This window comes from Rhodococcus daqingensis (genome assembly GCF_042665615.1).
GTDB classification, from domain to species: domain Bacteria; phylum Actinomycetota; class Actinomycetes; order Mycobacteriales; family Mycobacteriaceae; genus Rhodococcus_G; species Rhodococcus_G daqingensis.
Genome location: NZ_JBHTCS010000011.1, coordinates 171,301 through 257,898, shown reverse-complemented (window position 1 = coordinate 257,898; position 86,598 = coordinate 171,301). Strand labels below are relative to the sequence as shown.

Below are 86,598 nucleotides of genomic sequence, written 5' to 3'. Positions count from 1 at the left end.
GCGGCAGCACCGACACCAGCCATACGGGCGCCGCGCTTACGGATCTCGCTCATTGAATCCCCTCACAGGTCTTGCGCTCACTCCTCGCCGAAGGAGGCGGTGAGCGCGGTTGCCCCGCAAAGCTAAATGGTTGAACAACGTACGAATAGACCCGAAACCTCACTTTTACACACCATTAACTGTGCCGGTGACCCAGGTAACAGCAAAAAGCCGGGAACGACGGAAATGTCCGTTTCGTCCCCGGCTTCTGCCGGTCGATCACACGCTCGTGATTCGTCCTCTGCCCGTTCGTGATTGGGCCTTGACCATGTTGTGATTCGCGTCACTCGACGCTGGGGGGTCGAGAATCAGCCGAGGCTGAAGGGCTGTCCCCACAGGGTGATGGTGCTGCTCACGTTCTTGGTGTTGGCGGTGACCTTCACGTACGAGCGAGCCTGCGCGTAGCCGGCGCAGCCCTCGACACCGATGGTCGAGTCGGCCCAGGTGACGCTGCCGCTCTTGCCCTTGAAGCTGTTGGCGCCGGTGTGCGACTCGCCGCCGAAGTCATCGGCCTTCTCCAGGTCGAGCAGCTTGACGTTCTTCGCCTGGCCCGGCGCGATGGACAGGTTGCCCGCGCTCTTGGCGGTCTGCTTGACGCCCTCGCCCTCCCAGTTGGAGGACATTCCGGTGTCGGCGCCACCCTTGCCGCCGAGGGTGAGCTGGCAGGCCACCACGTAGCCGGGCTCGATCTTGCCGCCGTCGGCGTTGGCGCCGGAGATCTCGACCTTGGTCGAGCCGGAGACCCACACGTTGCGGTGCAGCGGGGTCGAGCCCATCGACGGCGAGATGTTCGCCGACTCACCGGTCCGGGTGACCTTGACGACGGTGCCGTCGACGAGGGTCTCGGTGATCGAACCGTCGGGCAGCGGGACGAAGGTGTCGGCGTTCGCCGCACCGGCGGAGAAGAAACCGATGGCGATGGCGGCGGTGGCACCGACGGCGGCGGTCTGCAGCCCGCGGCGCAGGCCGTTCTTGCTGGCGTTCATTGTTCCCCTCTGAGGGTCTGGGTTCGCGAATGCGAGAAAGTGTGTGGGCGAAGAAGATCAGGTCAGCCGATGCTGAACGGCTGGCCGTACAGGGTGGTCTTCGAGTAGTTGTCGCCGACGATCTCGACCACCGTGTACGAGCGGGCCTGGGCGAAGCCGCCGCAGTTCTGGATCTCGAGCTGGGTGTCCTGGTACTGCACCGAGTACTTGCCGTTCTTCTTGATGTCCTTGCCCGCGACGTTCACGAACTTGACCTGGCCGGCCGAGACCGGAACGGTCAGCGAGCCGGAGATCGAGGGGCCCGAGAGGTCTAGGCCGGCACCGATGGAGCCGCCCAGACCGGTGATGTCGACCTGGCAGCCCACGATGTAACCGGTGCTGATCCGCGAGACCCCGTGCGTGGACGAGTTGTTGGTGCCCTTGTCGTTGGTGGCACCGTTGAACGGTCCCACCTCGCCTTCCTTGGTGATGCCCTTGACGTCGGCGGTGACGGTGCCCGACACCCACGCGGTGCGGCCGGCGCCATTGGCGGCCAGCGACGGGGAGATCAGGGCGCTCTCACCGGTGCGGGAGACGACCGCTCCCGGCCCGGCCTTCTGCCCGTCGGGCAGCGGCACGAAGGTGTCGGCATGCGCCGCACCGGTCGACATCAGGCCGATCGCCACCGCCGCAGCGGCACCGGCGCCGGCGATACGGGCGCCACGGCGCAGGCCGGACTTGCGGTTCTCGCTCATTCGTTCCCCTCATAAGGTTCTGCTACTTCTCAACCTCGACCGCCGAGGCTGATGAGTGGTCCATACGGCCCGGCGAAGTATTACCAACAATGGTGACCGCGAGGTGAACTCGAGGTGATCAATGCGGGCTGAGATTCGCCGGAGATATTTCCCCCGAACTCGGGGAAAATCTCCCGGCAGACGCGCATTTCTGAGCTCCGCCGACCCTGTTCCTGTACTGACTCGCGGAGGAGAGTAACCACGCCTGACCAGCATGACAATGTATGGAGCACTGGGGAATTGGGTGAGCCGCATCACTTCGTCAAGGTTGCGTTTCGCAATTCGCCGTGACACGCGACGGGGCGTCGATAATTTCCGCGGGGGCAGGTGTTCACCCGACGTTTCACCACCGTCAATGTCTCGGCTTCCCAGGCCGAATTTCACAATCGGACAAACGGGATCAGCCGTGGTGCGGGGGAACCTGTCGCAGCAGCCATTCGTCGGCCGACGAGGCCTCGCCGGCCGACCCGTCCGGACGCTCGTCCCGGGTGGTCTCGGGCAGGACATCGCCGAAAACGCGCGCCAGCCGGGCCCGATCGATCGGGTCCCGGCTGGGGGTGTTCTCGGCGCGGTCGGTGATGACTAGTCCTCTATCCCGGAGAGCTCCCCGATCACGTGACCGGCGAGCGGGGTGAGCGTGGCCATGCCGTCGCGGATGGCCGCGCGGGACGATGCCAGGTTCACCACCAGGGTACTGCCGGAGACCCCGACCAGGCCCCGGGACAACCCTGCGTCGAGCGCCCCGGCCGCCAGCCCGGACGAGCGAAGCGCCTCGCTGATCCCCGGGATCTCGCGGTCGAGCACCGCGGCGGTGGCGTCCGGGGTGACGTCGCGGGGCGAGACCCCCGTTCCGCCGACGGAGATGACCAGGTCCACTCCGCCGATCACGGCGGTGTTGAGGGCGTTGCGGATCTCCACCTCGTCCGCGGACACCGCGACGGTCGCATCGACGAAGAATCCCGCCTCTCCGAGCAGCTCCGTGACGAGGGGACCGACCGCGTCGACCTCGGCACCGTGGGCGGCGCGGTCGTCGACGATCACGACGAGGGCTCGGCCGGCAAGTGTGGCTTCGATGTCCATGACTCCTACGGTAGTGCCCGGCCCCACGCCCGAACCCGACCGCCCGTGAATCCGACGGATCGCGGCGGACGAACGGCCGCGCCGGTCGGCGCGGTCGTTCGTCGGGTACATCAGCGACCGCCCTGCGTCGGCGCGGTGCCGAGGGTGACCTCGACGGTCTTTTCGCCGAGCCCCTTGGCGTCGGTGTAGGTGATCTTCACCTTGTCCCCCGGCGCGTGCGAGCGGATCGCGGCGATCAGCGCGTCACCGCTGTCGATGACCCGATCGTCGACCCGGGTGATGACCGCGCCGCCGGGGATCCCGGCCTGCGCTGCGGGCCCACCCGGCGAAACGTCCTTGACGCCCGCCCCGTGCGAATCGTCATTGGAAGGCACCGTGACCCCGATGATCGCCTGCGAGGCCTTGCCGGTCTTGCTCAGCTCGTCGGCGATGCGCCGGGCCTGATCGACCGGGATCGCGAATCCGAGACCGATCGAGCCGCCCTGCTGGCCGCCCGCCTGCGCGCCGCCGAGCGTGGCGATCGCCGTGTTGATGCCGATCAGCCTGCCCTCCATGTCGACCAGCGCACCACCCGAGTTGCCGGGGTTGATCGCGGCGTCGGTCTGGATGGCGTCGATGACCGTGCTCTGGTTGGCCGCTTCACCGCTGGTGGACACCGGCCGGTTCAGCGAGGAGATGATGCCGCTCGTCACGGTCCCGGCCAGGCCGAGCGGCGACCCGATCGCCACGACGCCCTGACCGACCTGGAGATCGGCGGAGCTGCCCAGCTCGATCGGGGTCAGGTCGTTCTTGCCCTCGACCTTGATCACCGCGAGGTCCGACATCGGATCCGTGCCGACCAGCTTGGCGGCTGCGGTGGATCCGTCGGAGAACGCGACCATGATCTTGCCGTCCGGGCCCGCGCCGGCCGCGACGTGGTTGTTGGTCAGGATCAGCCCGTCCGAGGACAGGATGACGCCGGAACCCTCACCCTCGGCTCGGCTGCCCGCGACCTGGATCTGCACCACGCTCGGGAGCACCTTCTGCGCCACCGCCTGCACCGAGCCGGCGGGCGCGTTCGCGGCCTGCTTGGCGTTGGCCTTCGGAGCGTTCAGCGAGTTCGTCACGGGACCGGCGCCCTCGCCCGAGGCCCAGGCGCCGGCGATCCCACCGATGCCGCCGCTGACCAGGGCCAGGGCGATCGCGCCCGTGGCGAGAGCGACACGCGAGGACTTGGGCTTGGTGGCCGTGGGTGCGCCCGCACCGGCGACCGTGTCCGCGGCGGGGACGGCGCCGGGTGCGGGGGCGGGGCCACTCACGGTCGGGTACTGCTCGGCCGGCCGGTACGCGCCGTAGGGCGCCTGTGCGTACCCCTGCTGCTGGTACGACTGCTGGTACTGCGGGTACGCCGCTGTCGCGTCCGCCGCCTGCTCGTGGCCGGACTGCGGCATTCCGACGGTCGGGGCAGCCGACTGGTGAGTGGGCTGTGCCTGGGTCGGGTCCTGGCTCGGTTGCGGCTGGTTCGGCCGGTTGCTGTGGTCGTCAGTCATCGCTGGCTGGTATCCGTTCTCCCCTGCGCGCACTCGGCGCGCTGCATTCGATCTTGTTGCTCACGACTGTGCCCGAGCGGTCTGAGAGGGTGCTGAGATCAGGCTGTCAGTTTGCCGAGACCCTCCCGTCGGGCCGTCCTTCCGGCACGAACTCGGCCTCGCCGGGCAGCACGATCGTGATCAGGGCTCCGCCGCGCTCGGACCGGCCGGCCTCGACCGTCCCGCCGTGCTTGACCACGACCTGCCGGACGATGGCCAGGCCCAGCCCGGATCCCGGCATCGAGCGGGCGGCGGTGGACCGATGGAACCGCTCGAACACCAGCTGCCTGTCCTCCTCGGGGATGCCCGGGCCCGCGTCGGAGACGGTCAACGCGAGGTGGCCGCCGTCGAGCTGTTGCATCCGGACCCGCACCGCCTGCCCGGGCGGGCTCCACTTGGCCGCGTTGTCGAGCACGTTCAGCACCGCCCGCGCGAGGCCGGCGCCGTCGCCATAGACGAACCACGGGACCGTCTGGGCCTCGAAGTCCACCTCGTTGCGGCGCCGACGGACCCGTTCGAGGGAGCGTTCCACCGTCTCGCTGAGGTCGATCCTCTCGTGCACGGTCTCGGGGGCGTCCTCGCGCGCGAGGTCGACGAGATCTCCGACCAGGGTCGAGAGCTCCTCGATCTGCGCGATCACGTCGGACCGCAGTTCCGCCATGTCCTCGTCCGGAATGTGCGGCGCCCCAGGGCGGCCCGAGGCGATGAGCAGCTCCATGTTGGTGCGGAGCGAGGTCAGCGGGGTGCGGAGCTCGTGGCCCGCGTCCGCGACGAGCCGGCTCTGCCGGTCCCGCGACTCGGCGAGCGCCCGCAGCATCGTGTTGAAGGACACAGTCAGCCGGGCCAGCTCATCGTTTCCGGTGACGGGGATCGGGGTGAGATCGTCGGTTCTCGCGACCCGCTCGGTGGCCGCGGTGAGCCGCGCGATCGGCCGTAACCCGGTGCGCCCCACCGCCATGCCGGCCAGGGCGGCCAGTCCGACGCCACATCCGCCGACGATGAACAGGACCCAGGCGAGCCGGTCGAGCACCTCCCCGGTCGTCGCGAGACGCTGTGCGATCACCAGCGTGCTGCCGAGATTGGTCTTCTGGGTGAGCACGCGCTGGCCGTCGATGGTGCGCAGGGCGGAGTCGTGTTCGCCCCTGGCCACCGACATCTCGGCGTCGCCGATCGGCGCGTTCGATCCCGGGGGCATGTACACGTTCTGGTCCGGGAAGATCAGCGCGACGCTGATGTCGTTGGAGTAGAAGGTGGCCAGCGAGATGTACCGGAAGTCCATCGCGTCGAGGTTGTTGTCGATCAGGGTGGCCGAGCGGGTCCGCAGCTGCGAGTCGACCTCGGCGTAGAGCGCGCGCGAGACCACCGCATATGCGGCAATCGCCATGACCGCCACCGCGATTGCCACGACGGAGGCCGCGAGCAGGGTGACGCGCCAGCGCAGCGACACCGACCTGGTCAGCGGCATCGGCGGCCGCATCTCGGGCATCGGCGCCTGCTCCCCGGCTGCGCCGCCGCCCGCCGCCGCGCCGTTCCTACCGAAGCCGGCAACCATCACGGAGGCGTCTCCCGGAGCACGTAGCCGACACCGCGAACGGTATGGATCAGGCGGGATTCGCCCTCCGCCTCGGTCTTTCGCCGCAGATAGCCCACATACACCTCCAGTGCGTTGCCCGAGGTCGGGAAGTCGTAGCCCCAGACCTCCTCGAGGATGCGGCTGCGGGTGAGCACCCGGCGCGGATTGGCCATCAACATCTCGAGCAATGAGAACTCGGTGCGGGTGAGGCTGATCGAGCGGCCTGCCCTGGTGACCTCGCGGGTGACCGGGTCGAGGGTGAGGTCCTCGAACGTCATCGCCTCCGATTCGGCGCCCAGGTCGGGCGCGGCGCGGCGCAGCAGCGCGCGCAGGCGGGCGAGCAGTTCCTCGAGGGCGAACGGCTTGGGCAGGTAGTCATCGGCCCCGGCATCGAGACCCGCGACGCGCTCGGACACCGAGTCCCGCGCGGTCAGCACGAGGATCGGCAGGTCGTCGCCCGTGCTGCGCAGCCGGCGGCACACCTCCAGCCCGTCGAGCCGCGGCATCATCACGTCCAGCACCAACGCGTCGGGACGCGCCGCCGCGACCTTCTCGAGCGCATCGACACCGTCGACGGCGAGGTCGACGGTGTAGCTGTTGAAGGTGAGGGAGCGGCGGAGGGATTCCCGCACGGCACGGTCGTCGTCGACCACCAGAATGCGCATGGTCACAGTTTGACCCCATGAACTGAGATCTCGCTGAGAGGGGTCTGAGCGGCGGCGGTCAATCCCGACCTCTCAGCTCTCGGATATCCGGGGGCCAGGCAGGTTCCAGTGCCGCCACAGGGCGAGCAGCCGGATCGTCGAGGCCGACACCGTGCCCACCACCAGCCCGACGTTCGACGCGAGACCGAACCCCGAGCACGCCACCACGACTGTGGACCCGATGAGGGCCGGCACCGCGTACAGGTCGCGGTGTAGGAGCAGCGGCAGCTCGTTGACCAGCACGTCGCGCAGGACGCCGCCGCCGATCGCGGTGGTCGCGCCGATCAGGCAGGCTGCCTGGCCGCTGGCCCCTGCCGTGAGGGCGATGGCCGCCCCGCTGCTCGCGAACAGGCCCATCCCGACGGCGTCGAGGACCAGGATCTCGCGGCGCAACCGGGACACCGCGGAGTGCAGGAAGAAAACCACCAGCGAGGTGACCAGCGCGGTGGTGAAGTTGGGCCAGGTGTTCAGGGAGGTCGGCGGGTGGATGTCGAGGAGCACGTCGCGGATCACACCGCCGCCGATGGCGGTGAACACCCCGAGCAGGCAGACCCCGAAGATGTCGAGCCGCTTGCTGACCCCGACGAGCGCGCCGGAGGCGGCGAACGCCACGACGCCGACCAACTCCAGCACCTCGATCAGCACCGGTCCAGGGTGCCACGACGGCGGGCCGTCAGGATGCAACGGGCGGCGGGCCGTCAGCCGTCAGCCAGCCAGGGACCGGCCGACGGCCATCGGGTCAGCGCGCGCCGGGTTCGTACAGCCCGAGCCGCACCGCGCGGACCAGTCGCCGCGGCACCCGGTGGGTCAGCCCGCCGACGGTCACCTCGACCAGGTCCGGTGCGGTGGCCTTCCACTGGGCTCGGCGGCTGCGGGTGTTCGAGCGCGACATGCGTCGTTTCGGTACTGCCATTTCCTGTTCGCTCCTTCTCTTGTGTGGGGTGTGGTTGTCAGGCCCGGCGCTTGCCGTACCGGCGCTCGAACTTCTCCACGCGGCCCGCGGTGTCCATGAGCCGCGCCGCGCCAGTCCAGAACGGGTGCGACTCGTTCGTCACGTCGACCACCACCAGCGGATAGCGGTTGCCGTCCTCCCAGTCGATGCTGCGGTCGCTGACGATGGTCGACCTGGTCAGGAACTTCGTCCCGGTTCCCGCGTCCTGGAATACCACCGGGTGGTAGTCGGGGTGGATGCCGTTCTTCATGCGCGATCCTCTCTGTTGGTCTCGCCGGGTAGCGAGTCGATTGCCTGCTGTCCGGGCCCGCCCTCGGTGCCCGCGTCCTCGCAGGGGTCGTGGTGCCACTGCCCGAACGGGTCCGGCCAGCCCGCCCAGTCGGGCTCGCGCCCCAGCTCCTCGTCGGTGACCAGGGCCCACCGCAGGGCCCGGTCGATGCCCTCCGGATCCGCGGCGTGCACGAGCACCACCAGCGAGGTGTCGCGGTCGCCGAACCGCTCGTCCCAGCGCAGCGCGGCCAGGGCGCGGCGCGCGGTCGGCACCGTCTCCTGCTCCTGCGGGGTCATCGCCACGAGCCAGCGACCGGCGGACGCGACCCGCAGCCCGCCGCCGGCGGATTCGAGCCAGCACACGTGCTCGGGCTGGGTGGCCAGCCACAGCCGGCCGCGCGCGGTGACGACGCCGTCGAGCAGCACGTCGACGGCCTCGTGCAGGCGCTCCGGGTGGAAGGGACGATTCGCGGTGAACTCGATGATCGCGACACCACAGTCCTCGGTGAGCGGCGGCTGCCCGCGCAGCAGGGCCGAGTGCGCGTCGCCGATCTCACCTCGCCTGGCACCCGCGGGAATCCGCGCCAACAGCCGCTCGGCCTCGACCACGCCGCCCTCGGCCACCCAGTCGATCGGTGCCGACGGCGCGAGCCGGGCCAGTACGGCGTGCAGCTTCGCCTGCGCCCAGCCGTCCGCCGCGCGGCCGGAGACGACGAGGGCGTCCGCGTAGTCCACCTGCCCGACGACCAGCTGCGCGACGGTGCGCTCGTCGTCGCCGCCCGCGGTCAATCCCCGATCCTCCAGCCCGTCGTCGCCGGTCGCGTCGTCGAGCCAGGTGGCAGCGTCGACGCAGGTGACGACGGCCTCGACCCGCACGTCGCGCGAGGCCGGGCCGTCAATCTGCCCGACCACGCCCGCAACCGCGACGTGCTCGATCGCCCAGCACAGCGCCTCGGGTTCGAGCGCCAGGTCCAGGTGCAGCACGATCCGCCGGACCGAGCTGCGGGCGTGCAGGCGGCGCAGCAGCGGCAGCAGGTCCTCGCGGAGCGTGCAGGAGACGCAGCCGTGTGCGAGTTCGAGGATGTGGGTCCGGGCGATGCCGTCGGTCCCGGTGACCGTGCGGCGGAGCACACCCTCCCGCAGGTGCCCGAGGTCGTGGTGCACCAGCACGGTCCCGTCGCCCAGCAGGGCACGCGTGGTGGCGTCGACGGCGTCCGACCACCCCGACACCAGAACGAGCGGCGTCCGCCGATCACTCACCTCAACACCTCTTTCGATAACGATTGTCATTAGCCAGCAGCAACGCTACAGTGAACTCACGCTGTTGTCGAAAATGATTGTCATCTCTATGTGAGAGGGCTCAGGAGGAACACCATGTCGGCGCACTGCCAGGTGACCGGACGCAAACCGGGTTTCGGTAAGTCCGTGTCCCACTCCCACACGCGGACCAACCGCCGGTGGGACCCGAACATCCAGAAGAAGACCTACTACCTGGCGGGCGAGGGGCGCCGCATCACGCTGACCGTCTCCGCGAAGGGCATCAAGACCATCGACCGGGACGGCATCGAGGCCGTCGTGGCCCGGATCCGCGCCCGGGGAGGAAAGGTCTGATGGCACGCAACGAGATCCGTCCGATCGTGAAGCTCAAGTCCACCGCGGGCACCGGGCACACCTACGTGACCCGCAAGAACCGCCGCAACGACCCGGACCGGATGGTGCTCCGCAAGTACGACCCGGTGGTCCGCAAGCACGTCGATTTCAGGGAAGAGCGCTAGGCATGGCCAAGAAGTCCAAGATCGCCAAGGACCAGCAACGCAAGCTCGTAGTCGCCCGGTTCGCCGAGCGCCGGGCGGACCTGAAGGAGATCATCCGGCGAGCGTCGAGCACCGACGAGGAGCGCGCGATCGCCCGCGCCGCCCTGCAGCGTCTGCCGCGCGATGCGAGTCCGGTACGATTGCGAAATCGTGACGCTGCGGACGGACGTCCGCGAGGTCACCTACGGAAGTTCGGCCTGTCTCGTGTGCGTGTGCGCGAGATGGCTCATCGTGGGGAACTGCCAGGCGTCCGCAAGTCCAGCTGGTAATTCGAGCCGTAAGGGAAGCAATGGCAGTCAAGAGAGCCCCGTCCAAGAAGCCGCGCGGCGCCGACGCGGGCCGCAAGCCCAAGAAGAACCCGCTCTTCGCGGCGAAGATCACGCACGTCGACTACAAGGACGTGAACCTGCTCCGCACGTTCATCTCCGACCGCGGCAAGATCCGCAGCCGTCGCGTCACGGGCCTGACCCCGCAGCAGCAGCGTCAGGTGGCCGTCGCGGTGAAGAACGCCCGCGAGATGGCCCTGCTGCCGTTCACCAGCACCAGCCGGTAGTCAGCGCAGAAGTTCGAGGCCGCGCAGTCCGCAAGGACTGCGCGGCCTTCTGCGTTCCCGGGCGCCGGTCAGCTGCGGACCACCTCGAGCAGCTCCGGCGCGATGACATCGGCCAGCCGGTCCCACGGCACCGTGATCACCACGAGTCCGATCGCGTGCGGGCCCACCTGGTAGTCCGAGAAATGGATCTCCATGCCGGCGGGCGTCGGCAGCCAGTTCGCGAAGTTGAGCTCGGTCGGCTCGATCCCCTCGCGCTCGAATTCCGGTCCGGCCGCGGTGGCGGGCAGCAACCGCGCGGACTCCTCGGAGAGCCGGTTCAGCCCGGCCCGCAGGTCGGGGAACAGCGCCGACAGTGTGATCGGCTGGGCATCATCGGTGCCCACGACCACCGTGGCGACCAGCGGGGTGGGATGCGCCCCGGGCGGGTCGGCATTCCACGACGTCACCAGCAGACCGCTGACCACCCGTCCCCCGACCCGGGCGAACGCCTCCCTGCCCTCCAGGGTGAACCGCTGGTCGCCGGGGAAGTGGACCTGGTCCTGAAGCGCCGCCTCGACAGATTCGTTGAACTCGGCGGCGACAGCCGGATTCCCGCCCTCGATCCGCGGGACCGTGACGTCGTAGCGGGCGCGCCCGGTGTCGCCGGTCAGCCGCCCGGACGTCACGGTGTACGGCGCGGCAGGAAGCGGGCCCGGCTCCTGGACGGACGGCGTCACCTCCGACGTCGCGGCCGGGGGCGGCTGGGCGGCCGACGGCTCGGGCACCGCGGTGCCGCCGCCTTTGTCCGAGGAGCAGGCCGCCAGGCCGGCCAGGATCACGACCGCCACGGCTCCGCGACGCACGGCACGGGAAACTCGCATGGTTGCACTCCTCTCGACGGGTGGATCCATGATGCGCGCTCGGGCCGGTCCCGCGAGGCGCACCGGAGTCCTTTGCCTCGCTAGCGACTAGACTCTCCGGGGTTCTACGAGGAGGTCCGCGGGGTGTCAGGTGTGTTCGCGGGCTTCACGGTCATCTTCGTCGTCATCGCCATCGGCTACATCCTGGGCCGGACGCGCGTGCTCGGCGAGCACGGCGAGTTCGTGCTCGGCCGGTTGGTGTTCTTCGTCGCCACTCCCGCGCTGCTCTTCGACACCCTCGCCACCGCCGACCTGGCGACGGTCTTCTCCCCCACCCTGGCGGTGGCCGCGGCGACCGCCTTCGCGGTCGGCGGTGTGTACCTGGCGATCGCCCTCGGCTGGCTGCGCAGGCCCCTGCCCGAATCCACGATCGGGGCGCTGGCCGCCTCCTACGTGAACTCGGCGAACCTGGGCATCCCGATCTCGGTGTTCGTGCTCGGCGACGCGTCCTTCGTGGCGCCGCTGCTGTTGTTCCAGATCGTCGTCTACTCCCCGATCGCGCTGACCGCCCTCGACCTGGCGACCACCCGCAAGGACACCTCGATCCGGGACACCCTCGTCACGCCGTTCCTCAACCCCATCGTGGTCGCCGGGATCGCCGGGCTCGTGGTCGCCATCGCCGGCTGGACGCTGCCGGAGTCGCTGATCCAGCCGTTCCGGATCATCGGCGGCGCCTCGGTCCCGGGGGCGCTGCTGGCCTTCGGCTTGTCGCTGTACGGGGTCCGGGTGCTGCAGCGCGGCGTCAGCCCGCGCCGCGAGATCGCGCTCGCCTCGGTGCTCAAGATCCTGGTCCAGCCGGTGCTGGCGTACCTGATGGCCCGCTTCCTGCTCGGTCTCGACGGCCACGCCCTGTTCGCCGTCGTCGTGGTCTCGGCGCTGCCGACCGCACAGAACGTGTTCGTGTACGCGAGCCGCTACCAGCGCGGCACGGTGCTCGCCCGGGACACCGCCCTGGTCACCACCCTGGCCTCGATCCCCGCCATCGCGCTCGTCGCCTGGGCGCTGGCCTGACGCCCACCTGGCCGATGTGGGGCTACGGTGAGCCCATGCGCACCCTCGTCGCCGCGACGCTGTTGAGCCTTACCCTGGCCGGTTGTTCCGACGGCGACTCGCCGGACCCGGTCACCGTCGCGAGCACGCCCGCCGTCACCACGCAGGCGCCGATCGTCGCGGTGCCCAGCCCGGCGCCGCCGCCGGTGAACGACCCGGACGCCGACCCGGGCACGCTGTTCACTGCGGACCCGACCATCGTGGACGCGCACCCCACCCCGTTCGAGTCCTACACCGTGGTCGGCGAGGCGGGCGACCGTGTGGCCGTGCACTTCACCACCGGCACCCCCGAGTGTTTCGGCGCCGACGCCTCCGTCACCGAGTCCGCCTCCGCGGTCACCATCGCGCTGCGCACCGGCACCAGGGCGGAAGCCGTCGGCAAGGCCTGCATCATGATCGCGGTGCAGGGCACCCTCGAGGTGCAGCTCGCGGCACCCCTCGGCGACCGCCGGGTGATCAGCGGCTAGCGGGCCGAGCGGCGCCGCATGTAGTCGCTGACCACGGCCGCACCGAGCCCGTCCAGGTCCGGCGCCACGACCCGGCCACCGACCCGCTGCGCCATCCGGTCGACCACCCTGGCCAGTCCCGGATCGTTCCCCAGCCGGAAGATGGTCACCGTGGCACCGAGCCGTGCGAGGTTGTCGAGCTCACGGACGGTGAGCCCCAACGTCTTCGGATGCGGCGGATAGTCGAAGAAGGCGTGCCCGTCCGGTTCCAGGTGTGCCGTCGGTTCCCCGTCGGTGACGATGAGCACCACCGGTTGTGCGCTCGGGTTGCGGCGCAGGTGCCTGCCCGCGAGCAACAACGCGTGATGGAGGTTGGTGCCCTGGTCCCAGGCGCCGTCGAGCCCCGCCAGCTCGGCCGGGCTGAGCTGCTGTGCCACTCGGCCGAACGCGATGAGCTGGAGGTCGTCGCCGCGAAATCGTGTGGTGATCAAGTGGTTCAACGCCAGCGCCGTGCGCTTCATCGGCACCCACCTGCCGTCCATCACCATCGAGAACGACGTGTCGACGAGCAGGGCGACCGCGGCGTGCACGCGCTGCTCGGTCTCGACGACCTCGACGTCCGAGACCCGCAGCTGAATCCGATCCGAGCTCCGCAGATTCCCTTCGGTGTCGTGGTCGCTCCGCAGGCTCCGCTCCTGCGCCGCCCGGAGCACTGCGTTCGTCACGGTGCGGGTCACATCCCACGGCTCGGTGTCGCCGAACTCCCAACCCCTGCTGGCCCCCGTCGGCTCCCCCGTCGCGCCGGCCCGCTGGGTGTCACGCTCGCCGCTCCGACCCGAGAGTCGCTGCGCCACATCCCGGAACGCCGATTGCCCGAGCTGCCGCATGGCCTTCGGGGAGAGCCGCCACTGGCCGTCCGCCCCGCGCGCGAGGAAGCCCTGCCGCTGCAGCGCTCGCTCCAGGTCGGCCAGCGTGCGGGCGTCGGCCGCCGCCCCGTCACCGAGCTGCCTGGCCAGCGCCTCGGGGTCGATGTCGTCGAGCTGCGCCCCCGCGTACTGCTGCGAGAGCTGCTCGGCGAGCTGCTCCAGCTCGGCGATGTCCGCCAGGGCCCCCGTCCCCTCCCCGAGGCCCATACCATCGTCGCCACGGAACCGCTGGGTGCCGTCCCAGTCCTCGCCGGGACGCGCCGCCCGCAGGTTCGCATCCAGCCGGTCCAGCTGATCGATCAGGCTGGGACTACCGAACGCCTGCTGAGCCAACGCATCCAGCTCGGCGCGCTGATCCGGGGTGAGCGAGTTCCGCAGGCGCTGCGCCGCCGCGGCCCGCCGCGCCAGCGAATCGAGCAACTCCTCGGTGTTGCGCGGGTTCTCCGGGAAATAGTCGCCGTGCGCCGCCATGAACTCGTCGAAGTCGGATTGGGTTTCCTCCCCGCGGGAGTGCTTGTCCAGCAGGTCGTTCAGGTCGCGGAGCATCGCGTCGATGCGGTCGCGGTCCTCGTCGGTCGCACCGGCGAGGGCCTCCTTCATCCCGGCGAACCGCTGATCGAGCAGCTCCCGCCCGAGCAGCTCGCGGATCTTCTCGTAGTCCGCGCGGGCGGACGCATCGCGCCAGCGGTACTCCGACAGGTCCCGCACGGCCTGGGCCGTCGACGTGGGCAGCTCGTCGAGCTGCAGCTCGGAGAACCGGGCGTCGTCGTCCAACGCGCGCGCCAGCTCCTTGCGCTCGGCGAGCAGCGCCCGCTCCAGCAGCTCGCGGACCTCGTCGAGGGTGCCACCGAGGTGATTGCGCTCCAGCAGCTCCCGCCTGCGCCGATTCGCCCGCGCGGCGAGATCGTCGAGGCCTCGCGTGTCCGCGGTGCCGCGGCGCAAGAGCTCCCGCAGCGCCCGCCGGGGCGACGCGCCCTCGAGCACGTCGTTGCCGATCGCCTCCAGTGCCTCCCGCAGGTCCACCGGCGGGAGCAGCGGGTCCGGGCCGCCCTGGTACGGCCCGTACCGCGACCGGTGCGGATCGCGCCGGCCCCTCGATCCGGGACGCCCTGGAGTCATCCGGTGTACACCAGCTGTCCGTCGTCGTCGGGGAACTTCGCGATCCGCCTGGCCAGGTACAGCCCCTCCAACGCCAGCTCCACCGCGGACGCCCGGGCCCCGGTGCTCTCGGCGCCGAACCGCGCGGCCACCTCGTCGAGCACCTCGATCTCGGGCAGCTCGCCGAGCAGGTCCTTCGCGGTAACCCGGTCGCCGGTCACCACCGGCCCGCCCGCCTCCACCGCCGCCACCAGGGGTGCCAGGTCCACGCCGCCGAGCCGCTCGCGCACCGTGTCCGCCGTCGCGCGGCGAAGCAGGTGTTCGAGCACCTCCAGTTCGCGCCCCTCCTCGCCGGATTCGAACTCCACCTTGCCGCGCAGCACCTCGATCACCGTGCCCAGGTCGACCGGCCGCGCCACCGGGTCGGCCTCGCCGAGCACCGCGCCGCGATGCACGGCGGCCGCGCTGACGGTCTCGGCCCCGGCGACCGCGAACCGGGCGGACACCCCCGACCGCTGGTCCACCGAGGCGGACTCGCGCAGCAGCCGGGTGAAGCGGGCCAGGATCTCCAGCAGGTGGTCGGGCACCTCGGCGCGCAGGTGCGCCTCCTGCTCGATGACCGCGATCTCGTCCTCCAGCACGGCCGGGTAGTGGGTGCGGATCTCGGCGCCGAAACGGTCCTTGAGCGGGGTGATGATGCGGCCGCGGTTCGTGTAGTCCTCGGGGTTCGCGCTGGCCACCAGGACCACGTCGAGCGGCAGCCGGAGCGTGTACCCGCGCACCTGGATGTCGCGTTCCTCCATCACGTTCAGCAGCGAGACCTGGATTCGTTCGGCCAGGTCGGGGAGTTCGTTGATGCCGACGATGCCGCGGTGCGCGCGCGGGACCAGTCCGAAGTGGATGGTCTCCGGATCGCCGAGGCTGCGGCCCTCGGCGACCTTGACCGGATCCACATCGCCGACCAGGTCCGCCACCGAGGTGTCCGGGGTCGCGAGCTTCTCCGAGTAGCGCTCGTCGCGGTGCCGCCAGGTGACCGGGAGCTCGTCGCCGAGGGCGGCGGCCCGTCGGATCGAGGCGGGCGTGATCGGCTCGTACGGGTGCTCGCCCAGCTCCGAGCCCTCGATCACCGGGGTCCACTCGTCGAGCAGCAGCGGCAGGGTCCGCAGCAGCCGGGTCTTGCCCTGGCCGCGCTCGCCGAGCAGCACGATGTCGTGACCCGCGATCAGGGCCCGTTCGAGCTGCGGGAGCACCGTCTCGCCGAAGCCGACGATCCCCGGCCACGGGTCGCGGCCGTCGCGCAGGGCCGCGAGCAGGTTCTCTCGCATCTCGTCCCGGACCGGTCGCTGCACGTGTCCGGACGCGCGCAGCTCGCCGACCGTGCGCGGATAACCATCGGGTGCCATGGCAGTCACCACTTCACGCTACGAGCGTTCGGCGATTTCGGCACGCGTGTGGCCGAATCTGCACCCGCGACCGCATTCCCCGCGTGGCCGATTCGAGACCTCGGATCGCCGACACCGCGGCGCACCGACGGGTAGTTTTCCGCGGGTGCGGGTTGCACTCGGCAGTCCGCCGCGTCGAGATGCGGAGAACCCGTCATGACTGCGGAGCCGGATCACAACACCACCCCACCTGCGAACAAACCCCTCCTGGCCCTCGCCGCGCTCCTGCTGCTGCTGCCGATCGTCGCCATCCTGTGGGTCTCGACCTACGCTCGGACGGGCCCCGAACTGGGGGGCGTGCCCTTCTTCTTCTGGTACCAGTTCCTCTGGGTGTTCCTCTGCGCCGGCGCCACCTGGTCGGCCTACAAGATCGTGCTCAAGGCCCGCCCGCACCGGCCCATGACCGGCGGGGCGCCCGACGGCCCCGATGACGGGTCCGACCGGTGAACGCCGCGACGACGCTCGCCGCGAGCGACACCCACACCGGTGTCAACGGGGTGGCCCTGGCCGTCCTGATCGCCCTGTTCACCCTCGTCACGGTGATGGGTTTCCTGGCGTCCCGCTGGCGCCGGGCGTCGAACCTGCAAACCCTCGACGAGTGGGGGCTCGGTGGCCGCAGCTTCGGCACCTGGGTGACGTGGTTCCTGATCGGCGGCGACATCTACACCGCCTACACCTTCATCGCGGTGCCCGCCGCGATGTTCGCGCTCGGCTCGGTCAGCGGCTTCTTCGCGATCCCGTACGCGATCGTCGTCTACCCGATCATCTTCGTCTTCATGTCGCGGCTGTGGTCGGTGAGCCACCGGCACGGATACGTCACCACCGCGGACTTCGTCGGCGGCCGGTACGGCTCCCGGTGGCTCTCGCTCGCGATGGCACTGACCGGCATCCTCGCGACCATGCCGTACATCGCGCTGCAACTGGTGGGCATCCAGGCGGTGCTCGAGGTCATCGGCATCGGCGGCGCCGACAACGTGATCGCCAGGGACCTGCCGCTGCTCATCGCGTTCGCGGTGCTGGCGGCCTACACCTACTCGTCGGGCCTGCGGGCGCCCGCGATCATCGCCTTCGTCAAGGACACGCTGATCTACCTGGTCATCATCGTCGCGGTGATCTACCTGCCGTCCCGCTACGGCGGCTGGGGCCACATCTTCGACGCGGCCGAGGCGAAGATGACCACCCCGAATCCCGCCACCGGCAAGCCGACCGGGACGTTCATCCCGAACAGCCAGCAGTACTGGGCCTACGCCACCCTCGCGCTCGGCTCCGCGCTGGCGCTGTTCATGTACCCGCACTCGATCACCGCCACCCTGTCGTCGAAGTCCCGCAACACCATTCGGCGCAACGCCGCGATCCTGCCCGCGTACACGTTCCTGCTCGGCCTGCTCGCCCTGCTCGGCTGGGTGGCGATCGCCGCGGGCACCAAGCCGATCGGCCTGGACGGCAAACCCAACGCTCAGCTGGTGGTCCCGCAGCTGTTCGAGGACGCCTTCCCACCCTGGTTCGCCGGGGTCGCGTTCTCGGCGATCGCGATCGGCGCGCTGGTGCCCGCCGCCATCATGTCCATCGCGGCGGCAAACCTGTTCACCCGCAACGTGTACCGCGAATGGTTCAAACCCCAGGCGACGCCGGCGCAGGAGGCGAAGGTCAGCAAGCTGACCTCGCTGTTCGTCAAGTTCGTCGCGCTGATCTTCGTGCTGACCCTCGACAAGCAGAACGCGATCAACTTCCAGCTGCTCGGCGGCATCTGGATCCTGCAGACGTTCCCCGCCATCGTGTTCGGGCTCTACACCCGCTGGTTCCATCGGTGGGCGCTGCTCGCGGGCTGGGCCGTGGGCATGGTGTACGGCACGATCTCCGCGTACAACGTCTCGTCCGCGACGGTCCCGCATTTCGCCGGCTCGCTCGCCTCGATCCCGGGCATCGCGCAGATGGGATACATCGCGTTGACGGCGTTCGTCATCAACATCGTCGTCGCCGCGGTGCTCACGCTGGTGATGCGGGCGGTCAAGGCACCCGACGGGGTGGACGCGACCATCAAGGGCGACTACTTCGCGGACACGGGCGACCCCCGGGTCGCGCCGCTGCCACCGACCCCGGCGGAGGCCACCCCCAGCCCGTGACGGACACGACCCGGAAACCGGCGGGCACGCCACCGGCGACTCCTAGACTCTGCCCATGGAGACCTGGCTGCTGCCCGCCCTGCTCGGACTCGGCCTGGCCGCCGCCACCGGGCTGCGCACCTTCCTGCCGCTGCTGATGCTCAGCGCGGCCGCGCACTTCGAACTGTTCGGCATCTCCCTCGGCGAGAGCTTCGCGTGGGTCGGTTCGACGGGCGCGCTGGTCGCCCTGGCGATCGCCACCGCAGCCGAGTTGCTCGCCGACCTGATCCCGTTGGTGGACAACGCACTCGGGATGTTCGGGACCGTCTCCCGGCCGATCGCGGCGGCCATCGCGGCGGGGGCGGTCTTCACCCACCTCGACCCGTCGACGGCGGTGATCGCGGGCATCATCGTCGGCGCGCCGACCGCGCTCGCCTTCAGCGCGGCGCAGACCGGCACCCGCGCCGTGAGCACCGCGACCACCGGCGGTCTCGCGAACCCCGCGCTGTCGGTGATCGAGGACGGCGTCTCGTTCGGCATGGTGCTGGTGGCCTTCCTGCTGCCGCTGCTCGTCCCGCTGGTGCTGGGCCTGATGCTGTGGTTCGCCTGGAAGGGCGCGCGCCGGGTGCGGCACCGGTTCAGCCCGGGATCTGGCCGGCCAACCCGTTCCGTTTGAAGTCGGAGAACTGGCGGGTGTCCGAGCAGAAGCCACAGTTCGGACCGAAGAACTCGGCGCGGGCGTTCGCGTCGTCCAGCAGCCAGTACCGGAGCCAGGCCGTCGACGGGGCGCGCATGTCGCCGCCCGAGATGCCGGTGCCGAAATGGGTGGCGCCGCGCAGCTCCGCGTACTCGGCCGGGACGTGGTCGGCGTCGTTGTACATGCCCTTCACCAGGAACGGCCACACGATGGCGTCGAACTGCCCGGCGAGGAACAGCACCGGCTCGTCGATCAGGTCCACGTCGTTGAGCGGTCCCGGCTGGATCGCGACGACGGTGTCCACCCGGGGGTCGACGGCCGCGTTGATCGCACCGGATCCACCCTGGGAGTGACCGGCGGACCCGACCCGGTCCAGGTCCACCTTGCCGTGGAAAACGCTCCCGGGGTCGGCGTTGAGATTCTCGATGAGGTCGATGCCGCTGCGCATGGTGATCGCGAAGTTGCTCGCGGGCGTGTTGGCGGCGACCACGATGAAGCCGTGGCTGGCGTAGTGCCGCAGCAGCAGGGTGTACGCGCCGGGGAGCACCCCGGTGCCGTTGCCCCAGATGACCACGGGGTGCTTCTCCCCCCGCGCCCCCATGTTCTGGGGGTAGTACAGCGTGTGCACCGCACCGACGCTGACCTCCGGCGCATAGGGTCCCGGCGCGGCCCAGTTCCGCCCGACGCTCGGGATGCCCTCGGCCTGGGCGGGGGCCGCCACGGCCGTCAGTGTCACCGCGGTGACCGCGGCCGTGACGGCGGCGGCCAGCCAGGCCCGGAGAATGGAAGTGCGAGTGCGCATGCGCGGACACCTTCCCTTTCGATAGTCGCCCGAGGGCGGGTTGCGCACCGGCACAGCATGACTCCGGGCCGGCGACGAGGACGTGCTGGCGTGAAAGCTATGCCGCGCTACCTCCGCCTGCAGGCGAAATCCGATCTCCGTGCGGGCCTTGTGCCCAAGCACAATCGGGCGGCCCCGAGAATGGCTCGTCCGCCCAGATCGGGGCTACCGGCGGGCCGCCTCGACCGCCAGGGCCAGCTCGATCATCGCGCGGGGGTCGGTGATGGATCGGGCGGTGAGGTCCTCGATCCGCCGCAGCCGGTTCAGGACCGTGTTGCGGTGGCAGAACAACGCGGTCGCCGCGCCCGCCGCCGAGCCGCCCGCGTCCAGCCAGGCGGTCACGGTGGCGAGCAGCAGGTCGCGTTCGACCGGCGGCAACCCCAGCACCGGACCCAGCACCACCGTTCGGAGGCGCTCCGCGAGGTCCGGCTGGGCGGCGACCAGCGCGACGGGCAGTCGCCGGTCGAGCACCACTACCTCGTCGGCACCGGGCGCGCAGGTCTGCAACGCGACCTCGGCCAGCCACCGGGCCCTGGCCAGCTCGGCCAGCGATCCCACCACCGGGCTGATCCCGGCGGACACGCCCTGCTCCTCCAGCAGCCTTGCCGGCTCGGCGACGTCGTCGGAACCGAGCGAGATCAGGCCCACCTCGTGGTCCGCGCGGATCCGCCACAGGATGTGGAAGCCGCCGGTCGCCGCGTGTCCCCGATCGCGGGGCAGGCCCGCGCCGCGCCCGACCGACCGCACCACGGCCACCGCGTAGCGACCACGCTCGGGCAGGCCGAGAAACGCCGACGCCTCCGCGACGAGGCCTGCTCCCCCACCGACGGGGAAGTCGGCCCCCGGCCCGCCGAGCAGGACGTCGAGCACCGCGTTCCGCCGCTCCCCGTCCCGCGCGAGGCGCTCGGATTCCGCCTCCTGATAGGCGTCCGCGACGGCGCCGACGAGGAGGTCGACGATGTCCCACAGGTCCCCCACGCACGGCAACAACTCGGGCAGCGACGCAGGGTACTCCTCCGCCACCGTCTCGATCATGGCCTGCCACAGCATGCGGCAGCCGCGCCGGTAGGCGTCCTGCAGCGAGGACAGCGGCAGGCCCTGCTCGGCCCGGGTCCGGCCGGTCCAGGCGGCGTCGGAGAGATCGACGGGCCGGTCCTCGGAGCGGTCCAGCATCGAGGTCATCGCCTGGCCCAGGTTGTGCAGGATCGTGTCCCGCAGCTCCGCCGGGGCGACCAGAGCCGCGTAGGCGCCGTCCTCGGCGAGGATCTGCTCGGCCAGGCCCGCGGCGATCGCGGGCAGGCGCCCCGCGAGCGGCCGCGCCACCGCGGTCAGGATGTGTGAGGCGTTGTCCCTGTAGAGCACCCGGCCGCCGCCCTTCTCCACCAGACGATCCCGCGGCCGCTCGACCGGCGCGCGATGAGCGCGATGGTAGCCCGCGGTGCGGCCCCGCCGGGCTCGTTCCCGGGTCCCACGCTCTGGTAGACAGTGGGCCATGGCCGACACCGAGATCACCTTTGCCAGCGGCGACGTCACCCTGCACGGCAGCCTGCGGGTCCCCGACGGCGCAGCGGGTCCGGTGCCCGCGGCTCTGCTGCTCGCCGGCAGCGGACCCACCGATCGCAACGGGGACAGCGCCCTGATGCCCGGGTCCATCGGCACCCTCCGCTTCCTGGCCGACACGCTGGCCGGGGCCGGCTTCGCGAGCCTGCGCTACGACAAGCTGGGCAGCGGCGAGACCGGGCTCGGACCGTACGAGGTCGAGGACGTCGCGGGACTCGGCTTCTCCACTTTTGTCGACGCGGCCGCGGTCGGGCTGGATTACCTTGCCGCGCAACCGGGTATCGACGCGAGCCGCCTTCTGGTGATCGGGCACAGCGAGGGTGCGCTGGTCGGCCTCGCGCTCGCGGTCGCGGGCGACGGACCCGCCATCGCCGGCCTCGGCCTCCTCGAACCGCTCGCGGTCCGCTTGCTGGACCTGCTGACCCGGCAGATCAACACCCAGGTGGATGCCGCGGTCGGCGCCGGGACCCTCCCCCTCGAACTGGCCGACGAGTTGCGCACCGCGCTGACCGAGGCGGTCGAGTCGTTGCGCACCGACGGCACCCTCCCCGACGACCTGCCCGAGCCGCTGCGGATGGCCGGGTTCGTGCCGGTCAACGCCAAGGCGCTCGCCGAGGAGGATTCCCTCGACCCGCGCGTGCTGGCCGGCGCGCTGCCCGCGGGACTGCCGGTGCTGACCAGCTGCTCGGCGCGGGACACCCAGGTCGCGGGCGCGGACGTGGACGCGCTGGACGCGGCGCTGTCCTCCGTCGCCGTGACGTCGCTGCGGATGACCACGGCCAACCACGTGCTCAAGGAGATCGGCGAACGGACCTCGACCGGCGCCGACTACGTCGAGGACCTGCCCTATTCCGCCGAGTTCGGCAACGGGTTCCGGGACTGGCTCGCGGGGCTGTAGTCCACGTGGGCTGGCAGTGTTCCTAGAGGGCGGGCTCGACGCGGGTGGGAGCCGCCCCCTGCTTGGCGGGCAGGCGTTTGTCGAGCCAGGCGGCGGCTGCAGCGAGGGCGACGAACAGCAGCCCGATCACGAGACCGTTGATGAACACTCGCAGGTAGCCGAGCTCGTGCACGTCCGCAAACGGGTACGGGTACCAGTCCGAGGACAGCGGGCCACGGATCGCGGTGAAAAGCATGTAGGCGAGGGGAAACAGGACCGCCAGCTTGACGACTCGCGGTGAGGTGAGCCCACGCGGCCCGAACGCCAACCACCCCACGACCGCCATGATCGGGACCACGACGTGCAGCAGCTTGTCGGCAGTCAGCGCCCAGGTGTCAAACACGAGCAGGCCATCCAGCGCGACGTAGGTGACGATGCCGGTGACCGTGATCGCGACCAGACCGGTCAGCCTGAACACCGAAAACACGGTCGAGGCCCGGTTCGGGTTGACGGCAAGGAGCAGGCTCGTCGCACCCACGATCAGGTTCGACTGGATCGTGAAGAACGCGAAGACATTCAGGGCCCGTCCGAGTGGGCCACCGCCGAACTTCTGGAACAACTCGCCGGTCTCGGCGACCAGGGGCATGTTGTTCTGCCAATCCAGCACGACCTGAATGATCACACCCACAACTACGCACGCTGCCGTGGCACCGAACCAGACACGCGCCCATTTCACATCCATGGCCGCACCTTATCCAGTCCGCGCCTTTCCCTGCGCGATCCATGGACGACACGCTTCACGGTGCACTCGTCTGCCGCTCACCGCGCTGATCGACGAGAGGCGGCACGAAAACGGAGATGCGCTCGCCGTCGGTGTGCTGTAGCGTTCTCGCCTAACCAACGACGCCTAGACCGAAGGGACGGCCACCATGACGCACTACGCGCACCTCAGCGCCGTACCCGCGTGGCATTGCCACATGTCGGCCAAGCGCGTACCCCGAGAACGATCCTGACGTAGCGGATCCGTTCTCGGCACCCAGGGCACTCGCCCGGGTGCCTTTTCTTTTACCCGAACAACCCCGAGCGGAAACCTTCCGCACACACAACTCAGTCAGACTCGAGTAGTACAGAACGAGGAGTCCCCATGAAGCTTCGTATCAGCCAACTGTCCACGGCGCCGCCACTGACGTCGCTGCCCGCCGACCTCACCGGTCACGCGGTCACCCTCGACCTCTCGCACACCGACGCCGCTCAGCGTGCGGCCGCGACCGACCTGGCCCGGGAACTGCTCGAGCGCGGGGCGGCCCGGATCGTGATCTCCGGCTCGGCCGCCTGAACGCACGAGAGGTGCACACCCTCCGAGGGTGTGCACCTCTCGTGCATCGTGTCCGTCAGTGCGCGAAGTGGCGCGCCCCGGTCAGGTACATCGTGACCCCCGCCTCGCGGGCGGCCTCGATCACCTCGTTGTCACGAACCGAACCGCCCGGCTGCACGACCGCCTTGACGCCCGCGTTCGCGAGCACCTGGAAGCCGTCCGGGAACGGGAAGAAGGCGTCCGAGGCGCCGACCGACCCGGCGACCCGGTCCCCCGCCCGCTGCACGGCCAGGTGCGCCGAGTCGACGCGGTTGACCTGACCCATGCCGACGCCGACCGAGGCGCCGTCGTGGGCGAGCAGGATCGCATTCGACTTCACGGCACGGCATGCGCGCCAAGCGAACTCGAGATCCTTGAGGGTCGCGGCGTCGGCCGCGTCGCCGGTGACGAGGGTCCAGTTGGCCGAGTCGTCGCCCTCCGCGTCGAGCACGTCCCGCTCCTGCAGCAGCGCGCCGCCGGAGATCGGGCGCAGCTCCACGCCGGTCGCGTTCGGGACCGCGGCCTCGAGTACGCGCACGTTCTTCTTGCGGGCCAGCACCTCGACGGCACCGGGAGCGTAGGACGGCGCGATCACGACCTCGGTGAAGATCTCGGCGACCTGCTCGGCCATCTCGACCGTCACCTCGCGGTTCGCGGCGATGACGCCACCGAACGCGCTGACCGGATCGCAGGCGTGCGCCTTGCGGTGCGCCTCGGCGATGTCGGCGCCGACCGCGATGCCGCAGGGGTTGGCGTGCTTGATGATCGCGACCGCCGGCTCGGCGTGGTCGAAGGCGGCGCGCCAGGCGGCGTCACCGTCGGTGTAGTTGTTGTACGACATCTCCTTGCCGTGCAACTGCTTTGCCTGCGCGAGTCCCGCGGGGCCAGCCGGGTTCTCGTACAGCGCGGCGGCCTGGTGCGGGTTCTCGCCGTAACGCAGCACCGCGGCGCGGTCCCAGCTCGCGCCGACCCACTCCGGGAACTGCGAGTCGCCCTCCACCATCACGGACGTCATCCAGCTCGCCACCGCGACGTCGTAGGACGCGGTGTGCTGGAATGCCTGCGCGGCAAGGGAAGTGCGCTCGGCGAGGGTGAATCCGCCCGCCGCGACGGCGCCGAGCACATCCTCGTACTTGCCCGGGTCGACGACGACCGCGACCGAGGGATGGTTCTTGGCGGCCGCGCGCACCATCGACGGGCCGCCGATGTCGATCTGCTCGACGCACTCGTCCGGGGTCGCGCCGGAGGCGACCGTCGCGGTGAACGGGTACAGGTTGACGACCACGAGCTGGAACGCCTCGACCCCCAGCTCGACGAGCTGATCGAGGTGCTCGTCCTTGCGGGTGTCGGCGAGGATGCCGGCGTGCACGCGCGGGTGCAGCGTCTTGACGCGACCGTCGAGGGTCTCCGGGAACCCGGTCAGGTCCTCGACCTTGGTGACGGGAATGCCGGCGTCGGCGATCTTCGAGGCCGTGGAGCCGGTCGAGATCAGTTCGACCCCGGCCTGGTGCAGCCCGGTGGCCAGTTCCACGAGGCCGGTCTTGTCGTAGACGCTCACCAATGCGCGGCGCACAGCCTTACGTTCGGTCACTTCGGGATCACGGCCTTTCGTCCATCGGAAATAACACCTCGGGTGGCGACCGCGGCGAGAACCTCCGCCAACAGTCGCCGTTCCACCGTCTTGATGCGCTCGTGCAGGCTCGCCTCGTCGTCCGACTCGAGCACGGGCACCGGCTCCTGGGCCAGGACCGGTCCGGTGTCGACCCCCGAATCGACCAGGTGCACGGTCGAACCGGTGATCTTCACGCCGTAGGCCAGGGCATCGGCCACCGCGTGCGCGCCGGGGAACGAGGGCAGCAGCGCGGGATGGGTATTGATGATGCGGCCGCCGAAGCGATCCAGGAACTCGGGTCCGAGGATCTTCATGAACCCAGCGGAGACGATGAGGTCCGGCTGGTGGGCGTCCGTGGCCTTGGTCAGCGCCCGGTCCCAGGCTGCCCGGTCGGGGTGATCGCGCAGGCCGACCCGGTAGGCGGGGATGCCCGCGTCCTCTGCGTGCCCCGCGGCGGCGCAGTCGCGGTCCACGCCGACCGCGACGATGCGGGCGGGATAGTCGTCGACGGCGGCCGCGATCAGCGACTGCAGCAGGCTCCCGGTACCGGAAGCGAGGACCACGACTCGAACCGGCTCGGTTGAGCCGGGGCGGAAGTACTCACGCGAGGCAGTCAGCGCCATTACTCCTGTGTGCGGGCCAGCGACCGGAGTGCGCCCCGGCCGGGAAGAAGCCTAGTCGCTGCTGGTCCGGGTGCCGTCGGGCAGGTCCGCTTCGGCGGGATCGGGCGTGACGTCGGCCACCTCCGCGTCCACCACCGCATCGTCGATCTCGGCATCCACCGCGTCGGCCGTCTCGGCCGGGTCGCCCCCGGGATCGACCACCTCGCCCTCGACCACCTCGCCCTCGATGTACGAGGGACCCGGCAGCGCCTTCACCGGTTCCGGCTCCGGGCGGTCGAGCATTCGGGCGGCCAGCGTGTAGGTCCGCGGCGGATCGGCAGGCTCCGGCGGTTCCTGCTCCCGGCCGCCGCCGCCACGCCGGACCACGACGAGTGCGGTCAGCGACCCGAACACCGCCAGCCAGGCGAAGGACAGCCCGGTGAACGTCGCCAGGTCCACCCCGACCGTCCCGAACGAACCGAGCTCGCCACCCGCGGCGAAGCCGAGCAGGCCCAACGCGAGGGCGGCCGCGGCGGCCGCGAGCAGAACCTTGCGTATCGCCACCGACAGTCCACCCGCGCGGTGGGCGCAGTCCCGTCCGAGCTGGACCCCCAGGACCGCGGGGATCACGAGCAGCGCGGGCCAGCCGCCTCCGCTCGGTCCGGCGGGGACCGCCCCGAGCAGGGGAAGCCCCGGCACCGGCCCCGCCACCACGTTGAACACGCTCAGCGACGCCTCACCGAGATGCGCGGTCGACCCGACCAGCATCGCCGCGCTCCCGACAGCGAGGTTCGGCAGATACAGGATCGAGAGCAGGGTGAGGCCGAGCGCACCTCCGAAACCGTCTCCGGCCTCGAGCAGTTCGCCGACCGCGGCCCACGACGAGATCAGCGCCACCGCGGTCAGCGCCGCACCGGACGCCAGCAGGGCAAGCCCTGCCCGCAGGGCGGGCCGGGCGGACGCGACCACCCATGCCGGGACGCCGAGGCGGGCACAGATCGGGCGCCACAGCTTGCTGCCCATGCCGATACCCGCGCCGATCAGGTGCACCGCCAGCACCCAGGCGAAGGCGGCGAGAGCATTGGGCGGGGCCAGCGCGATCACCGACGACGCGTCCTTGATGACGGCCAACGCCAGGGCGGTGACGAGGAGCGGACCCGCGACCGCCGCCCCGAGCACCCACAGTTGCTCGTGCCGCGGGGTCCGCTCGGTGACGGCGTTCGCGCAGCCTCGCGCGACGAACCAGATCATGAGGATGGTCGGGAACAGCGGCAACACACCGAGCGAGGCGCCGCCGATGGTGAGCTGCACCTGGTGCACGGCCAGCCAGCTCGCGGCGACCGCGCCGCTGGTGCCGGTGAGGTCGCTGTTCGCGGCGACCAATGTCACGAGGACGCAGGCCGCGATCAGCGCGAGCGCGACCAGGGCGGGCCGCAGCGCCACCGCCAGCAGGGTGCGGATCTGCTCGGCATTCGGCGTCGGCCTGGATGCCGCCGGTACCCGCCGCCGGCTCGGTCGGCGGAGGGTGTCGCTGCTGGGCAAGGAACTCATCTCCTCGAGGGTGACATCTGGTGTGGGGGCGGGCTGCCAGGCGCGCCGACAGGTCCGCAAGACGACGACGCCCCCCGGCTCACCGAGGGGCGTCGTGCGCGGGTGTTCGTTACTCCGTGTCCCGCTTCGGGGCCGACCCGAAGGCCTGGGTCGGGGCGGCGCCGCCGTCGTCCGCGGGGGGCGGCGTGGTCTCGGGCTGCGGCGCGGCTCCGGACTCGGTGTCCTGCGGGCCGGGCTGCTGCGGCTGACCGTACCCCTGCGGCGCCTGGCCGTAGCCCTGCTGCGGCGCGGGTGGGGCGTACGGGTTGGCGGGCGGGGCATAGCCCTGCGGCTGGCCGTAACCCCCGGGATAGGGCTGCTGGCCGTACCCGGGCTGGGGCTGGGGCTGACCGTAGCCCGGCGCCTGCGGCTGCCCATAGCCCTGCGGGACCTGGCCATACGGCTGGCCCGGTGCTTGCGGCTGGCCGTACCCCTGCGGAGGCTGGCCGTACGGCTGCGGCGCCTGCGCGTAGCCCTGGGGGGCGTATCCGGCCGGCTTCGGGGCGGGCGGCTTGAGCAGTCCCAGCGAGAACAGCAACACGGCGACCGCGAGAACGGCCTGGACGAACGCGAGGATCAGCCCGGTGACTCCGCCGACGGCCAGCGAGACGCCCTCGGACAGGCTGAACATGAAGAACAACGCGATCAGGAACCCCACCACCGACGCGGCGGCCGCCGCGCCCTTGTACGGCTGCTCGGGCAGCAGCGACAGACCCGCCAGGAGCCCGCCGAAGAGCAGGAAGGCGAGCGCGAGGATCGGATACCCGGCCTCGAAGGAACTCTGCGTCAGGCTCTCGTCGCCGAAGGTGGTCACCTTCGCGAACGGGGCGAACCCGAGCAGGAAGTTGATGATGGCGAGCGCCAGGACGCCGAGGGTGAGCAGGTAGGGCAAGCCCTTCGACCCGAGCCCCGCGGACGGCGGCTCGCTCGGACCGTAACCGGACCCTGCAGGCGTGAAAGTCATGACATCTCCTAGGGAGGGTCTGCATTGAGCGACTGGTCGATTCCTCACCGAACGCTAGCGCATTTCTCTGTGTGAACCCTGAGCCTGCGGCGCCCGCCCGTCGTCCGAGAAATGAACGAGGGGCACCTTCCCGCGCGGTGAGCGCGGGCAGGTGCCCCTCGTTCGGTGAGACCGGAGCGGCGCTCAGCCGCTCAGCCCACTCAGGCCTCGACGACCAGGCTCTGCAGGATCTCGCGCGCGAGAGCGGCGGTCTCGGACGGCGTCTTGCCGACCTTGACGCCTGCCGCCTCGAGGGCGTCCTTCTTGGCCTGCGCGGTGCCCGAGGAGCCGGAGACGATGGCGCCGGCGTGGCCCATGGTCTTGCCCTCCGGGGCGGTGAAGCCGGCCACGTAGCCGACGACCGGCTTGGTGACGTTGGCCTTGATGTAGTCGGCCGCGCGCTCCTCGGCGTCGCCGCCGATCTCGCCGATCATCACGATGACCTTGGTCTCGGGGTCCTTCTCGAACGCCTCGATGGCGTCGATGTGGGTGGTGCCGATGACCGGGTCGCCGCCGATGCCGATGGCGGTCGAGAAGCCGTACTCACGCAGCTCGAACATCATCTGGTAGGTCAGGGTGCCGGACTTGGAGACCAGGCCGACCGGGCCCTTGCCGGTGATGTTGGCCGGGGTGATGCCGACCAGCGCCTCGCCGGGGGTGATGATGCCGGGGCAGTTGGGGCCGATGATCCGGGTCTTGTTGCCCTTCTCGACGTTGTAGGCCCACGCGTACGCGGAGTCCTGCACCGGGATGCCCTCGGTGATGACCACGAGCAGCGGGATCTCCGCGTCGATGGCCTCGACGATGGCGTCCTTGGAGAAGGCCGGGGGAACGAACGCGATGGAGACGTCCGCGCCGGTCTCCTTCATGGCCTCGGCGACGGTCGCGAAGACCGGCAGCTCGACGGCGTTGCCGTCCTTGTCGGTGTGCGCGACGGTGGTGCCGGCCTTGCGGGCGTTGACGCCGCCGACGACCTGGGTGCCGGCCTTGAGCATCAGGGCGGTGTGCTTGGTGCCCTCGCCGCCGGTGATGCCCTGGACGATGACCTTGGAGTCCTTGGTGAGGAAGATTGCCATTGTTCTGTTCCCTTTACTTCGCGGCGAACGCGAGTTCGGCGGCCTTGTCGGCGGCCTCGTCCATGGTGGCGACGACGGTCACCAGCGGGTGGTTGGCCTCGGCGAGGATGCGGCGACCCTCTTCGACGTTGTTGCCGTCCAGGCGCACGACGAGCGGCTTGTTGGCCTCGTCACCCAGCGTCTGCAGGGCGCCGACGATGCCGTTGGCGACCGCGTCGCAGGCGGTGATGCCGCCGAAGACGTTGACGAACACGCTCTTGACCTGAGCGTCGTTCAGGATGACGTCGAGGCCGGCGGCCATGACCGCGGCCGAGGCGCCGCCACCGATGTCGAGGAAGTTCGCGGGCTTGACGCCGCCGTGCTTCTCACCCGCGTACGCGACCACGTCGAGGGTGGACATGACCAGTCCCGCGCCGTTGCCGATGATGCCGACGGACCCGTCGAGCTTGACGTAGTTGAGGTCGTTCTCCTTGGCCTTGAGCTCGAGCGGGTCGGTGGCATCCCGATCCTCGAAGGCCTCGTGGCCGGTCTGGCGGAAGCCGGCGTTCTCGTCCAGGGTGACCTTGCCGTCGAGGGCCAGGATCTGGTCGTCGGGGGTGCGCACGAGGGGGTTGACCTCGACGAGGAGCGCGTCCTCCTTGATGAAGACCTCCCAGAGCTTCTGGATGGTCACGGCCGCCGCGTCGAGCACCTCGGCCGGGAGCTTGCCCGCCTCGGCGATGCTGCGCGCGAACGCGAGGTCGACACCCTTGACGGCGTCCACCGGGATCTTCGCGAGGGCGTCGGGGTTCTCCTCGGCGGTGACCTCGATCTCGACGCCACCCTCGACCGAACACATGGCCAGGTAGGTGCGGTTCGTGCGGTCGAGCAGGAAGGAGATGTAGTACTCCTCGGCGATGTCACTCGCCTCTGCGACCAGCAGCTTCTTGACGACGTGGCCCTTGATGTCGAGCCCGAGGATGGACTCGGCGTTCGCAACAGCCGCATCGACGTCGGCGGAGTACTTCACGCCGCCCGCCTTGCCGCGGCCACCGACCTTGACCTGCGCCTTGATCATCACGGGCTTGCCGATTTCCTCGGCAATCTCGCGTGCGCCGGCGACAGTGTCGGTAACACGGCCCGCCGACGTGGGCACGCCGTGCTTGGCGAAGAGTTCCTTCGCCTGGTATTCGAAGAGATCCATCTGCTCACCGTCTCGTCTGCGTTGACGCCCGCTCGAGGGGTAGGAGCGGGTCCGTTCGGGACCTTATCTAGTTGAATCAATGGTCTATCGACCGCATTGATGCTATGTGGCATATCTCACGGCGCAAGGGGGCGTGAGCGTCAGCTCACCGGCGATTTTGCCGAACCGCCATGACAGCGGTCACCGCGAGCAACGCCACCGCGACGAGCGCACAGACCGCCCCCGGGCCCATCTCCGGCTCCGCGACCCGGGCACTCGTCAGCGGCCATCCCGCCAGGTATACGGACATTCCGGTCATCGCGCCGACCATCAGGGACGCGCCGCGGGCGGGACGGGAGCGCGCGGCGACGGGCACCGCGGCGGCCACCGCGACCGCGAGGAGCGCACGCCCCCACAGGTCCCACCCCCACGGCCACTGGGCGAACGAGTCCGGGCCGAAGTCGACGCCGCGATACAGCGGCAGGCCCAGCGCGGCCACCGACGCGAGTGCCGCGACCGAGCCGACGATCAGGACCGGAAGCCGGATGGGCACATCGACGGAGGTGTCGATGGCGTCGCGCTCCGCCGAGTCGGCGCAGAGCGCGAGCAGGCCGGTGGCCGCCGCCGCGACGGCGGACAGGGCCAGCAGCGCGGCGCCGGGGCCCGGCCCCACCCCCGGCAGGTCGCCGGCGAGCACCACCGCCTGCAGCACCGCCGCGACCGCCATCACCTGGGCCGCCCACAACACCCCGACCGCCGGACGCACCAGGGCCGCGAACTCCGAGAGCAGCAGCCAGAGGCTGGCGATCACGAGCACCACCCCCGCCACGAGCACCACCCGGGTGGCCAGGATGGTCGGTTCCTGCGCCCCCTCCGGAACCGACAGCGCGGGCAGGAGCGCCCCGACCGCGCCGAGCAATCCCGCGCCGATGCCCGCCACGGCGGTGGCGACGTGCCAGCGCCCGACCCTGGCCCGTTCGGCCGCGGCCGCCCTCGCCCGGGCGGCGGACTTGGAGGTGCCCGCGGCCGCGGGCGCCGCCGTGGCCGCGGCGGCGGACTGCACCAGGAGTTGCGCCAGCCCGCGGCGCGCCCGGGCGGCCGCCGCGGCCGGGATCACACAGCCGACCGCGATCAGCACCACGCACGCCGCGACCGCCACCACCGAGCCGGGACCGACCGAGACGCCGTCGCCCGCGAGCAGGCCCGCGACCAGTCGCACGCCGACCACACCGAGCGCGGCCACCGCGGCCCCGACGATGGCGCCCGCCGAGCCCAGCGGCGAGATCGCGGCCAGCGCCGCGGCGACCACGATCAGGACGGCGGCACCGATCACGCCCGCACCCAACGAGATCGGTGCCGCCGACTCGATGACCGCGGGCACGAGCAGGACCGGATCGGTCGACCTCAGCGGAGGAGCGAACAGGGCCGCGGCGAGGACCACCGCGGCCGCCACCGCGAGGGTCGAGAGTCCGGGGCCGATCCGGCGGCCGACGCCCGCCCCGTCGTGATCCGGGTAGTCGGAGTGGCCGTAGCCATCGGCCTGGGAGGCCCTGACCGCCGCGACGAGACCGATCAGCCCGGCCAGCACCGCGAGGGCGTGCCCCGCCAGGATCGCGTGGGCACCGGGCCCCGCACCGAGCGACGCGGCGGTGAGGGGACGGAACAGTTCGAGCCGGTTCGCGTCGATGGGGTCACCGAGGAGTTGGAGGTCGAGCACCACCAGCCCGACGGATACGGCGCCCGCACCCGCCAGGACGGTTCCCGCGACCGCGGGCCTGCGGCCCAGCAGGGCCAGCGCGGCCAATCCGGGTGCGAGCCCCGCGCAGACCACCGCGGCGACGGCGGCTGCGGCGACCGCGGATCCGGTGTCGGGACGGACGACACCGAGCGCGGGTGCCACCGCGATCGCGACGACCCCGAGGAGTGCGAGCGCGACCGCCACCCCGGCGAGCGGGCCGGGACCCCGCACGGGACCGACCGCGTCCACCCCGTCCTGGGCCTCGATGCGTTCGGGCCGGGCACGAGAACTGTTTCTGAGATCGGGTGAGGGCGCCACGCGGACTGACGCTAGTGGTTCAGCGACACCGGATTCGACCGAACATCGCAAGAATCCGGCGCGGCCGCTTCAGCCGCCTTCCGGCGTATTCCCAGGCCCGGCCGTGATCACTCTGTGATGCATCTCACATATCCCAAACAGTTGGCGCTAGGAGTTGCGGCGCTCGCAACCGTTTCGTTACCGTCGCTTCGGTCAAAGTCACAGACAGATCACGAACAGGAAGGCGGCAAGTTGTCCAGACATCGCGCGCCCTTCCAGTCCAGCCGCTTCGCCCCGCAGCAGCAGGCTGATGGCGTCTCCACGACTGTTTACTCGATTCCCGCAGGTCACACCGTAGAGCCGCGTTACCAGGCTCCGGTAGAACCCAGCAGATCGAGCTTCGATTACGCCGGGGACAACGAATCCACGCAGGTGTATTCGAATCCCACGCCGAATCGTTACATCGGGTCCGCAAGCCTCGGAACCCCGCGCACGACGACGTACCGCTCCACCTCGCTCGACCAGCTCGACACCTCCTTCGAATCGGACCTCGCAGCTCCCGCTCGCCGCGGTGGAGCGCACCGGATCCCCACTCCCCCCACCGCCCTCAAGGGCCGCGCCGCAGTCATCGCGGTCGCCGCAGGCGCGGTCGTCGCCGCGGGACAGGCCAGCCTCAACGGTCCGAGCAGCACCGACACCGCAGAGCTCAACCTCGCCGCGGACGACAGCTCGTCGAGCACCGCCGCGACCGCCGAGCCGCAGGCCGCCCAGTTCGCCGCCGACACCGCCGTGAACACGACCTCCCAGGCCCCGCAGGTCCTCAACGTCGCGGCGCCCACCGATCTCAGCCAGTTCTCGAACCTGCTCGCCAAGGGCCAGCGGTTCAGCGAGGAGCGCGCCGCCCGCGAGGCAGCCGCCCGCCGGCCCCTGTTCGCCCTCCCGGCCCTCGGCTCGTACACCTCCGGCTACGGCGCCCGCTGGGGCACGCTGCACGCGGGCGTCGACATCGCGAACGCGATCGGCACCCCGATCTACGCGGTCGCCGACGGCGAGGTCATCGATTCCGGTCCCGCACAGGGCTTCGGCATGTGGGTCCGCCTGCGCCACGCCGACGGCACCGTCACGGTCTACGGCCACATCGACTCCTCCAACGTCTCGGTCGGCCAGAAGGTCATGGCGGGCGACCAGATCGCGCGGATGGGCAACCGTGGCTTCTCCACCGGCCCTCACCTGCATTTCGAGGTGCACCTGGGCGGCGAGAACAAGATCGATCCCCTCCCCTGGCTCGCCACCCGCGGCATCAGCCTCGGCGTCGATCGCGACTAGAGCCGAACTCCTCTTCGCGCGCTCGTCGGGCGGAATGTGACCGTCTGCAATACCCTTCAGTGAGCCAGACTCCGTTGACGTCTCGTAGCGAAGGGGTTCGTGTGAACTATTCCCGAGGGTCCGTCGTCGTCGCCGCACTCGCAGGCGCTGTCTCACTCGCCATGGCGCCCACCGCATCGGCCGCCACCTACCAGATCACCGCGCTCCCACCGATCGGAACCGTGTACTCGGACAACGTGGTGACGCTCGCGATGGCGATCAGTCCCGTCCCCGCCGGCGCGGACGCGACCACCCCCGTCCTCGTGCACATCACGGAACCAGACGGCGACGAGCGAACCCTCACCGTCCCGCTGACGCTGGGCGGTGCGACCGTGGCCACCCGGGTGAACGAACCGGGACGCTATGTCGCGGACTTCACCTTCGACGCACCCGGCGCCGATCCGGCCTCGACCACCCTGGAGTTCGACGCCGTCCCGTCGCCGATCGGAAGTTCCTCGTAGCGAGGGCCTTTCGTTGCATCGGAGCTCGGTGATCGGGCTAGAGCCCGACCATCGGGCTAGAGCTTGACCATCGGCACGCCGCCGATGAGCATCAGCCGCACCTTGCCCGCCGAGCCGAAGTCGACCGTGACCGTCGCCGTCGGTCCGCTCCCCTTGGTCTCCAAGACCGTCCCGAGGCCGTATTTGTCGTGACTGACCCGATCGCCGACGGCGAGCACGAGGTGGTTGTTGCGAGCCCGGGGAGCGCCGAAGCTCGGTGTCGCGCCACCCGACCCGCCGCCGTAGCCCTGCCCGCCACCGAAACCACCGCCGCCGTAGCCCTGACCGCCTCGCGGACGCCCGCCCCCGATGGCGCCGCCCGCACCGGTCCCCGGGTCCTCGCGCCGCCAGTGCAGCAGGTCGGACGGGATCTCCTGGAGGAACCGTGATTCCGGGTTCGTGATCGGCTGCCCCCACGCCGAGCGCATGACCGCGCGGGTGAGGTACAGGCGGTGCCGGGCCCTGGTGATGCCGACGTAGGCCAGCCTGCGTTCCTCGGACAGCTCGGCCGGGTCCCCCAGCGCGCGCATGTGCGGGAACTGGCCGTCCTCCCATCCGGTCACGAACACCACCGGGAACTCGAGCCCCTTCGCGGTGTGCAGGGTCATCAGCGTCACGACGCCATCGCCGTTGTCGGGCAACTGGTCGGAATCGGCCACCAGCGACACCCGCTCGAGAAAGGCGGCGAGCGACCCCGGGTCCGGTTCGCCCTCGGCCGGGTCGAGATCGTCCTCGCCCGCGGCCGCCAACGCGCCCTCGAGGCTCTCGTCGATCTCAGTCTCGACGCCCGCGGCGTTGCGCGCGTCGGAGCTGAACTCCTGTGCCACGCTGACCAACTCGTTGAGGTTGTCCAGACGCGCACCGTCCTGCGGATCGCTGCTCGCCTCGAGCTCGGCCCGGTAGCCCGTCCGGTCGAGCACCGCTTCGACCACCTCGCCGATGTCGATCAGCCCGGTGTCATCGGGCTCCATCGCCTCGCGGATGCCGTCCATCATCTCGAGGAACGCGACGATCGCCTTCTGCGAACGGGTGTTCAGCAGCGGCACCACGCCGTCCGCGGCGTCCCGCAGCGCCTGTGCGAAGCCGATCCCGCGCTGCTCCGAGTGGACGGCGACACACGCCTCTGCCCGGTCGCCGATGCCGCGGCGCGGGGTGTTGAGAATACGGCGCAGGCTCACGGTGTCGTCGGGGTTCTGCAGCACCCGCAGGTACGCGACCACGTCGCGAACCTCCTTGCGCTCGTAGAACCGGACGCCGCCGACCACCTTGTACGGCAGGCCCAGCCGGATGAAGATCTCCTCCAGGGTCCGGGACGAGTTGTTGGTGCGGTAGAACACCGCGACGTCGCCGAACTTCGCGTCGCCCGCGTCCACCAGCTTGTCGATCTCCGACGCGACGAAGTACGCCTCGTCGTGCTCGTTGTCGGCGACATATCCGGTGATCAGCTCGCCCTCACCCGAGTCCGTCCACAGCCTCTTCTCGCGCCTGCCGGTGTTCCGGGAGATCACCGCGTTCGCGGCGGACAGGATGTTCTGGGTGGATCGGTAGTTCTGCTCGAGCAGGATGGTCCGCGCGTCCGGGTAGTCGCGCTCGAACTCCTCGATGTTGCGGATGGTGGCGCCACGGAACGCGTAGATCGACTGGTCCGCGTCGCCGACCACGCACAGCTCGGCGGGTGGGACCAGCGCATCGCTGTCACCGGCGGTCCCCCCGACCAGCTCGCGCACGAGCACGTACTGCGCATGGTTGGTGTCCTGGTATTCGTCGACCAGCACGTGCCGGAACCGGCGCCGGTAGTACTCCGCGACCTGCGGGAAGTTCTGCAGCAGCGCGACGGTCTCGCCGATCAGGTCGTCGAAATCCATCGCGTTGGCCGCGCGCAGCCGGGCCTGGTAATGGCCGTACACCTTCGCGACCAGCCGGACCAGCTCGTTCGGGTCCCGGTCGGCGTCGGCCACGGCGCGTTCGGGGCCGATCAGCTCGTTCTTGAGGTTCGAGATGTGCGTGGCCAGCAGCCGCGCGGAGTACCGCTTCGCGTCGATCTCGAGGTCCTTCGAGATCATCGTCAGCAGCCTGCGCGAATCGTCGGCGTCGTAGATGGTGAAGTTCGAGTTCAGGCCGGGGAGCAGGGCGGCCTGCATCCGCAGGATCCGCACGCAGCTCGAGTGGAACGTCGAGACCCACATGTTGTTGGCTCGGGGGCCGACCAGGTGCGCGACGCGCTCGCGCATCTCGGCGGCGGCCTTGTTGGTGAACGTGATCGCCAGGATCTGCCCGGGTGCGACGTCCCGCTCCGCGAGCAGGTAGGCGATCCGGCGGGTCAGCACGGCCGTCTTCCCCGAGCCCGCGCCCGCGACGATCAGCAGCGGCGAACCGGCATGCACCACCGCCTCGCGCTGCTGCGGGTTGAGCCCCTCGAGGAGAGTCGCCGACGAGGTGCGCGGCTGCGGCGTCGCAAAGCGCGCGTGACCTGCTGCTGAGAATGTGTTCATCGTCTGTCAACGCTACCGCCGCGCACCGACAGCGCCGCCCCCGGCCATGGTCAGCCCCTTGCGCCCGTGGCAAACTGTGATTCCTGATCTGACATGAGGAGAAATGCACATGGGCGGCACAGTTCCATCGGATGCCACCGACTCCGGCCTCCCCACGAGCGAGGCGGAGATCGAGGAGCTCCGACTGGAGATCGACCGACTCGACGCCGAGATTCTCGCGGCGATCAAGCGCCGCAGCGAGGTCTCCCAGATCATCGGCCGGACCCGGATGGCCTCCGGCGGCCCGCGCCTCGTGCACAGCCGTGAGATGAAGGTTCTCGAGCGCTTCAGCGACCTCGGCCAGGAGGGCCACACCCTGGCGATGCTCCTGCTGCGCCTCGGGCGCGGCCGACTCGGTCAGTAATCCGCACAGAACGAACTTCGATCAGGTTTCCGGGGGAACACCTGCCGTGACCGACGGGGTGATCGCGGCTACCCGGTGACGGGCGGGACGAACTCGCAGCCCACCGGCCGCGGATGCGCGGGATCGAGCGCGTTGAGCACGAACCCCGCCGTCCGCGGGCTGCCCGCGATGGCCAAGTGCTCGGAGAGATCGGTCGGGCAACCGTCCTGCACCACGATGTTCACCGCGTTGGGCGCGGCCACCAGGCCGCTCGTGTACGGGTAGGCGATCTCGTCGTACACGGTTGCGATGTTCGTGTAGCTGACGCCCGGGGCGTACACGCCGTCGGCGTTCAGCTCCCGCATGAACGTCGAACCGCCGATCAGCTGCGAACAGGCGACGCAGACTCCCCCGGAGATCATGCCGTCCAGGACATCGGGCTCGACGCCCAGCTGCCGCCCGAGCCCGCGCCACAGGTTCATCTGATCGCCCCACCCTCCCAGCCACGGCCCGGCGATCGACACGAACTTGTCCACCTTGCCCGCGCCGCCTCGGCGCTTGACGAAGTAGTTGCCGACGACGCTGCCCTGCGAATGGCTGACCAGATCCACCCGTGCCGCGCCCGTCGCACCGCGCACGCGGTCGACGAAGGCGGCCAACTGCGCGGCACTTTCCTCGATCGGTCGCATTCCGCCCATCGCCGACAGCGGCGCCGGCGCGTCCAGGGCTCCGTAGGTGAGTGAGTAGACGCAGTAGCCCGCGTTGGCGAGCGGCGGGACCATCGCCCCCCAGTTCGTCTGCGCGCCCCCGCTGGTGCCGTGCACGAGCACCACCGGGTTCGGATGGGCCGCGGAGGGTGTGCAGGACCAGTTGTTGGACCCCGGCAGGGAACCACCGGGATTCGATAGCTCGTACGGGATGCCGGCAAAGAAGTTGTAGTCCACCGGCAGCTCGGCCCGCGCGGTACCACCCGCCGCAGTCCAGAGGGCGGCAAGAACCACCATCACCAGCATCGATCCCGGCGCGCCCCTAGTCAGCCTCCGTCGCATGACCCCCCCCATTTCAGGACATTTCGCGACAGAGTATCCGGCATGCCGCGGCGCTGGAGGCCGTACCGGGGAGAAACACACGGACCGGCACACCGTCCCTCCCTCACTGCAGCGCGATGTACTTGGTCTCCAGGTACTCCTCGATACCCTCGCTGCCGCCCTCGCGACCGAACCCGGAGGATTTGACGCCGCCGAACGGCGCGGCGGCATCAGAGATCACGCCCCGGTTCACGCCGACCATCCCGGTCTCGAGCGCCTCCGCCACCCGCAGCGCCCTGTCCAGGCTCTGCGTGTAGATGTAGGCGGCCAGTCCGTACTCCGTGTCGTTGGCCGCGGCGATGCCCTCCTCCTCGGTGTCGAACCCGGCGATCGCGGCGACCGGACCGAACACCTCCTCACGCAGGATGCGGGCCTCTACGGGCACGTCGGTCAGCACCGTCGCCGGGTAGAAGTAGCCCGGACCGCCCGGGGCCTGGCCGCCGAGCCGCACCTGCGCCCCCACCGCGACCGCGTCCCGCACCAGCTCGCTCACGGTCTCGAGCTGAGCCGGGTTGATCAGCGGTCCGAGCTTCGAATCCGGGTCGGTGCCGGGCCCCAGTGTCATCGACCGCATCCGCTCGGTCAGCCTGGCACCGAACTCCTCGCGAACCGAGTTCTGCACGTGGAAGCGGTTCGCCGCCGTGCACGCCTCGCCGCCGTTGCGCAGCTTGGCCAGCATCGCCCCGTCCACCGCGGCGTCCAGGTCGGCATCGTCGAACACGACGAAGGGCGCGTTCCCGCCGAGCTCCATCGAGGTGCGCAGCAGCCCCTTCGCGGACTGCTCGATCAGCTTGCGGCCCACCCCGGTCGACCCCGTGAAGGTGAGCTTGCGCAGCCGCGGATCGTCGATCAGCGGACCGGTCAGCGCGCCCGCGCTCGAGGTCGGCAGCACCGAGAGCACGCCGTCGGGCAACCCGGCGTCGACGATGAGCTGGCCGAGCAGCAGCATGGTCAGCGGGGTCTCGGCGGCGGGCTTGACGATCATCGTGCACCCGGCAGCGAGGGCGGGTCCGATCTTGCGGGTCCCCATCGCCAGCGGGAAGTTCCACGGGGTGATCGCCAGGCAGGGCCCGACCGGGGCCTTGCCGACCAGGATCCGGCCGGTGCCCGCGGGCGCGTGGGTGTAGCGGCCGGCGATCCGCACGGCCTCCTCGCTGAACCAGCGGAAGAACTCGGCCCCGTAGGCCACCTCGCCCTTGCTCTCGGCCAGCACCTTGCCCATCTCCAGCGTCATCAGCAGGGCGATGTCGTCGGCGCGCGCGGTGATCGCCTCGAACACCGCGCGCAGGATCTCGCCGCGTTTGCGCGCCGGGGTGGCCGCCCACTCTCGCTGCGCGGCGGCCGCCGCGTCGAGCGCCAGCAGGCCGTCGGCGGGGCCGGCGTCCGCGACCTCGGCGAGCGGCTCGCCGGTCGCGGGGTTGACCACCGTGAACGTCGCGCCGCTCGCCGCGTCCACCTGTTTGCCGCCGATCCAGAGCTTTGTGGGGATCGACTCGATCAGAGTTCGCTCGTCCATGGCCTCCATACTGCCCGCCCTCGCGCGGAATGGAAGGCCTCTGTCGTGGACACGATCGATCAAGGAGTGCCTGCACTGGGAAGCGCTCAGCGCGGCCGGTTCGCCCCCACTAGTCTCGACGTATGAGTCTCGACATCACCGGCACGGCCGCCTGGCAGGAGCTTCGCGCGCACCACGAGCAGGTCGGGACCCGGCACCTGCGCGAGATCTTCGCCGAGGACCCCAAGCGCGGCAGCGAACTCACGGTGACGGCAGGCGATCTCTACATCGACTACAGCAAGCACCGGGTGGAGCGCGAAACCCTGCGACTGCTGATCGAGCTGGCGCGCACGGCCGGCGTCGAGGAACGCCGGGACGCGATGTTCCGGGGCGATCGCATCAACACCTCCGAGGACCGCGCCGTCCTGCACACCGCGCTGAGACTGCCCGCCGACGCGACCCTGGTGGTCGACGGCCAGGACGTGGTCGCCGACGTGCACGAGGTGCTCGACCGGATGGGCCGCTTCACCGATCGGCTGCGTTCGGGCGAGTGGCGAGGGGCGACCGGCGAACGCATCACCACGGTGGTCAACATCGGCATCGGCGGTTCCGACCTGGGGCCGGTGATGGCGTACCGGGCCCTGCGGCACTACGCGGACGCCGGCATCGCGGCCCGATTCGTCTCCAACATCGACCCGTCGGACCTGGTGAGCAAGCTGGCCGGACTCGACCCGGCGACGACCCTGTTCATCGTGGCCTCCAAGACCTTCTCCACCCTCGAGACTCTCACCAACGCAACGGCGGCCAGGCGCTGGCTCACCGCGGCCCTCGGCGACGACGCCGTGGCCAAGCATTTCGTCGCCGTCTCCACCCATGCGGAGAGGGTGTCCGAGTTCGGCATCGACACCGACAACATGTTCGGTTTCTGGGACTGGGTCGGCGGGCGCTACTCCGTGGACTCGGCCATCGGACTGTCACTGATGTGCGTGATCGGCCGGGAGGGGTTCGGCGAGTTCCTCGAGGGTTTCCACACCATCGACCGGCATTTCGCGACCGCCCCGCTCGAGAACAACGCGCCGGTCCTGCTCGGGCTCATCGGACTGTGGTACTCGAGCTTCTTCGACTCGGATTCGCGCGCGGTGCTGCCCTATTCGAATGACCTCGGCAGGTTCGCCGCGTATCTGCAGCAGCTCACCATGGAGTCGAACGGCAAGTCGGTGCGCGCCGACGGCTCCCCGGTGAGCACCCCGACCGGGGAGATCTTCTGGGGCGAGCCGGGAACCAACGGCCAGCACGCCTTCTACCAGCTCCTGCACCAGGGCACCCGGCTCTCCCCCGCCGACTTCATCGGCTTCGCCGAGCCCACCGACGATCTGCCGACGCTGGACGGGACCGGCAGCATGCACGACATCCTGATGAGCAACCTGTTCGCCCAGACCAAGGTCCTCGCGTTCGGCAAGACCGCGGAGGAGATCGCGGCCGAGGGAACGGCACCGGAACTGGTGCCACACAAGGTGATGCCGGGCAACCGGCCGTCGACGACCATCCTCGCGCCCCGGATCACCCCGTCGGCGCTCGGCCAACTGATCGCGCTCTACGAGCACCAGGTCTTCGTCGAGGGCGTCGTGTTCGGCATCGATTCGTTCGACCAGTGGGGCGTCGAACTGGGCAAGACCCAGGCACTCGAGCTCGGACCGATCCTCACCAACCCCGAAGCCCCTGCGGAGCAAGGCGATTCATCCACCGACACCCTGGTGCGGTGGTATCGCGGCAGGCGCGGCCGCGCGGTCTGAGGTCCGCCCCTAGCCCCTAGGCGACGTGGCCGTGGGGCAGCACCTGGGTCCACGCGTCGGTGATCCGGACAGCGCCCCGTCGGTACGCGACCCGGGCGGCAAGCTCGTTCTCGTCGAGCCAGCGCAACGCCGCCACGCCGCGGTTCACGGCCGCGGCCGCCGCCGCATAGGCCCAGAGACTGTCCTCGGTGATGACCGTGACGCCGTCCACTCCGCCGTCGGCATCCCACTCCTCCAGGACGGCGGGACGTGCGGAGGACATCGACTTCCCGGTGAGCACCTCGATCGGCGCGGCCGCGCCGATCTCCACCTGCCAGCCCCCGATGGGACAGTGTCCGGCGGTCGAGACGGTGTCCCCGATCCGGGCGAGGACACCGCACTCGAGGGTGCCCGCGGCGGAGTGGGCCACTCGATCCGCGGTGCCGGCCTTCGCGGTGTTCGTGATGTCGAGACAGACCCCGAACGGCGCGAACACCGTGTCCCCGTCCAGCCGCACGTCCTCGAATGTCCACTCGGGGTGAATCGGGGGCACCCGGCGCGGGTCCGCCGAGTCGAGGGACAGCGGGTTGACGGCGCCGCCGGTCATCCGGGCGGCCCACAGCGCGGACCGGATCAACGCGGTCAGGCGCCTGCTGATCTTGACCGGCATGCCCTGGGAGAGGTTGACGGCGTGGATCTCGGCGTCGCCGCGGGTGAGGTCGCAGGCGGCACGGACATCGGCCAGCGCGTCAACGGCAATGGCGACCGCGGCGTCGAGCGCCGCCCCCTCGGTCACCCGGATCTCCACCTCGCTACCCCAGGTGTGCCATTGCATGCTCGGAACCATGATCGTGCTCCACGGATCGGCCGCCGTGCGGCGGTTCTGCTGAAACCAGTATGCGCCAGGTTTCTGAGCTGGGGCTGAGCGATTTTTGTCGGGATCACCCCAGGCCGGGCCGGGGTTTCCGGGTCGGTGCGCGATCGGATGGGCGAATACCCTGGATTTGCATGCGACTCACAGTTACAGTTACCTGGAGTGTGACACCGCGGCCGGAACGCCGCACCGAAGAGACGATGCCGTGCGCGATCGCCTCAGCAACGACAGCGACAGCGGGAGTAGCCATGACACTGACGACAGCGACCGATCGATCCGATCAGGACCGGTACCACGAGTCCCTGACGATGCTGTCGGAGGCGTCGGTGCACAAGAACTTCGACCCCTTCGAGGACATCGACTGGGATTCGCCCGAGTTCGCGGTGATCCCGAACGATCCCCGGTGGATCCTCCAGAAGGAGACCGATCCCCTCGGCAGCCACCCGTGGTACCAGGCGCTGCCCCAGGACAAGCAGATCGAGATCGGGATGTGGCGTCAGGCCAACGTCGCGAAGGTCGGCCTGCAGTTCGAGAACATCCTGATCCGCGGCATGATGCAGTACGTCTTCTCGACCCCGAACGGGTCTCCCGAGGCCCGCTACTGCACCCACGAGGTCATCGAGGAGTGCAACCACACCCTGATGTTCCAGGAGATGGTCAACCGCATCGGGAGGGACACCCCGGGGATGGGCCCGCTCCTGCGCTTCATCGCACAGTTCTTGCCGTTGGCCGGCAACGCGCTGCCGGTGATCTTCTTCATGGGCGTCCTCGCGGGCGAGGAACCGATCGACCACCTTCAGAAGTCGATCCTCCGCGAGGACAGCGACATCCATCCGATCATGAAGGGCGTCATGGCGATTCACGTCGCCGAGGAGGCACGGCACATCTCGTTCGCGCACCAGTTCCTGCGTCGCCGCGTCCCCATGATGTCCAAGGCCGGCCGCTTCGTCGCCTCTCTCGCCATGCCACTGATCATGCGGATCCTGTGCGATGCCATCGTGGTTCCGCCGAAGCAGTTCTGGCGTGAGTTCGACATCCCGAAGCAGGTCAAGAAGGACCTATTCTGGGGCACCCCGCCGGCACGCAAGGCCCTGCGCGGCTACTTCGCGGACGTCCGCATGCTGGCCACCGACAGCGGGCTGATGAACCCGGCGTCCCGCCTGGCCTGGAAGGCCCTGAAGATCGACGGCAAGAGCTCGCGCTACCGCAGCGAGCCGGGCCGCAGCGCCGCCTGACCAGACTCTCGATCGGAAGCAGTTCGCAATGCCCCACGTCGTCACCCAGTCCTGTTGCAGCGACGCGTCCTGCGTGTACGCCTGCCCCGTCAACTGCATCCACCCGACACCGGACGAGCCGGATTTCCTGACCGCGGAGATGCTGCACATCGACCCGGCCGCGTGTGTCGACTGCGGTGCCTGCATCTCCGCCTGCCCGGTGGACGCGATCGTGCCGCACTCGAAGCTGTCGGAGCCGCAGCAGCAGTTCCTGACGATCAACGCGGACTTCTACAAGGAGCCGCGTCCGCGCCCGATCCTGGCGCCGGTCGTCGCCGCGCCCGAGGTCCGCCGCGACCGGGGTGCGCTGCGGGTCGCGATCGTCGGGGCGGGTCCGGCCGCGATGTATGCCGCCGACGAGCTGCTCACCCAGCCGGGAGTGCAGGTCAATGTCTTCGACCGCCTTCCGGTGCCGCACGGCCTGGTCCGCGCGGGAGTCGCGCCCGACCACCAGAAGACCAAGCAGGTCTCCCGGCTGTACGACAAGATCGCCGCCCAGCCGGGGTTCGAGTACTACCTCAACGTGGAGGTCGGCGAGCACCTGACGCACGACGAGCTGCTCGCGCATCACCACGCGGTGATCTACGCGGTCGGCGCCTCCACCGACCGCGGCCTCGGCATCCCCGGCGAGGACCTCCCGGGCTCGACGTCCGCGACGAACCTGGTGGCCTGGTACAACGGCCATCCCGACCACGCCGACGATCGCTTCGACCTGTCCCACCGGCGCGCCGTCATCATCGGAAACGGCAATGTCGCACTCGATGTCGCGCGGATCCTGACCGCGGACCCCGACCGCCTCGCCGCCACCGACATCGCGCCTGCCGCCCTGCAGGCGCTGCGCGGCAGCCGGATCGAGGAGGTCGTGATCGTCGCGCGGCGCGGAATCGCCCAGTCCGCCTTCACGGTTCCCGAGTTCGCCGGACTTCTCGACGCGCCCGACGTCGACGTGGTGGTCCACCCCGACGAGATGGTGCTCGACCCGACGACCGAGCGCCTCGCCCGGGACGGCGAGCTCTCGCACGCGGTGACGCAGAAGCTGTCGCTGCTCCGGTCCGCCCGCCTCGAGGGCGAGCCGGGCCAGGAGCGGCGGCGGATCGCGCTGCGCTACCTGTTGTCTCCGACCGCGATCAGCGGCGACGACCGGGTCACCGGCGTCGAGTTCGCCCGCAACGTGCTGACCGTCGGGGAGGACGGCGGCGTGCGGCTCGAGTCGACCGGCGAGACGGAACGACTCGAGGCCGGCCTCGTCCTCACCTCGATCGGGTATCGCGGGGTCCCGATCGCGGGAGTGCCGTTCGATCATTCGGCCGGGGTGATCCCCAACGCCGACGGGCGGGTGCTCGACGGACCGGGCGGCTCCGTGCTCGCGGGCGCGTACGCCACCGGCTGGATCAAGCGCGGGCCGAGCGGGTTCATCGGCACGAACAAGTCCTGCGCACAGGAGACCGTGACCCGGCTCGTCGACGATTTCAACTCGGGTCGGCTGCGCGAGCCCCGGTCGACCGCGACCGCGCTGAACCGGCTGGTGCGGGAGCGGCAGTCGGCGGTGATCGATCGGGCTGGGTGGACGCTGATCGACGAGGCCGAACGCAGCCGCGGCGCCGAGCGGGGCCGCATCCGCGAGAAGATCACCGACCAGGCCGAGCTGGCGCTCATCGCCGGGGCGGCGGGCCGGGGAACCGAGACGTCGGTGCTCCGGCGGCTCCGTCGGGGTCGCTAGTCAGACCCCGGCTCACGCCAGCACTCGGCGTAGCCCCCACTCGAACTGCTCGGCGGAGATCCAGTCCGCCATCACCCCGGCGGCGGCCGCGCTCCGCGGCCACTGCCGGGCGTCGACCGCGTCGAAACCGTTGCGGCGCTGAGCGACGCGGTCCGCCTCCGCAGCGAGGGGCGGCCGTCCGTCCGTCTCGGCCACCTCCAACGCGACCGACCCGACGACGTGCACGATCACCAGGTAGGTGGCGCGGGCCGCATCGTCGGGGTCCAGGCCGCCGTCGGCGAGGGCCTCGAGCAGGCGCTCGCCCACCTCGAGGGCGGCCGGGCCGTTCATCGGCGCGGTCATCAGCAGCCGCGCCACCGCCGGGTGCTCGAGCAGTCGCAGGCGCAGCGCCGTCGCGTAGGCCACGATCCGGTCCCGCCAGTCCGCGGTGGGCCCCGCGAGCAGGCTCGCGTCGGCCTGGCCGAGCACCCGCTCGGCGACCTCGCGCTCGAGGTCCGCCCGGCTCGCGACGTAGGTGTAGACGGCGTTCGGGTTCACCCCCAGCCGGGCGGCGACCGACCGGATCGACAGGGCATCGCTGCCGCCCTCGTCCAGGATCTCCAGCGCCCTGTCGACCACCTGATCGCGGGTGAACGCGCGCCTGGCCGGGCGCTCCCGCCGTGCTGTTGACCCGCCCTCCGACATGGCGTTGACTGTACTCCGTACAACCAGTTGTACGGTGTCCAGCCGGAAGGAGTGGAGTCTCCGATGCGCACAAACGACCGTCACAGCACCCGCCTCACCGCCGTCCTGCTCGTCGCGGGCGCGGTGATTCTCAACGTCGCGTTCGCCGGGCTGGGCGCGGCCTTCGACTATCCCGACGTCCTCACCCGGCCCGCCCGACAGGCCCTGGCCGAGTTCCGAGCCGACCAAGCCGAGATCGTCGCGTGGTTCGCCCTGCTCTGCGCGGGGGCCGCGCTGCTGACGCCGATCGCGCTGCGGGTCGGACGGCTCGGCGACTCGGCACTGCTCCGCGCGAGCGTTCCGGTCGGGATCGCCGCCTCGGTGGTCCAACTGGCCGGGCTCGCCCGCTGGCCGCTGCTGGTGCCGTTCCTCGCCGCGCGGACGGAATCGGACCCCGGCGCGGCGGCGACGTTCACGACGGCGAACACCGTGCTCGGCGTCGCCGTCGGCGAGACCCTCGGCTACGCGCTCACCGCGGCGTGGACCGCGATGGTCGCGGCGGCACTCCACCGACGCCTGGCCGGAACCTGGTTCACCGCACTGGGTTTCGCCGCCGCTGCCCTGATCGCCGTGGGCGTGTTCGCGCCGCTGGACCTGCCGGGCGCCGAACTGGCGAACTTCGCCGGCTACCTCCTGTGGAGCGCCTGGCTGGTGGCGTTCGCGGTGACGATCAGAGGAAGCGGCCCGTCAGCCGCTGCGGCAGCACCCGCAGGGCCAGGTCGATCGGTCGCCACGGCCAGCCGGGAACGACGGCCCGCCGCGGCTCCCGCTCGATCGCCTGCACCATCGACCGCACCCCCGCGACGGTGTCCGCCATCAGGGGCGTCTTGGCCACCTTCTCGTTGATCGGGGTCCGGATGTAGCCGGGCAGGATGGTGGTGACGGAGATCGGGCTGCGCGAGAGCTCCGCGGACAGTCCCTCCCCGAGCGCGGACACCGCCGCCTTGCTCGCCGAGTAGGCGGTCTGCGCCTTCGGCAGGCCGCGCACCGCGCTCATCGAGGACACCAGCACCAGGTGGCCGGCGCCGCGGGCGCGGAACAGTTCCATCGCGGCCTCGGTCTGGGCGAGCGCCCCGACGAAGTTGGTCTGCGCGGTCTCCAGGTTCGCCTCGGGCTTGCCCGAGCCGATCACCGCGCCCTTGCCGAGTCCGGCGTTGACCACGATCCGGTCGAGCCCGCCCAGCTCGTCGTCGAGCTCACCGAACACCCGGGACACCGCGCGATGATCGTTGACGTCGAGGGCCCGGACCGCGACCCTGATCGACGGGTGCGCGGCGAGGAGCTCGGCGCGCAGTTCCTCGAGCCGGTCGACGCGGCGGGCGCACAACGCGAGATCGCGCCCCATGGCAGCGAACTGGCGCGCCATCTCCGCGCCGAGCCCGGAGCTGGCGCCGGTGATCAGGATCGTGGTTCGCGTCTTCGCCGTGGAGGTCACAGCGGACGAGCCTAGCGCCGCGCCGGGGTCATCGCCGGGTGCGCACGTGCGCCCGCTCGCCCTGCGGCCCGAACAGGCTCAGGATCTCCGCCGGCTCGGGGCCGGGGTTGCCGAACCAGTGCGGGACGTGGGTGTCGAACTCCGCCACCTCCCCCGGCATCAGGATCACGTCCTGGTCGCCGAGGCACAGGCGCAGCCGCCCGGACAGCACGTACAGCCATTCGTAGCCCTCGTGCGTCTGCAGCCGCGGCTCGTCCACCGATGGCCGCGCGGGGAAGACGTGCTTGAACGCCTGGATCCCGCCCGGCCTGCGGGTCAGCGGGATGATCGTGACACCGTTGCGGCTGATCGGGCGGGGGTGGATCCGCGGGTCGCCGGTCGCGGGCGCGTCGACGAGCTCGTCCAGCGGCAGCTGGTGCGCGCGGGCCAGCGGGAGCAACAGCTCCAGGGTCGGCCTGCGCTGCCCGGATTCCAGCCGCGAGAGGGTGCTCACCGAGATCCCGGTGCTCTCGGCGAGCTGCGCCAGCGTCGCGCCGCGCTGCCTGCGGATCGCCCGCAGCCGCGGTCCCACCGCGTCGAGGACGTCGTCGAGTGCGTGCGGGTCGTCGGCCATCCACCCAGTTTGCCACTTCGGCAACGAAGCTTGCCGAAATCCGTTCCGAGGACGGACAGTGCGATGACGAAGGCGGACGAGCGGAGGAGAACGAGGGTGGAGCAGAACTACGACGTGGTGATCGTGGGCGGCGGCGCGGCCGGACTCAGCGGGGCGTTGGCGCTGGCGCGGGCGCGGCGCTCGGTGCTGGTCATCGATTCCGGCGCGCCGCGCAATGCCCCGGCCGGGCACGTGCACAACTACCTGACCCGCGAGGGCACCCCGCCCGCGGACCTGTTGGCGGCCGGCCGGGCCGAGGTGCACGGGTACGGCGGCGAGATCGTCACCGGCACAGCCACTTCCGCGCAGGCCACCGAGGGCGGTGGCTTCTCCGTCGGCCTCGCCGACGGCCGGTCCGCGTCGGCCCGCAGGCTGCTCGTGACCACCGGACTGGTCGACGAGCTGCCGAACGTGCCCGGCGTCGCCGAGCGCTGGGGTCGCGAGGTGCTGCACTGCCCCTATTGCCACGGCTGGGAGGTCCGCGACCGGGCGATCGGGATCCTGGCCACCGGCCCGATGGCCGCGCACCAGGCCCTGATGTGGCGGCAGTGGAGCGCGGACGTCACCGTGTTCCTGCACACCGCGGCCGAGCCCAGTGCCGAGGAGCTCGAGCAGTTCGAAGCCAGGGGCATCGCGGTCGTGCGCGGCGAAGTCGCCGGGCTGGACGTCGCCGACGACCGTTTCACGGGGGTCCGCATGCGCACCGGCGAGCTCGTGCCCCGCGACGCGATGGTCGTCGCACCGCGCTTCGAGGCCCGCGCCGGCTTCCTGCGTGAGCTCGGCCTCGAGCCCACCGAGCAGGAGATGGCCGGGCACGTCATCGGCAGCTACATCGCCGCCGATCCGATGGGCGCCACGGCCGTCCCGGGCATCTGGGCGGCGGGCAATGTCACCGATCTCAAGGCCCAGGTGATCGTCGCGGCCGCAGCGGGCCTGAACGCGGGCGCGGCCATCAATGCCGATCTCATCGCGGAGGACACCCGTCTCGCGGTGGCCGCTCACCGAGGGGACGCGCCCGCACCTTCGGAGGCTGGGTCGCCGGACGGCCCCATGAGCATGTTCGACGAGCGGGCCTGGGAGGAGCGATACCGCTCTCGGGCCGGGGTCTGGAGCGGGCGCCCGAACCCTCACCTCGTGGCCGAGGCCGCCGCGCTCGCACCGGGGACCGCGCTCGACGTGGGCGCCGGCGAGGGTGCCGACGCGCACTGGCTGGCCGAGCGCGGCTGGCGGGTGACGGCGGTGGACTTCTCCACCACCGCGCTGCAGCGGGCGGCCGAGCGGGGTGAGGCCCTCGGCGCCGACGTGGCGGGACGACTGATCTGGGTGCGCGCGGACCTGACCACGGAACCCATCGAGGGCCGCTTCGACCTCGTCACCGCGCAGTTCATGCATCTGCCGGAGCCGCAGCGCAGTGTCCTGTACGCCCGGCTGGCGGCCGCCGTCGCGCCGGGCGGGAGCCTGCTCATCGTGGGCCACCACCCGTCGGACCTGCAGACCACGGTGCCGCGGCCGCCGGTGCCGGAGCTGTTCTTCACCGCGGAGGAGGTCGCGGGCTCACTCGACCCGGTCGAGTGGGACATCGTCGTGGCCGACGCCCGCGCACGCGCCGCGACCGATCCCGACGGCCGAGAGGTCACCATCCACGACGCGGTCCTGCGCGCCCGCAGGCGCCCCTGACCCGTCGCGCTCCGGGCCGTTACGCGGCGGTCACTCCCGCTCGGCGGCGGCGGCCATCGCGGCCACCGCGGAACCGACCTCGGCCTCGACGGTCGCCCTGTCGAGGCCGAGGTCGGTGAGCAGACCCGCGCCGTCCTCCTGCTCGAGCAGCGCGAGCAGGAGGTGCTCGGTGCCGATGTAGTTGTGCCCCAACCGGAGTGCCGCCCGGAAGGTGAGCTCCAGCGCCTTCTTTGCCTGCGCGTCGAACGGGATGAGCTCGGGCAGATCGCCTGCCTTCGCGGGCAGGGACGCGGCCGCAGCGGCCCGGGCCGCGTCGAGCGCGACGCCCTGCGCGACGATCTGCGCCGCGCCGAGACCCTCGGGCTCGGTGAGCAGGCCGAGCACCAGGTGCGCGGGACGGATCTCGTCGTTGCCCGCGGCGCGGGCCTCGTTCTGCGCCGCCATCACGACGTTCTTGGCCCGGTCGGTGAACCGGCTGAAGCCCTGGCTCGGATCCAGGTCGGGCGACTCCCCCTTCGGCACGAAGCGCTTCTGCGCGGCCTGCTTGCTCACCCCCATGCTGGCGCCGATGTCCTTCCAGGACGCCCCGGACCGGCGGGCCTGGTCGACGAAATGACCGATCAGATGGTCGGCCACCTCCCCGAGATGGTCGGCCGCGATGACCGCGTCGGACAACTGGTCGAGCGCATCGGTGTGCACCTTCTTGATGCCCTCGATCAGGTCGTCGAGGCGGACGGGATTCGTCATCTTCGTCGGATTCACCATGCGTCAACCCTAGGTTGACGATCTCCAGGTCGTCAACCCTCGGTTGACGACTCGTTCGTCATGCGCGACGTGGTGTCGACGCCGCCCGCGGCCGCGATGTGCTTCGCGGTGTCCACGTAGTGCCGCATGCGGGAGATCTTCCCGGTCCTGTCGAAGGACCACAGGTGCAGCTCCTCGTCGCGGTAGTGGCCCCCGCCGGGGACCACGGCGTCGATGCTGATCTCCGCGGCCACCTGGCTCTCGCCCGCCATGATCGACAGGACGGCGAACTCACCGATGTCGAACCCGCCCACGATCCCGAAGAACTCGGCCACGCCTTCGCGTCCACCCCGCGCCCGCAGCCACGGCACATCGGCGCGCTGCGCGAAGCTGTCGGCCCAGTCCTCCCAGCGCACGTCCTCGGCGAGCATGCCGAGAACCGCCGGGATGTCGCCGCGCGCGAACGCGGCGTAGAGCGCTCCGACCGTCGCCGCGTGGTCGGCGGCGGCGGCGCCTGGTTCGGTGCTCATGGTGCCCCTCCTACCCGAGAGTGTTCTCGCGAACGGGAGTCGTCCATCTTGGAGTATCGGCCGGTCGAAATGTGCAGCGCAAGCAATGCCGAACCGAGATGTGCCGCCGCGCGAATGTCTCGCCCGCCGCCGCTCACCGCTCTACGGTGGGAACCATGGCCACATCGACGGAGGACTACGACGTCATCGTGATCGGCGGTGGGCCGGCGGGCGAGAACGCCGCCGCCTACGCCATCGCCGGTTCGAATCGGACCGCCGCGATCATCGAACACGAGCTGCTCGGCGGCGAATGCTCCTACTGGGCCTGCATGCCCAGCAAGGCCCTGCTGCGGCCCGCCGGGGTCCTGGCGGCTGCCCAGGCCATGCCCGGCGTCCGCGAGACCGTCGGCGACGCGACGCTCGACCGGCACGCCGTGTTCGCCCGCCGCGACGAATTCACCAGCCACCATGACGATTCCGGCCAGCGGCGGTGGGCCGCCTCGGCGGGTATCGAGGTGATCCACGGGTCCGCCACCCTCACCGGCGAACGCAGTCTCGAGCTCTCGACCGGCGGCCACGGGGATCCCCCGACCCGCACCCTGCGGGCGCGACACGCGGTCGTGATCGCCACCGGCACCGTCGCGTCCGTTCCCCCGGTGCCGGGACTGCGCGAGGCGCTGCCCTGGATCTCCCGGGATGCGACGAACCTTCGGGAGGTGCCCGAACGGGTCGCGATCATCGGCGGCGGCGTGGTCGCGAGCGAGTGCGCGACCTGGCTGCTGGCCCTCGGGGTACGCGAGCTGACGCTGATCGTCCGGGGCTCGGCGCTGCTCGCGTCCGCCGAGCCGTTCGCGGGCGAACTCGTCGCCGAGTCGCTACGGGCGTCGGGCGCGACCGTGCTGTTCGGCACGAGCCCGAGCGCCGTGCGCCGCGAGCAGCCGCGCGACACAGGCGTGGGACGCATCCACGGCGGACCGGTGACCATCACCCTCGAAGGCCGAGAGCCGGGCGAGATCACGGTCGACGAGGTGATCGTCGCGGCCGGACGACACGCCGCCACGTCCGGCCTCGGACTCGCCGCCGTCGGGCTGCGGGACGGGCGCGTCCCCACCGACGACCATCTCGCCGTCGAGGGCGTGCCCGGGGAATGGCTCTACGCGGTCGGCGACGTCAACGGGCGCGCGGCGCTGACGCACATGGGCAAGTACCAGGGCCGGGTGTGCGGCGACGTCATCTCGGCCCGGGCGGAGGGCCGCGCGCTGGACGGCGCGAGGTTCACCGCGAGCGCGGACCACGCCCAGGTGCCGCAGGTGGTGTTCACCTCCCCCGAGGTCGCCTCCGTCGGCCGCACCGAACGCGCCGCCCGCGCAGACGGCATCGACACCGAGACCGTCGAGATCGACATCGCGGTGGCCGGATCATCGCTGGCGCGAGACGATTTCGCCGGTCGGGCCAAGCTGGTCATCGACCGCGGGAGCGACACCCTGGCGGGCGCGACCTTCGTCGGGACCGAGGTGGCGGAGTTGGTCCATGCGGCCACCGTCGCGGTGGTCGGCGCGGTACCCATGGAGTCGCTGTGGCACGCGGTCCCCTCGTACCCGACGGTCAGCGAGGTGTGGCTGCGGCTGCTCGAGGCCCGCCGTGCCTGACCCGTTGATCGTCACCACCGACGCGGGCCGGGTCCGCGGACGCGAACACGACGGCCTCCGATCCTGGCGTGGAATCCCCTACGCCGCACCGCCGGTCGGCGAACTCCGGCTGCGGGCGCCGCAGCCGGCCGCACCGTGGACGGGTGTGCGCGATGCACTGGACTTCGGCGCGGCGGCGCCCCAGTCCGGACGCGGCGAGCGCCGGGGCGTCCGGACCGACGAGGACTGCCTGACCCTGAACGTGCTCACGCCCGCCGCGCGGAGTTCCACCCCGCGACCCGTGATGGTGTTCATCCACGGCGGCGCGTACAGCGGCGGATCCTCGGCCACCCTGCTGTACCGGGGCGACACCCTCGTCCGCCGCGGCGACGTCGTGTACGTGTCCCTGAACTACCGGCTCGGCGCCCTCGGCTACCTCGATTTCGGCGACTACTCCTCCCCGGGCCGGCCCTTCGACTCCAACCTCGGCCTGCGTGATCAGCTCGCCGCGCTGCAGTGGGTGCACCGCAACATCGCCGCGTTCGGCGGCGATCCCGGCAAGGTCACGCTGTTCGGGGAATCCGCGGGCGCCAACGCGGTCACCACCCTGATGTGCGTACCCGCCGCCGAGGGCCTCTTCGCGCGCGCCATCGCGCAGAGCCCGCCCGCGGCGTCCGCCTACGGCCGCGACCGCGCGAAGGCCTGGGCTGCCGAGTTCGTGGAGATCCTCGACGGCGCGGACGACCCCGCCCTGGCACTGCGCACCGCGGACCCCGACGCCCTCGTCCGCGCGGGCGATGCCCTCACTGCGCGCGGGGCGGACGAGGCGCCGGGCACCCGGGCGTTCGCGCCGCTCGTCGACGGCGACCTCCTGCCGCGACACCCGCTCGACGCGTTCGCCGACGGTCTCGCGCACGACATCCCCCTGATCGTCGGGACCAATGCCCGTGAGGGCACCCTGTTTCCGCGTTTCCTCGACATCATCCCCACCGACCCGACCCGGATCGAGAAGATGTTCTCCGAGACGGACCCCGAACTCAAGGCCCGCATCCTGGCCGCCTACCCGGGCTACCCGGAGCGCCGGGACGCCGTGCGGATCGGCGGCGACGTCACCTTCTGGGAACCGTCGATCCTGGTGGCGCAGGCGCACGCGGCCACCGCACCCACCTACGCCTACCGCTACGACTTCGCTCCGCGCCTGCTAAACGTCGCGGGTCTCGGCGCCACCCATGCGACCGAGCTGCTCGCGGTGTTCGGCGTGGGCGACACGGTGATCGGCCGGGTGGCCACCGCGTTCGGCGGGCGTCGTGGACTACGGGAGGCCACGGCCATCATGCAGTCGCACTGGCTGCATTTCGCCCGGCACGCGGCGCCCCGATCCACCTGGCCCGCCTACACGGCGGCGCGGCGCGAGACCCTGATCATCGACACCACCGCGCGGATCGAGAGCGACCCGCACGGCGACCTGCGCCGGGCGTGGATCGGGTACCGGCACCGGCGCTGAGGCACGGGACTACTTCAGCAACCTCGACAGCCGCCGGTCGGCGAGGATCTTGCCGCCGGTCTGGCAGGTCGCGCAGTACTGAAAGGACCGCTCCGCGAAGGACACCTCCCGAACGGTGTCCCCACAGACCGGACAGGGCATGCCGGTCCTGGCGTGCACCCGCATCCCGGAGCGCTTCTCGCCCTTGAGCCGCGCCGCGTCCTGGCCCACCGAGCGGTCCACGGCGTCGGTCAGCTCCGCCCGCATCGCGGCGTGCAGGGTGGCGACCTCCTCCGCGGTCAGCTTGTTCGCGGTCGCGAACGGCGACAACTTGGCCAGGTGCAGGATCTCGTCGGAATACGCGTTGCCGATCCCGGCGAGCAGCGACTGATCGGTGAGCGCCGTCTTGATCCGCTGCGAGGTCTTCCCGAGCAGCTCGGCGAGGGCCGGCTCGGTGATGTCGAGCGCGTCGGGTCCGAGCTTCGCGACCCCCGGCACCTCGCCCGGGGTGCGCACCACCCAGACCGCGAGCCGCTTCTTGGTGCCCGCCTCGGTGAGGTCGAACGCCGGGGTCCCACCGTCGGGGGTGAACAGGTGCACCCGCAGCGCCAGCGGGCTCTTGCCGCCGGGCTTCGGCGGGGTCGCGCTGGGGTTGTCGGCCCAGCGCAGCCAGCCCGCGCGAGAGAGGTGGGTGATCAGCCACAGCCCGTCCTCGTCACCGCACCGGATCCCCAGGTGCTTGCCGAACCGGGCGGCGCCGACCACGTCCTTGCCCTGCAGGTCGGTGATCGGCGGGTCGAACGTCTTGAGCACGCTCAGCGCCGCGATGTCGATGCGGCCCACCACCGAGCCGACGGCATGCGTGCGCAGGAACTGAGCCAGGGCCTCTACCTCGGGCAGTTCGGGCATGCCTCAGGCTAACCCCGAAGCAGGTAGGTATCCATGATCCAGCCCTTGCGCTCGCGCAGTTCGGCACGCACCCGGACGATCTCGGCCTCGACCTCACGCAGGTTCCCGGAGATCAGCACCTCGTCGTCCGTGCCGAGGTACGCGCCCCACCAGATCTCGACGCCGTCGCCCGGCACCTCGGTGAAGCTGCAGTCCGCGTCGAGCATCACCACGGCGTCCCGCACGCCCTCCGGCAGGCCGTCGCGCAGGCGTCGACCGGTCGTGATGTGCACGGGCTCGCCGATCCGGTTGAGCACGACGCGGTGCTGCGCCGCCAGCGACTGCACGCTGGTGACGCCGGGGATCACCGAGTACTCGAACGTCTCGACGCCGCGGTCGAGCACCCGCTCCACGATCCGCAGGGTGCTGTCGTAGAGGGACGGATCGCCCCACACCAGGATCGCGCCGACGCCCTCGACCTCCGCGAACCGCTCCTCGAAGATCGCGGCCCGCCGGTCGTGCCAGTCGTCGACCACGCCGGTGTAGTCCGACGGGGTCCGGTCCCGCGGCGGGTCGACGACGTCGACGATCCGGTACGGCCCGCGCATGTGCTCGTCGAGGATCCCGGTGCGCAGGTCGACGAGATCCTGCTTCTCGGCGCCCTTGCCGATGACGAAGAACACCTCGGCCCGGTTCATCGCCTTGATCGCCTGCACGGTCACCTGGTCGGGGTCGCCGGCGCCGATGCCGATCACGAGGAGTTCACGCATGACCCGCAGGCTATCGCCCGTGAGTCCTTCTGGTCCGCCACGGGGCCGAAAGGACTCACGGGCGGCGGAGCCGCCTAAACTGGCCCCCGTGCACACCCCCTACGAAGACCTGCTGCGACTCGTGATGGAGACCGGCACCCCAAAGGCGGACCGCACCGGCACCGGCACCCGCAGCGTGTTCGGCCACCAGATGCGGTTCGACCTGTCCGAGGGCTTTCCGCTGATCACCACCAAGAAGGTGCACCTCAAGTCCATCGTCTACGAGCTGCTCTGGTTCCTGCGCGGCGAGTCGAACGTGAAGTGGCTGCAGGACCGCGGCGTCACGATCTGGGACGAGTGGGCCTCCCCCGAGGGCGAGCTCGGTCCGGTCTACGGCGTGCAGTGGCGGAACTGGCCCACCCCGAGCGGCGAGCACATCGACCAGATCGCCCAGGTCATCGAGACCCTCAAGACCGACCCCGACTCGCGACGGATGATCGTCTCGGCGTGGAACGTCGGCGAGATCCCGCAGATGGCGCTCGCGCCGTGCCACGCCTTCTTCCAGTTCTACGTCGCGGACGGCAAGCTCAGCTGCCAGCTGTACCAGCGCAGCGCCGACCTGTTCCTCGGCGTGCCGTTCAACATCGCCAGCTATGCCCTGCTCACCCACATGGTCGCGGCGCAGACCGGCCTCGAGGTGGGCGAGTTCATCTGGACCGGCGGCGACTGCCACATCTACGACAATCACGTCGATCAGGTCACCGAGCAGCTCGGCCGCGAGCCCTACGAGTACCCGAAGCTGGTGCTCGGACCCCGCGATTCCATCTTCGACTACGAGTTCGAGGACATCGAGATCGTCGGCTACCGCCATCACCCCGCCATCAAGGCGCCGGTGGCGATCTAGTGCTCGGACTGATCTGGGCGCAGAGCAAGGCGGGCGTCATCGGCCGCGACGGTGCGATCCCGTGGCGGATTCCCGAGGACATGACCTACTTCAAGGACGTCACCTCGGGTCACCCCGTGGTGATGGGCCGAAAGACCTGGGACTCGCTGCCGCCGCGGTTCCGGCCCCTCACGGGCAGGCGCAACATCGTGGTGACCCGCGACCGGGACTGGCGGGCCGACGGCGCCGAGACCGCGCACTCGGTCGAATCCGCCCTCGCCCTGGCCGGACCCGGCGAGACCTGGGTGATCGGTGGCGGCGAGATCTACACCGCGGCAATGCCGTTCGCCGACCGCTTGTTCGTGACCGAGGTGGACGTGGACACCGATGGTGACGCCTACGCGCCGAGGATCGGCGCCGAGTGGACGCCCACCACGACCGGCGACTGGCTGACCTCCGCGAAGGACGGCCTTCGGTTCCGGTTCCGCACCTACATCCGTGGCTGAGCTGTTGCGCCAGTAACGCCCCACAGGTGGGGTGGTGCGTCATACTCCAAGGGCAGGTCTTTCCCCCAGCCCAAGGAGAGGCGCTTCATGGACAAGAAGTCTTTGACAGCCGTCGCCCGCCAGCAGCTCAAGCTCGCCGCCGCGGCCACCAGCGGCCGCAGCTCGCAGACCATCTACGGGGGCCATCAGCGCAGCCTCCGGCAGACGGTCGTCGGTCTCAGCGCCGGCGAGGTGATGGCCGAACACGACAGCCCGGGCGAGGCCACCCTGCTGGTGCTCAGCGGCAAGCTCGCACTGATCAGCGGTGCGGACTCCTGGAAGGGTTCGACCGGCGACCTGCTGGTCATCCCGGCGGCCCGGCACAGCGTCGAGGCGCTCGAGGACGTGGCCTTCCTGCTGACGGTGGCCGTGCCCAAGTAGCGGGACGCCCAAGCGGGAATCACCCCGCGCCGCGCACCAGCTCCGGGTCCGGCGTCGGGATGAACGCGATCGTCAGCAGCGAACTGACAAACTCGCGCAGCGACTGCTCCTGGGTGGTGTCGACGATGCCCTCGGTGACGATGAGAGACCCGATGATCCGAAAGGCCCACTCGGAGATCGCCTTCGGGCTGACCTCCGCGAGCTGCTCCGGCGTGAACAGCCGCCGGAAGTGCGGGGTGAGCAGGTTCGCGCCGAGCTCGACGAAGGGCTTGGCCCGCACCGTGAACCACGGCAGCACCACCTCGGGGTCGTCGCGCAGACCCTTCTGCAGCAGCGGATGCGCGCGGGCGTACTGCACGGCGAACACGACCGCGTCGACGAACCCGACCCGCAGGTCCCGCTCCTGCCCGTGCAGGACCGGATCGAGCACGACGAAGAACTCGGTGATCTCCCGCTGGAACAGGGCCCCGAAGATCGCGTCCTGATCCCCGACGTACTTGTACACGGTGGGTCGGGACAGCCCCGCCCGCTGGGCGATGGCCGCGTGGAGCCTGGAGGTGTACCCCAGCTCGATGACGCACTCCTTCGCGGCGTCCAGGATCTGCTCCCGGATCGCATCCGGATCCACTGGTCTCACTGAAGGCCTCACCGGGCGATTCTATGGCGCCGGTCCCCCTCGGGGCGGGGCCGACGGCGGGAGCGCACACCAGTGTGAATTCGATTCACAGGTATCTATTGACCCCGCCCTCCGACCGGTTTACGTTTTTACAGAGAACGGAAACGCGAGCGAAATTCCCGGCACCCCAACCGGGATCGGTCACGGGGACTCGAACTCGACGAACGGAGAGGCGATGTCACAGGCCACCGCGCCGGTGGACCGGGAAACGGTCGCCGACCGACTGCTGAAGGGCTCGGTCAAGCGCTCCTACGCCCCCGTCGTGGACATCGACTGGGACGCGCCGCTCCAGGAGGGCAAGTACTTCCTGCCCCCACACGTGCTCTCCCTCTACGGGACGCCGATGTGGGAGTCGATGAGCGAGGCACAACGGATCGAGCTGTCCCGGCAGGAATGCGCGAACATTCTCAGCGTCGGGATCTGGTTCGAGAACATCCTCAACCAGGCCCTGCTCCGGGCCCTGTTGCACAACGACCCGAGCTCACTGCACACCCGCTACACGCTCACCGAGATGGGCGACGAGTGCCGGCACATGACCATGTTCGGCCGGGCGATCGAACGGATCGGCGCCAAGCCGTACCAGCTTCGACGACACCAGGCCCTGGTGGTGAACCTGCTGCCCAAGACGTTCCGCGGCACCATGCTGTGGGTGGCCGCACTGATCGGGGAGGAGATCTTCGACGCAACCCAGCGCCGGGTGCAGACCGACCCGCAGCTGCAGCCGTTGATCTCCCGGCTGATGCAGATCCACGTCACCGAGGAATCCCGGCACATCCGCTTCGCCCGCGAGGGGGTGCGCCGCCGGGTCGCGGAGAGCCATCGAATCGACACGCTGTGGGTCGGAACGGTGCAGGGCGTCGGCGGTCCACTGCTCCAGCGGCTGTTCACCAACCCGGTGATGTACACCCGGGCCGGGCTCGACGCCAAGGAGGCCCGCAGGCAGGCGCTGGCGAACCCACGGTTCCGGGAGAACCAGCGCCGCGGGTTCGAGTCACTGGCCGCCTTCCTCGAGGAGAACGGGCTGATGCGCGCGAGTTCCCGCGCGATGTGGCGGCGCGGCGGCTTCCTGTGACGCCCGAGACCGGGGTGGTGATCGTCGGCGCCGGCTCCGCGGGACCGCTCGTGGCGAGCACGCTCGCAGAGGCCGGACGACACGACCTCGTCGTCCTCGACGAGTCCGATCGGGCCCGGCCGGTGTCCTGCGAATTCGACGAGGCCACCGACCGGTGGCGGGTGCGGACGGCGTCGGGTGAGGTCCTCCGACCCCGGCTCCTGGTCACCGGGGCCGGCCCGACGGCCAGGGTCATCTGCCGCGGGGTGAGCCTCGAGGAGGCCACCCGAGGCGAGTTGGTGACGTACCTCGGGATCGCGGCGGCCGGCTTCCCCAACCTCTTCCTCACGACCGACCGCCACACCGTGGCCGAGGCCCGTCACATCCTCGCCTGCCTGCGGATGATGGATGCCGAGGAGGCGACCCGGATCGAGGTGCGCGCGGGTGCACAGCGGGAGTTCGACCGGGTCGTCCACCACAAACCCGGTCGGGCCTGGTGGTGGTCGAGGCGACGCGCCGTTCCAGGGCCCCGGCGAAACGCCTTCGAACTCAGCAACCTCGACGAGCGCGAGGACGATGCCGTGTATGCGGGGGCCGCGACGCTGACGGCGGGCGAGTCGAGCCTGGCGGTGGAGGTCCACCTGAACGGCCACCTCGAACCCCTGGACGGGAACTACCACTGGTACGGCCGGGTCGCGGGCGACGGCCTGACCGACCTCAATCAGCGCGGCCGCTCGGCGCTGCACCTCACCATCGAAGGTGGGCCCGAGGCCCCGGCGATCCTGGCCGAGCAGGACCCCTGGGGCAACTACCGGATCACCGGGGTGGGCGCTCCCCCGTTCCCGCTCGATCGGGTGGAGGCCGTCGCGGAGCCCGGTCAACAGCCGGCGGCGGGGGCACGCTCTGCTCGAAGCGGAACACGTTCTCCGGGTCATAGGTGGCCTTGACCTGACGCAGCCGCGCACGGTTGGGTCCGTAGTATTCGCGCTCCCAATCCGACGCGGCGGCGTTGGGCACGTTGACGTACGCACCGTCGCAGAAGGGGCGCAGCGCACGCCAGAAGCCTGCCGCCCAGCCCAAGGCCTTCGAGTTCAGTGCGGGGTCGTTCCAGGCCGCGCCCGGCTCGCAATAGAACAGCGCGTCGCGGTGCGGGAAGGCCGATCCGCCGGGCGGAGCGTGCCGCACGGCACCGCCGAAGCTCGAGCAGAAGAAGTTGCTGGGGGCACTGGGCGCGTCGCCCATGTAGCGGACTATCAGATCGATCGCCTCATCGGGGAACGGACGGGTGACGAACTGGGAGTAGAACTTCCAGTTGGCCACGTCGTTCGGACCCCGGTCGACGCTGCCGTACACCGTGGGCCAGGCGTCGTCCGTGACGGTCACCTCGGGGTCGCCGATCGTCAACAGCGAGTGCAGTTGGTCGGTCAGTTCCCGGCGCGAGCCGTCGTAGAGCAACGCGGAGAGCTCGACCGCGGTGGAATCCACCTCGAGCGCGCTGGTCAGCCGCTCGTCCGCGACCGGTGCCTCCCGCTGCCACGCGCGAAGCAGGGCGCCCAGCTCGCCGTGTCCGGTCCACCTGGCGATCAGGAAGGTGACGTCGGAGAGCTCGCGCAGCCTCAACGTGTAGGACGTCGCGATCCCGAAATTGCCGCCGCCGCCGCCGCGGCACGCCCAGAGCAGATCGGGGTTGCTGCGATCGGTGGCCTCGACAACCTTCGCCGAGCGCGCGCCGTCGGCCACCACGACGTCGGCGCCGAGCAGGTTGTCGCAGGCCAAACCCATACTGCGGGTGAGTAATCCGAAGCCGCCGCCGAGGACCACACCGCCGAGGCCGACACCCCCTTCCGAGCCGGTCGGGATGACATATCCGCGCCGCCCGAGCGCCGCGACCGTCTCCGCCTGGGTGAGCCCCGTCCCCACCGTCGCCGTGCGCGCGGTCGCGTCGATCTCGAGATTCTTCATCCGGCTGACGTCGATGACCAGTCCGCCGTCGAGCGAGGACCAACCCTCCAGGCTGTGGCGTCCGCTGCGGGCGCGCAGGGCGATGCCCTCCTCACGAGCCCACTCGACCGCATTGATCACCTCGTGCGCGTCGCAGCAGAACACGATCGCCTCGGGATAGCGGGAATACAGGCGGTTCCAGCCGATTCGCGCCGCCTCGTAGCCCGGATCGCCCGGACGCACCACCTCACCCGTCAGCCTGGCGGTCGCACCCATTCGGTCACCTCCGGTCAATGCTTGTAGATGCTGATATCCCCGGGCTCGGTGTCGAGCACCTCGCGGTCGAAGACCCACATGGCGAGGAAGAACAGCCCGCCCAGGACGAGCAGACCCACCACGATCAGGACCGGGACGAACGCCTCCCCCGGGGATATCAGCACGAACAGCACGATCGCCATCCACACGAGGGCCCCGATCGCGACGGGTAGTTCGAACCGCCCGAGGTTGAATCCGCCCTCCTTGCGGTCCAACCGCCTGCGCACCGCGAGGTAGAGGACAACTGTGGCTCCGTAGACGATGGCCGTGAGGAGCGTCCCCGCCACGATCAGCTCCAGCAGCGCGTCGCCAGGAAGCGCGACCATCAGGACGACCCCGACGACGAGGATCAGGATCGTCGCCTGGACCGGAGTCTGCGTGCGCGGGTTGATCCGCCGCATCACCCGGTACGCGGGGAACCTGGCGTCGCGCGCCATCGCGAAGACGATCCGCGAACACGCGGCCATCGTCACCATCCCGGCGGCGAAGAAGGCGAACGTGATCGCGACCAGGAGTGTTCGCTCCATCACGGGACCGAGCTGATCGCGCATGATCGCGGCGACCGGCGACTCGCTCCTGCTGATCCGAGGGATGTCGTCGATCGCGACGGTGAGTGCGATCAGGAACACCATTCCCAGTGCCCCAGCTGCCACGACCGATCCCACGATCGCGCGCGGGACGCTGCGGAAGGGATCCTTGGCTTCCTCGGCCAGGTTCGCCGCGGCATCGAAGCCGACGAGCGTGGCCAGGCCCATGATCATCGCGGCCATCAACCCGCCGCCGACGGCGAAATAGTCGGGTGCGTTCTCGGTGACACCGCGCGAGGTGAGGTTGCCCGCCCCGCCGTCGCCCGTGATCAGGACGGCGACGATGAGCGCAATCGCCAGCACCACGACAATCACCAGCTCGAGTCCCACCGCGCTCGCGTTGATCATGGCGACGATGCGCGTCGAGAACACAACGAGCAACGCCTGGATGAACATCATCGCCAGCGTGATCACGCGCGCGGTGTCTTCGTCCGGCTCCATGCCGAAGAGCGGCATGAAGGCCTGGCTGGCAAGGGCATTGTCGACCGCCACGACACCGAACGACAGGTAGCAGACGGTCAGCCACCCGAACCCCCAGCCGATCTTCGGGTTGGCCAGCCGTGAGGCCCATTGGTAGGTGGAGCCGCTGAGCGGTATGCGGGCCGCGAACTGCGCGTACACCAGCGCCACCAGGATCTGCCCGGCCACCGCGATCGCCCAGAGCCAGATCCCGACCGGCCCCGCGTTCCGCAGCACGTCGTCGTAGGTCCCGAAGATGCCGACCGCCACCGAGATGAACGCGAACGAGATCGCGAACACCTGAAAGGAGCCGAGCGTCCGCTTCAGTTCCTGGTGGTAGCCACCACTCTCGACGGAACTCTCGGCTTCCGCCGCGCCGGCTGCAGCTTCGACCATCTCGGCCACCCCACCTTCCGTCGGGAACCCGCGGGAGCTGTCGTGACGGTCTCCGGGAGGTCGGAACGAGACCGGTCTGTTTCATCGTCCTCCGATCGGGTACGGATGTCAGCGTTGGTTCGGACTCCTAAACACTCTGGTCCGGCACGCGATAGCGTCGAGGTCATGACTGAGCTGTTCGAAGGCGAGGGCGTGAGCGGCGTTCTCCATCGGCCCGCCGGGGATCCGGTCGGCGCCCTCCTGCTCGCACACGGCGCAGGCGGCAACCGCGACGCCAAGATGTTGCAGCGGGCGGCAACGGAATTCGCCGAGCGCGGGCTGCTCGTCCTCCGCTACGACCTGCCGTTCCGCCAGCGCAGGCCGAAGGGCCCACCGAGCCCGTCCACCGCGGACCGGGATCGCGAGGGCATCGCGGCCGCAGCCGACGCGGTGCGCGAACTCACCTCGGGCCCTGTGATTCTCGGCGGACACTCGTACGGCGGCCGCCAGTCGACCATGCTCGCGGCGGAGCAGCCCGAATCATGCGACGGACTGGTGCTCTTCTCGTATCCGCTGCACCCGCCCGGAAAGCCGGAGAAGGCGCGGACCGCCCACCTGCCGGATCTCCGCGTTCCCTGCGTGTTCGTGCACGGCACCCGGGATCCGTTCGGAACCCCGGACGAGATGCGCGCGGCGCTCGCGCTGGTGCCGACGCCGACACGACTGGTCCTCGTCGAGGGCACCGGACACGATCTCGCGCCGGACAAGAGCGCGGCCGCGCCGCTGGCGGTGGAGGCCGCCGCCGACCTGTTCGAATTCTGAGCTGACCTAGCGGCCCGTCGCCCACCCGAGCGAGGCACCGAGCAGGGCCCGGCTGTGGGGCGCGAACGGCCACGAGGGGTCCGCGAGGCGCCGCCGCAGGCTCGCCTCGGTCCACCACCCGCCGTCGGTGATCTCCTTGTCCTGGTGTCGGATCGGCCCGTCGTACTGCCCCTCGAACGCGTGGAGGTGGCACCGCAGCGGTCGCCCCGCCCAGCTCCCGTCCCAGGAGATGCGCGCCAGCGGTGACAACGTGACACCGGTGACCCCCAGTTCCTCCTCCAGCTCGCGACGGGCGGTCTGCTCGGGGCTCTCCCCCGGGTCGACCCCACCGCCCGCGATGCAATCGTGGAGCCCCGCGAACACCTCCTTGTTGTGCGAGCGGCGATGCACGTAGATCCACCCGCCGTCGTGCGACCTCAGCAGGACCCCCGCGCTGGCCAGCCACAGACCTTCCGCGAAGACCCGCGACCTGGGGGCGGTACCGATCTCCCGGCCCGCGTCGTCGAAGATCGCCAGTACCTCGTCCCTGGACCGCAGTTCGGTGCGCTCACTCATGCGCGGGATCACCCGCCTCATCCGAGGGCCGGGCGAGCAGTCGCTCCGCGGCGGCCGCGATCCGCTCCGCCGTGAGCCCGTACCGGGCCAGCAGGTCCCCCCGCCCGCCCTGATCGATGAAGGCGCGCGGGAGCCCGAGTGGCAGAACGGGCGTCGTCACGGCGGCGTCGGCGCAGGCCTCCACGAGAAGTGCCCCCATGCCCCCGGTGCGGGCGGCGTCCTCGACGGTGACGACGACGCGGTGACCCGCGGCCAGCTCGATCAGGGCCGGGCCGACCGGGGTGATCCAGCGCGGATCGACCACCGTGGCGCCGATCCCGGAGCCACGCAGGAGTGCCGCGGCCTCGAGGCAGGGACCGGCCATCGCTCCGGCGGCGACCAGCAGCACCTCGGGCGACCGCGACGCGGAGGCGTACAGGATGTCGAGACCGTCCACCCGGGTGATCGCCGGGATATCCGGTCCCGCTGTCGCTTTGGGATAGCGGATCACCGTCGGCCCACGCTCGTCGGCGACGGCCTCGCCGAGGAGCTCACGCAGCGAGGCGGGATCCCGCGGCGCCGCGACGCGCACCCCGGGCACCACGCTCAGAATCCCTGTGTCCCACATGCCGTGGTGGGAGGCGCCGTCGGGACCGGTGATGCCGGCCCGGTCCAGCACGAAGGTGACCGGCTGCCGCTGCAGGGCGACGTCCATCAGCACCTGATCGAAGGCCCGGTTGAGGAAGGTGGCGTAGAGGCACACCACGGGGTGCAGTCCCCCCATCGCCAGACCCGCGGCCGAGCACACGGCGTGCTGTTCGGCGATACCCACGTCGAAGACCCGGTCGGGGAACGCCCGGGCGAAGGGGCCAAGTCCGACCGGGTTCAGCATCGCGGCGGTCACGCAGACCACATCGGGACGACGCTCGCCGATCCGCACGATCTCCCCGCCGAAAAAATCTGTCCACGTTGGCTTTCCCGGTGCCGTGGCGGCACCCGTCGCGGGATCGAGGATCCCGATGCCGTGCATCCGGTCGGCGTCATCGGTTTCCGCAGGCTCGTAGCCCTTGCCCTTGGCGGTGATGACGTGCACGAGCACCGGTCGGCCGAGCGAGCCGGCGTGGTCGAACGCGGACTCGAGGGCCGCGACGTCGTGGCCGTCGACGGGTCCGATGTAGTCGAGACCGAGATGCTCGAACACGGTGTTCGCGACCCACCGGGGAGCCGGTGAAGGTCCGGTGGTGGAGGCGTCCTCCGGGCGAGTTCGCCGCAGCGCGCCCAGATGTGCCGCCAGGCCCCCGACCGTGGGGTCGTAGGAGCGGCCGTTGTCGTTGAGCACCACCACGACGGGTCGGTCCGAGCCCCGAACGGACAGGTTGTTGAGCCCTTCCCAGGCGAGGCCGCCGGTCATCCCGCCGTCCCCGATCACCGCGACGACCCGTCGCCCGGTCTCGCCCCGCAGCGCAAACGCCTTGGCCAGTCCATCAGCGTAGGAGAGCGCGGTCGACGCGTGGGAGTTCTCGACAACGTCGTGCGCGGACTCGGCCCGGCTCGGGTAACCCGACAGTCCCCCCGCCTGACGCAGCCCCTCGAAGGCAGCGGCGCGGCCGGTCAGGATCTTGTGGACATAGGTCTGGTGACCGGTGTCGAAGACGAGCACATCGCGCGGCGAGTCGAAGGCCCGGTGCAGGGCGACGGTCAGCTCGACTACCCCCAGATTCCCGCCGAGGTGGCCGCCGGTGGCGCATACCTTCTGGACCAGGAAACCGCGGATCTGCGCACACAGGTCCGTGATCTCGCCCGCGTCGAGGCCCCGGAGATCACCGGGGTCGGTGAGTCTCGCGAGCAACGGCCACTCGCGGTGTGTCGCGTCGGCTCCGGGGATCTCGGTCGCACCGGCCGACAGGCCGACCACAGCCACCTCAGCGGCCCCGCCGGTGATCCAGGCTTGGCACGGGCATTCCGGACTGAACTGAGCTGGTGGTCATGGCAACGCCCCCTGAATCGAAGTGCTTTCACATTTCCTTCAGTACGCATGTGCTCACTAGATGCCCGCCGGTCCGGGCTGGAGGGCCGAACTCACCCGACGGCCTCGCATGACCCTAGTCCAGAGTTCCTCCGGCTGTGCACATTTCGCGGGTGGACACGGTCGACCGCACACAGATCCGCGACGTGAAATCATTTGATCTTCAACATGATCAGTCGATCGCAATCTGGCCTCGGGGTCCTCGATGCAGCAGAATCGGGGTCATGACCGAGCCGGAGATCGTCATCGAGACCACCATCGCAGCCGAACCGGAGCGCGTGTGGCAGGCGCTGCGCGATCCCGCGCTCATCCGGCGCTGGCACGGCTGGGAATACGACGGTCCCGGCGGGCTCGACGACGAGATCCGCGAGATCTTCATCGACGGCGCGGACGAGGACGCCCAGGCGCTGACCCTGACGGTCCAGGGCGGCGACAGGTTCAGCCTGAGGCCCGCCGCCGACGGCACCGTCGTGCGGATCACCCGCCCCGCCAAGGGGTCCCACCCGGAGTGGGATGATTGGTACGAGGACGTCACCGAGGGCTGGACGACCTTCCTGCAGCAGCTGAAGTTCGGCCTCGAACGCCATGACCTCGCGGAACGGCGAACCCTGTACCTCGACGGCCCGACCGGGGGCGCCACCGCGATGGAGATACTCGGGTTGGAGGCGATCACCACGCCGCCCGGTTCCGCGTACACCGCACTGGTCGCGACCGGGGACGCACTCAGCGGCACTGTGTGGTTCCGCTCGCCCAAGCAGCTCGGACTGACGGTCGATGCCCTCGGCCCCGGGCTGCTGATCCTCGGGATCCAGCCGCAGAGCGAGCAGCGCCCCGGCGGCGGCGCCCAGATCATTTTGAGCGGCTACGGCCGGGGCGCTGAGGAATTCGCGGCCCTCGCGGACCGGTGGACCCACTGGTGGGACACCAGGGAGGGGCCGGGGAGCTGCTGCTAGCTCATCACCATGCCCATGCTCGGCATCCAGATGGTGCTCTTGACGACGTCCTCCGCCTTCGGGCCGACCTTGTGCCAGAGCGAGCCGTAGACCGCGCCGACGACCATGCCCTTGCCGACGTTCAGCGGTGCGGTGGAGATGACGGTGGGGACGACCTTGTTGTTCTGGTCGAGCCGGGTGATGCCGCTCGTTCCGTTGGCCAGGCTGTACCAGACCACGTTCAGCTCGGCGCCCGCCTGGTTCTCGGCGATGCTCCCCGGTCCGCCGAAGAAGCCGAATCGGAACTCGTTGTTCATGTTGGTGGCCACGCCGGAGCCGTAGAGCTGGCCCAGGACCTGGCCGCCCTGTCCGGTGTCGGAGTAGGCGGGCACCGGGAAGATCTGCCCGGGCAGGGTGAGCACGGGCGTTCCGAGCCCCTTCGCCACGTCCTGCGGCGAGGCGATCAGCCGCTCGATCGCGGCCTCCGCGTCGGCGTTGCCCGCGGCGGCTGCGCGCAGCCCGGAGGCGGCCGCGCCGGGGTCGGCGGTGGGCTGGGCGGCGGGTGCGGCGGCGGCCGTCCCGGTGAAGAGTGTGGTCGCGGCTGCTGCGGACGTGAGGGCCACGGCAATCCGGCGGCGGACGGTGAATCGCTGCTTCATTGAGGCTCCTTTACCGAAGGGTTAGCTATGAAAAGCATCGGAACCGGTCTGTTTCCGTTACAGCGACTGCGCTGCGGCTCATCGCCGAAGACCCGCCCAACGTCCTGAATGCCCAGCTCAGCGACGTCCACGGACGACTGAGCGGGCACACCCCGCCGACGGGTGGGCCGCGCTCCGTGCGGGCGGTCTGGCGGACTTCGGCTGAGCCCCGACCGCCCGCGCGTCGGGCTTAGGCCTTGTCCTTCGGGCGGACGATGAGGACCGGGCAGTCAGCGGTCCGCATCAGCGCATTGCTGGTCGAGCCGAGCAGCATGCCCTTGAACCCTCCGCGGCCGTGGCTGCCGACCACCAGCAGCTGCGCCCGCTCCGCGAACTCGCTGAGCACCCGGACCGGGCGATCGCGCGCCACCACCCGCTGCACGGCGACGTCGGGGTAGCGCTCGGTCCACCCGGCGAGCCGCTCGGACAGCACGGCCTCCTCGAACGACTGGATCCCGCTCCAGTGCGGGTCGTCTGCGGTCGCCCCCAGGCAGGGCTGGACCGACACGTCGCTCCAGACGTGGACCGCGATCAGCGAGGCGTGCCGGGTCGCGGCCTCCTCGAACGCGACCGCGACCGCTGCCTCACTGACCTCCGAGCCGTCGACCCCGACGACGACGGGGCCCTCGGTCGGCGGCCTGCCGTCGAGCGTGCGGCCGCGGACCACCGCGACCGGGGCCGTCGAGTGCGAGGACACCGCGACGGTGACCGACCCCATCAGCGCTCCGGTGAACTCCCCGAGCCCGCGCGACCCGAGCACGATCATGGTCGCGCCGTCCGAGTACTGCAGCAGCGTCTCCGCGATCTGCCCCTCGTGCAGCTTCGTGCTGATGTCGACCGACGCGAGGCCGTCCACCGCCTGCGCGGCCAGCACCGCCGCGGAGTCCAGGTGGGCGCGGCCCGCGTTCTTGAGGTCGTCTCCGTAGCCCCGGGCGAGGTAGGGCTCGGAGTAGTAGTACGCAGGAACGTGCACCACCGACACGAGGACCAGCGGCGTCTTCCTCATCGCCGCGGTACGTGCCGCCCACGCGACCGCCGCCGTCGAAGACTCCGATCCGTCCACACCCACCACGATGGGCTTTCCTGCACTCATGGTTCTCCCTTCACGATCACGATTGGCCTGCCCGGACCATTGTCCTGAATTTGCCTGCGCCCCGTCAGAGTCGAAGGTCACCATTGCGGACCGATCGCTGTTGCGCTGGTCACCTACCCGAGGTCCGGGATCACGATCTCCTGGACCGCCCACTTGTTCCCGTCGGGGTCGCTGAAGTACACGAAGTTGCCCCATGGCTGGCGGTCGATCGGGCTGATGTCGATGCCGCGGCTCTTGAACTCGCGCTCGGCCTCCTCGATGTCCTTGACCACCACCTGCATGCCGACGACCGAGCCGGGCTCGGCATCGGTGACGCCCTTGCCGATGCAGATCGAGCAGGCCGACCCGGGCGGCGTGAGCTGGACGAAACGGAGGTTCTCATTGACCGTGTGGTCGTGGTCCGCATTGAATCCGAGCCGGACGTAGAACTCCTTGGCCCGGTCGATGTCGGTGACGGGGATCGCGACCAGTTCGAGCTTGATGTCCATGACCTGTCCTTCGTTTCGGATTGGCTGAGCAACACATCGAGTGTCACCCGAATTGCGGCCAGAAACGGTCCTCATTGGGTTTCGACCCGGAACTTTCCCCGATGCTCAGTGATGGCCGCGCACGGCGCCCGATGGCGGCGCCGGCGGCACCGGCCGCTGACCCGGTTCCACGACCACGAACTGCCCCATCAGCCCGTTGTCCTCGTGACGGAGCAGGTGGCAGTGGAACATGTACGGGGTCGACGGATCGGAGAAGTCGGTGAACCGCATCAGCAGTCGCAGGGTCCGCCCGGGCGGCACATAGACAGTGTCCTTCGGCCCGGTCAGCGCGGGATCGTCCGTGCCCAGTACCTGGAACTGCACGTCATGGACGTGAAAGTTGTGTACTCCCCCGCTCACGTTGCGCACCTCCCAGACCTCTGTCGTCCCGACGGTGACCACCTCGTCGATCCGTCCCATGTCCATCGACCTCCCGTTGATCTGCGTCGGACTGGTCAGGTCGAATCGCCGTGTCACGCTCGGGATCCCCAGATCAGGCTGCGCAGCAAGAGAACTCGGGATGACGGCATTCGACTCGAGCCGGTCGGCCGCGCGCAGTTGCAGGATGTCCATGGTGTCCGAACCACCCCCGAACCGGGTGCCCCAGAAGTCGGCACCGAGGTCAGGCGGCGAACTGCGCAACACCGGTGATGTGCCGGCCGGAACGGCGACCACGATCTCCGCACGTTCACCGGGTGAGAGCTGAAGGCTGGTCATCCCAACAGGTTTCGGCAGCAGCCCGCCATCGGTGCCGATGAGCGCGAACCCGAGGCCGGTGTCGAACCCGAACCGGTACACCCGCGCATTGGACGCGTTGAGCAGCCGCAGCCGCACCCGCTCGGTGGTGACGTCGAGGTACGGCCCGGGGGTGCCGTTGACGAGCACTTCGTCCCCGAGCACCCCGGTGTCGCTGAACATCGCGGCGCCGTCGTCGAGTTGGTCCCCGTCGAATTTCTTGTCCTGCACGATCACCGGCACGTCGTCGATGCCGTATCGGTCCGGCAGGGCGGGCCCGGCCGGGTCGTCGATGAGGAACATGCCCGCGACGCCGCGGTAGACGTGCTCGGCAGTCGCGCCGTGCAGATGCGGGTGGTACCAGAGCGTTGCCGCGGGCTGATCAACGGTCCAGTGCGGCGACCAGGTGGTGCCGGGATCGACCATCTGATGCGGCCCTCCGTCCATGGCCGCGGGCAAGTGCATGCCGTGCCAGTGCAGCGTGCTGGCCTCGTCCAGCCCGTTTCGCACGTTCATCCGGACCGGCTCGCCGCGCTCCGCCCGCACCGTCGGGCCGAGGTAGGAGCCGTTCACGCCCCAGGTCCGGGTGCCGGGTCCGTGCCCGAGGTCGGTGGTGCCGCTGCGCAGGTCGAGGTCGAACTCCCTGGTCCCGTCCGGGGCGATCGTGGACGCCGCGAGTGGCGGGATCGAGAGCGGCCGATCGAACCGCATCTGGCCCGCGGTGTCCACCCGGGCGGCCTGCCACGCATAGACGACACCGCCTGCGACGACACCGATCACGATGGCGACGGCGGCGAACAGGCCACCGATCACCCGCAGCCACCGAACACGTGTGTTCTCCATGCCACTGATGCTCGCCGGTCGGCTGGGCCGACACATCCAGGAAGACACCCAGATTCGAACCCTGAGAACCCCGAGTGGAGCCGGCCTCAGCCCCGCTCGGCGTCGCCGAGGTAGTCGGTCAGCCGCCCCGCCCGGCGACCCGCCAGGAACGCCGTACCCCGGATCGCCGCGAACCAGGCGAGCACCGACACCACGCTCGCCGACAGCAGGAACCCGACCCGCCCGTCCGCGGTGAGCACCGCCCCGACGTCGAACGGGGGCAGCAGGTGGAACATCAGCAGGGGTACCGCGAGGACCACGAGATCCCCGGCCGGGAACACCCCGTACGGCAGCACCACCAGGATCAGCCAACGCGCCACGACCGACCAGAACCGGCGCCGGTTCGCCCACCGCCACCGCAGGGAGCGCTGGTGATAGGGGAAGACGACGCCGACCCAGCCGGACAGCGCCAGCGGGCCGAGCGGGATCACACACAGCCCGACCATCATCAGCGCCGCCAGCGTCAAGTCGTGTTCGACGACCCCGACGGCGAGGGCGACCGCAGCGCAGGCCGGTGCCACCAGCAGCCACAGCACGATGGTCTTGGCCCGCAGCAGCCGTTCGAGGGCGGCACTGTCGGTCAGCACGCTCAGCGCGTCGGCCGGGTCCTGTCCCAGCACATTGGTCGCGGACACGTCCGCGTACATCCAGCCGGCCAGCGCGATCGGGAAGCCCCACGTACCGGTGAAGTCGAACAGCCAACTCCGCGGAATGAGGAACCAGGCGACTGAGACGAGCGCCGCGTTGCCCAGCACCGTCAGCGGGACCTGCGCTGGCCACCGCCACGCCCGCACCCACTCCGAACGGACCGTCGCGACCATCGTCGGGCGCATCCCCTGACAATAGGCACCCGGTCACGGGCTCCGCAGCTCAGCCGACATCTCGCCTGCGCAACAGCAGCGCGGTCGCCGCGACGAAGAGCACCAGATAGACGGCGAGCGAAACGGTCGCCGTGGTCGGGTCCAGGACGGTGAGCACACCCGGCGTCTGTTCACCACCGGGCGCCCCGCCGCGCAACGCGCCCGCGAGGGATCCGGCGGCGGTACCCGGCAGGTGGTCGGTGACCACGCGGATCGGGTCGAACAGCACAGACACCCCGCGCAGCAGGTTCTCCACCACGAGCACCCACACCAGACCGAGCCCGACCGCCAGCGCGGGACCGCGCGCCACCACGCCGACGAGTACGCCCGCAGCCGTCCACATGCCCAGGATCAGCACGCCCGCGCAGATCGCCCGCAGCGAGTCACCGACGCCCGGCATCGCCGTCGGTTGCGATTCCACCGCCGCGATCAGCGACGACACCCCGAGATCGAGCACGAACACCGCCAAGACCGACCCGGTCACCACCGCCGCCAGCGACACGACCGTGCCGCCGATCGCCGCGGTGCGTCCGGGGCCCTGGGTGAACACCGTCTTCCAGGTCCCCCATCCGTACCCGCTGCCGGCTGCGAGCGCACCCACCGTGAGCATGATCGCGCCGCCGAACAGCGCCATGCCCTGGGTGAGCACCTCGGGCACCGCGGCGGGCAGCATCCGCGCCATCAGCGCGTCCCGCGGAATCGACCCAACGGCACCTGTGCCGTCGTCGCCGCGGTACGTCAGGTAGTCGAACAGGTAGACGAAGGTGAGGTTCAGCAGTAGCCAGGCGCCGAGCAGCACCCACAGCGAGGGCCACTTGCGCAGGCGCAGGAACTCGGCCGAGGCGCTGGCCGTGAGTGTGTTCATCGTGAAACCTCCATCGTCTGATCGGTCATCTCGAAAAAGGCGTCCTCGAGCGATCTCTCGCTGCTGTGCACGTCGAACACCTCCACCCCGGCGGCGACCAGGGCCGCGATCAGCCGGGGCGCGAACTCCTCGCCGGCATCGACGCGCAGGCCGCCGTCGACCCGGCTGACCGACTCGGCTCCCGCGATCGCTGCGGCGACCGACAGCGCCCTGTCCGGCGGCGTGGCACGGACGAGAATGCTGGACCCACCACGCAATTCGGCCACCGTGGACTCGGCCTCGAGCCTGCCCGCGACGATCACCCCCACGCGGTCGCAGATGTCCTGCACCTCGGTCAGCTGGTGACTCGACAGCAGCACGGTGTGCCCCTCCGCGGCGAGTTCACGTACCAGGGAGCGCATCTCGACCATGCCGGCGGGATCGAGCCCGTTGGTCGGTTCGTCCAGGATCAGCAGGTCCGGCTCGCCGAGGAGCGCGGAGGCCACCCCGAGACGCTGCTTCATACCGAGCGAGTAGCCGCGGAAGTGGTCGCCGCCTCGGTCGGCGAGTCCCACCCTGGCCAGCGCGTCCCGCGCCGCAGTGTCGGGCAGGCCGCGGTACCGGCTCATCACCCGAAGGTTGTCGAGCCCGGACAGATACGGATAGAAGCCGGGGCCCTCGATGAGGACGCCGGTACGCGCGGTGACACCCGGGTCGCCGGGATTCCCGCCGAGCACGCGCGCGGAGCCCGCGGTCGGGCGCACCAGCCCGACGAGCATGCGAAGTGTCGTCGTCTTGCCGGCGCCGTTGGGACCGAGGAAACCGTAGACCTCCCCCTCCCGCACGGTCAGACTGACGCCGTCCACCGCCGCCCGGTCGCCGTACCGTTTGGTCAACGCATCGGTGATCACGATGTCCCTGGTCCTGGTTGTCTGTGTCATGGCATCAACGCTCCGTCACCGGGACTCCCGGCACATCCGTCGCGCGACGGACCCGGGACTACGCGTGTGGGACGATGCCGACCGGCGTGCGCGAGGCTACGTTGAAGCCATGCCAGCCCGAGCGCCCCGACCGAACGACGTCGCGCTCGCACTGGTGGTCGGGATCGTCTCGTGCGCCGGGTCGGTGATGGCCGCGCGGAACCAGTCGCCGTCACACCCGCTGGACTGGGTCGCGTTCGTCCTGCTCGCCGCAGGCCCGGTCGCCCTGCTGTGGCGTCGAGACGCGCCCAGGACCGTTCTCGCGGTGACGCTGACGGCGACGCTGCTGTACCTGTTGCGCGGCCACGGCCAGGGACCGATCTTCATCGCGGTCGTCGTCGCGTTCCTCACCGCCGCGCCGCGTGCGCGGCGCTGGCCGATGTACGCGCTGCCGCTGATCGGCTACGTGGTGGCCGTCTGGGGTGTCCCGTGGGTGACCGGCGAGCAGGTGCAACCGGTCGCCGCGAGGATCGGGCTGGGGGCGTGGCTGCTCACCCTGCTCGCGATCGCGGAGGGCATCCGGCAGCGGCGCGAGGCGATCCGGGCAAGGCGCCAGCGCGCAGAGGCGGCGGCCCGCACCCTCGAGGAGGAGCAGCGACGCCGCGCGAGCGAGGAACGTCTCGACATCGCCAGGGAACTCCACGACGTGCTGGCACACAGCCTCTCGCTGATCAACGTGCAGTCCGGCGTTGCGCTGGAGCTGCTCGACACCAAGCCCGAACAGGCGGGGGCCGCGTTGGCCGCCATCAAGACCGCCAGCCGTGACGCTCTGGTCGAGGTGCACTCGATGCTGCGGACGCTGCGTGGCGACGAGCGGGCGCCACTGGCACCGGCCCCCTCGATCGGGGATCTCGACGCGCTGGTCGACCGGGCGCGCAACGCCGGGATAGAAGTGGCGACAACCGTGTCCGGGCAGGTGAGACGACCGCCCGCGGCAGTGGATCTGGCGGCGGCGCGGATCGTCCAGGAGGCGCTGACGAACGTCGCACGGCACTCCGGCCAGAACGCCGCCCGGGTGTGCGTCGACTACGGCGCCGACACGCTGCGGGTGGACGTCGAGGACGATGGCCGCGGCCCGACACCGCACGAGAACCAGTCGGGCGGAGGCGGAATCGCGGGCATGACCGAACGCGCGAAGGCGCTCGGCGGCGACCTCGTCACCGGCACCGGGCCCGCCGGCGGCTTCCGGGTACGGGCACAGATCCCCTTGCCCGCCAAAGATTTCGAGCAACGGGAGGGGCGATGACGATTCGGGTGTTGGTGGCCGACGACCAGTCCTTGGTACGCGCCGGGTTCGTGGCCCTGCTCGAGGCCCAAGAGGGTATCGCGGTCGTCGGCGAGGCCGAGGACGGCGAACAGGCCGTCCGGCTGGCCCTCGAACTGGCGCCCGATGTGGTCCTGATGGACATCCGGATGCCGCAACTCGACGGGCTCGAGGCCACCCGGCGCATCGTGGGTGACCGGACCCTGGCCGGTGTGCGGGTGGTCGTGCTCACCACCTTCGAGCTCGACGAGTACGTGTTCGAGGCGATGCGCGCAGGCGCCACCGGGTTCCTGGTCAAACACACCGAACCCGCCGACCTGGTGCGTGCGGTGCGCGTGGTGGCCGACGGCGAGGCCCTGCTCTCCCCCGGCGTCACCCGCAGGTTGATCGCCGAGTTCGCATCGAGGGCCAAGGTGGGGCCGGCGAATTCGTCGCTCGACCCGCTCACCGACCGCGAGCGTGAGGTGATGGCACTGGTCGCCGAGGGCCTGACGAACGCGGAGATCGGCGAGCGACTGTTCATGAGCCCGGCGACGGCCCGCACGCACGTGAGCCGGATCCTGCTGAAGCTCGATGCCAGGGACCGGACCCAGCTGGTGGTGATCGCCTACGAATCGGGCCTGGTGAGGCCCGGTTGGCAGGACTGACGTACGCCCACGCGCGTACGCGAGGAACCGCTCGGCGCCGGATGTGCGGAGCCGGCCGCGGCGGCAGGCGATCGACCGGACCACCCGAGTGTGCACCCACCGACGCCCGCTCTCGGTCGATGCCCCGGCAGGTGCACGCTCGAGGGTCAGTCGACGAGCTTGCGGAACTGGTCGATCAGCGCGACCCGGCCGGCGGAATCGCCCGCCAGCGGGCTGACGGTCAGCGTGGTCACCCCCGCCTCGGCGAACGCGGCGACCCGCTCCTTCACGTACCCGGCGGGACCGATCAGCGAGATGGCGCGGACGAGCTCGTCCGGCACGGCCGCGGTCGCCTCCTGCTTCTTGCCTGCCAGGTACAGCTCCTGGATGGTCGCGGCTTCCTTCTCGTAGCCGTAGCGGCACGCGAGGTCGTTGTAGAAGTTCTTGCCCTTCGCGCCCATGCCACCGATGTAGAGGGCCAGGCTCGGCTTGACCCACTCGAGCAGGTGGTCCACGTCGTCGCCGATGGCCAGCGCGGGACCCGCGTAGATCTGCAGCTCGCCGAGGCTCGGGTCGCGCTTGGCCTTGCCCGCCGCGAGGGACTCGCCCCACACGTCGTTGGCGCGCTCGGGATCGAAGAAGATCGGCTGCCAGCCCTCCGCGATCTCGGCGGTCAGCGCGACGTTCTTCGGGCCGAGGGCGGCGATGACGATCGGGATGCGATCGCGCACGGGGTGGTTGATCAGCTTGAGCGGCTTGCCGAGCCCGGTCCCCTTCTCCGCGGGCAGCGGGATCTGGTAGTACTTGCCGTCGTACTGGACCTTCTCCCGCCTCCACACCTGACGGCAGATGTCGACGATCTCGCGGGTACGGCCGAGCGGAGCGGTGTACGGCACGCCGTGGAAGCCCTCGATCACCTGCGGTCCGGACGCGCCGAGACCGAGCACGAACCTGCCGTCGGAGACGAAGTCGAGGCCGGCGGCGGTCATCGCCATCAGCGACGGAGTCCGGGTGTAGATCTGGAAGATGCCCGACGCCAGCTCGATCGTCGAGGTCTTCGCCGCCAGGAAGCCGAGCTGGCTGACCGCATCGTAGGAGTACGCCTCCGCGATGAACGCGATGTCGAGGCCCGCACGCTCGAGGTCGGCGACCTCCGCGACGGTCTCGGCGAACCCGCCGCTGTAGGTGATCTGCATTCCGACTCGCACCCGGACACCTCTAATCGACTCGATGTGACACTTCTCCCCGCAGACTACGCATGACCGCGCCGAAACCGAATGACAGAAACGACCACCATTCGTGACCGAAACCCTACGATCGCGCGGTGACGAAGAGAATCCCGATCGACTGGCCACGCTCGCACGTCATCATCACGGGCGGATCGCAGGGGATCGGCGCGGCGGTCGCCCGCGCCGCGAGGGCCAGGGGCGCCGCCGTGTCGATCATCGCCCGCGCCGAGGAACCGCTCCGCGCCACCGCCGAGCCGATCGGCGCGGCCTGGGCGTCCGCCGACGTCACCGATCCGGACGGACTGCAGAAGGCGATCGACGAACTGGAGCGACGATCCGGCGACTGCGACGTCCTGGTGGCCTGTGCAGGCACCGCGCTCCCGGGCCGGTTCCTCGAGGTACCGATCTCGGAGTTCGAGTCGCAGATGCGGCTGAACTACCTGGGTGCGGTGCACGCCGCGCGCGCGGTGCTGCCCGGGATGGTGTCTCGCGGGCGCGGCCACCTCGTGCTGACCAGCTCCACGGTGGGCGTCATCGGCGTCGTCGGCTACTCCGGCTACGGGCCGACCAAGGCCGCGGTGCACGAGCTCGCACACTGCCTGCGCTACGAGGTCGAGCCCGCGGGCGTCACGGTCGCCGTGCTCTATCCCCCGGACACCGACACCCCGGGCTTCGCGGCGGAGAACACCCGCAAACCGCCGGAGACCACGGCCGTCTCGGGCGCGATCACCCCGGTCTCCGCGGACGTGGTGGCCGCGGCCGTGATCGCCGGAATCGACAAGGGCCGCCACCACATCTCGATCGACCCGCTCACCCGGGTGCTCGTGCGCGCCGGCGGGATCGTGGAGCCGATCGTGCGCCCGATCCTGGCCCGCACGATCCGGAGGGCTAGGGAATCAGGATGAACTTGCCCCGCGGATGCGGCCGCTGCAGCTCGGCGTGCGCGCGAGCCGCCTCCTCGAGCGGAAACGTCTTGGCCACAACGACATCGAGCTTGCCAGCGCCCGCCGCCTCGACCAGGCCGAGGCGTGCGGCCTTCCGGATCCGGGGCGTGTCCGGGTTGCCCGCGCCGATCGCGACGAAGCCGTCCCGCTGGGCCCGGCCGAACGCGACGATGGTGACGATGCGCTTGCGGTCGGCGACCACGGCGAGCGAAACATCCACCGCCTCATCCGTTCCCACGGTGTCGAAGGCCGCGGCGACGCCGTTCGGGGCCAGTGCGCGCACGCGGGACTCCAGCCCGTCGCCGTAGACCACGGGGATCGCCCCGAGACCCCGCAGGAACTCGTGGTTGGACTCCGCCGCGGTTCCGATCACCGTGACGCCCTTGGCGACCGCCAGTTGCACGGCGAGCGAGCCGACGCCGCCCGCGGCGCCGTGGATCAGCAGGGTCTCGCCGTCGACGACGCCGGTCACGACCATCGCCTCGGCCGCGGTGGTCCCGGCCAGCATCAGGCCGGCGGACTGCTCCCAGGACAGAGCCTTGGGCCGCGGGAACACGTAGTCCGCGGGAAGCACCAGCCTCCGGGTGTAGGCGCCCTCGCCCGGGTAGGCGATCACCTCGTCGCCGACCGAGATCGGGCCCGCAGGCCCGGCCGCGTTCGCGCCGACCTCGAGCACCACGCCCGAGCCCTCGGCACCCAGGTGCAGCGGCAGCCTGGACTCGTTGGCGCCGAGCGCGCCGCTGTAGAGCTTGTAGTCGATGGGATTGACGCCGATCGCGCGCATTTCCACGAGGACCTGACCCGGAGCGGGAACGGGCAGCTCCTCCTCTGACACCGCGAGGACCTCCGGCCCTCCGAATGCATTCGCAACAATGGATTCGGTAGTGCTCACTCTTTGGACAACCGCGAAACGCGGCGAGTAATTCCTCGCCAGACCCAGCTTGACCTCAATAAAGGTTCAGGTTGCAAGCTCTCTTCACGCAGCGCGAACCCGCGCCGCAGAAACCCGGTTCCGAGGAGCGCACCATGTCCACCATCCTGCACCCGACCACCACTCCCGACTCGACGATGCTCAGCCTGGGCCGGTGGCAGGCGGTCCTCGCCACGACCGCGGCGTCCGTTGTGGGCAATCTCGCGATCTACCTGGTCGCGCTGATCGCGGGCGGCTCGCTCGAGGTCATCGACAAGGGCGCCGCCAAACCGATCTCCGCGAGCGGAATCGTGGGGATCTCGGCGTTGCCGACCGCGATCGGAGTCGGGCTGGTCGTGCTGCTGTCCCTGCGGTGGCCTGCCATGATCCGGGTCGGCCAGGTGGTCGGGGCGGCGCTGCCCCTGCTCACCATCGCCCTCGCCGCGATGGCCGACACCGACGGCATCACGAAGACCGCGCTGATCCTGATGCACGTGCTGATGGCGGCGGCGATTGTGGCCGGCCTCGAACTGCTCCACCGCCGGGTCGTCGGCCGGGCGAACGGCTAGGAATCAACCCGTACCCGCTACACTCCAACGTGCAACACGGCCCGCAGGAACCCTGCGGGCCGGCGCCCTCGTAGCTCAGGGGATAGAGCAACCCTCTCCTAAAGGGTAGGTCGCAGGTTCGAATCCTGCCGAGGGCACCACCACCACCGCCGGACGGTGACGCGATCAGGGCGAGGGCCGCCGCCCCGTGAATGCGATGAGGCGTTCGAGCGCACCCGCACCGTCCTCGACCGGCACCGGGTCCGCGAAGTCCCTGCCCTCCCGCGGCGGCGGACCGATGACCTTCTGCGCCAGTCCGAGTACATAGGTCGCGAGCTGCTCGGGCACCTCGAGCCGTTGCCCCGTCGCGGTGGCGAAATCCCATGCGTGCACCAGGAATTCGATCGACAGGATGCTCACGGCGGTGGTCGCGGGCATCGAAGTCGAGCCCGGCGACACGGTGCCCTGGAGACCGCGGTGGTGCCATCCCTCGGTTGCCGCCTGGGCGGCGTCGGCGACCCGGGACTCCACGTCGCCGGGCGCGTCGGCGGCGGGCATGGTCGCTCCTCCTGCCGACCCCAGGCTCCGGATCGACCCGAGCAGGTGCTCGGCCAGCGCGGCGACCGTGAAATCGTGACACGGCGTCCGACGCTGCAGGTCGTCCGCGGTGAGACCGCGCAGCACCTCCTGCAGCACGACGAGCGTGGCCTCGGCACCCGTGAGTTCGTCGCGCGGTTCGAGGGCGACCGCCCAGTCGTCGGGTCCCGCATCTCCTTCCCGGCCGGCAACGGCCAGCCGGTCGAGGTAGTGATTCCACACCTCGGCGTGGCTCGGCGCCTGCGCCTCGGTCAATCCGTCGTGAACCAACCGGACCTCGGTCGAACCGTTCTTGGGGGTCAGGGTCAACGCCACCGTGGAGCTACCGGGCGGCAGGTCGTCGCTGTCCTCCCACCACCACCGGAGCGTGAGTTTCTCACCGGGCACGACCTCGACGAACGTCCCGGATGCGGAGTGGCCCGGCACCACGGTCCAGCGGTACCGCCCACCCGGTCGCAGATCGACCCGCGCGGCCACGGTCAGCCATCGGCGCAGCCGTTCCGGGCGGCTGATCAGCTCGAATGCCGCGTCGGGCTCGAGCGCAACCTCGACGGTTCTGTCGAATTGCGTCACGGGTCTCCTTCCAGGCGACCCCCGTCTATGAATATATCGCCGTTGCGCTCGGATCGACCACGAAACCGACCACGCGACGGGTTACCACCTGGACGGCAGACAAGGTGATCAGGGCGGGTTTTTCGTCGCGACGTGCTGCCTGCAGCGGCTCCTTGGGTTAGCGTGTAACGCGTCCGACCGCGAACGAACGCCACCGCGTTCAACCGTCACTGCAGTGGACCGGATGCAAGGGAGCTCGGAGTATGCGTCGACGCCGCCACCTGCTGGCAACAACATTCGGTGTCCTACTCCTGCTGGCCGGGCTGGCCCTTCCCGCGTCCGCCACACCGGCGGGCCCCCTCTACCCCACGCCCGATCCGGACCCGTTCTACCTGGCCCCTCCCGACCTGGCGGCCCGGCGACCCGGCGATGTGGTCCGGGTCCGCCCCATCGACGCGTCGCTGTACGCGAACAGCGACGGCTGGCAGGTCGCGTTCCGCTCGACGAACTCCACCGGCAAACCCATTCTGGGCATGACCACGGTATTCCTGCCCCGCGGCATCAAGAACCCGCCGCTGGTGTCCTACCAGGCGATCATCAATTCGCTGGGCACCAAGTGCAATCCCTCGCGGTCGCTGTTCAACGGCGAGCTGAACGACGCCCCCGGCATGTACCTGCCGATCAACCGGGGCTGGGCGGTCTCGGTGCCCGATCACCTCGGGCCGACCGGGGCCTACGGCGCCGCGAAGCTCGGCGGCCTCATCACGCTCGACAGCGTCCGCGCCGTCCAGAAAGTCGCCGAGCTCGGACTCGCCGACAGTCCGGTCGCCCTCGCCGGCTACTCCGGCGGCGGCATGGCCAGCGCGTGGGCCGCGGCGCTGCAACCGACCTACGCGCCCGAGGTCAAGATCGCGGGCGTGGCCGCGGGCGGTATCCCCGCGGACCTCTGGGAGATGGCGCAGGGCCTCGGGTTCAACCCGCATCCGGGTTTCGGGCTCGCCTTCGCCGCGGCGATGGGACTCGAGCGCGAGTATCCCGAGCGGCTGCCGGTCTCGGCCCAGCTGAACGCGACGGGCCTGTGGCTCCGCGACTGGATGAACAACGAGTGCCGCCGATTCCTGATCTTCCACGGCCTGTTCCGCAGCGCCGAGCAGCTCGCCGCCTCGACCAGCCTGTTCGGAAACCCGGAGGCGCTCAGCGTCCTCCGCGAGAACAGCCTCCGGTACTACCCGACCATCCCGACCGTGCCGATGTACATCTGGCACGGCATGTACGACGGGCTGACCCCCTACGACGCGGTGGCCGATGTGGCCCACCGGTACTGCGCAGCAGGGGCGAACCTGACCTTTGTGCCGTACGACATCGCCGAGCACATGACCACCGCCGCAGCCGGGTTCGGTGACGCCTGGAATTACGTCGAGGCCCGCTTCCGCGGCGAGCCGGCCCCCACCCGCTGCTGAGGAGTTCCACCCAGCGGGAGACACGGGACTCACAGCTCGCAGCGCAAACCTACGGTGCTCACGGATCGCGCGCCGTCCGGCGCCGAAAACTGAGTCGAGAGTGGGTCTTTCGTGCAGGCAACCAATCAGGTCATGCGCTCCGCCCGAAGCCGGGTTCGTCTCGTCGGCACCGCCGCGGTGTCTGCGGCCCTCGTCCTGTGCGCCGCGCCGACCGCGACCGCCGTTCCGGACTTCGGATCGTCCGGGTCCAGCGGATCGAGCAACGGCCACCTGAGGCTGGGCTACGTCAACTCGATCACGGTGCCCACCGGTACGCCCTTCGACGGATTTCCGATCGGCGGTCTGTCGGGCATCGACTACGACTCGGCGCGGGGCGAGTACGTCGCGATCAGCGACAATCGCGGGGAACAGGGCCCGGTGCGCTACTACTCGCTGCGCCTGCCGCTCGACCAGGCGGGCAAGCTGACCACGGCCGAGTTCACGGGTCAGACCTCCCTGCTCGACACGAACCAGGCGCCCTTCACCCCCAGGACCGCGGACACCGAGTCGATCCGCTACCTGCCCGGCTCCGACTCCCTTCTGTACACGAGCGAAGGCTCCGCGCGGATCGGCCTGCCCGGGTTCGTCCGCGAGACCGCCCGCGACGGCAAGTTCCTGCGGGACTACGCGCTTCCCGAGGCCTACACCCCGAAGGCCACCCCGCCGTCGGGATTCCGGGACAACCTCGGCTTCGAGGCGGTGACCGTCGACCGCGCCGGCACCACCATCACCGCCGCCAGTGAGAACGCCCTGGCCCAGGACGGCCCGGCCATCTCCGATCAGGTCGGCAGCCAGTCCCGATTCCTGCGAATCGACCGGGTCACCGGTGCGCACCGCGGCGAGTTCGTCTACGACGTGGACCCGGTTCGCCTCGCGCCCGGCGAGCCCTTCGTCCCCGTCTCGTCGGTGAACGGGATCGGCGAGATCCTGGCGGTCGGCGACTCCGACTACCTGGTGCTCGAGCGCAACGTCTCGGCGGGCGGCGGTTTCTCCGTGAAGATCTTCCGTACCGACGTCCACGGCGCCGAGAACGTCGCGGGCAAGCCCGTCCTCGGCGGCACGGAACGAAAGATGCGCAAGGAGTTGGTCTTCGACTTCGCCGCGGCCGGGGTGAACCCGGAGTGCATCGAGGGCATCACCTGGGGGCCGACGGGTCCGGACGGCACCCGGACCCTCGTGCTGGTGGCCGACGACAACTTCGGCCTCGCCGGCAAGACCACCTTCCACCTGCTGACGGTCGGACGCTGACATACCGACCGTTCCTATTGCCGTGCGGTCCGATTCTGGGCACTATGTCCGGGTGCCCAGAATCGGACATCGCCCCGCCGTCCTCGCCTCCCTCGCCGCGGTGTCCGCGCTGATCCTCGGCGGGTGTGCATCCGGAACGGGTCCCGATGCGGAACCGACGCCGATTCCCGAGGCGTACACGAAGCTCCCCACCACCGCCGCCGTGGGCAACTGCGGGCCGGACAGCGGCGCCACCGTGACCGACGGCGTGCTCACCATCGCCACCGATTCGCCCGCCTACGAGCCGTGGATCGTCGGCGACGACCCCTCGAACGGCAAGGGCTTCGAGGGGTCGGTGGCCCGCGCGGTGTCCGAGAAGCTCGGGTACCGAGCGGATCAGGTCGAGTTCATCCGGGTCCCGTGGGGCGACGCGATCAAGCCCGGCGAGAAGAACTTCGACTTCGACATCAACCAGGTCACCATCGTGGGCGATCGGCGCGAGGCCGTCGACTTCTCGTCCCCCTATTACGCGGTGGCACAGTCCATCGTCGCGATGGAGGGCACGCCGGTCGCGGCGGTCGACTCCCTCGACGGGCTCGCCCCCTTCCGGCTCGGTGCGCAGCGCGGCTCCACCAGCCTGGCCTCGATCACCGGGACGATCCGTCCGTCGCAGGCGCCCGTCGAGTTCGCCACCAACGACGAGGCGAAGGCCGCGTTGGCCGCGGGCACGATCGACGCGCTGGTCGTGGACATCCCGACCGGATTCCAGATCACCGCGACCGATCTGCCGAACAGCACGCTGATCGGCCAGTTCCCGCGCCCGAACACTGTCACCGAGTTCTTCGGCCTGGTCCTCGAGAAGAACAGCCCGATGACGGCATGCGCCTCGGCGGCCGTCGACGCGCTCTATGCCGACGGCACGCTCGACCAGCTCGCCCAGACGTGGCTCGCGGACACGGCCGGGGTCCCGATCCTGAACTGATGCCGCGGATCTTCGGCGAACGCCCGTGGCGGGCGGTCGATCTGCCGTAGCCTCCCCTCGGATCCCGGCGGGTGACCGGTGGCACCAGATCACGAAGGACGCGAACAGAGATGACACGGGGAGTTCGGGCACGTTTGGTCGCTTCGATGCTGGCGACGGCGGTCGTGCTGTCGCCCGCACTGCTGGTCCCGGTCGCCGTCTCGGCCCAGCCCGCCGCCCCCGACATCCAGCTCGAGGGCGCCAAGAACTTCCGCGACATCGGCGGCTACCTGACCACCGACGGACGGCGGGTGCGCGAGGACCTGGTGTACCGCTCGAACAGGTTGAGCAAGCTCACCGACGCCGACCAGGCGAAGCTGACGGCGGCAGGTGTCACCCTCGACGTGGACCTGCGCAACGCCAAGGAACGCAAGGACGAACCGGACCGCCTGCCCGCGGGGGTCGCATACAAGGTCGCGGATGTCGTGAGCCTGAACAACGGGCTCGGGTTCCACGAGTTCGTGCCGATCACCTTGGGGCGCGCCGTCATCGACGCGCACGTCAAGGGTTCCTCGGACATCGGCCAGAGCATCGGCTACCCGTTCATGGTCACCTTCCAGGGCTCCGATGCCGCGTTCCGCGACCTGCTCACCGCGATCGCACAGCACAAGTCCGGCGCGGTCGTGTACCACTGCAGCGCGGGCAAGGACCGCACCGGATGGGCGACCGCCGTCCTGCTGACCATCCTCGGTGTCCCACGCGCGACGGTGAACGCGGACTTCCTGGCCAGCAACACCTTCCTCGGCCGCAGCGACGCCGTCGAACAGTCCTGGCTCGACGCCTCGTTCGATCAGGTCAACCGGCTGTACGGCAGCTTCGACCGTTACGTGCGCGACGGCCTCGGGCTGGATCAGAACGCGGTGAACATGTTGCGGGCCAAGCTCCTGGTCTAAAGCGTGTCTCAATGCGGTCGATGGATTGTGAGGCACCGCCCTTCTCGGGCGTCGTCGGCTCAGGTCCCTGGTGTGGGGTGAGCGTCGGTTCCCGCGTCATTCAGGCTGGTTTCACCCACACGAAGGTGTGGGCCAGGGCCGTCCTGTCGGCGGGCGTTGGTGACCGGGCCTCCTGCTTGGGGGTCCCGGGCCCGGGCAGGCCCCACACCGTGATAGTGGTCGTGGTGTTGGTTCTCGGCCCAGGCGGCCAGGTTGATCGCGGCATTGTGATCGCGGTCGAGTCGGTGTCCCCTCGGGCAGACGAACACCCGATCCGACAGCGTCAGGCCGGTGCTGACGGTGCCGCAGGTCGAGCAGGTTTTGCTCGAGGGGAACCACCTGTCGACGACGGCGATATCACCATGTCGCCAGGCCTGTTTGTAGCGCAGCATCCGGGCGAACTCCGCCCAGGCGGCGTCAGAGATCGCGCGGGCGAGCCGATGATTGGCCAGCATCCCAGTCACATGCAGGTCCTCGAGCGCGATCCGGTCGTGGGTCTTGACCAGTGCGTTCGACACCTCATGCAGAAAATGCCAGCGAATGTCGCGAACCTTGCGGTGGTGCCGCCCCAGTCGGGCCGCGGCAGCTTTGCTGTTGTGTGATCCTTTCTCCTTTCGAGTGACTGCTCTGGCAAGTCGCCGCTGACGGCGCATCCCCGCGGCGAGCGCTTTCGGTGGATCTTTGATGCGGGCTACCTCACGGCCGTCGGCGGTGGCGGCAACAGCGAACGCTGACAGTCCGCGGCCGATCCCGACCCAGCCACCAGCGTCGTGCCCGTCACGGGTCGGGTGGTGGTGTGCGGGGTCCAGGTCGGTGGCCTCGACGTTCAGGCTGACCCACCAGCGTCCGCCCCGGACGCCGACGGTGGCGAACAGGATCTTCCCGCGCCCCTTGCCCAGCAAACGCCGCAGCCGGCGGGTGTCGTCGTGCACCCGCACCATTCCGATGCCGGGCAGGGTGACCGAGCGG

Annotated in this window: 84 protein-coding genes, 1 tRNA gene and 3 pseudogenes (1 of these 88 only partly in view); 38 read left to right on the top strand and 50 right to left on the bottom strand. The window is 70.3% G+C overall.

Features of this window, described 5'->3' with window-relative positions; genetic code table 11:
- Positions 1 to 347 precede the first annotated feature (347 nt).
- The 10 genes from ACFQS9_RS10260 to mrf all read right to left on the bottom strand — a co-directional run bounded on the left by ACFQS9_RS10260 (position 348) and on the right by mrf (position 9,235).
- Positions 348 to 1,025 (bottom strand): MspA family porin, encoded by a 678-nt coding sequence (locus ACFQS9_RS10260; protein ID WP_378404142.1) that lies wholly within the window; start codon positions 1,023 to 1,025, stop codon positions 348 to 350.
- A gap of 62 nt (positions 1,026 to 1,087) precedes the next feature.
- Complete coding sequence (locus tag ACFQS9_RS10255) at positions 1,088 to 1,759, bottom strand: MspA family porin (RefSeq protein WP_378404140.1); 672 nt, start codon at positions 1,757 to 1,759, stop codon at positions 1,088 to 1,090.
- Between the two features lie 621 nt (positions 1,760 to 2,380).
- Complete coding sequence (locus tag ACFQS9_RS10250) at positions 2,381 to 2,878, bottom strand: MogA/MoaB family molybdenum cofactor biosynthesis protein (RefSeq protein ID WP_378404138.1); 498 nt, start codon at positions 2,876 to 2,878, stop codon at positions 2,381 to 2,383.
- Between the two features lie 110 nt (positions 2,879 to 2,988).
- Positions 2,989 to 4,407, bottom strand: coding sequence for a S1C family serine protease (locus tag ACFQS9_RS10245; RefSeq protein ID WP_378404136.1), 1,419 nt, complete (start codon positions 4,405 to 4,407; stop codon positions 2,989 to 2,991).
- Positions 4,408 to 4,513: 106 nt separating this feature from the next.
- The gene (locus ACFQS9_RS10240) at positions 4,514 to 5,998 is read right to left on the bottom strand and encodes a HAMP domain-containing sensor histidine kinase (protein WP_378404178.1); all 1,485 of its coding nucleotides are present in this window, start codon (positions 5,996 to 5,998) and stop codon (positions 4,514 to 4,516) included.
- Positions 5,998 to 6,684, bottom strand: a complete 687-nt coding sequence (locus tag ACFQS9_RS10235; RefSeq protein ID WP_378404133.1) for a response regulator transcription factor — start codon at positions 6,682 to 6,684, stop codon at positions 5,998 to 6,000. The genes ACFQS9_RS10240 and ACFQS9_RS10235 overlap by 1 nt, the downstream gene beginning before the upstream one ends.
- A 72-nt stretch (positions 6,685 to 6,756) precedes the next feature.
- The gene (locus ACFQS9_RS10230; protein ID WP_378404131.1) at positions 6,757 to 7,368 is read right to left on the bottom strand and encodes a trimeric intracellular cation channel family protein; all 612 of its coding nucleotides are present in this window, start codon (positions 7,366 to 7,368) and stop codon (positions 6,757 to 6,759) included.
- 94 nt (positions 7,369 to 7,462) lie between these two features.
- Positions 7,463 to 7,636, bottom strand: a complete 174-nt coding sequence (gene rpmF / locus ACFQS9_RS10225) for a 50S ribosomal protein L32 (RefSeq protein ID WP_378404129.1) — start codon at positions 7,634 to 7,636, stop codon at positions 7,463 to 7,465.
- 37 nt (positions 7,637 to 7,673) lie between these two features.
- Positions 7,674 to 7,925 carry a type B 50S ribosomal protein L31 gene (locus tag ACFQS9_RS10220; RefSeq protein ID WP_378404127.1) on the bottom strand — a complete coding sequence of 84 codons (252 nt, stop codon included), beginning with the start codon at positions 7,923 to 7,925 and terminating at the stop codon, positions 7,674 to 7,676.
- On the bottom strand, positions 7,922 to 9,235 hold the full coding sequence (gene mrf / locus ACFQS9_RS10215) for a ribosome hibernation factor-recruiting GTPase MRF (RefSeq protein WP_378404125.1): 1,314 nt from the start codon (positions 9,233 to 9,235) through the stop codon (positions 7,922 to 7,924). The genes ACFQS9_RS10220 and mrf overlap by 4 nt, the downstream gene beginning before the upstream one ends.
- Before the next feature lie 84 nt (positions 9,236 to 9,319).
- Here mrf and rpmB point away from each other — a divergent pair, with 84 nt between their 5' ends.
- From rpmB to rpsR, 4 genes are read left to right on the top strand one after another with little or no spacing between them, the layout of a single operon-like run.
- Positions 9,320 to 9,556: a 50S ribosomal protein L28 gene (gene rpmB, locus ACFQS9_RS10210; protein WP_027500789.1), complete on the top strand. Its 237-nt coding sequence runs from the start codon at positions 9,320 to 9,322 to the stop codon at positions 9,554 to 9,556.
- Positions 9,556 to 9,720 (top strand): 50S ribosomal protein L33, encoded by a 165-nt coding sequence (rpmG, locus tag ACFQS9_RS10205; RefSeq protein ID WP_378404122.1) that lies wholly within the window; start codon positions 9,556 to 9,558, stop codon positions 9,718 to 9,720. The genes rpmB and rpmG overlap by 1 nt, the downstream gene beginning before the upstream one ends.
- Before the next feature lie 2 nt (positions 9,721 to 9,722).
- A complete protein-coding gene (gene rpsN, locus ACFQS9_RS10200) occupies positions 9,723 to 10,028 on the top strand; it encodes a 30S ribosomal protein S14 (RefSeq protein WP_378404120.1) in 306 nt (101 codons plus the stop codon).
- Positions 10,029 to 10,048: 20 nt separating this feature from the next.
- The gene (gene rpsR / locus ACFQS9_RS10195; RefSeq protein WP_027500792.1) at positions 10,049 to 10,312 is read left to right on the top strand and encodes a 30S ribosomal protein S18; all 264 of its coding nucleotides are present in this window, start codon (positions 10,049 to 10,051) and stop codon (positions 10,310 to 10,312) included.
- A gap of 68 nt (positions 10,313 to 10,380) precedes the next feature.
- Here the strand turns inward: rpsR and ACFQS9_RS10190 are convergent, their stop codons facing one another.
- Positions 10,381 to 11,172 carry an RsiV family protein gene (locus ACFQS9_RS10190; protein WP_378404118.1) on the bottom strand — a complete coding sequence of 264 codons (792 nt, stop codon included), beginning with the start codon at positions 11,170 to 11,172 and terminating at the stop codon, positions 10,381 to 10,383.
- A gap of 123 nt (positions 11,173 to 11,295) precedes the next feature.
- On the opposite strand from ACFQS9_RS10190, the gene ACFQS9_RS10185 reads away from it, so the two are divergent.
- Together ACFQS9_RS10185 and ACFQS9_RS10180 are read left to right on the top strand one after the other, a co-directional pair.
- Positions 11,296 to 12,222, top strand: a complete 927-nt coding sequence (locus tag ACFQS9_RS10185; protein WP_378404116.1) for an AEC family transporter — start codon at positions 11,296 to 11,298, stop codon at positions 12,220 to 12,222.
- A 35-nt stretch (positions 12,223 to 12,257) separates the two neighbouring features.
- Positions 12,258 to 12,728, top strand: a complete 471-nt coding sequence (locus ACFQS9_RS10180; RefSeq protein WP_378404114.1) for a hypothetical protein — start codon at positions 12,258 to 12,260, stop codon at positions 12,726 to 12,728.
- Here the strand turns inward: ACFQS9_RS10180 and ACFQS9_RS10175 are convergent.
- Positions 12,725 to 14,752 carry a hypothetical protein gene (locus ACFQS9_RS10175; RefSeq protein WP_378404112.1) on the bottom strand — a complete coding sequence of 676 codons (2,028 nt, stop codon included), beginning with the start codon at positions 14,750 to 14,752 and terminating at the stop codon, positions 12,725 to 12,727. The genes ACFQS9_RS10180 and ACFQS9_RS10175 overlap by 4 nt on opposite strands.
- Positions 14,749 to 16,134, bottom strand: a complete 1,386-nt coding sequence (locus ACFQS9_RS10170) for a sigma 54-interacting transcriptional regulator (protein WP_378404110.1) — start codon at positions 16,132 to 16,134, stop codon at positions 14,749 to 14,751. The genes ACFQS9_RS10175 and ACFQS9_RS10170 overlap by 4 nt, the downstream gene beginning before the upstream one ends.
- Before the next feature lie 195 nt (positions 16,135 to 16,329).
- Between ACFQS9_RS10170 and ACFQS9_RS10165 the strand changes: the two genes are divergently transcribed.
- Genes ACFQS9_RS10165 through ACFQS9_RS10155 form a run of 3 tightly spaced genes read left to right on the top strand, consistent with a single transcriptional unit; the run spans position 16,330 to position 18,951 of the window.
- Positions 16,330 to 16,620, top strand: coding sequence for a DUF3311 domain-containing protein (locus ACFQS9_RS10165; protein WP_378404108.1), 291 nt, complete (start codon positions 16,330 to 16,332; stop codon positions 16,618 to 16,620).
- Positions 16,617 to 18,296, top strand: coding sequence for a monocarboxylate uptake permease MctP (mctP, locus tag ACFQS9_RS10160; RefSeq protein WP_378404106.1), 1,680 nt, complete (start codon positions 16,617 to 16,619; stop codon positions 18,294 to 18,296). The genes ACFQS9_RS10165 and mctP overlap by 4 nt, the downstream gene beginning before the upstream one ends.
- A gap of 55 nt (positions 18,297 to 18,351) precedes the next feature.
- Positions 18,352 to 18,951, top strand: a complete 600-nt coding sequence (locus tag ACFQS9_RS10155; RefSeq protein WP_378404104.1) for a DUF4126 domain-containing protein — start codon at positions 18,352 to 18,354, stop codon at positions 18,949 to 18,951.
- On the opposite strand, the gene ACFQS9_RS10150 is transcribed toward ACFQS9_RS10155, so the two are convergent.
- Both ACFQS9_RS10150 and ACFQS9_RS10145 read right to left on the bottom strand, forming a co-directional pair.
- Positions 18,914 to 19,774 (bottom strand): alpha/beta hydrolase family protein, encoded by an 861-nt coding sequence (locus ACFQS9_RS10150; protein WP_378404102.1) that lies wholly within the window; start codon positions 19,772 to 19,774, stop codon positions 18,914 to 18,916. The genes ACFQS9_RS10155 and ACFQS9_RS10150 overlap by 38 nt on opposite strands.
- Before the next feature lie 204 nt (positions 19,775 to 19,978).
- Complete coding sequence (locus ACFQS9_RS10145; protein ID WP_378404100.1) at positions 19,979 to 21,196, bottom strand: PucR family transcriptional regulator; 1,218 nt, start codon at positions 21,194 to 21,196, stop codon at positions 19,979 to 19,981.
- A gap of 109 nt (positions 21,197 to 21,305) precedes the next feature.
- Between ACFQS9_RS10145 and ACFQS9_RS10140 the strand changes: the two genes are divergently transcribed.
- Positions 21,306 to 22,271: an alpha/beta hydrolase gene (locus ACFQS9_RS10140; RefSeq protein ID WP_378404097.1), complete on the top strand. Its 966-nt coding sequence runs from the start codon at positions 21,306 to 21,308 to the stop codon at positions 22,269 to 22,271.
- Between the two features lie 22 nt (positions 22,272 to 22,293).
- Here the strand turns inward: ACFQS9_RS10140 and ACFQS9_RS10135 are convergent, their stop codons facing one another.
- Entirely contained in the window at positions 22,294 to 22,932 is a 639-nt protein-coding gene (locus ACFQS9_RS10135; protein ID WP_378404095.1) for a Pr6Pr family membrane protein, read from the bottom strand.
- A 462-nt stretch (positions 22,933 to 23,394) separates the two neighbouring features.
- On the opposite strand from ACFQS9_RS10135, the gene ACFQS9_RS10130 reads away from it, so the two are divergent.
- Positions 23,395 to 23,586, top strand: a complete 192-nt coding sequence (locus tag ACFQS9_RS10130) for a hypothetical protein (RefSeq protein ID WP_378404093.1) — start codon at positions 23,395 to 23,397, stop codon at positions 23,584 to 23,586.
- Between the two features lie 55 nt (positions 23,587 to 23,641).
- Here the strand turns inward: ACFQS9_RS10130 and purH are convergent, their stop codons facing one another.
- From purH to ACFQS9_RS10095, 7 genes are all read right to left on the bottom strand, one after another.
- Positions 23,642 to 25,195, bottom strand: a complete 1,554-nt coding sequence (purH, locus tag ACFQS9_RS10125; RefSeq protein ID WP_378404091.1) for a bifunctional phosphoribosylaminoimidazolecarboxamide formyltransferase/IMP cyclohydrolase — start codon at positions 25,193 to 25,195, stop codon at positions 23,642 to 23,644.
- A complete protein-coding gene (gene purN / locus ACFQS9_RS10120; RefSeq protein ID WP_378404089.1) occupies positions 25,192 to 25,839 on the bottom strand; it encodes a phosphoribosylglycinamide formyltransferase in 648 nt (215 codons plus the stop codon). The genes purH and purN overlap by 4 nt, the downstream gene beginning before the upstream one ends.
- A 51-nt stretch (positions 25,840 to 25,890) precedes the next feature.
- Complete coding sequence (locus ACFQS9_RS10115) at positions 25,891 to 27,369, bottom strand: cell division protein PerM (RefSeq protein WP_378404087.1); 1,479 nt, start codon at positions 27,367 to 27,369, stop codon at positions 25,891 to 25,893.
- Positions 27,370 to 27,478: 109 nt separating this feature from the next.
- Positions 27,479 to 28,372, bottom strand: coding sequence for a DUF5336 domain-containing protein (locus tag ACFQS9_RS10110; protein ID WP_378404084.1), 894 nt, complete (start codon positions 28,370 to 28,372; stop codon positions 27,479 to 27,481).
- Between the two features lie 200 nt (positions 28,373 to 28,572).
- Positions 28,573 to 29,487: a succinate--CoA ligase subunit alpha gene (gene sucD / locus ACFQS9_RS10105; RefSeq protein ID WP_378404082.1), complete on the bottom strand. Its 915-nt coding sequence runs from the start codon at positions 29,485 to 29,487 to the stop codon at positions 28,573 to 28,575.
- Positions 29,488 to 29,500: 13 nt separating this feature from the next.
- On the bottom strand, positions 29,501 to 30,670 hold the full coding sequence (gene sucC, locus ACFQS9_RS10100) for an ADP-forming succinate--CoA ligase subunit beta (protein WP_378404080.1): 1,170 nt from the start codon (positions 30,668 to 30,670) through the stop codon (positions 29,501 to 29,503).
- Between the two features lie 145 nt (positions 30,671 to 30,815).
- Complete coding sequence (locus tag ACFQS9_RS10095) at positions 30,816 to 32,705, bottom strand: hypothetical protein (RefSeq protein ID WP_378404078.1); 1,890 nt, start codon at positions 32,703 to 32,705, stop codon at positions 30,816 to 30,818.
- A gap of 411 nt (positions 32,706 to 33,116) precedes the next feature.
- On the opposite strand from ACFQS9_RS10095, the gene ACFQS9_RS10090 reads away from it, so the two are divergent.
- Entirely contained in the window at positions 33,117 to 34,010 is an 894-nt protein-coding gene (locus ACFQS9_RS10090; RefSeq protein ID WP_378404076.1) for a M23 family metallopeptidase, read from the top strand.
- Between the two features lie 101 nt (positions 34,011 to 34,111).
- The gene (locus ACFQS9_RS10085; protein WP_378404074.1) at positions 34,112 to 34,510 is read left to right on the top strand and encodes a hypothetical protein; all 399 of its coding nucleotides are present in this window, start codon (positions 34,112 to 34,114) and stop codon (positions 34,508 to 34,510) included.
- Between the two features lie 56 nt (positions 34,511 to 34,566).
- Here ACFQS9_RS10085 and ACFQS9_RS10080 read toward each other — a convergent pair whose 3' ends face one another.
- Positions 34,567 to 37,041 (bottom strand): UvrD-helicase domain-containing protein, encoded by a 2,475-nt coding sequence (locus ACFQS9_RS10080; RefSeq protein ID WP_378404072.1) that lies wholly within the window; start codon positions 37,039 to 37,041, stop codon positions 34,567 to 34,569.
- 109 nt (positions 37,042 to 37,150) lie between these two features.
- On the opposite strand from ACFQS9_RS10080, the gene ACFQS9_RS10075 reads away from it, so the two are divergent.
- Entirely contained in the window at positions 37,151 to 37,444 is a 294-nt protein-coding gene (locus tag ACFQS9_RS10075; RefSeq protein ID WP_378404069.1) for a chorismate mutase, read from the top strand.
- 68 nt (positions 37,445 to 37,512) lie between these two features.
- On the opposite strand, the gene ACFQS9_RS10070 is transcribed toward ACFQS9_RS10075, so the two are convergent.
- Both ACFQS9_RS10070 and ACFQS9_RS10065 read right to left on the bottom strand, forming a co-directional pair.
- A complete protein-coding gene (locus ACFQS9_RS10070) occupies positions 37,513 to 38,472 on the bottom strand; it encodes an esterase/lipase family protein (RefSeq protein ID WP_378404067.1) in 960 nt (319 codons plus the stop codon).
- A 103-nt stretch (positions 38,473 to 38,575) separates the two neighbouring features.
- The gene (locus ACFQS9_RS10065; protein WP_378404065.1) at positions 38,576 to 40,027 is read right to left on the bottom strand and encodes an NAD-dependent succinate-semialdehyde dehydrogenase; all 1,452 of its coding nucleotides are present in this window, start codon (positions 40,025 to 40,027) and stop codon (positions 38,576 to 38,578) included.
- Positions 40,028 to 40,149: 122 nt separating this feature from the next.
- Between ACFQS9_RS10065 and pgi the strand changes: the two genes are divergently transcribed.
- Complete coding sequence (gene pgi / locus ACFQS9_RS10060) at positions 40,150 to 41,799, top strand: glucose-6-phosphate isomerase (RefSeq protein ID WP_378404063.1); 1,650 nt, start codon at positions 40,150 to 40,152, stop codon at positions 41,797 to 41,799.
- A gap of 16 nt (positions 41,800 to 41,815) precedes the next feature.
- Here pgi and ACFQS9_RS10055 read toward each other — a convergent pair whose 3' ends face one another.
- Positions 41,816 to 42,625 (bottom strand): FAD:protein FMN transferase, encoded by an 810-nt coding sequence (locus ACFQS9_RS10055; protein WP_378404061.1) that lies wholly within the window; start codon positions 42,623 to 42,625, stop codon positions 41,816 to 41,818.
- Between the two features lie 275 nt (positions 42,626 to 42,900).
- Here ACFQS9_RS10055 and ACFQS9_RS10050 point away from each other — a divergent pair, with 275 nt between their 5' ends.
- Both ACFQS9_RS10050 and ACFQS9_RS10045 read left to right on the top strand, forming a co-directional pair.
- A complete protein-coding gene (locus ACFQS9_RS10050; protein ID WP_378404058.1) occupies positions 42,901 to 43,887 on the top strand; it encodes an AurF N-oxygenase family protein in 987 nt (328 codons plus the stop codon).
- A gap of 28 nt (positions 43,888 to 43,915) precedes the next feature.
- Entirely contained in the window at positions 43,916 to 45,646 is a 1,731-nt protein-coding gene (locus tag ACFQS9_RS10045) for an FAD-dependent oxidoreductase (RefSeq protein ID WP_378404056.1), read from the top strand.
- Between the two features lie 12 nt (positions 45,647 to 45,658).
- Here the strand turns inward: ACFQS9_RS10045 and ACFQS9_RS10040 are convergent, their stop codons facing one another.
- Positions 45,659 to 46,330, bottom strand: a complete 672-nt coding sequence (locus tag ACFQS9_RS10040; protein WP_378404054.1) for a TetR/AcrR family transcriptional regulator — start codon at positions 46,328 to 46,330, stop codon at positions 45,659 to 45,661.
- A 63-nt stretch (positions 46,331 to 46,393) separates the two neighbouring features.
- Between ACFQS9_RS10040 and ACFQS9_RS10035 the strand changes: the two are divergent.
- Positions 46,394 to 47,014 (top strand): annotated as a pseudogene (locus tag ACFQS9_RS10035) (DUF4386 family protein); the annotation flags it as partial.
- Between the two features lie 25 nt (positions 47,015 to 47,039).
- Here the strand turns inward: ACFQS9_RS10035 and ACFQS9_RS10030 are convergent.
- Together ACFQS9_RS10030 and ACFQS9_RS10025 are read right to left on the bottom strand one after the other, a co-directional pair.
- On the bottom strand, positions 47,040 to 47,804 hold the full coding sequence (locus ACFQS9_RS10030) for an SDR family oxidoreductase (RefSeq protein WP_378404052.1): 765 nt from the start codon (positions 47,802 to 47,804) through the stop codon (positions 47,040 to 47,042).
- A 28-nt stretch (positions 47,805 to 47,832) separates the two neighbouring features.
- Positions 47,833 to 48,417: a helix-turn-helix domain-containing protein gene (locus ACFQS9_RS10025; RefSeq protein ID WP_378404049.1), complete on the bottom strand. Its 585-nt coding sequence runs from the start codon at positions 48,415 to 48,417 to the stop codon at positions 47,833 to 47,835.
- 96 nt (positions 48,418 to 48,513) lie between these two features.
- On the opposite strand from ACFQS9_RS10025, the pseudogene ACFQS9_RS10020 reads away from it, so the two are divergent.
- Positions 48,514 to 49,452 (top strand): annotated as a pseudogene (locus ACFQS9_RS10020) (NAD(P)/FAD-dependent oxidoreductase); the annotation flags it as partial.
- A 54-nt stretch (positions 49,453 to 49,506) separates the two neighbouring features.
- The gene (locus ACFQS9_RS10015) at positions 49,507 to 50,133 is read left to right on the top strand and encodes a class I SAM-dependent methyltransferase (protein ID WP_378404176.1); all 627 of its coding nucleotides are present in this window, start codon (positions 49,507 to 49,509) and stop codon (positions 50,131 to 50,133) included.
- 30 nt (positions 50,134 to 50,163) lie between these two features.
- Here ACFQS9_RS10015 and ACFQS9_RS10010 read toward each other — a convergent pair whose 3' ends face one another.
- Positions 50,164 to 50,898, bottom strand: coding sequence for a Clp protease N-terminal domain-containing protein (locus ACFQS9_RS10010; RefSeq protein WP_378404047.1), 735 nt, complete (start codon positions 50,896 to 50,898; stop codon positions 50,164 to 50,166).
- 32 nt (positions 50,899 to 50,930) lie between these two features.
- Positions 50,931 to 51,407 (bottom strand): nuclear transport factor 2 family protein, encoded by a 477-nt coding sequence (locus ACFQS9_RS10005; protein WP_378404045.1) that lies wholly within the window; start codon positions 51,405 to 51,407, stop codon positions 50,931 to 50,933.
- Positions 51,408 to 51,562: 155 nt separating this feature from the next.
- Here ACFQS9_RS10005 and ACFQS9_RS10000 point away from each other — a divergent pair, with 155 nt between their 5' ends.
- Positions 51,563 to 53,035 (top strand): dihydrolipoyl dehydrogenase family protein, encoded by a 1,473-nt coding sequence (locus ACFQS9_RS10000; RefSeq protein WP_378404043.1) that lies wholly within the window; start codon positions 51,563 to 51,565, stop codon positions 53,033 to 53,035.
- Positions 53,028 to 54,518, top strand: a complete 1,491-nt coding sequence (locus ACFQS9_RS09995) for a carboxylesterase/lipase family protein (RefSeq protein ID WP_378404041.1) — start codon at positions 53,028 to 53,030, stop codon at positions 54,516 to 54,518. Before ACFQS9_RS10000 ends, ACFQS9_RS09995 begins: the two co-directional genes overlap by 8 nt.
- Before the next feature lie 9 nt (positions 54,519 to 54,527).
- Here the strand turns inward: ACFQS9_RS09995 and ACFQS9_RS09990 are convergent, their stop codons facing one another.
- Entirely contained in the window at positions 54,528 to 55,406 is an 879-nt protein-coding gene (locus tag ACFQS9_RS09990; protein WP_378404039.1) for an Fpg/Nei family DNA glycosylase, read from the bottom strand.
- A gap of 8 nt (positions 55,407 to 55,414) precedes the next feature.
- A complete protein-coding gene (cobF, locus tag ACFQS9_RS09985) occupies positions 55,415 to 56,155 on the bottom strand; it encodes a precorrin-6A synthase (deacetylating) (RefSeq protein WP_378404037.1) in 741 nt (246 codons plus the stop codon).
- Between the two features lie 124 nt (positions 56,156 to 56,279).
- Between cobF and ACFQS9_RS09980 the strand changes: the two genes are divergently transcribed.
- The 3 genes from ACFQS9_RS09980 to ACFQS9_RS09970 all read left to right on the top strand — a co-directional run bounded on the left by ACFQS9_RS09980 (position 56,280) and on the right by ACFQS9_RS09970 (position 57,943).
- Entirely contained in the window at positions 56,280 to 57,038 is a 759-nt protein-coding gene (locus ACFQS9_RS09980; protein WP_378404174.1) for a thymidylate synthase, read from the top strand.
- The gene (locus ACFQS9_RS09975) at positions 57,038 to 57,523 is read left to right on the top strand and encodes a dihydrofolate reductase (protein WP_378404035.1); all 486 of its coding nucleotides are present in this window, start codon (positions 57,038 to 57,040) and stop codon (positions 57,521 to 57,523) included. Before ACFQS9_RS09980 ends, ACFQS9_RS09975 begins: the two co-directional genes overlap by 1 nt.
- 87 nt (positions 57,524 to 57,610) lie before the next feature.
- Positions 57,611 to 57,943: a cupin domain-containing protein gene (locus ACFQS9_RS09970; protein ID WP_378404033.1), complete on the top strand. Its 333-nt coding sequence runs from the start codon at positions 57,611 to 57,613 to the stop codon at positions 57,941 to 57,943.
- Positions 57,944 to 57,962: 19 nt separating this feature from the next.
- Here the strand turns inward: ACFQS9_RS09970 and ACFQS9_RS09965 are convergent, their stop codons facing one another.
- A complete protein-coding gene (locus tag ACFQS9_RS09965) occupies positions 57,963 to 58,580 on the bottom strand; it encodes a TetR/AcrR family transcriptional regulator (protein WP_378404172.1) in 618 nt (205 codons plus the stop codon).
- 214 nt (positions 58,581 to 58,794) lie between these two features.
- Here ACFQS9_RS09965 and ACFQS9_RS09960 point away from each other — a divergent pair, with 214 nt between their 5' ends.
- Together ACFQS9_RS09960 and ACFQS9_RS09955 are read left to right on the top strand one after the other, a co-directional pair.
- Positions 58,795 to 59,691, top strand: a complete 897-nt coding sequence (locus ACFQS9_RS09960) for an AurF N-oxygenase family protein (protein ID WP_378404031.1) — start codon at positions 58,795 to 58,797, stop codon at positions 59,689 to 59,691.
- 380 nt (positions 59,692 to 60,071) lie between these two features.
- Positions 60,072 to 60,455, top strand: a pseudogene (locus ACFQS9_RS09955) (DUF4873 domain-containing protein); the annotation flags it as partial.
- Positions 60,456 to 60,486: 31 nt separating this feature from the next.
- Here ACFQS9_RS09955 and ACFQS9_RS09950 read toward each other — a convergent pair.
- Both ACFQS9_RS09950 and ACFQS9_RS09945 read right to left on the bottom strand, forming a co-directional pair.
- Complete coding sequence (locus tag ACFQS9_RS09950; RefSeq protein WP_378404029.1) at positions 60,487 to 61,887, bottom strand: FAD-binding oxidoreductase; 1,401 nt, start codon at positions 61,885 to 61,887, stop codon at positions 60,487 to 60,489.
- Positions 61,888 to 61,901: 14 nt separating this feature from the next.
- The gene (locus ACFQS9_RS09945; RefSeq protein ID WP_378404027.1) at positions 61,902 to 63,368 is read right to left on the bottom strand and encodes an APC family permease; all 1,467 of its coding nucleotides are present in this window, start codon (positions 63,366 to 63,368) and stop codon (positions 61,902 to 61,904) included.
- 165 nt (positions 63,369 to 63,533) lie between these two features.
- On the opposite strand from ACFQS9_RS09945, the gene ACFQS9_RS09940 reads away from it, so the two are divergent.
- Positions 63,534 to 64,169 (top strand): alpha/beta hydrolase family protein, encoded by a 636-nt coding sequence (locus ACFQS9_RS09940; protein WP_378404024.1) that lies wholly within the window; start codon positions 63,534 to 63,536, stop codon positions 64,167 to 64,169.
- A 6-nt stretch (positions 64,170 to 64,175) separates the two neighbouring features.
- On the opposite strand, the gene ACFQS9_RS09935 is transcribed toward ACFQS9_RS09940, so the two are convergent.
- Both ACFQS9_RS09935 and ACFQS9_RS09930 read right to left on the bottom strand, forming a co-directional pair.
- Positions 64,176 to 64,724, bottom strand: coding sequence for an NUDIX hydrolase (locus tag ACFQS9_RS09935; RefSeq protein ID WP_378404023.1), 549 nt, complete (start codon positions 64,722 to 64,724; stop codon positions 64,176 to 64,178).
- Positions 64,717 to 66,552 carry a 1-deoxy-D-xylulose-5-phosphate synthase gene (locus tag ACFQS9_RS09930; RefSeq protein ID WP_378404169.1) on the bottom strand — a complete coding sequence of 612 codons (1,836 nt, stop codon included), beginning with the start codon at positions 66,550 to 66,552 and terminating at the stop codon, positions 64,717 to 64,719. The genes ACFQS9_RS09935 and ACFQS9_RS09930 overlap by 8 nt, the downstream gene beginning before the upstream one ends.
- Positions 66,553 to 66,953: 401 nt before the next feature.
- Between ACFQS9_RS09930 and ACFQS9_RS09925 the strand changes: the two genes are divergently transcribed.
- Positions 66,954 to 67,682: an SRPBCC family protein gene (locus tag ACFQS9_RS09925; RefSeq protein WP_378404021.1), complete on the top strand. Its 729-nt coding sequence runs from the start codon at positions 66,954 to 66,956 to the stop codon at positions 67,680 to 67,682.
- Here the strand turns inward: ACFQS9_RS09925 and ACFQS9_RS09920 are convergent.
- The 7 genes from ACFQS9_RS09920 to ACFQS9_RS09890 form a co-directional block, all read right to left on the bottom strand.
- Positions 67,679 to 68,320 (bottom strand): Tat pathway signal protein, encoded by a 642-nt coding sequence (locus ACFQS9_RS09920; protein WP_378404019.1) that lies wholly within the window; start codon positions 68,318 to 68,320, stop codon positions 67,679 to 67,681. The genes ACFQS9_RS09925 and ACFQS9_RS09920 overlap by 4 nt on opposite strands.
- 229 nt (positions 68,321 to 68,549) lie before the next feature.
- Positions 68,550 to 69,452, bottom strand: coding sequence for a universal stress protein (locus ACFQS9_RS09915; RefSeq protein ID WP_378404018.1), 903 nt, complete (start codon positions 69,450 to 69,452; stop codon positions 68,550 to 68,552).
- A 113-nt stretch (positions 69,453 to 69,565) separates the two neighbouring features.
- A complete protein-coding gene (locus ACFQS9_RS09910; protein ID WP_378404016.1) occupies positions 69,566 to 69,940 on the bottom strand; it encodes a glyoxalase superfamily protein in 375 nt (124 codons plus the stop codon).
- A gap of 105 nt (positions 69,941 to 70,045) precedes the next feature.
- Positions 70,046 to 71,593 (bottom strand): multicopper oxidase family protein, encoded by a 1,548-nt coding sequence (locus ACFQS9_RS09905; protein WP_378404014.1) that lies wholly within the window; start codon positions 71,591 to 71,593, stop codon positions 70,046 to 70,048.
- 50 nt (positions 71,594 to 71,643) lie between these two features.
- The gene (locus ACFQS9_RS09900; RefSeq protein ID WP_378404012.1) at positions 71,644 to 72,429 is read right to left on the bottom strand and encodes a hypothetical protein; all 786 of its coding nucleotides are present in this window, start codon (positions 72,427 to 72,429) and stop codon (positions 71,644 to 71,646) included.
- Between the two features lie 37 nt (positions 72,430 to 72,466).
- The gene (locus tag ACFQS9_RS09895; RefSeq protein WP_378404010.1) at positions 72,467 to 73,321 is read right to left on the bottom strand and encodes an ABC transporter permease subunit; all 855 of its coding nucleotides are present in this window, start codon (positions 73,319 to 73,321) and stop codon (positions 72,467 to 72,469) included.
- Positions 73,318 to 74,241, bottom strand: coding sequence for an ABC transporter ATP-binding protein (locus ACFQS9_RS09890; RefSeq protein WP_378404008.1), 924 nt, complete (start codon positions 74,239 to 74,241; stop codon positions 73,318 to 73,320). The genes ACFQS9_RS09895 and ACFQS9_RS09890 overlap by 4 nt, the downstream gene beginning before the upstream one ends.
- A gap of 109 nt (positions 74,242 to 74,350) precedes the next feature.
- Between ACFQS9_RS09890 and ACFQS9_RS09885 the strand changes: the two genes are divergently transcribed.
- Positions 74,351 to 75,526, top strand: a complete 1,176-nt coding sequence (locus ACFQS9_RS09885; RefSeq protein ID WP_378404006.1) for a sensor histidine kinase — start codon at positions 74,351 to 74,353, stop codon at positions 75,524 to 75,526.
- Positions 75,523 to 76,191 carry a response regulator transcription factor gene (locus ACFQS9_RS09880; RefSeq protein WP_378404005.1) on the top strand — a complete coding sequence of 223 codons (669 nt, stop codon included), beginning with the start codon at positions 75,523 to 75,525 and terminating at the stop codon, positions 76,189 to 76,191. The genes ACFQS9_RS09885 and ACFQS9_RS09880 overlap by 4 nt, the downstream gene beginning before the upstream one ends.
- A 146-nt stretch (positions 76,192 to 76,337) precedes the next feature.
- On the opposite strand, the gene ACFQS9_RS09875 is transcribed toward ACFQS9_RS09880, so the two are convergent.
- Positions 76,338 to 77,378 (bottom strand): LLM class F420-dependent oxidoreductase, encoded by a 1,041-nt coding sequence (locus ACFQS9_RS09875; RefSeq protein WP_378404004.1) that lies wholly within the window; start codon positions 77,376 to 77,378, stop codon positions 76,338 to 76,340.
- A gap of 116 nt (positions 77,379 to 77,494) precedes the next feature.
- Between ACFQS9_RS09875 and ACFQS9_RS09870 the strand changes: the two genes are divergently transcribed.
- The gene (locus ACFQS9_RS09870; protein WP_378404002.1) at positions 77,495 to 78,304 is read left to right on the top strand and encodes an SDR family NAD(P)-dependent oxidoreductase; all 810 of its coding nucleotides are present in this window, start codon (positions 77,495 to 77,497) and stop codon (positions 78,302 to 78,304) included.
- Here the strand turns inward: ACFQS9_RS09870 and ACFQS9_RS09865 are convergent.
- Positions 78,288 to 79,178 (bottom strand): NADP-dependent oxidoreductase, encoded by an 891-nt coding sequence (locus tag ACFQS9_RS09865; RefSeq protein WP_378403999.1) that lies wholly within the window; start codon positions 79,176 to 79,178, stop codon positions 78,288 to 78,290. The genes ACFQS9_RS09870 and ACFQS9_RS09865 overlap by 17 nt on opposite strands.
- A 191-nt stretch (positions 79,179 to 79,369) precedes the next feature.
- On the opposite strand from ACFQS9_RS09865, the gene ACFQS9_RS09860 reads away from it, so the two are divergent.
- Both ACFQS9_RS09860 and ACFQS9_RS09855 read left to right on the top strand, forming a co-directional pair.
- Positions 79,370 to 79,822, top strand: coding sequence for a DUF6069 family protein (locus tag ACFQS9_RS09860; RefSeq protein WP_378403997.1), 453 nt, complete (start codon positions 79,370 to 79,372; stop codon positions 79,820 to 79,822).
- A 64-nt stretch (positions 79,823 to 79,886) separates the two neighbouring features.
- Positions 79,887 to 79,962 (top strand) — tRNA-Arg (locus ACFQS9_RS09855).
- Positions 79,963 to 79,987: 25 nt separating this feature from the next.
- Here the strand turns inward: ACFQS9_RS09855 and ACFQS9_RS09850 are convergent.
- Positions 79,988 to 80,971, bottom strand: coding sequence for a TIGR03086 family metal-binding protein (locus ACFQS9_RS09850; RefSeq protein ID WP_378403996.1), 984 nt, complete (start codon positions 80,969 to 80,971; stop codon positions 79,988 to 79,990).
- A 242-nt stretch (positions 80,972 to 81,213) separates the two neighbouring features.
- Between ACFQS9_RS09850 and ACFQS9_RS09845 the strand changes: the two genes are divergently transcribed.
- From ACFQS9_RS09845 to ACFQS9_RS09830, 4 genes are all read left to right on the top strand, one after another.
- Complete coding sequence (locus ACFQS9_RS09845) at positions 81,214 to 82,410, top strand: lipase family protein (protein ID WP_378403994.1); 1,197 nt, start codon at positions 81,214 to 81,216, stop codon at positions 82,408 to 82,410.
- Positions 82,411 to 82,542: 132 nt separating this feature from the next.
- Positions 82,543 to 83,697, top strand: a complete 1,155-nt coding sequence (locus ACFQS9_RS09840) for an esterase-like activity of phytase family protein (protein WP_378403992.1) — start codon at positions 82,543 to 82,545, stop codon at positions 83,695 to 83,697.
- Between the two features lie 61 nt (positions 83,698 to 83,758).
- Positions 83,759 to 84,658 (top strand): ABC transporter substrate-binding protein, encoded by a 900-nt coding sequence (locus tag ACFQS9_RS09835; RefSeq protein WP_378404167.1) that lies wholly within the window; start codon positions 83,759 to 83,761, stop codon positions 84,656 to 84,658.
- Positions 84,659 to 84,804: 146 nt separating this feature from the next.
- Complete coding sequence (locus ACFQS9_RS09830; protein ID WP_378403990.1) at positions 84,805 to 85,590, top strand: tyrosine-protein phosphatase; 786 nt, start codon at positions 84,805 to 84,807, stop codon at positions 85,588 to 85,590.
- Between the two features lie 59 nt (positions 85,591 to 85,649).
- On the opposite strand, the gene ACFQS9_RS09825 is transcribed toward ACFQS9_RS09830, so the two are convergent.
- Positions 85,650 to 86,598 carry the 3' portion of an RNA-guided endonuclease TnpB family protein gene (locus tag ACFQS9_RS09825; protein ID WP_378403988.1) on the bottom strand. The gene runs 500 nt beyond the window's last position, so only the last 949 of its 1,449 coding nucleotides appear in the window; the start codon falls outside the window, past its right edge; the stop codon is at positions 85,650 to 85,652.

Coding starts and splice junctions, on each gene's coding strand:
- ACFQS9_RS10260 (WP_378404142.1), bottom strand. CDS start 1,025: ATGAACGCCAGCAAGAACGGCCTGCGCCGCGGGCTGCAGACCGCCGCC.
- ACFQS9_RS10255 (WP_378404140.1), bottom strand. CDS start 1,759: ATGAGCGAGAACCGCAAGTCCGGCCTGCGCCGTGGCGCCCGTATCGCC.
- ACFQS9_RS10250 (WP_378404138.1), bottom strand. CDS start 2,878: ATGGACATCGAAGCCACACTTGCCGGCCGAGCCCTCGTCGTGATCGTC.
- ACFQS9_RS10245 (WP_378404136.1), bottom strand. CDS start 4,407: ATGACTGACGACCACAGCAACCGGCCGAACCAGCCGCAACCGAGCCAG.
- ACFQS9_RS10240 (WP_378404178.1), bottom strand. CDS start 5,998: ATGGTTGCCGGCTTCGGTAGGAACGGCGCGGCGGCGGGCGGCGGCGCA.
- ACFQS9_RS10235 (WP_378404133.1), bottom strand. CDS start 6,684: ATGCGCATTCTGGTGGTCGACGACGACCGTGCCGTGCGGGAATCCCTC.
- rpmF (WP_378404129.1), bottom strand. CDS start 7,636: ATGGCAGTACCGAAACGACGCATGTCGCGCTCGAACACCCGCAGCCGC.
- ACFQS9_RS10220 (WP_378404127.1), bottom strand. CDS start 7,925: ATGAAGAACGGCATCCACCCCGACTACCACCCGGTGGTATTCCAGGAC.
- mrf (WP_378404125.1), bottom strand. CDS start 9,235: ATGACAATCGTTATCGAAAGAGGTGTTGAGGTGAGTGATCGGCGGACG.
- rpmB (WP_027500789.1), top strand. CDS start 9,320: ATGTCGGCGCACTGCCAGGTGACCGGACGCAAACCGGGTTTCGGTAAG.
- rpmG (WP_378404122.1), top strand. CDS start 9,556: ATGGCACGCAACGAGATCCGTCCGATCGTGAAGCTCAAGTCCACCGCG.
- rpsN (WP_378404120.1), top strand. CDS start 9,723: ATGGCCAAGAAGTCCAAGATCGCCAAGGACCAGCAACGCAAGCTCGTA.
- rpsR (WP_027500792.1), top strand. CDS start 10,049: ATGGCAGTCAAGAGAGCCCCGTCCAAGAAGCCGCGCGGCGCCGACGCG.
- ACFQS9_RS10190 (WP_378404118.1), bottom strand. CDS start 11,172: ATGCGAGTTTCCCGTGCCGTGCGTCGCGGAGCCGTGGCGGTCGTGATC.
- ACFQS9_RS10180 (WP_378404114.1), top strand. CDS start 12,258: ATGCGCACCCTCGTCGCCGCGACGCTGTTGAGCCTTACCCTGGCCGGT.
- ACFQS9_RS10175 (WP_378404112.1), bottom strand. CDS start 14,752: ATGACTCCAGGGCGTCCCGGATCGAGGGGCCGGCGCGATCCGCACCGG.
- ACFQS9_RS10170 (WP_378404110.1), bottom strand. CDS start 16,134: ATGGCACCCGATGGTTATCCGCGCACGGTCGGCGAGCTGCGCGCGTCC.
- ACFQS9_RS10165 (WP_378404108.1), top strand. CDS start 16,330: ATGACTGCGGAGCCGGATCACAACACCACCCCACCTGCGAACAAACCC.
- ACFQS9_RS10155 (WP_378404104.1), top strand. CDS start 18,352: ATGGAGACCTGGCTGCTGCCCGCCCTGCTCGGACTCGGCCTGGCCGCC.
- ACFQS9_RS10150 (WP_378404102.1), bottom strand. CDS start 19,774: ATGCGCACTCGCACTTCCATTCTCCGGGCCTGGCTGGCCGCCGCCGTC.
- ACFQS9_RS10140 (WP_378404097.1), top strand. CDS start 21,306: ATGGCCGACACCGAGATCACCTTTGCCAGCGGCGACGTCACCCTGCAC.
- ACFQS9_RS10130 (WP_378404093.1), top strand. CDS start 23,395: ATGAAGCTTCGTATCAGCCAACTGTCCACGGCGCCGCCACTGACGTCG.
- purN (WP_378404089.1), bottom strand. CDS start 25,839: ATGGCGCTGACTGCCTCGCGTGAGTACTTCCGCCCCGGCTCAACCGAG.
- ACFQS9_RS10115 (WP_378404087.1), bottom strand. CDS start 27,369: ATGAGTTCCTTGCCCAGCAGCGACACCCTCCGCCGACCGAGCCGGCGG.
- ACFQS9_RS10110 (WP_378404084.1), bottom strand. CDS start 28,372: ATGACTTTCACGCCTGCAGGGTCCGGTTACGGTCCGAGCGAGCCGCCG.
- sucD (WP_378404082.1), bottom strand. CDS start 29,487: ATGGCAATCTTCCTCACCAAGGACTCCAAGGTCATCGTCCAGGGCATC.
- sucC (WP_378404080.1), bottom strand. CDS start 30,670: ATGGATCTCTTCGAATACCAGGCGAAGGAACTCTTCGCCAAGCACGGC.
- ACFQS9_RS10080 (WP_378404072.1), bottom strand. CDS start 37,041: ATGAACACATTCTCAGCAGCAGGTCACGCGCGCTTTGCGACGCCGCAG.
- ACFQS9_RS10075 (WP_378404069.1), top strand. CDS start 37,151: ATGGGCGGCACAGTTCCATCGGATGCCACCGACTCCGGCCTCCCCACG.
- ACFQS9_RS10070 (WP_378404067.1), bottom strand. CDS start 38,472: ATGCGACGGAGGCTGACTAGGGGCGCGCCGGGATCGATGCTGGTGATG.
- ACFQS9_RS10065 (WP_378404065.1), bottom strand. CDS start 40,027: ATGGACGAGCGAACTCTGATCGAGTCGATCCCCACAAAGCTCTGGATC.
- pgi (WP_378404063.1), top strand. CDS start 40,150: ATGAGTCTCGACATCACCGGCACGGCCGCCTGGCAGGAGCTTCGCGCG.
- ACFQS9_RS10055 (WP_378404061.1), bottom strand. CDS start 42,625: ATGGTTCCGAGCATGCAATGGCACACCTGGGGTAGCGAGGTGGAGATC.
- ACFQS9_RS10050 (WP_378404058.1), top strand. CDS start 42,901: ATGACACTGACGACAGCGACCGATCGATCCGATCAGGACCGGTACCAC.
- ACFQS9_RS10045 (WP_378404056.1), top strand. CDS start 43,916: ATGCCCCACGTCGTCACCCAGTCCTGTTGCAGCGACGCGTCCTGCGTG.
- ACFQS9_RS10040 (WP_378404054.1), bottom strand. CDS start 46,330: ATGTCGGAGGGCGGGTCAACAGCACGGCGGGAGCGCCCGGCCAGGCGC.
- ACFQS9_RS10025 (WP_378404049.1), bottom strand. CDS start 48,417: ATGGCCGACGACCCGCACGCACTCGACGACGTCCTCGACGCGGTGGGA.
- ACFQS9_RS10015 (WP_378404176.1), top strand. CDS start 49,507: ATGAGCATGTTCGACGAGCGGGCCTGGGAGGAGCGATACCGCTCTCGG.
- ACFQS9_RS10010 (WP_378404047.1), bottom strand. CDS start 50,898: ATGGTGAATCCGACGAAGATGACGAATCCCGTCCGCCTCGACGACCTG.
- ACFQS9_RS10005 (WP_378404045.1), bottom strand. CDS start 51,407: ATGAGCACCGAACCAGGCGCCGCCGCCGCCGACCACGCGGCGACGGTC.
- ACFQS9_RS10000 (WP_378404043.1), top strand. CDS start 51,563: ATGGCCACATCGACGGAGGACTACGACGTCATCGTGATCGGCGGTGGG.
- ACFQS9_RS09990 (WP_378404039.1), bottom strand. CDS start 55,406: ATGCCCGAACTGCCCGAGGTAGAGGCCCTGGCTCAGTTCCTGCGCACG.
- cobF (WP_378404037.1), bottom strand. CDS start 56,155: ATGCGTGAACTCCTCGTGATCGGCATCGGCGCCGGCGACCCCGACCAG.
- ACFQS9_RS09980 (WP_378404174.1), top strand. CDS start 56,280: ATGGAGACCGGCACCCCAAAGGCGGACCGCACCGGCACCGGCACCCGC.
- ACFQS9_RS09970 (WP_378404033.1), top strand. CDS start 57,611: ATGGACAAGAAGTCTTTGACAGCCGTCGCCCGCCAGCAGCTCAAGCTC.
- ACFQS9_RS09960 (WP_378404031.1), top strand. CDS start 58,795: ATGTCACAGGCCACCGCGCCGGTGGACCGGGAAACGGTCGCCGACCGA.
- ACFQS9_RS09950 (WP_378404029.1), bottom strand. CDS start 61,887: ATGGGTGCGACCGCCAGGCTGACGGGTGAGGTGGTGCGTCCGGGCGAT.
- ACFQS9_RS09945 (WP_378404027.1), bottom strand. CDS start 63,368: ATGGTCGAAGCTGCAGCCGGCGCGGCGGAAGCCGAGAGTTCCGTCGAG.
- ACFQS9_RS09940 (WP_378404024.1), top strand. CDS start 63,534: ATGACTGAGCTGTTCGAAGGCGAGGGCGTGAGCGGCGTTCTCCATCGG.
- ACFQS9_RS09935 (WP_378404023.1), bottom strand. CDS start 64,724: ATGAGTGAGCGCACCGAACTGCGGTCCAGGGACGAGGTACTGGCGATC.
- ACFQS9_RS09925 (WP_378404021.1), top strand. CDS start 66,954: ATGACCGAGCCGGAGATCGTCATCGAGACCACCATCGCAGCCGAACCG.
- ACFQS9_RS09920 (WP_378404019.1), bottom strand. CDS start 68,320: ATGAAGCAGCGATTCACCGTCCGCCGCCGGATTGCCGTGGCCCTCACG.
- ACFQS9_RS09915 (WP_378404018.1), bottom strand. CDS start 69,452: ATGAGTGCAGGAAAGCCCATCGTGGTGGGTGTGGACGGATCGGAGTCT.
- ACFQS9_RS09910 (WP_378404016.1), bottom strand. CDS start 69,940: ATGGACATCAAGCTCGAACTGGTCGCGATCCCCGTCACCGACATCGAC.
- ACFQS9_RS09905 (WP_378404014.1), bottom strand. CDS start 71,593: ATGTGTCGGCCCAGCCGACCGGCGAGCATCAGTGGCATGGAGAACACA.
- ACFQS9_RS09900 (WP_378404012.1), bottom strand. CDS start 72,429: ATGCGCCCGACGATGGTCGCGACGGTCCGTTCGGAGTGGGTGCGGGCG.
- ACFQS9_RS09895 (WP_378404010.1), bottom strand. CDS start 73,321: ATGAACACACTCACGGCCAGCGCCTCGGCCGAGTTCCTGCGCCTGCGC.
- ACFQS9_RS09890 (WP_378404008.1), bottom strand. CDS start 74,241: ATGACACAGACAACCAGGACCAGGGACATCGTGATCACCGATGCGTTG.
- ACFQS9_RS09885 (WP_378404006.1), top strand. CDS start 74,351: ATGCCAGCCCGAGCGCCCCGACCGAACGACGTCGCGCTCGCACTGGTG.
- ACFQS9_RS09880 (WP_378404005.1), top strand. CDS start 75,523: ATGACGATTCGGGTGTTGGTGGCCGACGACCAGTCCTTGGTACGCGCC.
- ACFQS9_RS09860 (WP_378403997.1), top strand. CDS start 79,370: ATGTCCACCATCCTGCACCCGACCACCACTCCCGACTCGACGATGCTC.
- ACFQS9_RS09845 (WP_378403994.1), top strand. CDS start 81,214: ATGCGTCGACGCCGCCACCTGCTGGCAACAACATTCGGTGTCCTACTC.
- ACFQS9_RS09840 (WP_378403992.1), top strand. CDS start 82,543: ATGCGCTCCGCCCGAAGCCGGGTTCGTCTCGTCGGCACCGCCGCGGTG.
- ACFQS9_RS09830 (WP_378403990.1), top strand. CDS start 84,805: ATGCTGGCGACGGCGGTCGTGCTGTCGCCCGCACTGCTGGTCCCGGTC.